The organism is Candidatus Zixiibacteriota bacterium (assembly GCA_034439475.1).
Taxonomy (GTDB): domain Bacteria; phylum Zixibacteria; class MSB-5A5; order GN15; family FEB-12; genus JAWXAN01.
On sequence record JAWXAN010000042.1, the window covers coordinates 1 to 115,343 of the forward strand.

Sequence of the window (115,343 nt, forward strand, 5' to 3'; positions counted from 1 at the left end):
AAGTTCTCCGTGCGCTCCCAATAATAATTCTTGCAGCCAGCTCATCGGCGCTCTGCCGGTAGATTCCGCCTGTCTTGATTGTTGTTTTGACCCAACCGGCAATGTTGACTGCGATGCAAGCCAGACTGCAGATATCAGCGATTTAACCGTCTTAATTGATCATCTTTTTATCACCTTAACTCCGCTCTGTTGTCCTGATGCGGCCAACACCGACGGCACTGGAACGACAGATATCTCCGATTTGACTGCACTCATCGATTATCTCTTTATTTCGCTCGCCCCGACTGCGCCCTGTCAGTGAGGTGAGACGTCAGTCCGCCGGGGCGGACTGACCTACTTAAGTCGGAAGAGTGTCAGGCAGAGACGCCTGACACCACGTTGGATATTAGAAATATTCGTGCAGGGCGTCTCTGCCCCGCACCAAAGAGCATTTTGGGAAGCAAAGAAAAGCTGGTGCACGGGGCTTTCAAGTCCGCCTGAGGTGGAACGTTCACCAGCCACAAAATCCTATCCCTGCACCATGCAGTGGTATATAAATACGCAGATTCCGCCAGATTGTGCGAAACTTTTTCTTACAAAATCCCAAATGTGATACGCACTCTGACGTGGTTAACGATTCAAATCGCGCTCTCCCTTGTAAGTTTGCCAAAAATCAGTAGATTTAGCCTATGGCCGCGCAAACATATCCCAAACTCCGCTCTGACCTTGTTGCCTCATCTTCAATTGTCGATGGCAGTATCGTCTATACTGTCAAAGACCCAATCACCGGTAAATACTTTCGGCTCCGCGAATTAGAGTACTGGCTGGTTGGGCAGCTCGATGGAGCGACTGCGCCCGAGACCGTTGCTGAGCGCGTCCGCGAGAAATTCTCGGTCAACATAACGCCCGAGCATGTCGGACAATTTGTAGCCATGCTCGAGGGTTTGCTGTTTCTTGAAAACAGCCGGAGCGAGCAGGGGATATCGAAACTTTCGGTTCGGGCAGGACAAAAATCATCACTTGCATCACGGCTGCTCTTTGTGAAACTCAAAGCATTCAAACCGGGTCCATTTCTGGATCGGCTGACCGCGCTCTATCGGCCATTCCACAATCCATTTTGGTTTGTGATTTCGTGGCTGGTTATCATCACAGGCTTCTCGCTCCTGTTTGCGAACTACTCAGAGTTCAATCTGAATCTTGCTGAATTATTTCATCTCCATTCTATCGGACTGATAATTGTCGTTCTGTTTGTGATGCTGACTCTGCATGAATACGCCCATGCCATTCTCTGCCGCTACTATGGCGGGGCTGTGCACGAGATGGGGTTTTTGCTCATGTATTTCCAACCCTGCTTCTATTGTGATATCTCCGATGCCTGGCTCTTTCCTCAAAAGTCTCGACGCCTTGCGGTTACCTGGGCCGGGCCGTTTTATCAGTTTCTGATACTTGCGGTAGCGATGATTATTTGGCGGGTGACAGTCGAAGATACAGCCGTCAACATAGTCGCCAGAATGTTTGTTCTCGTGTGCTGGATAACGACCTTTGTAAATTTCAATCCGCTCATCAAACTCGATGGCTACTATATGCTTTCAGACTGGGTGGAAATCCCGAATCTCCGCCAAAAGGCATTCGCCTATCTTGGAAATGTGTTGAAGCGTCACATCCTCGGCTGGCCAATTGAGTTGATTATTCCAAGCCGGCGGGAGAGAAAAATTTTCTTTCTCTACGGCGGCCTCGCGATTCTATTCTCGACTTTCCTGCTGGGTTACATGCTGTATCTGATCGGGGGATTCATCTATGGCCGTTGGGGCGGTTTTGGATTGACCTTGTTCATTGTCGCGCTTCTGATTATCTTAAAAGACAGCCTTCGGAACCTATTTTTGGGAACCGTACGGCATGTGATATATATGAAAAAGCTACTCAGCCAACCTTTCAGACTTGCAACGTACGCGATTGTTCTCATTGCCGTCGTGGTCGTTGTGCTTGCGATCTCCTTTCCTCACCGGGTTTCCGGCAACATTACGGTCGAGCCGCTCAACGAATTTTCACTTTCCCTCAATGCCTTTGGCCTCCTTGAACAAAACCTCCGGCTTGGCGGCGAGAGACCCGAAAGCAAATCGAGTTATCTTCAGATGACCTCAAGCGATATGGCCGCGCTTGAACTGCTGCCGCTCGTCAGCGACGGCGAACAGATTCAGAGTGGAGACACAGTCGCGATTCTGATTTCAAATCAGATTACCGGGGAGCTCGCCGGAGCCCATTCCGAGCTTGAGCGCCTGCAGAGTAACCTTGTGCTTCTCAAAGCTCCCCCCAAAAAAGAGCGAATCAGTGAGATGGAATCGCAGGTATCAGCCGCTCAAAGTAATTTCAACCAACTCAAAAGAAACCTCGACAGAATTCAGGAATTGGTCAATCGGAAACTGGAGTCGACTGATAAGCTCGAAAGCTCGCAGTCGGCATTTGATATCGCCAAGGCTGAACTGAGCAACAAGGAATCCGCATTGCGCCTGCTCAAATCCCCGCCGCGACCCGAAGAAGAAACAGTGCTGGCCCATGAAATCTCCAAACAACAGGCGCGGCTTGGCTTTCTCAAAGTCCAGGCCGACGCACAGGTGGTGGTTTCGCCCATCTCCGGGACAGTATTTGTGGGGCATGGAGCGGGCAAGGACAAGAGTATATTGTCGGTTTGCCAACAAAACGAAATAGAACTGCATATCCCAGTCTCTGATTTTGATCTCCCGCTGATAAGCCTTGGCCAGACTGTTCAGGTCAAAGTCCGCTCTTATCCTGATAGGCTTTTCGAGGGGCGTGTGGTTCGCATACCTGCAGCGGCTGATAGTATCGCGGGCAAAAATTATTTCCCGGTCTCGGTACTGGTGGAAAACTCAGAGAGCTTGCTTCGCGATGGAATGTCCGGCTATGCGAAAATCGAGATTGGCAAAAAATCACTTGTCGCGCTGGCGTATCGAAAATTGTTATCGGGAATCAGAGTCGAGTTCTGGTCATGGTGGTAGGGGGAATTCAAATAAATAATGATTTCCCCCTATTTTTTCTATTGACACAAAATCCCAGGCATTCTATTTTATCAACACAACAACCTAAAAATTTTTGGAGGTATCATGAGAAAAATCTTAGCAATTGCGGCTCTAGTAATAGCCGCCGGAATGATGGTCATGGCCGATGAAAAGCCGTGGCTCGATTTGGAAAACTGCGCCTACTGTAAACAGTTCACTGCACAGCCAGGTCTGATGGAGCATTGCCATCACGAATACCATAACATCAGTAATGGAGTTGTGAGCATATTTACCGTCGAGAAAGACTACCAAGACAAGATGGCCGCAGCCATGCTCGGTATGCAGAAGGTCGGCGAGGATATAGGCAAGGGGACGGGCGCAGTTCCTGTATTGTGCGGTCACTGCGAGGCTTACGGAAAGTTCATGATGAGCGGCAAAGTCAACTCTGAAGAAGTAAAGAGTGGACTTATGACAATGGCGCTTATGACGTCATCGGATTCTGCTACCGTGGCTGAACTTCACGCTTTTGGAGAGAAAAGCAACGCCGAAGGCAAGAAGATGATGGAAGCGATGATGATGAAGTCATCAAAGAAATAATTTCCCATATTTGAATATTCCGTCAGGTCTTGGCCATCTTCTTAGATGGGTGTGACCTGACGGTTTCTTTTTTGTCCTTCCCTGACCTAGAACCAAGATTGAGTAGAGTGCGATCCTGTACGCCAGCTTTTTTTGGCATCACAGAACCGCCCATAGAGGAAGTATTTTCCGTTCTAAGCCTTGAATAGGCTCGATTCCATTCCACACACCGCAAGAACTTACCACACAGCTAACCAATTCTCTTGACAATAGTTCGTCTGGACTTATATTTATCGCATGTCAAGTTTAACGACGTGTTTTGTTACGACTGCGCATGTGAATACTTTAATTAATAAATACCTGTGTGATAATTGTTTTATGAATTTTCCAAGTGAATATAAAAGAAATGCTTCCCGCTCGGGGAAGCATGCATTAAACAATTTAAAGGAGGTGACTTGATGACGGATTACAAACTTACCGTCGAGGTCCTCGAAGCTCGTATCGCCCCAGGCATGAGCGTCGGCGGTCAAGGCTGATATTGAAATTGAGGGCAGGCCGAAATCCTGCCCTCTTATTTTTTCCCTACAACTCTGTTCAATTTCCCAATTTCTTGAGCGAGGTAGACTATCTCGCGCTTATTCTGAAAAATGGTCCTATCCGCAGGCGATACAATGGAATCGCTGACCTTCTTTGCAAGCATGAGCGCTTTCTTGAATACGCCGAATGATTTCTCGAAATCTTTTTCGATCAGCCGAAGTCGGCCTTCTATTATCGAGTACCGGAGCAGGTCAAAGACAACTCCTGAAACGACAGCAATCTGCTTCGCCCTGTTTAGAAAAGGAAGAGCCTCATTTGGTTGGCCCTGGGCGATCTTAAGTTCAGCGACCGAACAACAAATAGAACTGACCTCAATGCTGTCTGGCAGAGTTAGAGCTTCGCCGATATATGGCTCAATCGTAGGAAGCATTCTCATGTCGTTTTTCTCAAGGGCATATTCAAGCATGTTGAACACTAGCCGAATCCTATTGCGACGTTCTTTCATATCTTCAGTAAGCGCCATAGCTCTGTCAACATATATAGTTTCATTCGTCAGACGCGTAATAAGGAGCAACGCATTCATTTCATTGAGATGATCCTTGCGGCCTTGAGCCTCAACAGTCAGTTTTTTGGCTTGATCGAAGGCAGTCTCACCATCGCCCACGCAGTTGCGAATTTCCGCTTTTTGTATCTTCGCTGAAAAAACCAGGCTTGGATCATCAATAGAAAGAAGCGTCCTTTCTGCTCGCACCAATGCTTGCTCGGCTTCAGAAATCCTGCCCATCAATCTGAAAACCGCTGCCATATCGAGTTGGAAAGAGGCATTGTGTGCGAGGTCGTCAATACTCTCCGAAAGTTCAACCCCCTCTTTGATATACTGGAGCGACTGCTTGAGTTGTCCGGCACAGATCATCATAGAAGTTAATGTCGCAAGATTGATTAGGACTTCTTTTTTGTTGCCTGTTCTTCGGTTCAGTTCAAGCGACTCGCCTACACAGACAACTGCCTTGCCGCTGTCGCCGCTCAAGTGATAAATATATCCGAGATTATTGAGGGTCCGAGCGATTTCACCCATGTTGCCAAGTTCTTTCTTCATATTGAGCGAAAGATTGAATAACCGGATAGCGCGCCCATACGAGCCTCGCATAAAATACATGACCGCGATGTTATTGACAGTCGATGCCACCTCCGCATCGGCACCGGCTTTTCTCTGGATGTGTAGCGCCTGTCGGTAATGTGAGAGGGCTTTTGGTAAATCAGAGTTTATCCAGTATAAGTTGCCAAGATTATTCAGGACATGGGAAATGTCCAGATGGAGATTCAGTTTCTCGTAAATGATAATCGCCTTCTCCAGCGATTGTACCCCGGCCGCAAAGTCCTGCTTGAGTCGATAGAGATCGCCTAAACTTTTGTGTGCATCGGCGAGCAGTTTTTCTTCTGGAAGTGACTCGAATAGTACAATTAGCCGTTCGTACATCACCATCGACTCGGCGAATTCGCCATTCTCTTTGGATATATTCCCAGCGACTAATAAGAGCCCACGGATCAATTTCAAATTATTCGTGAGTTCTGCAAACTCGATCACGCGTCTGAGAAGATGCATTGCCCGTTTGGGCTGGAGATCTCCATTAAGTCTGATTGCGGCTTGGTATGCGCATCGATCGGCCTCCTCAAGCTTTCCGGCACGAAGATAGGTATATCCAGCCAGCTCTATCTGTTCCTGTTTTTCGAATCTAATGGCTTGTTTTGACGCAAGCCGTTTGATTGACTTTGGGGAGAGAAACTGAGTCAGCATCTCCGAAAAGGCGGGCGGGAGGCCGTAGGCAGAGCAGAGGTTAGTTGAAACAGGAGGCATATAGCAAGTGTTTGGCGTTCTCGCTGAGTATGAAATCACCGACTTCTTTGCTTTTAAGGGGAGACAGGAGAAAGCCGCAAGCTCAGACTTCCTCAGTCTGTTCGGCCAAAGCACATCCTGTTTGAAGGTAAATCGGCCTTTGTCATACTTTAGATTTCCACAGAGAAAATTGGACGCGATGAGAACGCGCAGTTTTTCTGAATGACCGCCGGTAATGTCATCGACACGCCTGCGCTGCTCATCGCTTATATCGAGAACACTTCCAATCAGTTCGGAGTACTTCTGAGTGCGTCTTGTCAAATGTGATGGCCGCAGGGCATTCTCGAATGGATAATGTGCGCCAATTTTCTTAAGTTCACAGCAGACTTGCCATGCCGATTCGGGTCGCTGGGATGAATCTTTTGAGAGAAGGCGGTTTATAAACGCAACTAATCCATGAGGCAGATCTGGACGCAGTTCTTTGATGGGTTTTGGCTCCTGCTCCCTGACACGGCTGTTTATGACAAGCGGGTCATTGTCTTCAGCCATAAATGGATGGACACCAGTGAACATCTGATATGCCATCACGCCCAAGGCAAAAAGATCGGAACGATGAGAGGTTTCGCCCGCGACAATTGTCTCTGGGGCCATATATCCCAATGTTCCCAGGCCGAGCCGGCAAGAGTTTGACTCATTGACAAGTCTTCCGAGCGAGAAGTCCGAAAGCTTAAGGTAGAAAAATCGGTTATCAGCGCATTCCCTCCAATTTGAGGGAAGGAAGAAATTGTGTGGTTTGATGTCGCCATGAATTATACCGCTGGCATTGAGATACTCAAGCGAGAGCACTGCTGCTGATAAGAGATTAACCGCTACTGCTATATCCTCGACTCTTCCCACTGAGTCCAAAGTCGGGCCATGGCACATCTCCAGTAGTAGATACGGCTTTTCAGTGTCCGGTTTCTCTAAGAGCCTCACAAGTCCCGGGAATCTTCGCCCGCCGATAAGCTCCCATTCGCGGTCAATAAGCGCTTTGAGATCAATTGCCGGGAAAGCGCATGTGAGAGGAGCTTTGACTGCTGCAAAACGCGCCAAATCGGCAACATAGGCTCGCGAGACCTCCGCTGTTCCTCCGCGGCCAAGCAGACTTATGTCGCTAAAGCGGGAATCGGATGCCAGAGGGCTCATTTAGACTTTTGCGTTTTGAGTTTGCGGATGGAAGCGCGGAAGTACAAGTGTAAATGTCGAGCCTTGTCCCGCGACCGAATCGACAGTGAGCGTGCCGCCATGCTGTTTGACTATCTTGACGCAGTTATATAGCCCAAGACCGTGCCCGCCCTTTTTAGTCGAGAAGTGTAAAGTGAAAATTTTTGCACGCACTTCATTGCTCATGCCGATGCCGTTGTCTCTAATTTGAACTACAATTTTGTCCTGAGCGGCATCGAATGCGGCAGTCACACCGATTTCGCGAGAAAACTGCTTCTCGGTGTCAGTTTGTTTTGACGCATGATCCTCTATAGCATCTGCGGCATTATTGAGCAGATTCATAAGTACTTGCTGGACTTGGCCGACATCGATCTCAAGATTCGGTATCTCTACTGTCATATCAATGGTGAAATGGATGAGCTTCAATCGCGGTTGAATACGCATTGAAAAGAGCAGGTCATCAATAAGTCGTTTAATGTCATAGCTGATATATTCCGGTTCGGGATTGGAGAAATCCATCAAGCTGTCAACAAACCGTTTGATCTTAAAGATATTTTCGACTATCGATTTGCTATTGAATTTGACCTTGTCAAACTTTTCTCGGTCGATGTTCAGGCTCATCAACTCGGCGTTGTTTGCGATAATGGCTAGATAATTATTTAACTCGTGCGCGACAGAGGCCGCCATCTCACCGCGGGCGACCAGTTTCTCGGAGAGAATGACATATTGCTCCATGGTGACTTTTTCTGTGGCATCTTCCATTGTCATAATAAGGCCGTCGGAACCGTTAGGCAGATTGCTCACCGGCGAAATTTTCAACGAGAGGACTTTCTCAAGATAACCCGTGTTGTGATAATAGCGGGCATCGGAATACTCATGCCATGTCGTGAGAACAATATTAATCATCGTCCTCCAGCGGCCACGTTCGGATTCGGGAATGATATCCAAAAACCTTGTTGGATTGAGATCAAATCCCAGAAGTCGGACATTATCGCGATCCAAGTCGAGAATTTCCAGTCCGACGGTGTTGACCGAGGCAATGCGGCCTGTGTTATCGATCACAACTATTCCGACCGGTGAATTTGCGACAATCGATTGATTGAAGCGCTGCAGCCGCTTTAAGGAATCAAAAATATTCGCGTTGTGAAGGGCATTCGAAACAATTTGGGCATATAGCTCAAAGAGGTACAAATCGGATTTGAGAAACATCTTTGTCTGATTGGAGTTATCGAGATATATTACGCCAATGACAGTGCCCTTTATCATTAGCGGCACACACATAATCAAACGCAGGTGAAGCTCGACGACAGACTGTTGGTTTGAATAACGGTCGTCAGCCATTGCATCCGATGTGTAAACCGCTTTGCCGGTGGAGGCAACCTGCGAAGTAGTACTGTTTGATATCCGGAAATCCTCTTCCATCATTTGCTCTTTGCAGAGGTTGTACCCGGTCTTGACTTGAAGTTCTCCTTGTTCGTCAAGAAGCATGATGAGTCCGCGCTCGGCCTGCATCAGCTCGACAGCTTTGCGCATAACCATCTCAAGGACTTCGTTTATTTCAAGCGAAGAATTGACAGCAAGCGAGACCTCGAGAATTGCCCGAAGATCTGTCTCTCGACGCACATTATCTCCGTGACCACCATCAATTCGAGGGTTGGCTTCAGCGACTTCGTCGAGAGTGGCCTCGAGGTCAGCGAAAATATCCGCAGACAAGGTGCTCTTTTCTGAAGTATCTTTGGTGTCGTGTGTTATATCAGCCATGTTTCCGTCAAGCATTTCTATCCATGGGTCTATGTCCGTACTATTAGTCTCAGTTTATTTATCGGCAGAAGTCTCAATCGCTTCAGGCTTCGATTCATGCTAATTTGAGGAAACGCGAGAGAATGGGGAGGAAAGATGCACAGGAAATGCCTGTTCCTTGGACAAACGGCAGAGAAGTAGAGGGAGCTGGATTTAGAAGCTATCTCCAATTTGGACATACACTTGAACGTCTTCGCCGCGACGATCGAGTCGCTTGGTCAGGGATACCTTGACGTTTTCGAGAAGATAGACACCGAATCCAAAATCCTGTTTTACTTCCGTGCTGTCAAACGAGGGATTGCTTGTAATTTGCCCGGCATTCCACAAAATAGAAAATGCGAAAAGGGATCCCGGTGGACTGATTCTATACTCTGCATTCGTCATCCAGAAGCGATTTCCGTTATATTCTTTGTGCTTATAGCCGAGAAGCGTTCCCAAGCCGCCCAGGTAGTACTGGCGGTTGATCGGCAAATAACCATCGCTACCGCCATACGTTCCACGTAGAAGAAGTATCGAAAAGCTATTTATTTTCTGAAAGCGCGTAAGAGAAAACCGATAGCGGCTGTAGTCAAAATCAGCGCCAAGATCAGGATGGGAATAATCGAGTTCAGCTGTTGCACCCCATGAGGAGACTGTGAAGACACCGTCATCAGGACGGGTATCGTATGAGGCATCCGCATATATTTCGGCAATATTGCCAGTATCTATTTCAGCAATTCCTTGCTCGCGTCGCGCACTGTCCACAGTATGAAAATTCGGAGGAAAAAGTTTGCTACCGCCGAAGAGCGACCAGAGGTGCGCACGAGATTTAAGCCAGGATGTCGACTCGTTCCTGTAGCCAAGCAGAAAAGAGGATGAATGACAGGGTTTTACGCGAACATAGGCCTCACCGCCGGTTGCCTCATACCAGTCCTTGAAGTCCTCTCCCGCTATCAACGAATAGACTGTGTTCTCGGTGTTACTCAAAAGCCTGTCGTCGTTTGATGCCAGCTTTCGGTAAACTGAGCCTCCCAGTTTAAGCTCAAATCTTTTATGGAGCGGTTGTTCAAGCGCCAACGAGTGCCGGGTGCGCTTTGAGTTAAAGGCGTACCCTGTGATAAACTTTATATTTGGCAGTATGCTGTCTTCGTCCATATATCCAACAACAAGAAAAGTTGATAAGCCGTCTACTCGATTATAGTCAAGGTTTCCGATGAGCGAAACCTCCCGCGGACTGCCTCTCAGACGATCACGCCAATTAGCTCGCCTGTTTTGACCTGAAAACACACCTCCATATACGGCAGCCTCCTTCGCAAGACTCAAGTCGCCGGTCACAGAAACGATATCTCCTCTAACCACAGCATCCCGCAACACAGATACGTTTCCGAAAAGTGAGATTACATCTTTATTCACTTCACCATTGATCGTGATGTTGCCCGCCACGGAAAAGACGAATCCACGAATGAACTGCCCTGAATCAACTGAAATGTCGCCAAACGGATTAATGAGTGCGCCCCGTCTGATTGAGGCTCGAGGGGATTCAGGCGATGTCCGGGCAAAAAACGTGATAGTAGTGGTTTTGTTGTGAACCTCAGTTGAGGCATCGGCGATTCGGCCATACTCGTACACCACATCCCCCGTTCGAAGACCTAAGGAGTCGAAATACACATTTTCACCAACTCGAACTGTACTGTCCGAGACAAAGACATTACGTAACAAAACGATGGGTAAGGTATCTAATTGGTTGGGCACGGTAATCCACAAACGATTGTTGTCAAAAGAAATGGAAAAATACTCGACTTTAGTGGTGTCCAGTTTGAATTCTTTGTATCGAGTGGTGTTAGATTGTGCATGGAGGCTCGAACAGGAGACAAAGAGCAGAAATAATAAAAATTGTAACAATCGTCTTTTCATCATCCCTCCATACTGTTTGCCCAGCTACACTGATAAACAATCAGCCCGTTGTGACGGACTTTAACATAGAACGTGTTTTATACAGCCACGTCAAGCTGGCAGTTCACCTTGCGCCAATTCTCATCTGAGCGGCGTAAATTATCGCTGGCCTCCATTTGATGAACGAGTCTCGACACAGGCCGAGTTCATTTTAAAGGCAACAATCGTCGTGTCATCCTGCGGCGGAAAAGTAACATCGAACCGTCGCACATCCTCGAGGATCGCGGCCATAATTGTTTCGGGGTCTTTCCCCCGGAGGGAAACCAATTGGGCTTTGATCCGCTCCTCGCCGTACTCCTGCCCATTGATATCCATTGCCTCTGAGAGACCGTCGGTGAAGAAAAATAAAACATCCTCTTCTGCGAGTTTGATTGTTTCTTCGGTGAACTGCAAATGTGAAAATGCGCCGATTACTGGTCCGCCAGTTATCAATAATTCAACGTCACCATTTTTGCGGACAAGGATAGGGTAATTGTGACCGGCGTTGGCAAAGTGAAAGAGTCCGGAAATCTGATCGAGTTCGCCATAGACAAGAGTCACATACTTCTCCGATGAGGTGCTCAAACTTATCTGCCTATTCATATTCGCAAGTATTGTTGCGATGGAATTGCCGTTGTTGACCTCACTGCGAAGTATCGCCTGTACCTGAGCAATCAAGAGCGCCGCGGGCATTCCTTTACCTGAGGCATCGGCTATAACGATTCCCAAACGGTTGGTCTTCTCGATATGGATGAAATCATAGAAGTCTCCTCCGATAGTCCGCGATGGAATCGAATGCGCGGTAATCGTTCCGCATGGCAGATGAGGCGCCTTGGCAGGCAGCAGTTCAAGCTGAATCTGACGAGCCATTGAGACCTCTTCCTGAAGGCGTAGCCGTTCAAGCGATTCTACGTAGAGCCGGGCGTTTGTCAGCGCGCCCACCATCTGATTGGACAGAACGCCAAGCAGGTTCAAGTCCTCGGGAGTATATCTGTATCCAGCGGCTTTTGAGGACAGAGCCAAAAAGCCCAGGAGATTCTTTGCGTCTTTCATTGGCAAAATGAGTTTGACATTGTGCGATATCAAAAATTCAGCCAGATCAGATTCCTTTTCATAGTTGGAAAGCGAGCCGTAATACGAAGGCGTGTCCAGAAGATTTATGCCGCGAAGCATCAGGTCCTCGCGATCCACTACGGTGCGTTTATCGTAATCCTCGCTGGGAAGAATGGCGTACTCCCCGATGCTGTCGTCGTAGATAACAAAATAAACCTGCTCGACGAGCAATGATGTTTTCAGCGTCTCCTCGATGGTTTGCCTGAGAGCTTTCGGTTCAAATTGAGATATAATTTGGCGCGAAAACCGTTCGATTATGTTCCGGTGGTCAGAACGGGTGCGCATAAACATCGAACGGATAACATTGTCAATCCAGCTGTTTATAGGCTGAAAGAGCATAAGGAGAAAAACAATGATCACCCAGCTGACAACTTCGGCCCGCGCTCCAAGGATCGGCGCAAGCATCTCCTGGCACCTCATTCCAATTAAAAGATAAATACCGACAAGAATTGCAGAAGTGAAGGTGTAAATCAGCGATTGCCTGAACACCAACTGGACATTCAAAAATTGGTGCCGGACTATGGCGAAGGCAAGTGTGCCAGAGCCTGCGACTAAAGCGACGATGACACAGAGCCGTGCCACGACAGAGGCGGTCTCTGACGTCGACAGCGCGTTTATAAAAAATGAGAGGGCATACAGAGCCAGTGAAATCCGAATGCCCCAGAGTACAATGTGAGTCTGGCTTATCAGGCGTGGATTGCGAAGGTACCGCTTTCCCGTCTCAAAATAATACAACGCGACCGCCACATAAATTAGGTTAATTATGCCGAAAATAATCTCTCCGTAGGCATTGGAGAAGTTGAAAAGAATGAGCATACGGGTTGCAAGGTACGCCAGTGGCTTAAGCACAATGCTCAGCAGCCCTTCTTGTACAAAACCGGAATTGAGAAAACTTATCATCCCCCCGACGTCATAGAAGAAAATTGTCAAAACGAGATGCATCGCCTGTGGGAGGAAGATAAGAAGCGGGAGACGCGGGAACCGTAGCTCCCGCAGGCGGTCAGCAGGGAACAGCCATGAAAACAGAAGCAGTGTTGGGAAAAAGAATTCCCAGAGATAAATGAGGTTGTACAGCGACGAATCTGTCAGCGGTATGGCGCGAAGCGTCTCTCGTCCTAAGAGAAGCCCGATCGCAAGCGAAAGTGGCCCGAGTCCGGCAAAGAAGAACATGCTCCCGGCGACACGATTAAGACGGTTTGAGAAATTGTCCCGAATGACGGTAACAGCCAGAAAGACAAGAAATCCGCCTATGAGAAAATATAGAAGTGTTTTGCCGAGGATGAAATCCATCGCTGTGCTGCTTGCCCTGCGGCTTAACTTATATTGCTTTGGTGATGCTAATGGTCGTGCCGATAGTGGACGATTCGATATCCACCTTATCCATCAAGGCTCGGACGATGAAAATCCCACGGCCAACTTCTCTTAATAAATTCTCATCGGCAACCGGATCGGCAACTTCTTCAGCTTGGAATCCATCCCCCTGATCACTGACTGAAATGGTGACGGATCCATTACTTTTGACCAATTTTACTGTTACTCGCTTACTGACCGATGATTTGTTGCCATGGAGAATTGCGTTATTTACAAGCTCGGAAACTGAGATGGCAATATCGGCGATGATCGACTCGCTTGCGCCGAAGCCGCGAAGGCTGCCTTCGATGAAAATGTCGACATCGCTGAGATACTCCTGATTGGAGGGAATGACCATTGTGTTGTCGGTGATTATGGGTTTGTCCATCTGCTGGGCGGCTCCAAAATAACAGGCCGACGGAATGTCGTCTACCTGCGTGGGGTAAAGGTTTTAAGGGTTGGTATGTCTCTTACTTGAAACTTTTAATCGCTTCGTCTATCGAGTCATAGGATTCGAAGACAGTCACAAGTTTCGTTATTGTCAGCAACGATTGAATCTTATCGGTAACATTTGCCAGTTTGAGTTCCCCGTTGTTATTTCTGAGCGTCGTGTAGCCTGAAATGAGAATTCCCAGGCCGGTCGAGTTCATCCAATCGACCTGCGCGAAGTCGATAATAACCCGCTTTTTGTTCTTTTCAATATATTCGTAGAGTTTGTCGTGAAGCAGACTGGCGTCCGGGCCACCCATAATTTTACCTTTGGGCTCCAATATCACGACACCGTTTATTTCCCGGTCGCTAAGTTTCATGAAGCAGGGCCTCCAAAATCTGTTTAATTGTTCTTTACACAACGGAGCACCTTTAGTTTCTCCCGGCTTGAGTCGAAGCCAAGGATTTAGTGCAATCGCTAAGTCTTTAATTTGCTTGCCGTTCGGTGTTAAGTCAAGGGGTTTTTGGGACTCAAGAACTACCCTGATGGCATGCTTTCATAAGATATTTCACACAGTACGACTTTGTTGACAGCCTCGCAGTGTCCGCGTATACTTTTGCGTGACTAATTTATTGAATCCACTCTCGAAGAGTTCATTTGCCAGAACTGCTGTTTGCTTTGGAATGGTAATGCTCGCCTTAGGCTCCTTCTCCTGTGTCTATAAAAGCGACCCTCCAGAAGCGTTCCAAGATCCAAGATACGCCAACTGGAGGACATATTCCTATCAACAGCTTCTTGTCAAATATCCACCCAATCATCCCCAAGAGAAAAACCTTGAGTCTTTCTCCAAAGGGTACATGTTTGCAATCGACAGAATCACACGGGAACTGAAAATACCAGCGATGACCGACACGACAACACTCTTCTTTTATTCGGGCTTTGGGCAGGGAAGGGAGATAACCGGCAGGCTGTATCCCTTTGCGACCGACACCGCAATTCATTTTTGGCTGCCGAGTTTCCCTGGCCCGGTTATCGTGCAGTATTTGTTGCCCAAATGGTCCCCGGTGGAGCCGAAATATCCATTCTTAAAGCACGGCCTTATCGCTCTGTATGACTTTTCCGGACAGGACTACCATGCCATGACACTTAATTTCATCCGAGATAGCAGCCTGATACACCTTGATTCCTTGGCTCTGGATGCGACAGTGAGCAGTGATACCGAGCGATACCAGACCGCTGAAGCCGCATCATTTGACGCCTTCGTCATGGGAATGTTCGACGTTGAGACGCTTAAAGCGCTCTATGAAACGCAGCTTCCGTTTCCGGATGCAGTCCGAAACATTCTGGGCGCGGAAATAAGCGTCGTCGAGGATGCCTGGCTCGAGTATGCTATGACGTTGGCTCGAAAGGACACAACAGCCGCTAAATAAACAGACGGTTTTTGCCGATACTGTGAGGACAGTTTCTTGTTTGTTTTGTATTGTATCGAAGTTGCGACCGGACTTAGTAGAGAGGACATGAGTCTATGTTTCTAAGCACTCCATTTAAATCGATCATTTGCATCGGATTTTCCCTATTGCTTGTCAGTTGTGGTGGTCGGAAAGGGAGCAAAGATTCTGCGTCCGAGCAATCAAGCAATGAAACATCCGAAATTCGTGAGCTAACCATCGAGCCTGATAATAAAACGATTACTCTCACCTGGAAGACATCGGGCAAAAAGCAGATTAGTTCCTACAATATCTACATCAATCGCGAGCCTAAACTCGTGCATAAAGAAACCGGACTCCCGCTGGTAGATCCCTTTAACTCTGAACCGTTTCTTGGGGATACTAATCCCGACGACAGCGTCACAACTTTTGTGGCGAAAGGGTTGAGGAATGGCGTAAAGTATTATGTTTCGGTTCGGGCAGCCTATTCAAATCAGTCGCTCTCCGAGCCAACCGATGAACTGATTGCGGTGTGCGCGCCGCGTGGGAAAATAGTGCTGTCTCTCAGGAGTCAATCTGACAAGGACGGTTACTCTTTAATAAACGACCAATACGTGTCGGCTCATGATACCGCCAATGATCTCTATTTTTTCTCAAAAGACACAATAGATTATCTCTGTTCCCCTGCTCGCTTTGACGGTTTTCTTAAAGAAAACACACTGATTCTGCTCCCGTTTGCAGGCACTCATGACGAAATAATTAGTAAGTCACCTCTCTTCAAAAATTACATAGCTGGAGACAGGGTCACAATAAGAACTGGCGACTGGGTTCTGCTTCGTATGCCCGATGCCACCCATGCTCTCATTAGAGTTCTTGGGATTAAGGGAAAAGGGACAGATAAAAGGGTTCAACTTTCTTTTGTATATTCGCCGCTTCCCGACGAATATTTTTTTTAGACGCATCTCAACTCATTAAAGACACGCATTCTGTCGCTTGCTTGACAGCACGAAGCGCTTACTCTATACTTGTCCCCTGCATTGTGATTGCGTACATAGTAGAGCTGAACAATCAGCGCTAATAAACGGATGTCGTATGTTTTTAATAGAGGATAGGAAGTAGCTCGATGGCCGGAAAAAGATCAATCACAGTGGCGCATGGTGACGGCATCGGGCCTGAAATAATGAAGGCAACTTTGCATGTCCTCCACGAAGCAGGCGCGCAGATCGAAATCGAAGAAATTCAGATTGGCGAGCAGGTATATCTGAGGGGGATTACCGCGGGTATTGAGCCATCGGCCTGGGAATCACTCCGCCGCACTCAAGTCTTTCTCAAAGCTCCCATAACTACACCCCAAGGCGGCGGTTACCGAAGCCTCAATGTCACCACCCGTAAAACCCTTGGGCTCTATGCCAATATACGCCCATGTGTCTCATACAGCCCTTTTGTACAGACCAAACATCCAATCATGGATGTTGTCATCGTGCGTGAGAACGAGGAAGACACCTATGCCGGTATTGAGCACAAGCAGACCGATCAGGTTGTGCAGTGTTTGAAACTCATCAGTCGTCCGGGCTGTGAACGAATTGTCCGCTATGCCTTTGAATACGCCCGCCAGAACAATCGCTCAAAAGTGACCTGCTTTTCGAAAGATAACATTATGAAAATGACCGATGGTCTCTTTCATAAAGTCTATGATGAGATTGCCTTGGAGTATCCAGATATTCAAAACGAGCATTGGATTGTCGATATCGGCGCGGCCAAACTCGCCGACACGCCCGAAGCCTTTGATGTCATAGTCATGGAAAACCTTTACGGCGATATTCTTTCCGATGTTGCCGCGCAGATTGCCGGATCAGTCGGACTGGCCGGTTCGGCCAATATCGGAGAGCAATGTGCCATGTTTGAGGCCATTCATGGCTCTGCCCCCCGACGTGCTGGGCAAGATGTCGCCAATCCGTCGGGATTGCTGCTTGGGGCAGTAATGATGCTCGTGCATATTAACCAAACCGAAATTGCCGGGCGCATACACAATGCATGGCTTAAAACAATCGAAGACGGCATACACACCTACGATGTTTTTACCGAAGCCCACAGCAAGAAAAAAGTCGGCACTAAAGATTTCGCTCAGGCAGTCGTCGATAGACTCGGCAAACGGCCAGATAAACTCAAACATGCCAGTTACAAATCGGGGTCAAGGCAGTCTTCGCTCTCAAAAATTACCACCACCCATCGCACCAAAAAAGAACTCATGGGCGTCGATCTCTTTATCCATTGGACAGGAAGTACCAACCCGCTTGCCGAGGTGATGGAGAAGATGAACGGCGACGGAATGAAGCTCACCATGATAAGCAATCGCGGTGTCAAAGTATGGCCTGATGGTTTTCCCGAAACTTTTCTTACCGATCACTGGTGTTGCCGCTTCAAGAGTGAGACCTATGGGACTCCGGTAAACCACATGCATGTTGTAAAATTGCTCGAACGACTTGCCAAGGCATCAATTGATTTTATTAAGACCGAGCATCTGTACACTTTCGACGGCGTACTTGGATTCACACCCGGAAAGAGCGAATAAGTGGCGGCCAAGAAAAAGAAATCAAAAACCATAACGGCTTCAAAAGGTCAGCTTGTCGCGGTTATCATGGGAAGCAAATCCGATTGGGATACGATGGATGAGGCATCCATAATACTGGAGGCGTTTGCAATTCCGCACGAATGCAAAGTTGTTTCAGCTCACCGCACACCGGATTTGATGGCCAAGTTCGCAAAAGAAGCCGAAGCGCGCGGTATCGAAGTCATAATCGCTGGAGCCGGAGGCGCGGCCCATCTGCCCGGTATGGTCGCCTCGCATACGCTTCTGCCCGTACTCGGTGTGCCGGTCGTGAGCAAGATGCTCAAAGGTCTGGATTCGCTTCTCTCCATTGCCCAAATGCCAGCAGGGATTCCAGTCGGAACACTTGCCGTGGGAAAAGCCGGCGCAAAAAACGCCGCCCTTCTTGCAATCGCGATTTTGGCCAACAAACGCCCAGAACTCAGAGAAAAACTTCGCAAGTTCCGCTCGGTGCAGACAAAGAAAGTGCGTCAGGAAAAACTCAAGTGAGCCGGTCGATAACCAAAGGGAATGGTTTATCCATTTTACCCGGCTCAACGATAGGCATTCTCGGAAGCGGGCAGCTGGGAAGAATGCTTGCTATAGAAGCCCGAAAAATTGGTTTTTGTGTTCACACATATTCACCCGATAAAAACAGCCCCACGGGACAGATTGCAAATAAAGAGTATGTTGCCGACTACTCTGATTTAAATAAGGTCAGAGAGTTCGCATCGGATGTCGATGTAATCACTTTCGAGTTTGAAAATGTCCATGTGACTACTGTCGATGCCGCAAGCGCGGTAACGACCGTCCGTCCAGCCGGATCAGTTTTGTATACCACCCAAAACCGTCTTCGTGAGAAAACATTCTTGAGCGAAAACGGCTTTCCAGTGGCAAATTTTCGCCACGTCAAGTCACTCAGTGATCTCCAAAGTGCCCTTCAAAAAATCGGCCTGCCTGCAATTCTCAAAACAGCAGATTGGGGGTATGATGGCAAAGGACAGGTGCGGATTAATTCAGCCGAGGAAGCAGACAAAGCATGGTCTTCGCTCGATGCCCCATCGGGAATTCTGGAAGCGTTTGTCGATTTTGAAAGGGAAGTCTCAGTTGTGGCCGCAAGAGCGGTCGACAAAAGCTTTGCTCATTTTGGTCTGATTGAGAACCGGCATAAGAATCATATCCTCGATCTTTCCATCTATCCTGCGAATGTCTCAGACTCACTTCGAAAAGAGGCAATCGAGCTGGCGCGAAATATCTTAGCAAAACTCGATGTTGTCGGTGTGCTCTGTGTCGAAATTTTTGTGACAAAAAGCGGCAGTCTGATAGTCAATGAACTTGCTCCGCGAACCCATAATTCTGGCCATCTGACCATTGATGCCTGTGTCACTAATCAGTTTGAGCAACAGCTTCGCGCGGTCTGCAATCTCCCGCTCGGATCGACCGAATATCATTCGCCGGCGGCGATGGCAAACCTCCTTGGAGATGTCTGGGCAAACGGCGAGCCAAACTGGAAGGCCGCATTGTCAATTTCGGGAGTTAAATTGCATTTGTATGGGAAAGCCGAACCCCGCCCCGGCCGCAAGATGGGACACCTGACGGCACTCGGCGAAAGCCGCGAAATTGCGCTTGAAAGAGTCCTTGAGGCGAGAAGGCGGTTGGTAGGGGAACGCACCTGACTGCACTTTAAATTAACTGAGATTGCCGCGTCGTGCCTTAAGAAGGCACTCCTCGCAACGACATTTAGGGAACGTCTGCTATAATTTCTAGTACCGCACTCCGCCTTGGCGGGCGGTGTGATTCTGTGGTGTAGGGCGCCCCAAGCTGGGGATAGCATTCCTCGCCCGATACTAAGAAAATATGAGATTACCGCGTCCTTATTTCGAGGCCTTCCACTTCTCGACATTCCGTTTCATCTGGCCAATATGTGTTACAGTGTGCTCGTCATAAATCTTCAGCCATTTCTCAAAACTCATCGTCCCACTTTCAGGGTGCTGAATCGTGTTCGACCAGACCGAATCAGGAAGGGATTTTAGAATCTGGCCGTTTAGCTTTCTGATATATTTGAATGCCTCAAGCGAGTCCTCCATTGACTGTTTGTGATACTCAAGTTTTTTGGTCCACTCATCCTGTTCGTAGGCCATAATTGTGTGTCCCGGTTGGGCGATAAAAGTCCTCATACGAACAGAGCTGTTGAGATCGGCATCGGTCAGGTGCACAATAATCTCATGAATGCTCCACTCTTTGGGCGTCGGCTTATACTGCCAAGCTTCCTTGGGCATCTCTTTTAGCGCATAAACAAGCATGGTGTGGGCGTTGGCGTATGAATTGATATGGGCGGTGCGTTCATCGCGAGTCATAATTTCTCTCCTCTTGGGATGATGTTGGTGGTGACAAAGATTGTAAGCATTGTCTGCTTCATGGGCAAAAATAGCCAGCGGCTGATGACTTGTCAATATTCAGTCCAAAGGGAAAGCGAAATTTTCTTAAGAATGGATGAAACAGAAGATTATTCTGTCTGAGGTTTTGCCTCAGCGCGCTCTTTCCAAAGCCAGTCCCGGGTCATGAATTCCCCTTGGTGATTGTCAGCATCGAAAAAATAGAGACTTCGATGTCCGTCATCCCAGATATGTTCGAGCGGTGTGACCTTCAGTTCAATGAGCTTCTGCTTGTAGTGGTTGTAGTCTTCAGGTTTTATTTGGAAGGCAAAATGGAGATGTTCTCCTCCACGGCCATTCAGAAGCCCGAGCTTTCCGATTTTCCAGATGCCGAAAGCGGTGCCATCATGCAGAACCAGCGCTTTTGCCGAGCCATCCTGCCAATGGACGATTTTATGATGGGGGAGAAGAGCGGCATAAAAAGCCAACGCCCGCTCAATATCTTTCACTTCGATGTGAATCTCAAGCAGGCGCATGAAAACGTATTGCCACGAGAGCGAATCCAACCGCTCTCATTCGGGATCAATTATTAATATATTTGCCCAAAATCTGGTTCATCCGCGATGTCATCTTGGAATTTGGCAATACCTCGGTCGCTCCGGCGGAAAGTGCGGCTTTCATCTGGTCCGCCATGATATGCGGCGAATAGCATACGATAGGAATCTTTTGGGTCGCTTCGTACGAACGAAGCTTGTTAATGAGCTGTGGGGCCTCGATTCCATTCAAATTCAAGTCAATAATAATAAGATTCGGACGAAGTTCCTGAGCCTTGGCAAAAATGTCGTCCGAACGGATCGCTTTTATCCCTTCGACTTCCAAACCGTCGAGAATTGACATAATCTTGGAGGTGAAAATCATATTGTTAACAGCAATAATTACCTTTTTATTCATCGTTTCCCATTCTTTGTTACTAAAATCTAACGTCCTCTCCGTTGTGAATGCCTATTATACGCTATTTCAACTGGTTTGTGAAGAGCTTATTTGAGAAAATGCTTAAAGCTACCGAAAGATTATCATAATTGTCTTATTACTATGCCATTACAGGCAAGAGTTCAAGTGTTTTGTCCAATGAAACACACCAAATTAGACAAAAAGTCAATTTTTGTTGATTCGTTGTCCAGAAGGCTCTTTTTAGTCAGATGAAAAAAACAAAGATAGTCGCGACATACGGTCCGTCGGTCGCATCCCCTGAAAAAGTGCGCAAGCTTGTCAATGCCGGAGTGAATCTTTTTCGTGTAAACTGCTCTCATGGCACAAAACCAGACTTCCTGGCGGCTGTTAAAGTCATTCGGGAAGGAACGCGACGAGCAAAGTACCCGGTTGGGCTTATTTTTGACATTGCCGGCCTTAAATTGCGTCTTGAGCGTTTTGAAGGTCAAATACCGATTGTACGTGGCCAGCAGTTGATCCTCACATCCGGAAAATCAGACGTAAAGCATGGCATAATCGGAGTGAACCATCCCGGGGTGGTCGAATCAGTCGAAAAAGGGCAGCGTCTGTTTATCGATGATGGCCAGCTTTTGTTCGAGATTCTCTCCGTTGATGGCAAGCGGATCAAGGTCAAAGCCGTCAACAGTGGGACGCTTCTGCCAGCCAAAGGGATAAACCTCCCTGACACAAAAATTAACATTCCGACCATAACGAAAAAGGATAAGGAAGATATACGCACGGCAGTCGAAGCCGGGGCTGATTTTATCGCGCTCTCGTTTGTTCGCTCATCGGCTGATATTGCCGAGGCGAGGCGGCTTATCAGTCGAGCAAACGGTCGATTGCGCATCATTGCAAAGCTCGAAAAACGGGAAGCAATCGACGCTCTCGATGAAATTATGGTAGCCGCTGACGGAGTGATGATTGCCCGCGGGGACCTTGGAGTTGAACTACCTCCGGCCCAACTGCCAAGAACACAAAAAAGAATTATCGAGCTTGCAAATAGGTATCACAAGCCGGTCATTGTCGCAACCCAGATGCTTGAGTCGATGAGATTTTCGCCCCGAGCAACCCGCGCTGAAATAAACGATGTTGCCTCAGCGGTTTTCGACTATGCCGATGCCGTAATGCTTTCGGCCGAAACGGCTTCGGGTGAGTACCCTGAGGAAGCGGTGGCAACGATGTCGGCGGTGCTTATGGAAACCGAGCCGGTGTCCCCTCCCCATCCAAACACGCTTCAAACACTTATCTTTCGCTCTGCGACAGCCCACGCCATCGCCGAGGCAGTTAGCCATGCCAATGTCTGCTGTCCGACAAATGTGATCTGTACGTTTACGACCAGCGGGTATACAGCGGAAATGATTTCCAACCTTTTCCCTTCGCAGATAATTGTCGCTTTGACACCCGACAAGATGGTGTTACGCCAACTCACCCTTCATCGCTCGGTCTATCCGGTTCTGATAAAGCAGCCCCGCTCGTTCGAAGAGATGCTGAGTGTGGTGGATAAAACCGTGCAGGCGCTCAATGTAGCCCAAAAAGGAGAATTGGTTGTCATTACCGGAGGCACACCTTTCGGATCCACAGTTCCGACGAACTTCTTGAAATACCATCAGGTACACTAACCGAGACGTGAGGGTTTGGCCTAAAACATGTGTGATCCGCACAGTGTAAAGTTTTCATATGTTTTTTCCGATACTAAATAGGATGAATAAAAATATTTCACAGTCCACCCTTATGAGAGCGCTCTTGGTAACGGCTTGTCTTTTCACAGCCACGCTTCTCACAGCGCAGACTTCAAAACCGGCGAAGTCTAATAAAACACAGTCAAAAGAAATCGCGATTACGTTCGATGAACTTCCAGTGGCTGATCCGTTCGGAGAGACCGACCGTCAGGCGATAACCTATCTTCTGCTCGAAGGTCTCAAACTCCATGGAGTGAAAGCCGCAGGATTTGTTGTCGGTCAGTATATCGAAAATAATTTTGACTTATTGGGACAGTGGCTCAACGAGGGGCACACTATCGGATCAATGACGCTCTCCAATCAGGATTATAACGAGATAGACATTACCAGATTCGTTCAGGAAATCAAAATGGGCATGGAGACAATTGAGCCAATGCTTGAGGGTTTCGGTCAAAAGAAACGCTATTTCAGGTTCCCGTTCATGCATTACGGCCCGACTCCAAAAGCAAAAGAGCAGGCCGAGGGATTTCTTGAAAGCAAAAAAGCTACAATCGCCCATGCGACGATAATTCCCGAAGATTATCTCTATAATTTCTCAATGCAAAAGCTTGGTAAACAGCCCGACTCTCAGGCGCTCAACCAACTGATGAATGAGTATCTCAACCATGTCCTCGATGAGGTTGAGCGAGCCGAACTTATGGCCCGTAAACTCACAGGCCAATCGGTAAAACAGATATTACTCCTGCGGGCGAACCGCCTTAATGCCGTATTCATAAATGATCTGCTTGCTGTTTTAGCAGAGCAGGAATACCGCTTTATTTCACTCGATGCCGCGCTCAAAGATCGAGTTTATAATATGCCCGAGGCATATTTCGGCACTCGCGGAGTGGGCTTTCTGGACCGATTGGTGAGCAGCGATCCTGATTTTCTCCCTGCCGAATAGTAAACTCATCTGATTTCACACGAAACCTGTTCTAATTCGGTGTCTGGATCTTATATCGTACCAAGACAATCAACACGATCAGGGCAAAGACTGCCTGTGTTCCGAAGATATACTCGGAACCGGAGCGGACGTCGGAATGCGCCGCGATCCGTTTGAACGTCATATATGCCAGCATAAGAGTATTGAGGCCGATCCATCCGATTGCAAGGTTGAGAACTGTAGGCGAACCGCCTTTCAGGAAAATCCCGATTATTATTGTCACAATGGCAATGCCCCCGTTTATAAACAACGGTGTCGGCGTGTGAGTGCGGTAATAGCCAAAAAGCCCCATGAGCAGCATGTAGCCGCCAAGAGCGATAACAAGATCGAGCGATTTCATAGACAATTCCTTTCGTATTTGTCCCCTAAAATACACGGGCAAACCGCATTTAGCAATAGTAAGCTTGGCTCCAGAACAACCTCTCAAAATGTGATTCTCTGCAAGGCAGTCTGGTCATATTATTATCATGAACAGATAAGCCGATAGTATTCGTATAATTAAGGAAGATTATGTGGACTGACAAAGAAATTGTACTTAGCTCAAACGCCCTTGCGGTTCTCGCGCGCCGCTATCTCATCAAGGATAATGACGGGCGGGTCATTGAAACACCGCGGGAATTGTTTATTCGGGTGGCGAAATTCATTGCCGAAGCCGATCGCAACTATGGCGCGAATGACACCGAGGTCAAAAAGACTGCTTCGGGTTTTTTTGAGATGATGGCCTCGCTTGATTTTCTTCCCAACTCACCGACGCTCATGAATGCCGGACGCTCGCTTGGGCAATTATCGGCCTGTTTTGTTTTACCTGTCGGTGATTCAATAGATGAAATATTCGAAGCCAACAAACAGGCGGCCATTATTCACAAATCCGGAGGCGGAACAGGATTTTCTTTCTCACGGATTCGGCCTCGAAATTCGATTGTTGCGACCACAAGCGGTGTAGCGAGCGGGCCAGTCTCGTTTATGAAAGTTATCAACGCTTCGACTGAAGCTATCAAGCAGGGCGGGACCCGTCGCGGGGCGAATATGGGAATACTCCGTGTCGACCACCCTGATATCATGGATTTCATCACCTCAAAGAGCGATACGGCTGAAATCACTAATTTTAACATTTCTGTCGCAATTACGGATGCGTTTATGCAGGCACTGGCTGAAGGCAAGGATTATGCCCTCATCAACCCCAAAACGAACAGTCCATATATTCGTGACGGCAAGGAGCAGACGCTAAAGGCCCTCGAAGTTTTTGAGGCAATTGTGAGCAATGCCTGGCTGACCGGCGAACCCGGCATTGTCTTTATCGATAGAATGAATCGCAGCAATCCGACTTTTCCGACCGAGACAATTGAAGCGACAAACCCTTGCGGAGAACAACCCTTGCCTCCTTATGATTCCTGCAACCTCGGATCAATTAATCTCGGCCATTTTATCAAAGACTCTCTGCCCAATGATTACAGTATCAGCAATGCCCAAGATGGCATCGACTGGCCGCGCCTTGCTACTGTAGTACGACATGCTGTGCATTTCCTTGATAACGTCATTGATCAAAATAAATATCCTATTCCGGCAATCGAATTCCAGACGAGAAAAAACCGCCGAATTGGTCTTGGAGTTATGGGATGGGCTGATATGCTTGTGAAACTCCGTCTGCCCTATGACAGCCCTCAGGCATTGGGGCTGGGCGAGCAGTTAATGAGTTTTATACTTTCCGAAGGGCGAAACCACAGCTCCGAGCTTGCCACCATCCGAGGGAAATTCCCCAATTGGGAGGGCTCGATATACAAATCCGAGGAGGTGGCGATGAGAAACGCTACTGTAACCACCATTGCTCCCACCGGAACGATTTCAATTATTGCAAACTGCTCGTCAGGGATTGAGCCCTATTATTCACTGGCGTTTGAACGAAATGTCATGGACGGGACCCGGTTGACCGAGATCAATTCGCTCTTTGAGCGAATTGCCCGCATGGAGAACTTCTATAGCGATGAGCTGATAGGAAAGATTTCATCTCGGCGCTCAATCACTGACCTTCAAGAGATACCGTCAGCAGTCAAGGCTATTTTTGTGACCGCAGCCGATGTCTCACCTGAGAACCATATCAAAATGCAGGCGGTGTTTCAGAAATTTTCCGATTCTTCAGTTTCAAAGACAATCAACCTGCCTGAATCCGCCACCAAGGAAAATGTCCGTCGCGCCTACGAGTTGGCCTATGAGCTTGGATGTAAAGGCGTCACGATTTACCGCGATAACTCGCGTCCCAATCAGGTCCTTTCCACAAAGAAAGAGATGGCTGATGAGTCTGTTCAGCCCATTCCTGAATCCCGTCCCGAAATTCTTAGCGGATTCACCGAAAAAATTCGGACCGGCTATGGTAATCTCTACGTCACAGTCAATAACAAGAACGGACGGCCATTTGAAGTTTTTGCCCATATTGGAAAATCAGGCTATACTACAATGGCCGACACTGAAGCTATTTGCCGCTTGATTTCTCTTGGACTTCGCTCAGGCATTCCCGTGACAGAAATAATCAGACAACTCAGAGGAATCGGCGGCTCTCAGCAGATTTACTCAAGTGGCGCCAAAATATTCTCCATCCCTGACGCCATTGCTCAGATATTGAACAAACATTTTATTACCCAAGAACATATCGCCGCCGGATACAGCCAGAAATTACCGGGAGAAATATGCCCCGATTGCGGATCTGCCATGCTTGTAGATGGAGGTTGTCAATCCTGTCAACATTGTGGTTATTCTAACTGTTAATTGTGACGATATAAAAGATAACGGCGGACTGTCTGCCGTATTAGCAAACGAGTAAATAGCAAGAACGCTGGAATACAATGGATTCAGGTAGCTTCATTCCCGCAGGCAGAACCTCGCTAGTCAAGCGGGGCGAGGTCTCACTTCAGGTGCAAACCGAGTACGCAGCTCGCCCGAGTCCGCGCATCACCACCACTGTTCTTAAATCCGGTCAGGTGCTTCATAAAGTGGAAAGGAGTATCGATCAGCCAATCAGCACGTTTGAAGAACAACAGGAAGCTGAAACAAGCCTAAAAAAACAGCACAGCGCGGTAATTTCTATTATTCAGAATGGCTCATTCCTTCCGACAAAAACCAATGTTTCTTCGCTCTCCGCTAGGGCACCGAAACTTTCCTACATTGATCGGTTGACTGCTATTACTGGAGTACAAAAAGTGTTCCGGCTTGATGTGGACGGCAATTTCATCGGCAGCGGTCTACACGAAAAAAATTTCAAAAAGCTCTTTCCACAAATCTTTAAGAATATCAACGAAGTCATTGAGCTCTTTGCTCGTCGATCCGGATTCTTGAGTGAACGGGTACATGGTGTATATGAAGTCGAACGTGATCTGCTGTATTATATTTCTGCGAGTACGGAATGCTTTTTTGTCGTTGTTCAACAGCCAAGTGAGCCTGTTAATTTTGAAAAGGCATTCCGCGCGGCAATCGAAGACGGCATTGACCTTTTAAAGCGTACCTAACTCGACTCCTTATGTTCATCTCATTTTTTTACACCGCATAAAAAACCCGCCATTGGTATGACGGGCTAAATTTGCTGGAGAGAGATTTGCGATTTGAAAACACTCCCGATACCTCACGGTAAAGGGTTTTTATAATCACTTCTCGCGTTTTGTATTCGCTATCAAATAATTTTCATTATTCGGTTCACGGCGTCTACGCAGCAACGAAGAAACGACCTTCATAATTCAGGTGTAAGAGGTTTTCAAATGACTTGTCTCTCCCCAAACATCTATATCTAATATACACAATCCTATCATGCAATCAAATATATTTCATCAATTGCAAATGAAATATATTTGTAATATTTTGGAACGCGGATAAAACATCAATCAGTGGAGTGAAATGATATCAGCCATAGGACTTGATATTGTAGATAGCGAACGAATTGTGCGTCTGTTAGACCGCTTCGGCAATAAATTTGCTAAGCGAATTCTTGGTCCGATTGAGATTTCGTATTACAGTAGCCGGATTGACCGACAGAATTATCTTGCTGGCCGGTTCGCCGCGAAAGAAGCGGTCATCAAAGGTTTGGGAATATATCTCAAACAGCGCCCGGCATGGAGGGATATTCAAATTCTCAATGACTCAACCGGACGTCCCGTGCTCCAATTGACTGATGCGCTCAAAAAAAAGCTTGGACGGACGCAGTGTCACTTATCTATAGCTCATGAGAAAAAAACTGCGGTTGCAGTGGCAATCTTCACAGAGGAATAAGAAAAAAATGCAGGACTCTGATATACTCAAACTATTCAAAGATTCCGAAGCTCTTCTTACCGGGCACTTTAAACTGACATCGGGGCGTCACTCCGATGTTTATTACGAAAAATTTACTCTCTTGAAAAATCCGACCATCTGCACAAAGATTTGTGAAGCGATGGCCGAGCGGCTAAGACCGTTCAAGCCGAGCGCTATTGTGGGGCCGACCACGGGCGGAATAATTATTGCCTATGATGTCGCGCGCTATTTAGGGATTGAATCGCTGTATGCCGAGGCCGGAGAAAAGGGGCGCGAGTTTAAAAGAGGATTCTCACTTGAAAAGGGACAACTTGTAGCCATCGTCGACGACGTCCTAACGACAGGAACATCGATTAACGAAGTTATCGCGCTTGTGAATTCCTATGGCGCCAATATTGTTGGCATTGGAATGCTTCTGGATCGCTCTGGCGGCGCTGTGAAGTTTGACTATCCGTTTTTCCCATTAGCCTCGGTCAGCGCCCAAAGCTGGTCGGTTGAAGAGTGTCCCTTGTGCGCCGAAAGTCAGGCATTGACCCAGAGGGGAAGCAGGCAGTTTTAGTGTGAGATCAGTTGAGGGATTTCGGTTTGGTTTTTGACAGGAAAGTCCAACCGGATGGTCGTGCCTATATCAATAGCTGAATCGATCTGAATTTTCCCGCCATGATTTTCTATTATTCTCTTACACACAACCAATCCGAAACCGTGGCCATGAGGTTTGGTCGTGAACTTTTCATTGAATGCTTTGGTGATATTATCCGCGTCGAATCCGGAGCCATTATCTTTCATAATAAAAGAAAAGCGATTTTGTTTTGGTTCGCATTGCAATTCGACGTCTATGATTTTAGGTGAGCTACCAGCGAGAGCATCTGCGGCATTATTAAATAAGTTATAGAGCAGTTGCTGTAACTGAGTGGCGTCGGCGTCGATCGGTATATCTTTCGAGATGATTGAAATGTTAAGTTGAACATCGCGGAACCGGCGTTGAGGTTTGAGATACTCGATGACTTCGCTCAGCGCCCTGTCGAAATAGAGCATTTCTTTCTTTGAAGAGATTGAGGTCAAATCCATGAGATGACTTGTAAAAACAGTCATCTTATCTATAGTCTTATTGATAGCTATGGCATGCTTTTGAAGGGTATCATAGTTCTTTTTCTTGATATGAAGGGCAAGCAGGGAGAGGTTCCCGGCTATTACACCGAGGAAGTTATTCATTTCATGGCCAATCTCGGCTGACATTGCGCCACGTGTGGCCATCTTCTCCAGATCTATGGTCTGATCTTGCATTTCTTTCAATTTGGTATATGCTTCCTGTGTATCTTCAAGCAGGAAAAGATTTTCAAGCGTTACGCCGAGCTGCCTTACAAGAAACGAGAGAAATTTGGTGTCTGATTGTTTCCCCTTGCTTGAGTCATCGGGGACAGCTAGCATGAGCCAGCCGTAGTATCGTTCTCCGACGGCAACGGGTAGCACAAGTATCTGTTTGGACGTCACCGCCTCGCTCCAAGCCGGTTCAGCTTCAGAGCCTGAAGTGAGTCTGCGATAATTGCTCCAAAAGGGATGATCACTGAGGGCTGTGAGAATCATTGTTTCCTGGCTGTGATGTTTTTCAAGCTCAAGAACTGCTGTGTTGACTGCTTCGCTGTTCAAAGCAGATTCTAAGATTTTGCCTTTGCTTGCGGTCAAACTCAAAAGTGCCGAATGCTTTGGATGGCAGGTGATAATACTGCCATGCTGGGCTTGGTGGTGCATAACTGCAAATTTGAGCGTCGAGGCCAGAACCGCTTCTATATCCGAGGAGGCAAAGAGCATATCGCTTAGGTCGGTGAGCTTCGTCAATTCCTGATCAGAGCTGCGCGTCGCGTTTTTGGCCTTGCTGGCAAGGGCCTGCCTGACCGCTTGACGGATTTCAGATAATTCAAACGGCTTCATGATGTAATCCGAAGCCCCGTGCTTGATGGCGTCTTTTGCTGAACTGAGATTGGCGTATCCGGTCATGAAAATTACGGCCAGATCTGGCCGAATGTTCCGAGCTGCCTTGACCAATTCTATGCCGGTGATGCCCGGCATTCGGATATCTGTTAAAAGCAAGTCGGCCGGTTCAAATGTGAGCGAGTCGAGCGCATCCTGGCCGCGGGTGAAAGTCTGAACATGATATCCCTCGTCCTCGAGCGCGTCGCGTACCAGCGAAAGGACAATGGCTTCGTCATCGACAACGAGGATATGCAACATGACAGGCTCTATAGTATTTAGTGGCTTTTTACCGGTTTGAGAATATTATCTAATATTGATCGAAGCTGGTCTAGTTCAAATGGTTTGCGAATGCAGTTATAGTCGCCTACTCCATTTATCTGTTCAGCAATTTGATCGGGCATCGAATCGGTGAATAAAAATCGCATGAGCGGTTTTTTCTTGAGTACTGCCGTCAACACATCGTATCCGGTCGTTTTGGGCAGATGCAAGTCACAAATACAAAGGTCAAACTGTTTTGTGGTTGCCTCGGTAATTCCCTCATGGGCGGTGGCTGAGCAGTGAACTTTATGGCCTGAATCAGTAAGAAAGTCAGCCAACAATTTTCTTATAATGGCAGAATCATCGATAATGAGTATTTTTGCCATCGGTTTAATCCTTAGCCTCGAGCGCCGATGTGACCGTCTTCATCAACTCTTTAATACTAAAGGGTTTGGACAGAAATCCGAAGGCTCCGTTGTTGACCGACTGGCTTACCGTATATAGACTGGAATATCCAGAAATAACAATTACTTTGGCGTTCGGGTTTTTTTCTCTTGCAGCCTTCACAACTTCTTCACCTGGCACCCGGGGCATCCGTAAATCAGTGATAACCAGATCGAATTTACGGGCATTGAGTTTTTCGATTGCCTCATCGCCGTCGCTGGCCACGCTTACTTCATAATCTTCCAGAACTTCAGAGAGGAAATCCCTGATGATTTCTTCGTCATCTACGATTAAGATTGATTGCTTGACTGCGGAACTCATCTGTTTCGGTCTTCCAATGCTTTAGAGTTATCCGACTATCTTCTCTGTCTCAATATCGGCTTTTTGCGCATTCTTCTGAACCGGTAGCACGATTGTAAACGTCGTCCCTTGACCTAAAATGGAAGAAACAGTGATTTCTCCTCCGTGGTCTTTAATTATGCCGTAGCTGACAGAAAGACCCAGACCAGTTCCTTTGCCGATTTCTTTGGTGGTGAAAAATGGCTCAAAGATGCGTTTCAGGTTTTCCTTCGCAATCCCGCTTCCATTATCTATTATACAAATCTCAACCGCGCCTCCAAATTCCCCGAGTGCCGGTGAGGACCGTGAGATCACCCGAATAACCGAGCCGGGTTTTGATGCATGCATGGCGTTTATAATGAGATTCGTGAACACCTGCTGAAGCTGACCGGCATTTCCATTGATGATGGGTAGATTAGGGGAGAAATCTACCGCCAACTCCATCTGATTTATATGGAGTTGGTGTTCAATAAAGGAAATGGTCTCTTCGATGGCTTTGTTGGCATCCGTATCTTCAAAATCGACAGTCCGTGAGGACCGCGAGAAACGAAGCAGATTCTGCACGATCGTTTTGCACCTGCGTGCCTGTACTTCTATATCTGAAACATAACGAACATAGCTTTCGATTTCACGTCCCGTAATCTTTTCCGGAGCCTGCTTCTGGAGCTTTTCAAGAGTGAATTGCGCGTAGCCAAGAATGCCCCCAAGGGGATTATTGAGTTCATGCGCAACTCCTGCCGCCAGTTGGCCGATGGCGCTCATTTTTTCTGACTGGATAAGCTGGGTTTGGGCATCCTCAAGCTGGCCGGTGCGCTCGATTATTTTCTCTTCAAGGGTCTTATTGTACTGCTCGATTTCAGCCCGAGATTGTTGTAAGGACTCAATCATTTTATTGAATGTGACAGCCAAATGTCCGATCTCATCTTTTTGGACAATCTCAACTCGACGGCCCAAATCCCCCCGGCTGACTTGATCGGTCACAGCTACAAGTTCTGTGACTGGTTTGGTGATGGCGTTTACGATATAGGTGATCGTTGCTATCGTTAACAGTACAACCAGCAATGTCAGGAGAATCACAGTTATCGTAGCTTCATTAGTAAGCGCACGCACATGCGCGACCGAGAGACCAAGTTCGACATGTCCGATCACTTCTCGTTCTTTCTTATAAGATAAGCCCTGATCCAAGCCGCCCGTGACACCAAGATTCTCGCGATTGAGTGTGTGCTTATCCGTGGAGATAGGCGACATCAACACCAGAAGTTCCTTCCCGGTCGAATCTACCCATAGCGTAGGCGGCATTTCAGTGGTGTCAGCTTTTGTGCTCTGCCATGTTCCATTGGAGACAGTCGGATGCTTGATGCCGACGGTCGCAAGTATATCTCCATCCTTGTTAGTTATAATGGCATACTGAACCGACTCAAAGCGTTTCAGGACAGCAAGCAGATCAGCAAGTTCGTAGCGCGACTCAAACAGTACGCCGCTTTCGGCATTAATTGCAATCATCGTCATCATAGTCTTTCCGCTGACTTCAAGCTCACTGTTAAAACCATCGGTTTGCTTCTGGATGAGGTATGTGCTGAGCACGGTCATGCTGATCACGACCAGCCCCGCAATGGGGATGACAAACTTTTCCCGCAGATTCATCTGGAATTCGCTCAGGCGCCGCCAATTCATCGGTATACCTCCTTGGCGACAGCGACAAGATCAGGAGGAATCGTAATTTGCATATACTGGGCGGTCCGCTCATTATAGTGAAACCAGATTACATCAGGCGAAGTCACTGCTATTCCTGAAGGTTTGCCTCCGCCAAGGATAGCGTTGACAATTATGCCAGTCTGGCGGCCGATGGCTTTATAATCGAAATCCAGGGCAAAGAGGGCGCCTGATTCGACGACATTTCGACTGAATCCCATAACCGGGATATTCTTTTTCATAGAGTGCAAAAGAATATATTTGGTCGATTGCGGGGTGAAGAGGTTGGGATCGGCAAGCGACCAAATACCTTGACAGGTTTTCGTAAGAGAATCTATGGCCCCAGGCAGTTCCTTTTCATTGTTGATTTGGATAGCAACCAGCGTCAGTCCTGAATCCGCAGCGGCTCGTTGTGCGCGAGGTATTAATGACGCCGTATTGGAAGTGTACAATACACCGATCTTTTTGAGCTTGGGAATGATTTTCTTGAAATTCCAAAACTGAATATCGATCGAGATATCCAGAGAGGCGCCGGTAATATTATCTTTAGGCTGAAACTTATCTGACACAAAGCCTGACAGTTCAGGATATAGCACAGACGAAAAAACCAACGGCACGCCGGAGAACTCTCTTTGCGCAACTTTCGTGGCATCGCTTCCAACCGTGACAATAACAGAAGGATTGAATTCCAAAAGGGAATCCATGCTTGACTGCGTCATCAGTCCGGCGCTCGTTAAACGATACAGCGAGAATATCGCTTCAGGATATTGTTGACGGATGGTGGTGGTAAGTCCGGAGATGGTTCGTGTCGTGGCAGTCAGACTGTCGGTGGTCAGTACCAGGATTTTTTTAGATTTAGCCTGAGCTGCGAATGCGCACACACCAAGAAGCATCGTTGTAGCAATAACGACACGCAATGCGCCATGCCATAAAGAGCGGCCGACGCGCTTGTTGAATCCGATTGGGCTGTTTGTCACTCTGTCGTAACGTACGTCTTAAGGATATATCATTGTTTTACCTGCTCTCTCTATGTATCGGGTGTAGAGCCGAAAACTTCAGGCCGACTGCGATTCTTTAGACGTTTGCGCGATGGAAAAAATGGGATTGGCTGTTAAGTTTTATTTTACTCAGCCGATACCTGAGATAGCCATAAAGGATAAATAGAATACAAAGAATTAAAAAATGCCCGAAGACCGTGCAATAACAAAGATGGAGTCGTTCTTGAAAACGTTTCGAATGCCCGCCACACTACTCGTTGTGGGTATCTTTTGCGCGTTAGCATCTGTGCCTACAGAGGCCGCTGTCAGCGGCAAGATTTCCGGTGTCGTTGAGGATGCAAAATCGAACCAACCGCTGGTCGGAGCATCAGTCAAGATTGCCGGGACCAACTTAGTAATGGAAACCGATGAAGATGGAGAGTATTTCTTTCTCAATGTCCCAATCGGCAAATACGATGTCGTTGTTTCTTATGTGGGATTTGCATCGTTTACCAAAAAAGAAGTCCGAGTTCTTGTCGATCTCACTACGCCGGTTGATTTCACGCTCTTCGGTGTTGCAGTCGATTTAAATAGAGAGATGATCGTTTATGCCTCCGAGCCGATTATTCAGCGAGACTTGACTTCATCCCGAGTAATCTACACCGCTGATCGACTGAAAAATCTTCCTAATATAGTGACCATTCAATCAGTGCTATCGAACTACTCAGGAGTCGTCGTAGATCGCAATAATGATCTCCACATCCGTGGCGGCCGCACCGGTCAGATAAATTATTATTTTGACGGCTTTTCTGTTCAGGACCCATTTATCTCAGACATCGGAATACGAGTTATTCCGGCAACTCTGGAAGAGTTATCGCTCACCAGCGGAGGTTTCGGAGCGGAATATGGCGATGCCCAGTCCGGTATCGTCAATGCAGTAACCCGCGAAGGGGCTTCGATATATAAGGGAAGTCTCCGCGCATACGAAGGCGCAACCCATCCCTATGATGTAACGACCGCCAAATGGGGAGGCCTGCATAGAATAGGAAACCGCTCGACCAGCTTTGATCTGTCGGGACCGATTCCAGGCATGGATAATCACCGTTACACCTTCTTTAGCGCCGGAGAATACCTCCGTGATGTCGGTTATCTTCCCCATGAATGGAATATTGGATATACCGGAACCCTCAAACTTGCAATGCAGCCCACAAGTCGCACCAAAATTAGAGGACATCTGACCTATTCAACATCAGATGGCGGCGTCTATACCCACCGCGATGTCAATGGCGCTTCGTTTGATTTTAATCTCGATGGTTTGCCGCTCTTTGAAAAACGTGGATACCTCGCCGGCCTATCTAGCAACTTCTTCATCAACTCGGCGACAATCTGGTCGCTCAGCGCGAGCCTCTTCTCGACCCGAACATTGACATCCCCAGGACATCTCTTGGGTCAACATTGGAGCCTATGGCCCGGCTACTCAGAGAATGCCAACGGCTTGTATAATGGAACGTTGCATGATCGCAATTATATCAATCAATTAAACTTCACCGATCCACAGGAAGCCGTCGGGTTCGCCAACGGAGATCGCTTTGACCCCACCTATAGTTTCCGCCAAGCCAACTATAATGCGCTGAACACAAGTTTAGTCCGTCAAATTTCAACCACTAACCAGGTTAAGACAGGTCTTGATTATCGCAGATATAATGTCACCAGGGACTTCAGACAGTTTTACAATGCCAAACCATACGCCGAGATGTATACATCCAGACCAGTTTACGCGTCATGGTTTCTCGAGGACAAACTCGAATACGCCGATTTTGTAATGAATCTGGGCTTACGGTATGATTATCATAACACCGATATTTCCTACAATATCACACCGGGTAGTACGCCCACGTATAAGAAAGCCAGCCCGAAATCGGATATTTCGCCCCGTCTCGGCGTGTCATTCCCAATCTCAGATAAATCGGTAATGCATTTCAATTACGGCCTCTATTATCAGATGCCGCAATACAGGCATCTCTACTTCAACCTCGAAGGCGACCTTACAGGAGGCTTGCCGCTTCTTGGCAACCCGGACCTGAAACCGGAGCGGACAACTTCATACGAACTTGGATTGAACCATATCCTTGCTCCCGGCCTGAAAGTCGATCTCGCCGCCTACTACAAGGATATCACAGATTTAGTGACAACACGAACCGTCTATAAGGGGGCGGGGGGCGCAGGAACAAAAAGTACCGGATTTCTCAATTCAGACTATGGAACCGTAACCGGTCTTGATATATCCTTGGAGCGCCTACCCGGCAATAGTCACTTTAGCGGATCCATCTCGTATGGATATATGAACGCCAAAGGAAGCGGTTCGAATGCTCTTGATCCGTACTATTCCTTCCTGACATCCAGCACAGACACCCTTCCGCCTCTGACAGAATACGCGCTTGACTTTGACCAGCGTCACACGCTCTCGGTCTTCGGAGATTATAGAGTGCCGGCTAACTGGGATGCCAGCTTATTCGGTTTGAAACTGCCCGGGGCCTGGGGAATCAATATGATTGGCCGCTATGGCTCAGGACAGCCCTACACCAAAACAGACAGCCGAGGCGAGCGTTTGGGAGAACGGAATGAAGGTCGGATGCCCGCGGTCATTAATGTCGACATGCGCTTCAATAAGGACTTTGCTTTTGGATATGCGAGCGACGTGTTGACCTTCTTTATCGAAGTCGACAACCTCTTCAACCGTAAAAATGTCATCAATGTCTATACACGTTCGGGACTTGCCACCGACGACAATATCGCCCCCGGCAGTTCCGTTTCACTCTCTGAAGAAGACGTTGATAGCGCTAATAAACTGTATGACCATGATCCGCAGAACTTCTCTGCCCCGCGCACAATTCGCTCGGGTTTCCAATGGAGTTTCTAATGTCCAGACAAATGATAGCTCAAATTATGAAAAATATGGTACGTATCTCACTGGTGTGCGTTGCTTTTGCGGCGCTGTCTTATCCGGTTGCTGCCAAACCTCCGTATGCCCCGAACTCAGGCATCATACCCAATGGACCGGAGCGGACACCTGCCCCGGGCACTATCGATCAAATTATTCACAACATGGGAAACATCGTCACCACGATCGATAACTGGGGTTATGTCGGTGGATACGAATATTCGAATCTCCCGTCAGGCGAATGGCCGCGCAATTCGGGTAATAGCTATATCGGCGAACTATTTTACTGGATGGGAGCCATCACAGCCAATGGCGATACCGTAGTGGCAGATGCCTATGAAGACTTTCAGGCCATTCCTTCGATAATAGCGGGAAACAATGCAAATAAGATTCTTCTGTCGACCGACACCACCCGCTATTACGATTATGACCCCACAGATACAGTTGGCTTGGGCAGAAATAATCCGGCTCGCGGCTGGAGACTCTGGAATGATTCAACCGGATGGGATTATTCCAAGAACTACAATCCCATTACAAGCACTATTGAACCCGGCGGTCCGACTGCGCTGCAGGTCTCTCACTACCGTTTCAACGATGCCGCAACCGGGAGTTCTATTCTGGGACTCGAAATGACCCACACAGTACTTCAGTGGAATTATTGTTACAATGAAGACTTCGTGTTTGTCATATTGGAGATAACGAACACATCGGCCACAAATTATGCCGATTTTGTTTTTGGATTGTATGCCGATATCGATGTCGGCGGGCCGGATGGAAGCGGCGAAAACGGACGGCTCGAGGATCTGGTCGGCTTCGATTCTACAGAGAATCTAGCCTGGACATACGACCGCATCGGTAAAGACCCGGGTTGGGGTCCCACTGTTCGCACTGGTTTCATGGGCACAAAATACCTCGAAACGCCCGATAATATCGGTATGACGTCGTTCCGCAACGAGGACTGGGCGTTGATTCCGCGGGATGATCCCGGACGCTACGCCTTTATCAACTCGACACAGTTTGATTCGCCACAGCCACCGACCGATCAGTTATATATTCAGTGTACCCGCGGCATCCAACTCGATGCCGGCAAAACGGTTCGTGTCGTGTACGCCCTCATAGCCGGAGAGGACGAGGAGGATCTTAGAGACAATGCCGATCTCGCCCAACAACTCTATGACAACTATTTTGTCGGGCCCCAGCCCCCTAATACACCGAAACTCACCGCCAATGCCAGCGACCGCAAAGTATATCTTAGTTGGACTGACACATCCGAAGTCGGCATAGACCCGCTCAGTGGAGAAAACGATTTCTCAGGTTACAAGCTCTACCGAAGCGAAGATCGCGGCGAGACCTGGGGCGAGAAAATTTATGTGACCAATAACAGTTGTCTCGATCTCGACTATAAAACCCTTGCCACATTTGAGGTAAATTCCCCGGGTGATCCAATACAACGAAGTTTCATAGATACTGCGCTTAACAATGGGGTTGAGTACTGGTATTGTCTGGCCTCATGCGATACCGGAGCCTCTGCGATAGGCGTCGACAAGCTGCAGTCCGGTTTTGGTGTTGCCGGCCAGGTATCAAACGTTATCGCAGTAACCCCAAGAAACAACCCTGCTGGTTTTTACGAAGCCGCAGGCACCGTTAGCCATCTGTACACCGGCACCGACGAACCGTCAGTTGGCTCTGTTTTACCTATCGTCTTTGACCGCGATGTCCTTCAGGGAAGCGACTATCGCGTTGTATTCCAGGATACAGAACAAAAGACTAATTGGCATCTCATCAATGAGACGACAGGTGATACCGTTCTTGCTAACCAAGATCGAACCTCGGGCGATCCGGGATTATATGACGTCGCTGAAGGCCTTCGTGTTGTGGTGACAAATGGAGATCACGAGCCCAGAAGCTATGGACAGACCACAATCGGCGGAGGGGGCAACAATCTGGTCGTCGAAACATTTTATGGAATAGCCATTCAAGCCTTGACCGGAGATCCTAACGATGTTTGGGGTGACGCGCCATTCCGTGCCACGTACGAATTTCGCTACACCGGCGATTCCACAATTGCGCCATCATTGCTTCATTATTGGTCTCCCGCCGGCAATTATACCGTGCCGTTTGAAATCTGGAACGTCACAACAAACCAGAGAGTCTCGTGCGCCGTCTACGATTTCGACGATGACGGGGTCTGGAACACCTTTGACCTGATCGCGGTCGTCGATTATCCGTATAGTCCAACCGGTGACCTGACCGCTGATGCCTTCCCTTATTATTATTCATGGTTGTTAGGCTTCGATGAAAACGCCTACAGTCCGTCCACTGGCGATATCTTCACCATTGAAGGGGCGCCGCTAAATGGTCCCGACGACGTCTTCGTTTTCCGGGCCGACGGAGTAAGTGCAGCGGCAGCGGCAGCCTCCCTCAAAGACATCAAAGTCGTGCCCAATCCCTACTATGTGCACTATGCGCCTGTCGAATTCCGCGAAGGGGAGAGCATTTTGGAATTCCAGAAATTGCCGAATGTCTGCACGGTTCGAATCTATACACTTGCAGGAGATCTGGTACAGACTATCGAAAACACGGGCGGCGATGGCGTTGCGCGGTGGAATCTACAATCGAGCGACAGCAGACAAGTCGCTTCTGGAACATATATTTATCATGTCGAATCACCCTACGGAACAAAAATCGGACGCTTCGCCGTCATAAAATAGAGGAGATGTTAAGGTGAAGCTGGCAAAATATTCGTTTATTGTACTGGCGGTTTTTACTGCCGTAAACGTATCCGCTCAACAACAAACCAAAGTTGGATCCGCGGGTGCGCAATTTCTTAAGATCGGTGTCGGTTCGCGCTATCAGGCGATGGGCGAAGCCGCAGTTGCACAGGCAAATGATATTTATGCCCTGTATTGGAACCCAGCCGGGCTGGCTTCGCTCGAAAACGGCGCTGTCAGTTTCACAAATGTAAACTGGGTCGCAGACCTCGATCTTAACTATGTCGCGATCGCAAAGAATTTCGAGGATGCGGGCGTTTTTGGAGTGTCAGCGATGGTACTTTCCGGGGCGGATCAGGAAATTACAACCTTCGAAGCCCAAACCGGCACCGGACAGATGTACTCCACGACCTCGTACGCTGTCGGGCTTACTTTCGCCCGGCAGTTGACCGCTAAGTTTGCCTTCGGAGCGACCGCCAAATATGTAGGGGAGAAAATCCATCTGGTGCGCTCAAGCGGCATTGCCTTTGATTTTGGGACAATGCTCTATACCGGATTCAAAACGCTCAGAATGGGCATGAGCATCACCAACATGGGACCTCAACTTCAGTTCAGCGGACCCACCCTAACCGTTCCGGTTGGGAACGTCGATGCCTCGCTCAAGACGACCCCGTACAGCCTTCCTCTGGCTTTCAAAGTCGGCCTGGCTTATGATATCGTTCTGGGTTCAAAAGCGATGGCATCCGTGTCGGCGGAACTGAAGCATCCCGATGATAACCTTCAGCAGGGCGCAGTCGGTACTGAGATAGGATTTGATGATAAATTCTTCCTTCGCGCCGGATACAAAATAAATTATGAGGAAGAGGCGCTTTCCCTCGGAGGCGGTCTTATCACCAAAGTTACTACTGATACAAAGCTGGCAATTGATTATTCGTGGCAGGATTTTGGCCGGTTGGAATCGGCGCAAAAATTCTCGATTGGCTTCATTTTTTAGCCAGGAAAAGCAACGCAAAAAGCCCCGCTCTCGGGGCTTTTTTTTGGTTTGGTATAGACAATAGGGGTAAAATGCAGTATTATTTGCTCAGTGACACCTACAATATACAGCCAAGACAAAGGCAAAAGGGTAATGAAGATTTTCAGAGTAGCTCGTTTAACCATAGGGAGCATACTCGTTGCTGTGCTTGTAACTTCTTCCGCCACTGCCCAGGACCACAACGGCGCAGGTATACTCAATGATTATTTTGATCTCGTCATCAGCGAAAATTATGAATCAGCAGTGCAACTATGGACTGAGGCCTGTCAGGAACGATCGAGTCGTTTTGACATAGAATATACCACCTCTCCATTTAAGATTGATTGCAATTCTATCATAGTTCGGAACAGCGATGCTGTGCGCTACTACCTTTCGACCCCGACTCGTCGTTTCGATGAGCTTGAAAAGGGGAAATATTTTCGTTTCGAGTATGTCGTTCCTGTCAACGGCCGTGACATAACCACCTATTACTTCACCAAAAAAGACAGGGGTTTGTTCTGGATTATATATCCTCAGGATTATTACGCCAAAGACTGGGAAATTCACGAGTCCAAATATTTCCGCATTCACGCCCATCCGCAGGTAGCCATCTACCTTAATCCTGTTGTTTTGGAAGAGGCCGACTATTTTGTCGATCGAATAGCCGACTCGCTTAAATTCACCACCGAAGAAAAGGCGCTAATCGCAGAGAAAAAGATAGAATTCTTCTATTGTAACGATGACTCAACAGTCCATGAGATAACCGGTGTCCAGACAAAAGGAGTCACCGATCTCCCTTCAAATGATATTATCTCATCAACTTTCCCGCACCATCATGAAGCCGTTCATTTACTTGTGAATATTAAATTGAAGCGTCTGCCCCTAATGACGCTTCCGTTTATTCGTGAGGGAATTGCGGTTAACTTTGGCGGACGATGGGGAAAGATGTCCAGTTCGCTCATGGACCTCGGGATTTTTCTTTACCAGGAAGACCTTGTAGAAATTGATTCAATTCTGACTCTGGAAGGCTTCGACATGTCAACCGGAGCCGATATAGCCTATCCTGTAGCCGGGATATTCACCTCCTATCTTCTAGAACGGCTCGGATTGGTCAAGTATCTTGACCTGTATATGATTCTTTCCGGAGAACAGAATGGCTTAGATTCTTTGAGCATCTCGGCTATACAGGAGAAATTTACAACCGCCCTTGGCATGCCTGACTGGGTTGCACTTATGGCCGACTTTGAGAAATTCTCAGATGTTCTTAAACAGAAGCAACTTTTTGCTTCACCCGGACGGCTTAATAAAGGCAAAACAATCGTGAAAGACTCCGGCTGGCAGGTATCGCAGGACAAGGAATGGCTCGGATTTGAATATGTCGGCATAGCTGGCGAGACCCTCAAGGGAAGTTTCCTGTTTGCAAGTGACAGCCGCCTCAAAAACGAGGCCTCCAATCTCTACGAACAGCAATTCGGAAGCGTCTCTGATTATGCCGGGTATCGTTTTGTCGTTCGAGTTGACCAGAATGAAGCCGGACTATACGATCTTGGATCGAATCAGCTTGTGGCCAAGTATATCTGGGGCATAACTCCTTCCAACGAATATTTTGTGGCAGACCAAAACCGCATATCAATCAAATTCAAGAAAGTACTCGTTGGGAAATTAATTCCCACACCCCAAGACTTCAAAACGCTTCCCCAATAGCCTATCCTGCCTCGAGTTTCTTGCCATCAGGCAAGCGTTCGAGAATCAGCAATTATCTATTTCATCTTTTTTGTACCTCTCAAGCATCTCCGAAAAGCTTCGATAATAGGAGAACAAGTCGCTTCATTATCAGTTGCTCATTGGTGTTTGCCCGTGAATGACCGTGGGAGTTTATAAAGAGAGTGTCTGTAACAGATTTTGATCTTGTAGTTATCGGCTCCGGCCCGGCCGGGGAGAAAGCCGCAATTGAGGCATCGAAGATGCGCAAATCTACAGCCATCATCGAGAGCCAGAGCGTGCAGGGAGGCGTGTGTCTGCATACTGGAACTATCCCGTCGAAAACTCTGCGTGAGACAGTCATGTATGTCGCAGGACTTCGTCAGCGCTCTGTCTATGGACTTGTGGGTGGCGTCCGCTCGGATGTCAGCATCAAGGAACTGATGTACCGCAAAGACCAAGTTATACAACAGGAGCTCGATGTTATTCAGCAGAACATGTCCCGCCATCGAATTGAGGTAGTACATGGAGTGGGCGTGATAACCGACCCGCATACCGTCATTGTGTCTGACAGCGACGCCACAAATCGTATAATTCGGGCCGAGGCCATAATAATTTCAACCGGCACACGGTCGCATAGGCTTGAAGGAGTCTGTTTTGATAATCAATACATCTATGATGCGGAGACAATCCTTGGGCTTGATGTAATCCCGCGGACAATGACCATTGTCGGCGGGGGGGTCATCGGGTGCGAGTATGCCTCAATATTCTCGCATCTGGGAATAAAAGTGACCATAGTCGATCAGCGCAAAAGACTTCTCTCGTTTCTTGACAATGAAATCTCCGAAGCTCTAACCTATCTCATGCGCAAATACGGCGTCACATTGGTAATGGGAGAATCTATCTCCGAAATAAAAGTCGAAGACGATCATGTTGTCACGCTCACCAAAACAGGCCGCCGGATCGTATCCGAACGACTGCTCTATGCCGCCGGCCGCCGAGGCAACACGGATAATCTTGGCCTTGAATCGGTTGGCCTTGAAGCGGACGAAAGAGGCATCATAAAAGTAGATGAAAAATATCGGACAAATGTCCCGAGTATTTATGCCGTCGGCGATGTCATAGGTTTTCCTTCGCTGGCGTCGGTGTCGATGGATCAAGGCCGACTTGCGGCCATTCACTGTTTTAAGCAGGAGAACATTTCTTGCCTCAATACGCTCATGCCCTACGGAATCTACACCATCCCCGCAGTCAGCATGGTCGGAGAAACCGAGGAAGGGCTTGCCGCCGCTGGACAGGATTATGAGATCGGCGTCGCGCGTTATTATGAATTGGCTCGTGGGCAGATAATCAATGACCATGATGGCCTGCTCAAGCTTATCTTTGACCGTAATTCCAAGCGAATCCTGGGAGTGCACATAATCGGGGATGGCGCAACAGAGCTGGTCCATATTGGCCAGGCCGTGATGACTCATGGCGGGACGCTGGATTATTTTATCGACACCGTTTTCAATTATCCGACTCTGGCTGAAGCGTATAAAGTCGCCGCGCTTGACGGTTTCTCGCGTCTGCAATAAACAGACGGTTCTTTTTTAGCTTGGAAATGTCTGCCTGGATTCTTGTACCACACTCCCGACATTTGTCGGGACGGTGTGATCTTAATGTCCCCCTGTGCGTCAACTCTCCGAACCTACTGTTTCAGCTCGATCACGATCCGATTGAGCCGCTGCGAAATAACTTTTGCATCAGGATGATCAGGCGCGATCTCCAAAAAGCGCCTAAAATGTGCCGCGGCTTCCTCAAGTCTGCCATCGCGCTCTGCCAATTCTCCTTTGACATAATATGGCATAGGCTGTAGCGAATCGGCGGCTATTACCTCGTTTGCAAGTGAATTTGCATCGTCGAACTTTTCCTTCTGAAGATAGATGCTCATCAAATCAGAGCGAAGTATGGCATCGGTCGGATATACTTTAAGCATATCATGAATCAACCGCTCGGCTTCGTTGAATTTACCTGTCGTCATGTAATAGCCATAGTCATTGGTCAGGAAATCCTTGCGGTTTGGCTCAAGCAACAAACAGGTATCCATTTGCGCTCGTGCTGCGGCAAACTTGCCAATTTTCATCTGAGTTACCGCGGCCAACGCTCTTGGCTCTGTCCAATACGGGAGCCGGGCTATGAGGAAGTACAGTTCCACGAGGGCGTCATTGTACTGACCATGAGCAATGAGGTCATTGCATCCGCGGAAGGTCAGAAAATCCGGTGAGACAATCGGTAGTTCATTCTGCCAGCGGTTTGCCTTTTCAAAATCATCGCGATAAAAATAGGCGTCTCTAAACGCAAGCGAGCCGACTCTGAACCAAACCAGATTAGCTTTGAGATATTCGGTGACCGGTTTTTCAGCTTGGTCGATTCTTAGCAGGGACGGCAGAAATGCAAGCGGAAGCATGAGCGAAGCAGTTGCCGCCAGTGGCAGGAGAGGTCTTCCACGATATTTCACCTCTTCGTCCTGAGAAAATACAAGCGTTGTCAAAATCGAAAGGGGGACCAGAAAAGCCGCCACACGCGGCAAATCCAAGACGACGGAGTTGACGGGATTTACAATTAAGAGCAGAGTCAAGCCGCCAATTGCCATGAAAAAAGACCCCACAGTGACAGTTCGCATTTGACGAGAAGGCGCTTTTAGACGGTCGATTATGGCAAGAGGAAGAAGAAGCGGCGCGAGTAAAAATAGAAGCTGGGCAAGGTCGCGGATCCTTCTCGCATCAACAATCCCATAATCCGTATTTGGTGGTGTTCCTTCTTGAAAAAGCAGAAACTGTGAGAGATAGAAAGAGTCACCCGCAATCCGATAGACCGCAAACAACAATATCGGAATACTAATCCCAGCAACAAGAACAGCCGCAATCGGCTTTTGATTCTGTTTCAGTGGCGCCGAAAGGGACACATAAAGCGCCGCAGGCAGTAAATATAATAGGCTGATATGCATAAAAGCGCCTAAGCCAACTATCAGCCACAACAACAGAAGGCGTTTCGACGAAAATTTTTGAGATAATCTCAATGACACAAATGCAAACCAAAATGAAAGTGAAAAGAGAATCGTCTCAATTCCCATGAAGCCAAAAAGAATGGCTGCGCCCGCGCCGGAGAGAAGTGTTGCCATCAATAGCGCGCGTCGCGCAGGATTGGTCGTAAGCGCTCTCACGAGCGCTAACCCCCCGATGATGCCCGCGATAATATTTACGAACGAAAAAACTTTCCATGCCCATACCCCGGCTGTTGTGTCTTCAGAAATAAACAGCTTGTGAAATTGAAACAGAGCCGATACCAGAGCAACCGAACCGAACTCATACCAATTGAGTAAAAGTTGTTTCGTCTGGGCAATTTGCGCCACACGCAGGTTGCCGCCACCATACAGAAAGGAATCATATCCTGCAAAAACTATGACAGCAAAAAGCAGAACCATCCATGCTGTTATGCGTCTCGGGCAGGTAAATAAAAAGGCGAGCGCTCTTTCAGAATGGAAAAGCAGACCAACGCCAATAATTGCGACCGGCCAGAAAATCTTATACCATGCAGGGAGATAACTAAAAAAATTGAACGCCCAGGATTCAGGGAAGAGAGTCTTTCCCATGAACTGGAGAAAGACATAGCTCAGAATTATAGCTGCAAGTAAATAATAGAGCGTGTGATTGACACCATTGTGGTCATGAGTCATGATGAGACGGGCCGCTTAAAACTCTTGTCTTCCTTCCAATGCCCGTGAAAGAGTCATGGCATCGGCAAATTCAAGATCGGAACCGACCGGCAAACCTCGGGCAATCCGGGTTACTTTTATTCCCAAAGGTTTTATCAAACGGGCAAGATAAGTCGCGGTCGCTTCACCTTCGACATTTGGATTAGTCGCGACAATGACTTCGTTGACCTCGCCCGCAAGCCGCTCAAGCAGAGCGCGGATACGGAGATCATCTGGGCCGATACCATCAAGTGGGGAGAGGCGTCCGCCGAGAATGTGATACAGTCCGTTAAAGCCTTCGGCCTTATCGAGCGCAGTGGCGTCCATGGCCTCTTCTACCACACAAATCAGATCTCTGCGCCGTTTGGGGTCGCTACAAATGCGGCATGGTTCAGTCTCAGTGATGTTAAAGCAAATCGAACAGACGGAGACCTTGTCCTTTACTTCGCGGACTAAATTCGCCAATTCAAGGGCTTGTTCTGTAGGCATTTTGAGAATATGAAAGGCAAGCCGGGTTGCCGATTTTCTGCCGACACCCGGAAGCCGGGCGAGCCAATTAACCAATCGCTCTACGGAACCTGCAGAATTAAACATTCAATAATTTCCTAAAAAGGAAGCTTCAAACCCGGAATGTTGAGCCCACCAGTTATTGAGGACATTTGTTCGGATTGCAATTCTTGCGCCTTGGCGCGGGCTTGGTTGACCGCAGCCAAAATCAAATCCTGTAGCATTTCTACGTCATCTTTATTGACTACTTCCGGATCAATTGTTATCGACAGCAAGTCATTCTTGCCATTTGTGATGACTTTGACCATTCCTCCGCCTGAAGTCCCTTCGACCTGCGTGATGTCGAGCTGTTCTTGCATCTCGGCCATTTTAGCCTGCATCTTCTGCACCTGCTTCATCATATCTCCAAGTCCGCCTTTACTCATACTAATATCTCTCCTTTATCTTTACCGCTTAGCAGTTATATGTTTAATCGATCTTTTTGATACCGATTATCTCGCCGTCAACTTTTTCAATTATCATTCGCAAATGCGCAGAGCGAGCCAATAGCTCGTCGGCGTTTATCTTTGGCTGGCCGCCTCGACTCTCAACTTCTCGCGGATCCTCGCGCCGTTTATCAATGTCAAAGTGCACCGATAACGTCGTGCGGTAATGATCGCGAAGCGCGCGAGTTATGACCTGCGTGTTATCGGGTTTTCGGACTAGCGAAAGTGACGCTTCGGCCGTTGCAAAGAAGACAGCCGTAACTTTATTTTCATTCAGTTCGCGCGGCTCTGACATGCTCATCTGCGACGCCAACATCGGGCTCGATTTCCTGAGTACTGTCAAAAAACCCTCCCAGCCGGCTTGCAATTGAGCGAGGTTCATCATACGGGTATGCGGGGCTACCATAGGCTCTTTCTCAAGGTCGCCGGTCATTGGAGCCGGCATTGCCACTGGCGCTATATCCCGGGCGAAAAAAGTCGGTGAGGAGCCTGACTCCTTACTTTTGCCGCCTTCTGTACTTGTTTCCTGGACAGAAGCAGTCGAGCTGTTCGCCTTAAGATGATCGAGAACATCGGCGAGGAGGATGGTCGATTCAAGGTCAGCCATGCGGACTGCGGCAATCTCAAGCACTAACCGCTCATCCAATCCGCTCTTCGCGTCTACAATCGCTTCGGTCCCGATTTTTATAAGTCGTAACAAATCCCCGACGGAAAAATAGTCCACCTGCGATTTGTAATCGGCGACTTCTGACTGACTGAGAGACAAAACTGAATCGGTGTCGGCCTCGCTTTTCATGACAAGCAGAATGCGGAAATGCTCAAGCAACTCCACAAGGAAGTCCTTGGCCTCAATGCCGCTTTCAACAACCGTTTTGATGGCCAGAATCGCGCCACGTCGGTCGGCAGCGGCAACAGTTTTTACAAATTCTGTGATAAAGCTCTTGTCTATCAAGCCAAGCGCGAGAATAACATCCTGCCCGGTTATCTTATTGCCGGAAAAAGCAACTATCTGATCCAAAAGTGAAAGCGAATCCCGAACCGATCCATCGGCTTTGCGGGCAAGCAACCGAAGCGCCTCGGGTTCTATCGTGACATTTTCTTGTTTTGCGATATTACCCAGGTGCGAGGCGAGGTCATCGACTGACACCCTCCGAAAATCAAACCGTTGAGTTCGTGAAAGAATTGTCTCTGGCAGTTTGAGCGGATCTGTTGTTGCGAACATGAATACAACATGCGAGGGGGGCTCTTCAAGAGTCTTAAGCAGGGCATCAAAAGCCGAGCCGGAAAGACGGTGAACCTCATCTATAATATATATTCGTTTTTTGCCCGATGTCGGGAGGTAGCGGACATTTTCGCGAAGTGTCCGAATATCATCCACACCCGTATTCGATGCGGCATCGATTTCAAGCACATCGAGTGAACTTCCTGATGTAATCTCGACGCAGGACGGACAAACTCCGCACGGCTCATCGGAATCCCCTTTGGCGCAGTTTATGGCTTTGGCTAAAATCCTCGCGCAGGTTGTTTTACCCGTGCCTCTGGGTCCGCAAAAGAGATAAGCCGAACCAACCCGGTTATTGCGGATAGCATTCTTAAGTGTTTTCGTAACATGGTCTTGAGCAACGACATCGGAAAACAATTGAGGCCGGTATTTCCGGGCAAAAACTAAATAACTCATAGACTTTCAATATAACAATTCGAAAGCCAGAGGGGAATCATATTTTCAATACGATTTTGGATTCGTTTTACCGAGCAATGGCTGTGTTTCTGTGCAGGAGACTAATTTTGAAGAACGTACCAGTCCTACAACTTTCTTGACATTTTCAATTATCTGCACGTCACTGTTACTGAGGATAAAATGACACACACCAGACCAAGAGGCGCACCTGAATTCAAAAAATCGAGGCTCCGTAGTTCTCCTGATTATATCTCTTTGCCTTGCCAGCTCGACCAGTGCCATTGAATACAATCCCTCTGCCGCAAAAAGCAAATTCGGAGTTCGGCTTGGGTTTATCTCACCCGGCAATCTTGTCGTAAACGGAGACAAAGAGAGAACCATTCCGGCCGTTAGCGGGGGCGTTTGGTTTGACATTCCTATCTCCCATGGTCTATTTGTTACTGTGGATGCCGACATCCACGACATCCGCGCCTTTGAAGCCGCCGGAAAATTTTTCGATTTAACGATTGGCCTTAAACCGGTAATTAAATTCGAGCGCAAACAAATGCTTTTCAAGCCTGTGCTCTCGTCTGGTATCGGAAGTCTGCCGCATTTCCAGGAGAAAGTCCCTCGAGTAAACGCCGACTCAAGTGTCAGTTTTGTCACTCTGGTCTATGTTGAGTCAACAGCTCTGCTAATTGTCAAATCGGGAGTGGAAATTGTTTTTCTTCTTAACAAGAAGACATCATGGATGGTCGAGTTGGTGGTCATGGGAGCTCCGCGAGATTTCAGCAGTAAATCGACTGTGCGCTTCGGCCCGGCCCTTCTGTTCCGTGCCGGGCTGTTGTTTTAATGGACGAATTTTGACTTGATAACAGAGTAATTCCTCGTTATTTTCTTTCTCGATCACCATGGGGCAGTAGCTCAGTTGGGAGAGCGCCACGTTCGCAATGTGGAGGCCGACGGTTCGATCCCGTCCTGCTCCAGTTAAATCTTCCCAATACGTCCGAATATGTCCGCTTCAGATGTCGGCTTTGATTTCTTGTACCACACTCCGCCGCGGCGGACGGTGGGTTCTTATATGTGGTGCAGGCCGAAGATGGCCTGTACCTCTATTTACCCTGGATTCCGGCCTGCGCTGGAATGACATTGGGAGCGGCTGGTGCACGTTCCACCTCCTGCGGACTTGCGAGCCTCGTCCTCCACCAGATCTTCGCAGGTTAGCTCCCTTCTCACTTTAAACCAATGGAAGCACCCCGAAAATATCGATTGTGAGCATGGCTCGTAGTCGCTACCTTAAACAAACAAAACGTGAATGTCGTGCTAGATGGGGAACTAGCGGTGCCCTGTAACCCGGAACCCGCTCCACCGGGATCGAACTCCCATCCGAGGGTTTAGCGATTGGTCTTCTCCGACCAACAAGCGGCGTTGACGGCTGGGTCTCGTACAACATGAGCCCTTGAACCCCGCCAGGACCGGAAGGTAGCAACGGTAAAATGTTTCTCATGTGTGTTGCGGGGTTGCCCGGCCTGAGTTGGCTGTTGGAAAGGTTTTTCAACCGCGGCTCGGAGATGGGTGCACGTTAAAATAGAAAGCCTCGCGGCATTTAACCGCGAGGCTTTTCAATTCATTCGCAAGACGAAAAAAAGAGGTTACTGACAGGCGCTCAATGCATCATGCGATATAAACAAGTGATCTATTAGTCCAGTCAAATCAGATATGTCCAAGGAACCTGCCGAGCCCCCATCAATATTGGCCTCATCCCGGCAGCAGAGCGGACTTAACGAGATAAACAGAAAATCAATCAGCCGAGTCAAATCCGCGACATCGACAATTGATCCCCCGTCACAATCCACATTTCCGACAGCGCCAACACAGCATTGGCAGAATGACTGGCTCCAGTCCGCTGGATAGGTGAAAGAATAATTCATCAACTCTTGTCCGAGGATCGTTCGACCGCTCCAATCGACCCGAATTGAAAAGCCGTTATCAGTAACAGACATAACGCCAAAATGTCCGGTGCCGCCAACTGCCCCTTCGCTGTAAGGACCGCCCTTGATGCCGGGTGTCCGGTCAAGAGAGGCCGCATGGAAGACAGGAAAAGCGGCGCACCCGCTTGCCGAATAATCACTGTTTGTTCCATCATCAATCGCAAGCATATGTGCATCGCCGGAAATCATGCAGATATTGTTGATTCCGTTGTCGGCAATAAAATTTGCGATTTCGACCCTTTCATTTGTGTACGCGTACCATCCGTCGTCGCCTGTGAGCCCAATCCATGGCAAAGTATTTACCCAGACAATCAGAGCAGAAGAATCTTTCGCCTTTAGCAGTTCCTGCTTGAACCATGCTTTTTGCTCAACACCAAGCATTGTTTTATTCGCGTTATCTGCGCCAAGGTAGGGACTCCGTGCCGAGCGCGAGTCGCACAAAATAAACCTGACTCTTCCAACCGTGAACGCCTGATAAATCGGCACATTGCCCGTTCCGGAGACTAATGGATAATGCGGTACATATTCCTGATACGTCAGGCGGGCAGGCAATCGTCCTGGCGCCGTCGAATCCGAATTGTTAGGGCCGAAATCATGATCATCCCACATATAGGCAATAGGAATATTTCGATAAAGCTCGGCCTGTCTCGGCGCTCCAAGAACCTGCTCGAATGCCTGGCGAAATAGAGCTTGATTGTTTGATGCAATATTTTCATAATTCATATCCCCCATATGACAGAAGAAAAGGGGCTCTCGCAACCTCAGGGAATCAAAGACAATGCTGTTTGAACCCGTCCACGAGCATGACCCGAGGACAAAACTAAAAGAGGCATTACCCGATGGAAATGTTTTGCAGACACCAATTTTCGATGTATCGATCTGTCCGTTGCTTTCAATGGCATAGTAGTAAAGCGTATTGGCCGCCAGACCGGATATAGTATGCGCCACAACTCGATTGTTTACAGCAGTATTTGCGGTATCAAGTGTTGAATAGAGTGACGCAGAGAGGTTTGCATTTTCACTAACTGCAATTCTTGTTATAACATTATCAGTAACCAGCTTCGCCCGTACCGAGAATTCCGAAGTGGACACACCGCCCGACCAGAGCCACTGAACATCGCTGGCGGTAACCGAATTTACCGCGACAATGAGATTGAGACAAACCGATAACAAGACACTCGTTGAGAATATGTTCTTCAAGCCGAAACAATTTAATTTGTGTAGGATGCCCTTAGATCCGAAGCACAATGTCCGCATTTTGCCGCCTTTATTGGGATTGTCATCAAGCAATACGTACATTCTTTTACAACGGAAGCCCCCACCGGAGTCGGAACTTCCTTTTTGATCATTCTATTCGCTGCCCGCACTAACATAAATACAGAAAATGCAACAATGAGAAAACTTATCACCCGGGTTATAAACATGCCGTAATTAATAGTCACCGCTCCAGCCGCCGTAGCATCAGATGGAGTTGTGTAAGGAGGAGGAGTGAGGCCGGGCTTTATGACAAGGAAGAGGTTTGAAAAATCGACATTTCCAAGAGCCAAACCTATCGGCGGCATAATAACATCGCTCACAAGCGATGTCACAATTGTCCCGAAGGCGGCGCCGATGATAATACCGACTGCCATATCAAGCACGTTTCCGCGCATCACAAAATCTTTGAATTCCTTGATCATCCCTGTTCCTTATCTAAACTATTGTTTCTTAATATTATCCCATTTGAGCGAAATTCCAAGTCCCATTGTTTCCTTTATCCTCGTACCGTTATCAATTTGTTTGTCATAGAGCAACTGAAGATACAAATTTGTCTGGATAAATTTGGTGACTGTTGCAGAAATAATGTGCTCCCAGTTTACATCGGCCGCTTTCCAATCGTCGTTTACCGCGGCATCCGACTCAGAAAAAAAGAGCGCCTTGTACAGAGTCAACTTGGTCGAATACGTCAGGCTTGAACCGAGAGAGGTGAGGAAATCGGTGACAGACTCAAGACCGCCATCGTCGGTGATCGTTCTCTCAGTTGCCACTGGCTGAAGCCCGATAACATCGTTGGTGATAATTTGACGTATGGCAAACCCTAAACGGCTCCGAAACTCGAGAACTTTTGGTTTATCGACAAACACGCGCAGAATACCGCCTGACTCGGTTATTTTCAGAGGATTGAGATAACGGCGGACAACCGCATTGCTGGCGTCGGTGAACTGCGTCTCCACACGCCCTGCAAGATAGGGATCGACATATCCGCCGAACGTGAAGCGGAGTACAGATTCTAAATCGATCAGATCGGTTGACTTTCTCGGTCGTTCCCAAAATGAATTGCCGGTTGCATCGAACCTTTGGGAATAGGTCTGCCCGAAAGAAAGCTTGAGCGTCGAAAGCGAGTTCAAGCGTCGAGTCAGCTGTTTGCTGGCTTCAGATTTAGAAGTAAACGTGTATGCCAGCGAACCCGATTCATCACCCGCCCAGTTATCGCTGTATGCGGCCTGAGTCGCAGTGAGTCCGCCTTCGCTTGAGAGCCGCCATTGTTTGGCGCTATCAGAAATTTGGGCGAACGTGTGCGATGTAAAAAAAAATAGCGCGCCAAGAGTAAATCGGATTTTCATCCTGTGCTATCCTTTCGAAAAAAAACTTTCACGTGTGACGACATTGTTTTCTACTTTCAAGATAGCTGGGCTAAAAATCCAGTCAAACAGAATATTCTTCGTTCTCCCCGAATCCAAACGGAGCATGACATATTTTCAATAAAATATCTTTCATTCCCTGCTCGGTTCTCCTATACTCAGCGCTTCCTTTTAGCACAAGGCCGTATGGGTTCAGGATTTTGGTATCTCATCGCTTCGGTTCTCTTCTGGGGAGTCTCTTACATCTCCATCAAAATAGTGCTGGCCGAGCTTGAGCCGGTCGAAATGATATCGGGCCGTCTGATTTTAGCTTCGCTCGCGCTCGGCGCCGTTCTTCTTTTCAGGCGCACAGATCCCTTCCGAATCTCCAATTGGCTCGGCATACTCGCCATGTCCGCGGTAATTTTTCTTCATCTTTGGGTGATGGCGACCGGAATGCAGGAGACGACGGCATCCAATACGGCTTGGATTTTAACCACCGCCCCATTTTTTGTCGCGCTCCTCTCATGGATGTATCTGAAAGAAAAGCTCAATGCTTCGCAATGGATTGGATTACTGGTTGCCTGCATCGGTGTGGTTGCGCTTGTCTACAACGGCAATCCGGCGAATTTGGCGTGGTCTAATTCACGTGGGGATATAATTGTTCTCGGTTCCTGTCTTACATGGGGCGTATACACCGTCGGCATGCGGAGATTGTCTCAGAAGGTCGATCCACTGGTCGCCACATTCTGGATGTGCCTCATCGCCTCGTGCGTGTGGGTGCCGCATACTCTCTATCACACCGGCTACCAAAAATATCTTGACCTCAGTCCGAACGCAGCCGGCCACCTGATCTTTCTTGGGATTTTTTGCCTCGCACTCGCCTTTTGGTTCTGGTCAGAGGGATTAAAACGCCAGCCTGCAGCCGAAGTCGGCGTGTATCTCTATGTCGAGCCGCTTATCACTGTAGTCGCGGCCTGGTGGCTCATCGACGAGGGAATCACGCTCTGGCTTATTATCGGAGCGATATTAATCACTCTCGGTGTCTATATCTCAGAGCGATATAACAGAAAATCTTTCAGCGCAGAGGCAGAGAAATAGAAATGCTGGGAACACGGTTGCTGCTTTTGTCATGCGTTATCATCTGGGGCTGGACATTTGTCGCCACTAGAATTTGCCTTGAGTATATAAATCAATATGAACTCATAGGGATACGACTTTTGATCGGTCTGCCGATTTTGCTCGGAATAATTCTTGCCAAAAAAATCCGATGGACATTCGGCCACAAAGACTTAAAATATATCATCGCTGGCTCTTCCATAATCATCGCGCATTTCCTTATTCAGGCCACAGCCCTGAAATACACAACCGCAACCAATACCGGCTGGATAATTTCCATGACCCCGCTTATCACTGCGGTCCTTGCCTATCTTTTTCTCAAAGAAAGACTTGGCAAAGGGGAAATCGCAGGAATAATTATCTCCACTTTCGGTGTGCTGCTTTTGGTGAGCAAGGGTGACTTTGTGAATCTCGACTGGCTCCAAAGCAAAGGGGACTGGATGATATTGATTTCGGTCTTTACATGGGCAATTTATACAATCACCACCCGCGACCTCTCGCGCCAACATCACCCTCTGATCGTGACGCTTGTTGTTTTCTCACCGCTCCTTATAGTATGCTTAACATATATGCTTGGGACATCGGCAATGACGTCATTTACCTCGCTTCCAGTAAAACCAATAATCGCGCTTTTGTTTCTTGGCACACTCGGGACAGTGGCCCAGTGGTTCTGGCAGGAGGGAGTAGCGCGGCTCGGTGCGGCCAAGGCCGGAATCTTTCTTTATTTGGAACCGGTTGCGACAACTGTTCTTGCTGTCCCTTTGATTGCCGATGAGCGCTTCGGATTTTTTACCGCTATCGGCGGACTATTGGTCCTTTTTGGTGTCTGGTGGGCATCGAGAACCGCAACTAAGTAAACAAAAAAAGCAATTGAAATCGTTGCGAGTCCGCCTGTGGCGGAGTGCGGTGCAAGAAATCAAAGCCGAACCCCCAACCCTGTCGTTGCGAGGAGCGAAGCGACGAAGCAATCTCAGTTTCCGATATTCGTGATGTAAGGCGCCCCCGCCTGACAGGCTAATATCTTTTCGCGCGGTCCGCCGTGGTGGACTGTCGCGCGCCATTGTAGGGGGCAACCCCCTGTGGTTGCCATCTTTGCCCCGTCATCTCTTCCCAGACGCGACGCGGCAATCTTATGTTCTTCAATATTCGTAGATCGATACCATCCGAGGTCTCGACACCTTCCCTTCCCCCTACAAAATCCATAGCAAATCGATGGTAAATCAGACCTCGCATTTCTTTGTATGATGCACACCCAATCCCAACGGCGATGGTTTCTCCACACCGCCCTTAGCTATCTCGGCACGCCCTACATTTGGGGCGGTGATGACCCATCAGGTTTTGACTGTTCGGGCTTTGTACAGGAATGTCTCAAATCGGCAGGGATTTGGCCGAACAATAAGGACGCAACCGCACAGGAGTTAGTAACTTACTTCAAATCCAAGGAGATCGCATCCCCCCATGAAGGCGCAGTGCTTTTTACCATGAACGAAAATTCACTTGCCACACATGTTGTCATCTGTCTCGACGAATATTTCCAAATTGGCGCAAGCGGCGGACGAAGCAGTACAATCTTCGCCCAAATTGCATGGGATACAAATGCTTATATCAAAATCCGAAAGATTGAATTGCCCCCCGGCAAATTCGCGCTGGTCGATCCATTTGCGCCATAAAAAAAGAGAAAAAAATGAGCCATCCAGTTAGGGGCTGGATGGCTCGGGCAGGCAAAAGGGTACCATAAGGACAAGGAATTAATGCCTGAATTTTTATGCAAACTATACAATGATAATTATCGCGCGGAAGTTCCTCATATCTCAAAGCTGTCGTCCAAATTTTCGGCGACCCTAAGAGAGTCATCCGAATGCTGTGTCTTGGTAGTAAGACGAAAGAGCGTTAAAAAAGTTTAATTTAATTTGAAAATAATTCTAACAAATTATCGCGAAAGGACTTTGTGAATGAATTGACAGTGAAACAGAGGTTAATCAGTAAAACTAACCGCGGAGCGCGCGAATAACTTCGCCCGTGTTTGTGACATCCCGAAGTTCCTGACGGATATCTTCGCGCGCCACAAGGGTGGTTAAGGCTTTGAAGGCTTTGAGATACAGCGAGTCATCGTATGGTGGGGCGGCCATTACAAAAAAAAGATGCGTCAACTCTTTATCGGGCGCGTCAAAATCATAGCCCGGGGTCGAGCGTGCGAAACCAATAATAAAATCTTTGGCCTGCAAAGACCTAATGTGCGGCACAGCGACACCATACCCGATTGCTGTGCTGGCTTTGCGCTCGCGGTTGATGAAGTCTGTCAGAAGTTTATTCTGGTTGCCGATTTTGGCGCCGAAATTCAGCAGCCCGACCAATTCAGCGAGAATCGATTCTTTGCTTCGCTGAAGCCATTTCTCGCGCGAGCTGTCTTCGATGTAAGGCTCGACGATTGTTTCCATCTCGAGTTTAACAAGGTCTTCGGTGATGTATCGCGCAAGGTTCATGGGGCCATTATAATTGCCACTTGACCTTAAGGAAATAAAAGATGTGATTGAATTAAAGAAACAATGCAAATTTTGGGAAAAATGCCATTCTCGGAGATTGGATTTAGAATTTTTCCAGGTTGAAATGAAAATTTTCAATAATACTTCATACTTTGTTTGATATATATGCGTCTATTAAGTATAAAAATGAATCTCTTCTCAGTATCGAGGACAACGATGAAAAAAGTAATTCGCTGTGTGGCTGCGCTATCGTTGATAGCCTGCTTGGTTAATTTACCCGCTGGAAATATTCTTGCAACTCCACCATCAGACAAACCTGTTCATGTAACTCTCGAAGCAGAGGGTACGTTTGAGGCAGGGCGTCCAGCTACGTTGAAGCTGGTTTATCGTCGAGATGAAAGTATTTCCTCGTTTAACCTTGTCAAAGTTACAGTGGAGCCATTGGGTAAAACGGTTGTCCATAGCAAAACCGAGTGGCAGAGCGATTTTAGTTCATCCGAGGAGTTTGAAGAGCTAATCACGCTGACTATTCCACACGGAGAGACAAGCGGAGTTTTCATTATCTTTTACTTCGGTAAATTCCGATGGCCTCATGTAAAATCGTTTGTCTCAACTGGTGACACCATTGAAATTCATAAAGGTGATATAACGAAGGATCCACCTCCATTCGACGACCTCTTTGGGGACAGCGCTCTGGGAATTAAAGGCAAGCCTCCTCGCAATGCAGCGGAAAGTTCATATTTTTTTCCTCCTCCCCCACCGCCGCCTTTCGTCAATCCGGATGATACCAATTGGCTCATAATTGACAGTATGAATGCGGTTTGGATAGGCGGTGATCGCCCATCAACCCGACCGGCCGATTCAGTACGGCTTAACCGATCAAAAGCCGATAAGTTGCGCGATGAAATGAAAGAAAAGGAGAAGACACCCTTAGATAGTTTGGACAGCGAGGTTTACGAAATAGACGGTGAGTACTTCCACCGGTTGAGAGGCGAATATAAGTTTCGGCACACTCCCGGGATCACCGACATTAAAGCCCATCACCAACACAGGTATGACTCGCTGTTGGCGGCCCATCCTGACCCTAAGCTGTATGATTTCATTTTTGACTTACGAGATTCAGGCAACTACCGCTTTGCCGAGTCGCTTATCACGAAGCTTGAGCCAACCGACAGCGTCGGACTTTACCGAGCGTTAGTCACGAGAAAGACCCTCAATGAACTTCACAAGAAGGGAATTAAGTTTAAACAGGGGCCAGAGCTTTTGCGCCAAGAGGCGGAACAGATGGAACGTCGTCACCAGGAAGTAAGACGACTAGACTCGCTTCGATACGAAGAGCCTGATTCAATACAAAGAAACAGTGAATCGCAATTAGATAATGAAACGCAATCGACTATTTACCTTGAGGGATTCGAGGGTTTTTTTCCGGGGGATTGGACAGTATTTGATGAGGAACCTACAGGCGGGTATACCTACTGGGGGAAAGTATCAGGTATAAAATACACCGGAAGTTCTTCCGTTTGGTGCAACGGAACAGGTGTCTCTCCACTTGAGGGCTACTCTAACTGGATGGATGCCTGAATGCGAATGACTACACCACGACCATTTCTTCGAACAGTAGTTCAAGTTTTACCCCTCTTATTCTAAAACAACTTCCATGATCGTGAGGCTTACCGAAACTCTTCGAATGCAGCGTCTTATAGGCTCCAATACGAATATCAAACATTATAAGGCCGTCCTCAATCCCTTTCAGAAATTTGTCGAAATTCAAGTCAAGGTAGAAAATCGCGGAAGTATAATGAAAATATTCAAAGTCGCCTACTTTCTTCGAGTCAGCTCTTACGAAAAGCATCGCTCGTAATTTGTCACTTATACGCTGTCTGAGGTCTTCAAATGTCCAATATATCTCAGTAGACTCAAGACTCTGGTTTTTAATACTTTTGATCTGTAGCAGGACGCGATGAATAGATCTGTCTACCTTTAATCCGAAGCTATAACCTCCTATATGTGAGTTGAAACAATTACCAAAGCATGATGTATGAAGGACTTTTAAAGCAGGGAATGTTTTATCCGGAGTGCCAAACTTGCCAGTTAAAGTAGCGTTTACTTTTGCAGGGAATGAGGGGGACTTGGTAAAAATTGTAACGTAAGAGTTGGATCGTGCACGCTGGCTCTTAACTTCAATGCCCTCAAAGTCAGGATTCTTCTTATTATTTTCAGTGATTCCTAAATGATACTCGAAAGTAAATCCAATGCCCGTGTTGTTACTTCGCAAAGACTGAACAAACCCTAGGGCTTTGATTCGCTGAAATTCCTTTAAGAGATTTTCCTTATTTACCATCTTTAAGAGGTCTTGAAGGCAAAAAGTCTTTTGGGCTACAGTCAAAGAATCGGCTTAATTTATTAATGTGGGAGAGATTGTACTTGGCGGTATGTTTTGGACTTTCAATTTTGCCTATAAAGCCAGGAGAAACATTTAGAACTTCTGCGAGGTCAGCCTGAGTCATTCCGGACTTTTCCCGCATATCTCTAACGGCTTGTATCACAAATTTTTCTATGGGCGTCACTTTTTGTATCACAGCTATTGCCAAACTAACCTAAATTTGTTAATCTGTCACTTACCTATAGGTAAGCACATTTGAAGGGATGAATCACTTGCTCGAGAGTTTGGTCAGCACAGAAAAAAAGTATGCCGATCCATTGTGGGATTTTAGGTCTGCTGATACAAAGCGCCACACCCATTGTTTCCATAATTATCCAGCGATGATGATTCCACAAATCGCTGGCGCACTATTGGACAAATATGGGGCTGGTGCAAAGCTACTGTTCGATCCGTATTGCGGATCAGGGACCTCACTGGTCGAGGCGAGTCTCAGAGGTATAGATTCGGTAGGAACAGATATAAACCCGCTTGCTCGACTAATGTCTTCAGCTAAAACCAGCTTTTTGCCCATAGACGAGTTAGACGGTTTGATTACTGAGTTTGGGGATATGATCTTCTGTTTGGGCTTCTCATGCGAAAAGGATTTGAAACCCACTTTACCAAACTTTAGGAACATTGATTTTTGGTTCTCACCTATTGTTAAGATGAAGCTAGCTCACGTATTGCAGTTTATTGGCACCATTGAGGATATTGGTATTCAGAGTTTCTTTAAGGTTTGTTTTAGCGAAACAATAAGAAAAGCATCATGGACACGAAATGGTGAGTTTAAGCTTTATCGTATTACTGAAAAGCAAAGAGAAATTTTTGACCCTGATGTCTTTAAAATTATGGTGGCAAATCTTTATCGAGCACGAAATGGATTAAAGAGTTATATGTATGATGCAAAGGGTAGAACCGCCGCCAAAGTGTTTGGATTCAACACGGTCGAAGGTATTCCTGACAATGTCCTGCAAAGGGAGTCCGTCGATATTATTGTGACATCTCCACCATATGGCGATTCTCGAACGACTGTTGCTTACGGTCAGTATTCACGATTGTCATTAGAGTGGCTCGGCTTTGAAGACGCGGGCAAGATTGATTCCATGTTAATGGGTGGTAAGAAACCCAATAATTCCGAAAAATTCAAGACATATTATCTTTCTGAAATTGTATCAACCTTGTCAAGTAAAGATCCGAAGCGCACGGAAGATGTGATTTCATTCTACAAAGACTATGAGGCTTCGATTTCGCATGTGGCTCCTTTGCTGAAGAAAGGTGGAATTTCTTGCTATGTTGTCGGAAATCGAAAAGTTAAAGGACTCGTCTTACCAACAGATGAAATAACCGTTGAGCTCTTTAAAACTAGAGGATTTTCTCATCTCGAGACGATAATTAGAAACATACCAAATAAGCGGATGCCCAGTAGGAATAGTCCTTCTAATGTAACTGGTGAACTTGAAGACACCATGACTCAGGAATTTATCGTAGTTATGCGAAAAGACTAATTGCAAACGTGAGCTTGGTCGGGTCGTTTTCTTTCAACTTCCCCCCCTCTTGACTTCCTTCCCCCAACGCTATATTATATAGCTTGAATATGCCCTACCAGAATGTCACGTCAGATAACCTTAATTAATTCGGCATTGTGTCGATAATCAATTACATGCCAAATAGTTATCGAGGATTTAGTGCCCCACTTTTCCGAACTTAAACGAACCCACAATTGCGGCGAACTCCGCCCTGACAAAGTCGGTAAGGCTGTCCGACTGAATGGCTGGGTCAATACATATAGAAACCTCGGCGGATTACTTTTTCTTGATTTGCGCGATAGATACGGTATCACCCAAGTCGTTATCAATCCTGATACTTTCGACAAGCAAATGCTCATCGAAGCCGAGCGGACCCGGTCTGAATTTGTCGTGGCTGTCACCGGCCATGTTCGCAAACGCCCCGATGGAACCGCCAATCCCAAACTTATGACCGGCGAGATCGATGTTGTGGCCGACAGTTTCCACATTCTCTCCGAATCGAAAACGCCCCCTTTTGAGATTACTGAAAAATCCACCGCCAACGAGCAATTGCGCCTTGAGTACCGGTATCTGGACTTGCGCCGGAAACCGCTTCAGGACAATCTGCGTTTACGCCATCAGGTGGCCCTTGCAGTAAGAAATTATCTCAGTTCAGTCGGTTTCTATGAAATAGAGACGCCTCTGCTTATGCGTTCCACGCCCGAAGGCGCGCGCGATTACGTTGTGCCAAGCCGCACCTTGCGCGGTAAATTCTACGCCCTCCCGCAATCTCCGCAACTGCTCAAACAGATTCTAATGGTCTCCGGATTCGATAAATATTTCCAACTTGCGCGATGTCTTCGCGATGAAGACCTTCGCGCTGACCGTCAGCCTGAGCACACCCAGATCGATCTTGAGATGTCTTATGTCACGCCATCCGATGTCTGGGATGTTGTCGAAGGAATGCTGGCGTATGTCTATAAGAATGTGCTGGGGATAACGATTGAAACCCCGTTTCTAAGACTTGATTATGACGAAGTGATGAAACGATGGGGGATAGACAAACCCGATTTACGTTTAGGAATGGAGATTGTCGATCTTTCGTCATTGGTGAAGGATTCCACTTTTGCTCTCTTTGCCGACAATGTGAAAAATGGCGGGGTGGTGAAGGGGATTGTGCTCAAAGGGGGCGGTTCATATTCACGCAAACAGATCGATGACCTGACTGTCAAAGCGAAAGAATTCGGAGCGGGGGGATTGGCGTATGTCCTTCGCACAGGAGGAGAGTACAAATCACCGATCGCAAAGTTTCTCGGCTACGAGACGATTAAATCCTTGTGCGCCCATGCCAAAACCGAAGACGGCGACGCGCTTTTTATCGTGTCAGACAAATCATATAGGGCCGAGTCAATCCTCGGTCAACTGCGGCTTAACCTTGGCCGGGAACATGGTATGATCAAACACGGAGAGTATAAGTTTTTATGGGTTACTCATTTCCCATTGCTTGATTATAATGCCGAGACAAAGGGATGGGATGCTATGCACAATATTGTTTCGCATCCGGTTGAAGCCGACCTTGCGCTAATAGACGAGGGGCTGACATCGAAGCTCGACGGATCAGACCTGAATCATCCGTGGCGCCGGGTCAAAGCCTTGCAGTATGATATCGTCATCAACGGTTCTGAGATAGGCTCGGGGGGACAACGCATCAATCGGCGAGATTTACAGGAAAAAATACTGAAGATTCTTGGAATTGACGCTCAGCGCGCCGACAGAATGTTCGGTTTTCTTTTGCGTGCGCTCGAGTACGGTGCGCCTCCGCACGCCGGAATTGGAATGGGACTAGATCGTCTTATCTCCATTATCGCTGGTTGCGATTCAATCCGAGATGTTATAGCTTTTCCGAAGACCGCCAATGGAAGCTCACCGATGGATAACTCGCCATCGTACATAGAACAGCATCAACTCGATGAACTTGGTATAATAATAAAAGCGGAGGTGGAGGCTACAGCCGTATTATGCTCACAAACACGGGAGAAGTAAAACTACGCTCATTCAGCGTACAAGGAATCGATCAGCGGCTTCTTTTTGGCCAGAACGATATTTTCCTCAGGCTTATAGAATCACGTTTTCACTCAAAAATAATAGCCCGAGGAGATAAAATTGTTCTTGAAGGTTCACCCACTGAGATAGACCAGCTTCTGCGACTGCTCGGAGATTTAGTCACCCGGCTCAAACAAGGTGATAACATCACCGAACAGTATGTCAACTACGCCATCAGCATGGTCAAAGAGAACGGTCATGGTCCGGCAACTGATATTTCAACTGAGGGCCTTCTCACCAGCGCGCTCAAAAAAGTTATAAAGCCAAAAACAGTCGGCCAGACAAAATATGTCGAAGCCGTAGATGAAAACGATCTGGTTTTTGCCATAGGCCCCGCCGGAACCGGCAAGACCTATCTTGCAGTTGCGATGGCTGTCGCTGAACTCAAAGCAAAACGAGTCAATCGGATTGTCTTTACCCGTCCCGCCGTCGAAGCCGGTGAATCGCTTGGATTTCTGCCGGGGGACATTCGCGCCAAAGTTGATCCGTATCTTCGGCCGGTTTATGACGCGCTCTATGATATGCTCCAGCCTGAGAAGATACGAAACTTATTAGAGATTGGCGTTATCGAGATTGCGCCTTTGGCATTTATGCGAGGCCGCACGCTCAACGAGGCCTTTGTGGTATTGGACGAAGCGCAGAATACAACGAGCGCTCAGATGAAAATGTTTCTGACCCGAATAGGGGAGAAATCCAAAGCCGTTATCACCGGTGATGTCACACAGATTGATTTGGATGAGCGGCACACATCGGGTCTGGTGACTGTGCAGAAAATCCTCAAAGGGGTCGAAGGTATTGAATTCATGTATCTGACTGAAAAGGATGTCGTGCGTCACCGGCTCGTACAAAGCATCATTAAAGCCTATGAGAAGCATGAGAAACCACGGCGGAAGGAGTAGGCGGCCTGCTGGGGCAATCGCCGTATGTTTTCACTCTTACTGAGAGCCCGACGGGGCATCAAGAGACTGCTGAAAGTACAGAGCCTGAATCGACGGAAAGAAGCTCCGGGGATTCGTTCAAAGGCTCTCAAGTACGGCATGCTTGCGTTTTTTTCAATCGCCATTGGTGTTCTCTATCCCGGTCAGTCGCTTTTTGACCCGCTTGATATTCCACGCGAGGGAGAGACTGCCGCCGAGGAAATTACCGCTCCGTTTCAAATCGTCATCAACAAAACCGAACGGGAACTCAGGGCCGAAGAAAATGAAATCAAGTCAAATATCCTTCACATTGTCGACCATGATTCGACAGTTCTTCCACGCATATTAGATTCACTTGCTCTTTTTATTGAGACGGTAAGGGGCGCCCGGAATAAATTTGGAGAATCTTCGTATACATCCGCCCAGGTAGACAGTATTGCGGCAATATTCCCCGATATAAGCTTATCTGCGATACGCAACTCAATGGACCCGGCATTTAATCTCGAAAATTTGCTACTTACTCTGAGTGAGATTTTTCAGACGGAAATCTATGAAGCGGGAGTTTTGCGAAGTGTCGCGGCGCTCTCTGATTATCGTCAGCGTTCAATTATCTTCCGCCGTGGGGAGCGTGAGATGGTTCTTCTCAAAGATAAGCTACTTGACTTGCCGCTCGGAAATGCGAGACTGCTCACAGAACTCAACCGGCGCGCTCCGATAGATTCCTTTACTGTTGAAGATTACTATCTCATTGGCCGGGCATTTATAGAGCCTGATGCTTTTGTCAACTCTGACGAATACACCGAGCGGGTGGGAAATGAGCTTTCGGTGCGCTCTCCAGTACGTGAGACGATTTATTCTGGCGATATCATTGTACCGATCAGAGGACGAGTAACCGAACGGCAGGAAAATATTCTTCGCGAGATGGTGCGTTTACAGCGAAGTCATGCCGTCAGCGAAGGATGGTGGGTACCGTACTTGCCAGCTCTGGCACGAGTCGTGCTGGTTTTTGCGATCTTTGGCGGTCTCTTTCTTTTTTTGAATCATTTCAGACAGGACATTTTTTATTCAAATCAGAAACTCCTTGCATTGCTTTTGGTGTTTGTCCTGCAGCTGTCTCTTGTGTTTGTCGTCAATCATGCCGCAGAAGCCCTCTCTATCACCTCCATTTATATTCTGCCGGTAGCCGTCCTACCGGTCATTGTCGCGATACTCTTCGACGCCGAAGTCGGTATACTCTCGGTGGTTGCGCTCGCAATGTTGCTGGGCATCATGCATAGATTCTCCTTTCCCATAACATTATTAACGGTGGTGGTCGGCGCCTTTGCCGCCTATAGCTCGCATTCGGTACGCAAGAGGGCGCATGCCTTTCGGATAATGCTTCTGGCAGTGTTCGGCTATTTCCTTGTGATACTGATAGTTGAAAGCCTTCGGATCGGCGCTCACGAGGAATTGCTTGGCGAAATGCTCTACGGTTTTATCATTGCCGTGATTAGTGTGCCGCTCGCGATTTTTCTTTTCCTCCCATTTTTTGAATCACTGTTTGGCTTCACGACTGATATAAAGTTGCTTGAGTTGTCCGATCTCAACCATCCCTTGCTCAAGCGATTGGCGATTGAGGCGCCGGGGACATACCACCATTCTATAATTGTCAGTAATCTTACCGAAGCCGCAGCCAAGTCAATCGGCGGTAATCCTCTTCTGGCGCAGGTCGGGGCGTATTATCATGATATTGGCAAGATTGAGATTCCGGAGTACTTTGTGGAAAATCAGTTGGGAGTTAAATCCAAGCATGAGTCGCTTTCGCCTTCGATGTCAGCTCTAGTTCTTGTAAGTCATGTCAAGAAGGGAAGACAATTGGGCGAGGAGGCAAATATCCCCGATGATGTATTGAACTTTATTGAAGAGCATCACGGCACAATGGTGATGTCGTACTTTTACAATAAGGCCCTTGAGATGGGTGCGGATAAGAATTCCATGGACGAGTTTCGCTATCCCGGCCCACGTCCGCAGACCCGAGAAACGGGAATTGCCATGCTGGCCGATGCTGTCGAGGCTTCAAGCCGGACGCTTGAAGACCCTAAACCGGCGCGAATAGACAGCCTGATTCAGAAGATTATTGATGACCGGTTCAAATCAGGAGAACTTGATGAATGTCCGCTCACCCTCAAGGACCTTGCAAAAATTAAGGAAGCTTTCGCCCAAATCCTTGTGGCCGCTTTTCACCACCGTGTCCGCTATCCCAAAGAACAGCAGCCTGATTGAATGTGGGTATATGAAGCTAATGATATACAAGGAGACGCCCACTCAAATACCACGGGCGCGATTAGTTAAACTGGCGGAAAGTGTCTCAAAGCGAGAGTTTCGAAAAAACTCGGATGCGGTTATAAACCTCGTGTTCACCGATGCGGCAAGAATTCGAAGTCTCAATCGCCTTTACCGGGGGAAAAACAAGGTGACAGACGTTCTCTCCTTTCCACTTGATTCCGAAGCGAAGGCGGATGATATTTTCGGTGAAGTCTATATCTGTGTTTCTGTTGCCGAGCGTCAGGCCCGCGGATACGGGGCCACATTGCCGACCGAATATCTTAGACTGGCATGCCACGGCTTTTTACATCTCTTTGGGCACGATCACCAACGTCCGGCAGAAGAGAAGAGAATGAAGGGGAAAGAGGATACGTATCTTGCTGGAATTATGAGTAAACTTCCATTATGACTATGTGGCTCTGTCCGCTTTTTATCGCGCTCGGTTATCTCACCGAATACATCGTTGCGCTCTATGCTTTGGCGGTTTATATCGATCCAGAAGAGGTCGAAACTCTATTTCCGGGCATATCACGCCGCCGCCGTAGGTTTCTCAACACGCTTGTTGCAGATCCACGAGCGTTTGTGCAGGTTTTGGCTGTCTATCGCTCTTTTGTTCTCATTCTCAATACAACATTGACAATTTTGTTTGTCCAATCACTGCATCCCGAGGGTGTGCCTATACAATGGTATTACTACCCGCTCTTTATGCTTATAGTTTGGCTGCTCCATATCATCTTTGTCGAGTATCTTCCGAGACGGACCTCGCGCACCGCCATTGACAAATCGATGCATCGCCACATCTGGATTATCTCCACTATATACATACTCTTCTTTCCCGTAGTTCGGATGTACCGGCATGCCTTCAAGCGGCTCAATGAGGAGCAGAATGTGACCGAGGAGCAGAAGGATGATATAGTCGAGCGTGCCATTGAGACGCTTGCCGACCAGGCTGGCATCGGCGGCTCAATAATCGAGAAAGAAGAAAAAGAGATGATTGGAAGTATCTTCATGCTCGACCAAACCGTCGTCAGGGAAATTATGGTTCCAAGAATGGATATTATTGGTATTCATGACACTGCCAGTCTCAAAGAAGTTCAGTTAATTGTGAAAGAGAGCGGGTATTCACGCTTTCCGGTCTACTTCAAGGCAATCGATTCGGTAATCGGAATCCTGTATGTAAAGGACTTGTTCAGCGATTTACCGGATACGAATCAGGCGTTTAGTGTGCGTAAGATCATGCGGCCGTCTTACTTTGTACCCGAGACCAAAGTCATAAGCGAACTCCTTCGCGAGTTTAGGACCGAAAAGGTTCACATCGCTATTGTTGCCGATGAATACGGCGGTGTGGCCGGTTTGGTGACACTTGAAGACATCCTCGAGGAAATTGTAGGCGAAATACAAGATGAACATGACGAGGAGGTAGAGGAGGAGTTTGTCAAACTTACGCACAACACCTATGTCCTTGATGCCGGAATGCTTATCGAAGACCTTCAGAGCCAATTGGATACCGATTATGACCAGGGCGACCATGATACAGTCGGGGGGCTTATCTATGCTTTGGTGGGCTCTGTCCCGAAAAAGGGCGCGACGGTAAACTGGCATGATTTTCAGTTTCAAATTGACGAAGTAGTAGGCCAAAGGATCAAACGGTTGAGGCTCCGAACTACATAAAATTCAGGGTGCGTGGCATGCCATGGCAATCACACACTTCCACGACGCATTTTTTGCGTTTTTAGAAAAAAGTACTTGACAAACCCTTGCTATCAATATAGCTTGACAGTAGCAATAACTGCGTCGCTCAGCAGACTTGTAACAAATATGAGGTTGATATTATCCTCATAGGCTACATGGAAATAGCGTAATCGTAGCTGGCGATTTCTCTTTATTTGTAAATACGTTTTGTATTTTCGTTTTCGTGCACAACATACCGAGGAGGAATTCTCATGAAGGGCAAGACGGGTTCAACATTACTTGTGTTGCTTGTCGCATGCATCGCCTGCTTTGTTTCGGTACCAGTGGTGTCAAGCGAACACCCATGGGATACGGACAAGCCACCAGGCGGTGGTCATATTATCTTTCCACCTCCGCCGGGCGCTGATACGGTTGTCATAGTTAAAGATTCAACGACTCAAATTGGCTCAGGTTCTCCACGACAGGAATCAAGCTTTGTTATGAGATCGATCTTTCGCGTCACGTATCAGATATCTCGTTTTTATGGTGGAAAGAAGCGATTAAGCTCATCATGGGTCGGTTTTCGCGATTAACTGATCTTTGTCGACGTAACTCACACCAGGGATAGGTGAACCCGGTAACGTTGAACAAATAAGGACAATAGGGTAAGATGAGACATACCTCACAGAACCTCCATCTCGATAACCGCCTGCTTGCGGTTGAAGAGCTTTATCGTCAGCGAAAGGCGCCGGAAGCGCGTATTGAGCTCGAACGGCTTAGCGACTCTGATTTTGCTCAATCCGAGCATGAATTGGGTCTCTTTCTCTCGCTCAAAGCTGATTCATATTGCTTCGAAGGAGAATACCGCAAATCACTCGAAGCCGGTATCAGGGGGGCCAAGCTTCTGGCCGATTCCCCGCTTACACGCCGCTACGGACGGGCTCTCCTCATTCTTGCCAAGGCATATTTTGGGCTTGGCGATCTTAAGAACTCGGAGATTCGTGCGAGAGACGCGTTAGCCTCGTTTAGACGAGACGGCGATATTGAAGGACAAATAGATTCGCTGAACGCACAGGCCCGTGCTGTGTTTACCCGATGCGACTATTCTGCGGCCAGCCTCCTGCTTGATGATGCCGCTCTGCTTTGTACTGACAATCCGCGCCAACTCGCACAGTTAACCGGTAACTCAGGTCGTATAAAGATTCTATCCGGAAACTGGAGCGCCGCAGAGAAAGACCTTACTGCCGCACTCGAGTATGGCGTCGCCCACAACGAGGAGACCTCACAGGCGGTCAACCTGCTCTCGCTTGGTTACCTTAATTTGCGCCGCAGAGAATTTACCTCGGCCGACAGGTATTGGAAGCGCGCTCAGGTAATAATTGATCGTCTCAATCTGAAACGCGAAAAAATAATTCTGCTTGAGTATCAGGGCGAAATGGCTATCGAGAAAAAAGATATGTTCAAGGCCAAATCGATCCTGAGCGAGGCCTATCATCAGGGTAGATTGCTTGCACCTGAGTCGGCATTGGTCTCCCAATCGGCCCGGAGATTGGCCGAAGTCGAGTTGTCGCTCGATAACCTTGACGAAGCCATGAAATATGCCCAAAAGGCGCTTGAACTTGCCCAGCAAATGGGTGAAAAAATCGAAGCGGGTCTGGCCAAAAAAGTTATCGCACAGGTTTTTGCATCGCGTTCCTCATACGACGAAGCGATGGATTATATCACACGGGCTGTCGAAACTGTCCGCGAGGCGGGCGATCCGTTTGATCTGGCCCGCACCCTGCTTTATTACGCCGAAATCTCGGGACAATCCGGCTCTGATGAACATGAAAAAATCCGAAGTGCATATGATGAAGCTACGCGTATCTTCAAAAAGCTCAAACTTGATTTCTGGCTGGCCGAGGCCGATTTCCGTTCCGGACTCTTTGCCTGTTCACGCGGCGATCTGTCGCGCGGATTCAAGAAGATAAGTCGTGCTGAGAAATTATTTACCACCCTCTCTGATACTGGCAAAGTGCGAGCCGTTAATCAATTTCTTACCACAATGGCCGATCAGGCTGTGGCGCTGTCAATTTCACAAGAAAACAGTTTCAAGATTTTTGGCAATCTTGTTACGCAAGGGGATACGAAGGACCTCAAAAGCGGCAAAATGGACGATGTCCTCAATCTTCTGCTCCGCAGAGCCGGAGCTGACCGTGGGATAGTCTATTCACCTGACTTTACCGAGAGCCCGGTGGTCGCCTCGTTCCCGATAACGCCGCAGCAGATTAAGAAATTTGATGATACCTTCCGACAGCTTCTTGGACAGGAAGTCTCGCTTGTAAAGCCGACTCTCCTGCTTGACTGCCGTCGCGATCCCTATATAAATAATCTCTTCCCTGAAGTCCCATATCCGGTCGCAAGCGTAATTGTTGTCCCGTTCAAAATGAGCGACAACTCAAACAGTTTCCTCTATTTGGATAAGCTGTCGCCAGACAACACTATCAATCCGTTTGGACAGGACGAACTCAATTTTGCAGTCGGTTTTTCTGACATCATTGCCTTCAAGGCGGCGGAATTGCATAAGATTAAGCTCATCGAGGATAATAGACGTCTCAAAGCCCAGCTTCGTCAGGAAGCGGCCTTTGCCAATATTATTACACAGAGCAGCCAGATGCTTGATTTGCTCAATCAGGTCAGGCAGATAGTTGATTCCCCGATTTCAATCGTGATTGAAGGCGAGACCGGATGTGGCAAAGACCTTTTGGCCCGAGCCATACACTATAACTCCAATCGGCGAGACAAGCGCTTCATTTCAATCAACTGCGCCGCTTTGCCGGAAACACTTCTGGAATCAGAGCTTTTTGGATATCGACGCGGCTCATTTACGGGCGCTGATCGTGACAAACCCGGTCTTTTCGAAGAAGCTCATGGCGGCACATTCTTCCTCGATGAAATAGCCGATATGCCGCTCTCGATTCAGGCAAAAATACTTCGGGCATTGGAATCCAAAGAGATCGTCCGACTTGGGGAGAGCACACCGAGAAAAGTCGATGTCCGAATTCTTTCGGCCACAAACAAGGATTTGAAAGAAGAAATGGCGGCCGGGCGCTTCCGTCAGGATCTGTTCTATAGACTTTCTGCCTTCAGCTTCCGTCTCCCATCCCTACGCGAGCGGAAAGAGGATATTCCTCTACTTGTGAACCATATGCTTCTTGAAAGCGGCAAGACCTGTACCGTAGAAGTTACGCGGCATTTGATGGCCTATGACTGGCCAGGAAATGTTCGCGAGTTGGAAAATGAAATGAAAAAACTGGTTCTTCTTGCTGGAGACGACGAAAAAATCAGGGTCGAGATCCTTTCCGCTCGAATCAGTCAGTCTACGAACAACTATGCCTCTCCCTCTGTCCTCAGTGGGAACGCTGCCGACGTCGTTGAATTCTCGCAGGATTATTCTTTGTACGATTTTCTCTCGAACCATGAGAAACGGTTTATTATCAAGGCCCTCATGGAAAGTCGAGGGATAAAGAAACATGCTGCCAACCGGCTTAATATTCCCGAATCAACGTTGCGACTCAAGATTAAAGAGTACAATCTCAATTTGAAGGCTCTTGACCTGCCCATTGCGTAGGCTCTTTGTCTAAATTCCTGTTGTCTTCGCGCATTTTCTTCAGTTCTTTTAGTAGATGAAGCGCGAGGGACTCTGTTTTCTTCACTTTGCCTCCGATCCATTTTTCAATATGGCCTTCGATGAATGGCTTCTATTTCAGGCCGTCCAGAGTCCGCATACTATCTATGCCCGACTGTACACATGGCAAAAGCCAGCTATAACCTTTGGCTGTAATCAAAACGCCGATACGGCGTTTCTGGGCGAGGAGGTAGGGGATACTCCTGTCATCCGGAGAATAACAGGAGGCAGGGCCCTGCTGCATGACCCGTCCGAGCTCACGTATTCGATATCCGCAAATGCATCAGAGGGGGCTGGTTTCAGTGGAAATATCGGTCAGACATCGCAGAAAATCGCCACAATAATTCGCTGTTTTCTAAGCCATTACCGTGTCCAATCAGAGTATTCCGCTGAGTCTGCGGAAAACGAACAGGAGAGAAAACGGGATTTTTTTCATAAAGCGGCATGTTTTTCATCTGTTTCGCGAAACGAGCTGACCACCTCCATGGGGAAAATCGTCGGCTCGGCGCAACGCCGGATCGGGGCAGCATTCCTGCAACATGGAGCCATAAAATGGCGAGGGGTGGCTGTTCATCCAGCTTTGCATCTCAGACCAGCATCCGGAAAGTACGTTGAGACAAGTAATGGTGAAAGCCTGAAGACTGTGGGGGAAAAAGAGTTTGGAGAGGCATCGCAAGTCTTCCTGCAGACGCTTCAGGAAGAAACCGGAGTGGAGTTTGCCGGCGGAGAGATAACAGAGAGCATGGCAGCAGTGATAAAAGACAGGTCGCTGGAAATCTCTTCTGAGCCCCTAAAAAAAAGAGATTGCATTAAACAAACAGCCGTGGTCGGAAGTCTTTCTGATACCCGGAACGGATAAGGGAAAAAAGGTCTTGACTTTGGTCGGTTCGAGCGCGTACCTTTGCCTGTCTTGCGACTGACAAGAATCGCTCGACGGCTGAATGATAACGCATGATGCGAATCGCGTGTAAAGGGTTGGTTTAGGGCAAAGTGTTCCTCATATCTTTGTCGCTTAGAAGTATTTTATCAATCGTCCAAAGTACCGCGCGGCTCCAGGCGTCAAGATCATTCGATATAAATGTGAATGATATTTGGTGTAGGTGATATTTCTCGAGGAGGAAGAATAAATGGTTTGTAGAGCTAATGGACTTCTTAGATTTCATCTGGTGTTCGCCGTGCTGGTTGTTTTGGGCGCCAGTTCCGCATTTTCTGCGTCGACCGGCCAGATAAAAGGAACCATTCTTGACAAGGAGACTGGCGAAGCGGTTATCGGCGCTTCGGTGGTTGTTGTCGGTACTAAACAGGGTGCGGTAACTAATGTAGATGGAAAATACACTATTCTCCGTGTGGACCCTGGAACGTACACGCTGAAAATTTCTTCTCTTGATTACAATACTGTTGAAGTGACCAAAGTCGACGTCAAGGTCGATCTGACCACAGAAATCTCCGAAAAGATGACTAAACAGGTTGCCACCATTGACAAGCAGATTACCGTTGTTGGTAAACGCGATATTATCGACAAGTATGAAACTTCCGGTTCGGCATCAATTACCCAGGAATCAATCAGCAAGCGTCCGGTAGCGACCGTTGACAATATTCTCAAGCAGGTTGCCGGTGTTCAGCAGGGCCGTGGCGGAGAAATCTTCATTCGCGGCGGTCGCGGGGGTGAAGTGGGCTATATTGTTGATGGCGTGCCGATAGGAGATCCGCTCGGCGGTAGTTCAGCCGGAGCCAATTTGTCTCTTGTGGCCGGATCGATCCAGGAACTGCAAATTATTAAAGATGGCTTTGATCCTGAATATGGAAATGCGCTTTCGGGTATTGTGAACATTCGTTCGCAAGTCGGCTCCAAGGACAACACGAATGCCAATATTTATTATACGACCGATGACCTTGGTAACGGAAGACTCAACAAGTACTCCCAAAACGAAGATTTCCTCCGTTTAACGCTTTCGGGTCCCGACCCGATCCTGACCAATCGAATTCTCCCCGCCCTTGGGATAAATTTCCTCAGGGAAAAGGAATTCACTTATTTCCTTTATGGCGAAGTTGAAAAGCACGATGGCGACTTCCAATATCAGAATTATGATTCACCGGCAACGCGTAAGAATTTTGGGAATTTCAATTTATTCGGTTTGGATATCCCCGAACGACTATACAATCGATATCATTTTCAAGCGAACACGAGATTCCGTCCGCAACAAAATCTTAAATTCGTGTTCTCGTACAAGTTGTGGGACACTCGCACAACCAGTTTCGATTGGAGTTATCGCTTCAGCGCGAATACCGCCCCTGTTAATACACAAAAACGACAGAGCCTTTCTCTGGAAGTTGCCCATGAGATTCAGAAGAACTTCACCTATGAAGCAATAGTGTCGTACACAAATCTTCAGAACACTTCGAGACCGGGCGATCCCAATAACCCCGGCAAGGGTCTGGACCCAGATCAGATGGCGCTTCAATCCGATTGGGAGACCTTCTCAGATCTTAACCGCAATGGTGTCTATGATGTCCCTGAACCGATAATAAATCTCTTCCCTGACTCAGCCATCTATGGATCAGATTTTACCGGGCCGGCCTATACCATAGGCGAATACCTTAGCCTACAGAATCTGCAGGGCGGCGGTAGCTCATTTGCAAATTTCCGTTTTAACAATAATGGCATCTCCGACAGCCTTGAGGGCGAGCCATACATTGACGTTAATGGAAACGGGGTATGGGATCGCGGAGATGACCTGCAGGATCGCAATGGGAATGGCATTTTTGATAGAGATCGCCGAGCGCTGGTTGGAACTCCATTGCAGGAGCCGTATATCGATGGCGATTCAGTGCTGGGTGAGCCGTTTATCGACCTCGACGGCAACGGTGTGTACAACGCCGGAACAGACAACTTCGTGAGAAGCAACGATCCGACCATTAACCATGATCTCAATCATGACGGAAGATATAACGGCCCGACTTCGATTTGGTCTCCGAATATTCCGTATTACGATAGAAATGGTAATGGTCTCTACGACGCACCAAATTTTCAGTACAACGTCGGAGAGCCGTTTACTGATGACAACGGAAACGGCCGGTTTGATCTTGGCGGCAGTTCGACGTTTCTTGATCCCTTGACGTATAGGCCAGAAGTTATTTGGTCGAGAAACCGCACACAGACCTATCGTGGTGAAGTAAAAATATTCCGACAGCTTGGCGCCCATGAACTAAAAGGCGGCTTCTCGTTGCAAAGAGATGTTTTTTCCTATGAGCGTATCGACAGGCCGTACCAACCTTACAGCGGCAGGCTTGATGGCGGCGCTTACGGCGAACGGGGAGCTTTCCGCGACTTCTTTGGCTACGATCCGTTGCAAGGAACGTTTTATTTTCGAGATAAGATCGAATATGGTTCAATGATTGCCAATCTTGGTCTCCGTCTGGATTATTTTCTACAGGACACCAGGGATTTAGCTGTAACCCTTCGTCGTGATGACCGAGGCGGACTCATTTTAGGTGACCGTCAAAAAATCTCGCCTCGAATTGGATTTTCATATCCTATCTCGGACAAGGCAAAAGTATATTTCAATTATGGTCATTTCTTCCAATTAGCGACATTTGACCGATTCTTTGCGAGAAATACCTCGTCGGTGGATCAGAATGCAGTGCTTGGAAATCCAAACTTAGACTATCAAAAGACCATTCAATATTCTTTTGGAGTTAAATATGCCGTGAATGAGAGCTATTCGCTTGACGTTCAGGGATATTTTAAGGATGAGTTCGATAAGATTAATCAGTTCACCGATGAAAGCGGCCCGGTTAAACGCCAAATTTATGCAAATTCTGACTATGGCCGCAGTCGCGGACTTGAGTTGACTTTGGAGAAACGATCGGGTGGATACGTTACCGGACAAGTAAGCTATACCTATGCTTTTGCGTTCGGAAAAGCTTCGCAGACCAATCCGAACTATCAAGCGAACTACCTGCTAACGGCACCTTTGGACGAGAATCCGCTGGATAATGATATCCGGCACTCGCTCAAATCCATTGTTCAGGTTTTTATTCCAAACACGGTCAAACCCCGGCTGTTCGGTCTGCCCATTCCCAGCGGATGGTCATTGGCGCTCGAGTCAATTGTCGAAAGCGGCGCGCCATTTACTCCGACCGTTGATTACCCGAATTTGGAGCCATTAGGTTTGGAGTCCCCGCCTATCAATTCGTTGAGAATACCGACGACTGTTAACTTTGATATGCGCTTCTCGAAAGATTTCAAATTGGCCGGCATTGATTACAGCTTTATTCTCGAAATGGCCAATATTCTCAATAGCCGTAATATTGTGGATATCTATGAGAAGACTGGCCGTGCGGATACTGACCAAAACATAGGCGGGTTGGTTCTTGGCGGAACAGATTTTAACAATGATCCAGCGAGATATGAGCGCCCCCGTCAGGTACAGGTCGGTCTTCAGATCAGCCTATAACACACGAAATTGATAATGGATAAGTTTGGTATGACAATAGATGAGGTTACAATGAGACACCCGGTTTTTGATATGGTACGGCGCCGAATGCCCACACTCGATTGCTCCGTTGCTTCTCTTGCGCTGTGCGGGTTGCTGATGACCTTCGTGGTTTCATTCTCTCCCGCAACTGCTTATGGGCAGGCGAAAGTTGGCACAACGGGCGCGCAGTTTCTTGAACTCGGTGTTTCAGCCAGAGCGATGGGAATGGGCGAAGCCTTTGCAGCGACTGTCGATGATATTTCGGCGGTCTACTATAATCCGGCGGCGCTTTCTTACCTGCTCGGCAAAGAAGCCATGGCTACATATATCTCCATGCCGGCAGATATCGGATACGGCTTTGCGGCTATTGGTCTTCCGCTGGAGTCTATTGGAGGCGTGCTGGGAATTGGCACGTACGCTCTCTCCTCGGGGAGCATGTTGGAGTCTACGTATGGCAGACCCAAGGGAACCGGTCGTGAATTCTCCTACAATGATTTTGCGTTATCACTCGGCTACGGCCGATATTTGACTGACCGTTTTTCGGTGGGGCTTACAGTGCGTTATATAGGTGAGTTCACGCATGATTTTGCGGCTTCCGGATGGTCGGCCGATGTTGGGACGCTTTATAACACCGGTTATCGCGGCTTCAAGATCGCTATGGTTATTACCAATTTCGGCCCCGATCTCAAATTCATCAGCGAGGACTATCCTTTGCCCATCAATTTCAAATTTGGCGGCTCGATTAATATGCTTGAAATGTCTGATCATGTTGCCACATTTGCAGCCGAAGGCTCTCATCCTTCGGACAATCTGGAAAAGTATAACGCCGGTGTGGAGTATACCTATAAAGATATGTTTGTACTTCGCGGCGGCAGTAGATTTAACTATGATGTTGATGGATTTACCGCCGGCGGAGGCGTCCGTCTTCCGTTTGGTCAAGAGAGCGAAATACGGATTGACTATGCCTTTCAGGATTTTGACATCCTGACCGAGGTTCATCGCTTTTCAATGTCTTTCGGATTTTAAGCTGAGGAAGGGTACTTTTTTTAATGAATAATATATTTCGTTTACGACTCTCTCTTGGTCTGTCATTCTTTTGTCTTATTTCTTTGATTGCCAGCGGATGTTCCAAGCGTCTTGAAGGTGATAAAATCGACAACGAACAACCGATTGTATGGTTTGTGAATGTTCCGGCAGAGAATACCACATTCTCGACCAATCCGATAATCCACTGGGTGGGCCAGGACCGCGATGGTCAGATCCAGTATTACCGTTATGCGGTCATCCGTGAGGATTCAATCGCCAACCGTCTCAATCTTCCATTGCCGCTCAGTTTACTGCAGGTTGACAATTTCAGTCGTGATGTCCTGCCTGCTTACATCGATACCATCTGGAAGTACCTCGATGTCAACCCCCAAGCCGGAGATCCGAAGACAAGCAACATTATTCCGATGTCTGCCGAACTTACCAATCCGGTGACGACCAAGGTTCCGCAATTTGTTTTCATCCAGGCCTTTGATGACGAACTCATGGGCTCACAAATTGCCTTCCGTAGATTTTTGAGGATAGACAATCCCCCAAATACCTTCGTGACAAACTTCAACCGAGCGGATCCAGCGACATTTATCGACTCGAAGTTTCCGTTTGGAATTACTGGTGTCAAGATGAGCTGGCGCGGCACGGATGTATTGGATTATCCCGCCGATCCGCCTCCGTTTGAATTTGAATGGCGTCTCTACGGCCCGTATAACTATAGCGACTCGCTCGCGGATACATCAAGGGACAGAGCCTTTGACAGGATAATGAAAAAGTATGTGCAAAAAGTCTTTGTCACCACAGACGCGAAAGTTTATCGTTTTCGGCAGACCCCGCCCGCGTATTTTGATATCTGCGACACGTTTCCCGACTCGATTTCCTGCCAGAGGATATTCATTGATGCCATTACCGGAAACACTGCCTTTGGAATTATCGATACCCTTTTACTTGTTGATGACACCGGCTTTATAAACGCAGGCTACAACAAGATTGCTGCGAGTTCTTTCGACGGTATAGATCCATGGGTGTCTGACACTCGCGATTCAATCTACAATGTCTTTGAGTCGGACCCGTCGGATGTGACTCGAGATGCCCGATTCATTTTTTGGGTGAGATGCCGTGATGACGCGCTTGTGCCAGATCTCACTCCGGCATTTGTTCATTTTACCGCCGTTGAGGCCAAGTACGAGCGCGATATTGGTATTGTCGATATGCAGAAAGCGTCAACAGACAACGGGATAATTAATCACAATTCGATTGATTCTCTAAAGTTTGTCCGAAACTACTGGTCATCGACTATACGCCAATGGAATCTTGACTCAAATCCCGGTGCATCAGCTGTAGAATTTGACAGCTTGAAGGACTATATACGCCCGAACACTGCCCAAGGTTTTACCATCACCTTAAAACAGCTTCTGTCATATAAAGTATTGATTCTTTACAGTGACGACTCGAAGTCGTCTCAGCTGACCGCCAACATTGTCAAGAATTTTCTTCCGCAAGCGTTGCAGGCAGGTGTCAATGTTTGGATAATGGGACGTTCATTGCTCGAAGGCTCAAGTTCGGGACCTGTCGGTCTCCCTCCAAAGTCTCTCGTTCCAATTATCTGCGACCTAAAGTTTCCGAATTATTCGTTCTATTTCGGGGCGATTTCGATGGTCTTCACGGGTTGGGATTATTGGGCAAGAAATACGCCTATTGGCACTGCTAATGTCAGAATTGAAGATTTTGTTGGTGCGTATAGTTTAAATCCTAACAAGTGGCCTGACTTAAAGGTGGACACGCTTAAACTCGAGAATAGATACAAATGGTCGAAGGCACCCGGTAGTTTTCCTCTCTTCCGCCGTCCGAACGGGCCGGATTCAGGCAAGATGATTGTCGGCGCGTTGCCGGAGGTCGGTTGGACAGTTCGAGATTTCCGGACTGAAATATCACACCTTTACAAGTCAAAATATGGAGCGTCACATATTCTTCCCTATCCCGAATACGTTTTCGACGGTACACCGGTGGCATTCCGACTGGATCGCGGATTCTTCCGAACGGCCCACTGGAACTTTACCCCGTATTCCCTTGAGACCGATTCCTCTCAGAAAGTTGTAGGGGAGATGCTCACTTGGCTCTACGCGCCGAAAGCTCAGGCCAGCCCTGATGACTTCACCTCGGGTCAATACTCGACCAGCGCAAAATACCCTGTCTCAGCTGATGAGATGAGACAGCGTTACTGGAAGCTGTATGACGATAAGTCCAAGAACGCAGAGGATGTCACCTACGGAGTGCCAATCAAATAATTGAGACACTTTGAATTGATTTCAAAACGAGACTGATTACTCAGTCTCGTTTTTTTATTGTCTGAGTTGGGCTTTGATTTCCATTAGGAGCGAATCATTGGGAAATCGTCTCAAAGATTCGTTGAGAACCGAGTCGGCCATTAGATTTTCTCCTGTTGAGACTAATCCGCTGATCAGATTTACATATGCTGCCGAAAGCAGTGAATCATACGCTATCGCCTGTCTGCTGTATGATACGGCATCGGAGAATCGTCCCTGACGTCCAGAAATAAAACCAAGCTGAAAATAGACTTTGGCCTTCTCGATGGAAAACTGAGACCGAATTTTGAAGAAATCAGGCTCGCTCATACGAAAATCATTTTCAAGCGGCGGCGGTGTGACAGCGAGCGACGCGTCGAGTATCTCTCTCGCGAAATCCAAAACCTGCGATGCTGTAAGTATGGCTGCGGCTTCGTTTATCAGTTGAAGATTTGAGTCAGTGTCTTGGATAGCGTCTTTGGTGATAGACATAAATGAGTCCACCGGCTCTGTGGCGGCGGCAATCCTCAGCCTTATGTTTTGCGCAATAGGATCATACGGTCGCAAGAGCAGAGCCTGCTCGATTATCCGTTTGGCTTCGGCCGTTTTGCCTCCAATGAGAGAAAGGGAGGCGAGATTTATATAACTCTTTCCGCGCAATGGATTGGTGCGGCGCTCTCTTTCGTAGTAGAACCGCGCAGAATCGGTATTATTGAGACGGAAATGCACGTTGCCCAAATTGAAATTAGCCTCGGGAATTGTTGAGTCGATCTGTAGAGTTTGACTGAAATATGTGAGAGCCTGTTGATACTCTCCTCTGTTGTAGTGAAATAGTCCCTTTGTGGTTTGTAGAAGACCGACATGCGAGTGCGCGGAGATCTTTATGGGAAGCCAGGAGGTCGCCAAAGCCAGGATAAAGGCGGCGGCGTATTTCCAATGTGATCCGAATAGGCGGAATCGGCTTTGAAACATCGCTTGGATTGCAATGGCCGCAAAAATAAAATAAAAAGGGAGGAGAGGAAGCCGAAATCGGCTGGTAATAAAGAAAAGAGACCCGAGGGCTATGAATAAACCCCACCACAGCACAAGTAACCGAGCTTGCCTGCGGTCCTTATAGGTAATGACTATTCCCAGCACAGCGAAAGGGAAGATAAGCCCGAATCGAAGCGGGTTTGAAGTCAGAAGAAAAATGCCGGCAAGTTTCGGTTCGCCCACTCGGTTGTTTGCGATCTCCCGGTTACTAAAATTGAGGAGAAGTTTTTTTGCCGTGAGTTTAAAAAAAGAAAACGGATTTTCAAAAATCCACTGGAATGCGCGATCTGTCCAGTAGTCGGATACTTTGCCGGGGGATAATTTTTCGCCCAATGTTTTCTCGGCAAAGAATGCGATATCAGCATATTGCCAGTTGAAGCCAAGCGGCTCGGGGAGGAAGGCGGATACTCCGTCGGCAGTTTCATTGTTTCCAATAAAAAAGTTAATCCCCCCTTGCGAGGCGATAAGCACAGATTCATCGCCTACAAGACGATTTCGGAGTGTCACCGGACCAATAACAAGCAATGCGGCGAGCGCCAACACGGCAAGATTCATGAGAGTCTCGCGCCGAGTGCCACTAAGGCGGATAACGAGAGTTGCCAGGAGCGGAAGAAAAAGAAGCGCTGTCGGTCTGGTCAGTGCGGAAAGAGAAAAGAGCGCGGACACCAAAAACAATAATTTCTGTGACGGCTTTTCTCTCCAGTTGAGAATCTGAAAAAAGGCAATTTGCAATAGAAGCACGAAAAGGGGATCCGCGAGCAATTCGGATTCGAAGTAGAGCATTGCCGGATAGAAGGCATGGATCATAGCCGCAATGAGACCCACAGTGCGCGAGGAAAGCTTCTCGCCCAAGCGAAATGTCATGTAAACTGACGCAAGGCCGATAGCCAGGCCAAGGAAGCGGGCAGCCCATAACGATGGCTCAATCAGCGCATAGAAAAAGGCCAGAACAAATGTATAGAAAGGCGCTCGGAAATATGTCGTTTCGCCAAAAATATTCCCTCTCGCAATCGTCTGAGCCCAGTTGTGGTAGTAGTAGTTATCAATAGTCAGTTGATCCCAATCAGGAAGGCCCTGATAGAGGTAGAGATAGAGCAGGCGAACACAAGCCGCGAGACCTAATACGAGAAATAGAGGGTAGGTTTGTTTGCTCGGATGGAATTTCGAAAAGGTCATCGGCCAAATATAGCATGACACAATTAATTACAGGCAAAAAAGTGTTTTATTTATCTGCATTTGGGTGCATGGTAATACTGCATCCTGATAACTGGCAATTGTCAACTACAGTTTACGGACGACTTGACTACGTGCTGCTTTAAGCTCATGGCTTTGATGGGGATAGAATATTTACTAAAAAGTGTTATGACCTGAGTTGCAGAGTTATGTAGCCATTAAGTCACGGCATATCCTTTGCTCTTTGACTCCTTGTTGAAATGAATGGAAGGAGTCAGGTGCGATTTCATAAAGTCCGACAGAGTTTACTGACTCTCAATGTTCTTTTGTTAATGTTTTTTCCCTCATTTTCTTTCGCCAATGATCGCATTCACGAAAGCTTATCCTCGTTAGCTGGCAATCTCCAAGCCGCTGACAGTTTAGTTGATGTTCTAATTTTCCTGGATACCAAAGAAACTGAGGCTGCCGTTTCCAAATCGCTCCAGCGTCCAAACATAAGCCGACATACAAGAATACAATCCGTCATTACAAGTCTCACTTCGGTAACTCCGACAGATCGTAGAGAAGTGGAAGATTTCTTAAACAGCATCTCCAGTTCGCCAGTTCAGTTATACTGGATAGCGCCTTGTTACACAGCAACTATTCCGGCAAGTTCGCTTGGAAAACTCTCGACCATGAGCGCCGTGACATTGATAATACCAAATCTTGGTATCGACTTTATCCCGGTGGTGGAAAGCTCTCCCGCTCCACAGTCTGTTTCGACAATAGCCTCCGAGCTCAATGCTATGGGCGTTCCTCAACTTTGGCAGCGGGGCCTGACTGGCAAAGGTCGGTTAGTCTGTTCATTCGATACCGGAGTCGAAGGTGCCCATCCGGCATTATCATCAAAATGGCGTGGAAGACATAGTACTCTCTCCTCCTCCTGGTTTTCCAGTGTCTCACCAGACAGCCTGCCATCAGACAAAGTCGGCCATGGAACGCACACGATGGGAATAATGGTGGGTTCGGCATCAGCCGATTCTTTTGGAGTTGCCCCCGGCGCCGAGTGGATTTCCGCCGCGGTAATTGATCAGGGACGCCCGCTCGGTACGACTGTAAGCGATATTATTGCCGCATTTCAGTGGTCTCTCAATCCGGATGGAAATATCTCCACAACGAATGATGTCCCCGATGTCATTCTCAACAGTTGGGGTATCCCGACCGGCCTCTTTGGTCCCTGCGACCAAACGTTTTGGTCTGTTATTGATAATGTTGAAGCGGCGGGAATTGTAACAATTTTCGCGGCCGGAAACGAAGGACCAAATCAAAAAACTATCAGAAATCCAGCGGACAGAGGAAGCAGTCCAACCAACTCATTCTCGGTCGGCGCGATTGATCTCGGCAATGTCGTCGCAAACTTTTCAAGCCGCGGTCCATCGGCCTGCGATCCGACACATATCAAGCCCGAGTTGGTTGCTCCGGGTGTGGTTGTCCGTTCTTCGACCAAGGGCGGCGGGTTTGCTTTTATGAGCGGAACATCGATGGCCGCTCCGTATATTGCTGGTCTGGTGGCGCTGTGCCGCCAGTACAATCCCGACGCAACAGTTGACGAAATAAAACAAGCGTTAATAAATGCCGCAAATGACCTCGGGCCTGTAGGTGAAGACAATGCCTACGGATATGGGTTGGTCGACGCGTCCCGCCTGCCTGACTTTCTTTCAGCGCCGAGTCGAGCGGAATTTTCGGTGGCAGGACAAATTGTCAACGGAGATGGCGTCGCCTCGCCGGGCGAACTGATCGGACTTACCCTGTATCTTACGCAAAACTTCTCTTTGAATGCCTCAGTTCAAGGTCGTTTGAAGCCCCGCACGGCGGGTAATGTCGCCGTTATCAATCAGCAGTCAGGATTCATTTTCGGCGAAGGCGGGGTAACGGCAATGAATGCTATACCATTTACACTGATGATCAACGAATCGGTGCCGAATGGGGCTTCAGAAAGTTTGGTACTTTATGTCGAGACGACCGATGGATCTGTCATTGATAGTGTCGAGTTGATATTAACCGTTGGATTTATTCCTCCCGGTCCAAATGTGTCACACGCTGGGACTGCTGTCAGATTTTCAGTCTCAGGATTTGGGCAGTACGGCCTGGCATACGGCTCGATTTACAATCTCAATGGCGAAGGTTTTTGTTTCGGGAATTCTGAGAATCTACTCTATGAATCCGGTTTGATAGTGGGCAGGAGCGCACTTCAGCTATCATCGGCAATTCGCAATAGTCAGGGTTCATTTACTCCTTCCGATTTTGCGCCCATCGGCGAATTCAGTCAGAGCCAAACAGTCGGAGAACTTCGCTACACTGTTGGTTTCGATGACCGACGCTCGTCAATTCCCCTTCCGATAACCATCTCGCAGGAGACAATTAGTTATTCCAGCTTTGAGGATAATAGCATCGTCATAATGAACTACACATTGACGAATAAGACGTTGGAACGTCTGACTAACCTCCGCTTCGGTTTTTTAAACGATTTTGATTTGCCCGGCGCAAATAAGGCATACCTTGACGAGGTCGAAGGCTTTATTTATCAGCATGGTGAGGGTGGCGCATTTATTGGTTTGGTTGCGCTAAAAAATGTCAATTCGTTCACCAGCATTTCCAATGTGACTGGCAAAACAGGCTTCACAAAGACCCAGCAGTTCAGCCTTATTTCCACGAATGTCAACAATGTCGACAGTTCGCTCTCGGGCGATCTGCTTTTCATCGCGGCCTCAAATTCCATAACCCTTGAACCTCGGGGAAATACTGAAGTTGCTTTTGCGCTCATTGCCGGTGACAATCTCGGACAACTCTATGAGAATATGGCTCGGGCAAGGGCGAAGTATGATATTGCGACAGGAATCGAAGACGACCCGGATGTTTTGCCGCAAAGCTTCAGCCTCGAGCAGAACTATCCCAATCCGTTTAATCCATCGACGACAATATCGTTTGGACTTTCTGAGAGAAGTCATGTTTCCATCAGGGTCTTCAACATTCAAGGTCAGACGGTCAAGACCTTGACTTCAGGAGAACTTGGCCCGGGTAGCCATTCAGTCCTCTGGGATGCCACAAATGATCGGAATGAACCGGTATCCACGGGAATCTATTTTTATCGACTGGACACTAATTTTGGGGTCGAGACCCGTAAAATGGTTCTTTTAAGATGAACGCTTTTCCGTATATTCATTGACAAGGCTGAAGTGATACTTAACTACACGATGAAAAAAATAATTCATGCGATACAAAGGATAACAAGGATGAACAATCCAACTCGTTCTCTTGCGGCTGTCGCAGGGATCATTCTCTGTGTTCTGACGGCTGCTGCTGTCAATGCCGTTTCTCCTACCGATGAAGCAATCGCGATTTGGAAAGCACAGGGGATCTATGAACAAAAGATAGCGGATTGGAAGGCGTTCAAGGAGGCTGGGGGATGCGCGCCCGGTGACCACTCTCTTTTCAGCAGAGAGAGAATACTCGCCAAAATGGCGCTTGGGGTTGACTCAGTGGAGACGGTCTATGTCCCGGTAATCCTTGTTGATTTTGTTGACTATAAATGGAACGACAGCACATATGTGTTGGACGGCCAAACCAAACTTTCCACCCGAGTCTACGGCACGCCGTCGATGTTTGAATCTCTGCTGTTTTCGATCAAGGGCTCACCCGAAAGCAACCCGACGGGTTCAATGACCGATTTTTATATGGAAAACTCAAATGGCAAATTCTTTATGATTGGCGAAGTTCATGGTTGGTACACCATGGACAAGCCCTATTCATATTACGTCGGCACCAACAGTGGACTTGGTGGTACCGGCTCGGTGCTTGCACGGGAAGCTATTGACTCAGCCGACACTCACGGAGTGGATTTCAGTAGATATGACAACAACAATAACAATACCGTTGAGGGAGTTATCATCGTCCATGCCGGACCCGGCGCCGAGACCGGTCAGTGGGGCATTTGGTCGCATAAGTCGGGCGTAACTCAAAATAAGGACGGGATGAGATTCTCTCAGTACACATTAAATCCGGAAGAATATGGCGGCACGATCTCGACGATGGGCGTGTTTGCTCACGAATATGGGCATGTGCTCGGTCTTCCGGATCTATATGATGTCGGAAGTAACTCTAATGCCAGCGGACTTGGAAATTGGTCACTCATGTCAGGAGGAAGTTGGAATCAGAACGGCCGTGTGCCGGCTCATTTCGACGGATGGTGTAAGTGGAATCTTGGTTTTGCCAAGGCAACCATCTTGACTCAGAACACGCGTCAGGTCGAGTTCCCACAAACGACAACAGAAGCAGTCGTCTATCTTTTGCGAAATGCATCGGTTAGTTCGCTTGATTGGTGGATTGTCGAAAATCGTCAGAAAGTCGGCTTTGATGCGGCCCTGCCAGGGGCCGGTCTTATGATATATCATTACGACCAGGGAGCCGGCGCTCAGAATGACACGAATAGATATCTCGTAGCGCTCGAACAAGCCGATGGATTAAATGGACTAATTAACGGCAGTAGCGGCGATGCCGGTGATACCTGGCCGGGGTCAACCAATAAGAGAAACTTTACAAATTTCACTACCCCTAATTCCTCTACAAATATAGGCGGACTGACAACTCAGGTCGGCGTCTGGAATATTTCCAATTCTGGGCCGATCATGTACGCCGATCTTGACATCTCGTACTCAAGACCCTGGGTTGTTCTCTCAGGCGGCGATTCGATTAAGTTTTCCGATAATCTCCCGGGAGGTGACAACGATGGTATTTTCGAAGCTGGTGAAACGATTAAGTTTAATATGGGAGTGCTGAATCTGGCTAAAATCGCCTACGATACAAAGGTCACCTTGACCTGCGATAACCCCACGCTCACTTTCGGCGGCAATCCCGGAAAACTCGAAACATTTCTTAATCCTACATTCACCGACCCGATTCGGATGCACACACCGATTTCGATTGTTATTCCGGCGGACTTTCAATCCAAAGGAGTCAATTTTACCATTACGCTGAACAGCGACTCGGTTATCAGTCTCAGCAATGGCGATGGCCTATTTGTAACAACTTTCCAGTCAAAAGTTACACTTGGAGCGCCTCAGATTATGCTTGTTGACGACGACAACGCTGGAGGATTCCAGAGCAGATACACCGTAGTACTTGATAGGATGAATCTTCCTTACGCAATTTGGGACAAGAGTGTAAGAGGAACTCCACCCTCGGCAGAGCTTGCAAAATATAGTTCCGTTTTCTGGTTTACCGGCTCGCAAACAGCGGGCGGAACCCTGACAGCGGCTGATATAAGCGCGATCAAGCAACATATGGATGGCGGGGGCAATCTATGCCTGTCCAGCATGACTGTTCCTACTCAGTTGACTACCCTTGATTCAACATTCATGGAAACATATCTGAAGGCATCAGCTGGAAATTCACTGTTTGCCACTTACTTCTATGGTGTGCCCGGATTTGAGGTCAGTGACAGCAGCAGATATAATACGACCGGCGGTCATAATGGCACTCACCGCACTTTAACACCAATCAACGGTGGTCAGAGTCTGTTCACCCTCGGTACGAACGGTAGTAATACGTCGCTCGGTACATGTGGAGTGCTCTATGATGGCTCATACAAGTCGGTGTTTTTGAGCTTTGCGATTGAGCATCTGAGTGATGGCTCATTAAACTCTAAACCCAAAGATTCGCTGATAGCTCGGATTATTAACTTTTTCGGAAAGGGAACTGCAACGGGCATCGATGATGACCAACAGGCTGGACTTGTGCCCGCCGGATTCTCGTTGGCTCAAAATTATCCAAACCCCTTCAATCCAAGCACAACTATCGAGTATACAATTAACGGCAGCACAGGCTCGCGCATACAGCGGGTGACACTTGCGGTCTATAATCTCCTCGGACAGAATGTGCGCACATTGGTCGACCAGACTCAGGGGCCGGGAACGTATACTGTAACCTGGGATGGGAGCAATACCGAAGGGAGAGCTGTTTCAACCGGGCTTTACTTCTATCGACTTCAACGGGAAGGCGCAAGCGAGACCAAGAAGATGGTGCTCCTGAAATAGCCCGCCTCGCTCTCGCAAGATTTCTAAAAGCCGCTTTGTGAAAAAGCGGTTTTTTATTATCAGGCATAGCTAACGATCCTGTCGAAATATCGTTTTTTCGCCTCATAAGAGCGGTGAGATTATCCATTTACGCCGCTTGACGCCAGCTTTAAAATGCCCTTATATTACGGCCTATTATGTGTATGAACATGTTTATTTTGAGCAGATAAGGAATACTGATTTTATGTCAATCGATGTCATAGTTCCCCAGATGGGAGAATCGGTCCTTGAGGGGACCATCTTGGAATGGAAAGTTAAAGTCGGCGACAAGGTCGAAATCAACCAGGCGCTTGTCGAATTGATGACCGATAAGGTGAATGTCGAAATTCCCGCTGAAGCCTCGGGAGTCGTCACCCAAACGTATGCGACCGAGGGCCAGGTTGTTCGGGTTGGAGCCAAGATTGCCACTATCGATGACGGCAAAGTGGCCCCAGCGCCGCAGCCTTCAAGCGCTACGAAACAGCCGGAAATGACACCACAGCAACAACCTGCATCAGTCGCTAAAGCGGCCCCGGCACCTGCCGCAGCAATTAAAGGAACAGCGGCCGTTGGCAAGGGGAAAATGTCTCCCAAAGTGAAGATGCTCATTCGCGAATACGGTATCGATGCATCGCAGGTAACTCCCACCGGCAAAGATGGCCTTGTTACGGTTGAAGATGTTATGCGTACAGTTGAAAGTAGAACTTCATCGGCGGGCTTTACTTCCGGGCCGATTCCATCGCCGGATGCGCCGGCATCGTATACAACGCCTCTGTTTGCCTCATCAGGAGCGCCATCGGGAACGACTCAGCAGGCACCTTTGAAGCCAAAAGTTCAAGTCCAAATTCCGGTCTTTGCGCCGATGCCTGAAGCCGCGCGGACAACCCGCAAACCGCTTGTTGGAGCCAGAAAACTGATTGCCGAACACATGGTCAAGTCGGTTCACACCTCGCCGCATGTAACTACATTCGAGGAGATCGATCTTACCGATCTGGTCGCATTCCGCAAAGAGATCAAGGACGAGTTTAAGAAAACCTATGGCGCCAATATCACCTATATGCCGTTCGTTGTGAAGGCCGCCTGTGTAGCTCTTAGAGAATATCCGACCGTCAATGCCTCGATTACCGATACCGAGATTATCATAAAGAATTATTACAATATCGGTATTGCCGTCGCCCGTGAGGACGGCCTAATCGTGCCGGTTATCAAAAATGCCGACAAGAAAACCATAGTCGAACTCGCGGTGGAAATTGCCTCGCTCGGTGAGAAGGCGCGAACAAACAAACTGACTCCCGACGATGTCTCCGACGGCACATTCACACTGACAAATGCCGGTATGTTTGGCGCGACCGGCTCGACCCCGATTATTGCCCAGCCGCAGGTCGCAATTCTGGGCATCCACGCCATTGTCCCTAAGCCCTGGGTGGTGAACGGCCAAATTGTTATCCGTGACATTTCTAACTTTGGTATGTCATTTGACCATCGCCTTATCGACGGCCATACTGCCGTGCAGTTTCTGCACCGTGTGCATGAGTTCCTTGCAGACGGCAGAAAACTGCTAATGAGCCTGCGCTAAGACCATGCCCGAACTCTATCAGAAGCGCTACGGTTGGTTTCTGGAGCTTGGCCAGGTTGACTACGAACGGACGCTTAATTGGCAGCGCGAAATGGTAAAGCGCCGCGAGTCCGGAATGATTCGTGATACGATCATACTTGTTGAGCATCCGTCGGTTGTGACCGTTGGCCGCGACGGACACAAGAATAATTTTTTGGGTCTTTCCAGAGAGCCGATATTTATTGAACGGGGCGGCGATGTCACCTATCATGGGCCCGGCCAGCTTGTCGTCTACTTTGTATTCAATCTGACCCGTCGCGGGAGAGACCTGCATCAATTTGTCGAGTCTATTCAGGAAGGTATTATTCGCACACTGAAGGAATATGGTGTCGACAATGCCGCGCACAATCCAAAGAGCACTGGCGTCTGGATAGCCGACCGGAAACTGGCCTCGATTGGGGTGGCGGTCAAAAAGTGGATTTCTTTTCATGGCGCCGCAATCAATGTCAATACCGATTTGTCGGACTTCAAACAGATCAATCCGTGCGGACTCGAGCCGGAAGTCATGACATCCCTTGAGCAACTTATAGACCGTCGTGTGCCACTCGCCGAATTCGGGCGAATACTCATTGAAAAATATGCTGAGGTTTTTGATACAAACTTCATGCCGGTTCACCTTGAGGAACTCGCCGAAGATGTCAAAAGTCAGGACGGCGGCGGACTCGTCTAAGGCCGAATCAATCAATACAGAGGGAGTGAGATGGAGTTAAAGGGGAAAGTTGCGTTTGTCTCCGGAGCAACCCGGGGGATAGGACTTGCGACCGCAGAGCGTTTGGCCCAGATGGGCGCGAATGTTGTTATCAATTTTTTCAAATCGCGCGAAAGCGCCAATGCCGCACTGGAAAAGCTCAAAACATACGGCGTTGAATGTTACGCCCATCGGGCAAATATCGGCAACGACGAACAACTGCCCGGAATCTTCGAGGGTATCAAAGAACGTTTTGGCAGACTCGATATCTTGGTGTCGAATGTCTCAATTGGCAGTTACGCCGATTTGCTGGATGTAGACAATCGAAGTTGGGAAGTGCCTATGAACACCAATGCGCGGGCGTTCATGAAGTGTATTCAACTTGGCACACCACTTATGCATGAGGGCGGGCGTATTTTGACGCTATCATCGCTTGGATCGACCCGCTACATCCCGGGTTATTCCGCGATTGGCGTTTCGAAGGCCGCCATCGAATCAATCGTTAGGTATGCCGCGGTCGAATTGGCTCCCAAGAAAATTACCGTGAATTGTGTCTCCGGCGGATTTATAGATACTGATGCCTTGAAAGTTTTCCCTAATTACGAAGAAATGAAAAAAGAGGTCGCACGGCGCACTCCATGCGGGCGAATTGGCACACCGGCGGAAGTAGCCGAAGTGGTTGCATTTTTGGCAAGTCCACGCTCGAGCTGGATAACGGGACAAACGATAATAGTCGATGGCGGCTATTCGCTTATGTAAATAATTTTCATTCAATCTCAATAGGAAATCTATGAACAAACTGGAAAAACGCGAGCTCAATTTACCCGTCGGCTATAACCCCAAAACCCAATCGATGGTCGCTCTGTTTGCGGCCCAGCTTGAGGATCAACTGCGATTGCTTAAAAGAGACCTTGAAGGGTTAGAGGTCAAGCATCTTGAATGGCAGCCACAGCCGGGAATGAATACCATCGGGATGCTTTTAGCGCATAATGCGGTTGTCGAAATCTGGTGGATAAATATCGCGCCGTATGGCATTCCAGCCAATCCCGATGGGGAGGCTCTCATGAAAAATACGATAGGGATTTGTATGGACGATGACGGCCTGCCGATCCCCAGCGATGGAGTTCATCCAAAAACGCTGAGCAAAAAAACCCTCGAAGACTATCTGGGTATGCAAGACCGTGCCCGTGCTCTGGCTCATACGGCGATGAAAACATGGGATGATAACTCGCTTGAATCGACATATGTTCTGCGCGAGCGAGAAATAACTCGAGCCTGGACCCTCTATCATGTCCTTGAGCATTTTGCCGGACATTACGGACAGATGCTTTTGTTGATGCACCTGATGCGCGACGCGGGGGTGTTGGAGAAGAAGGCGACTTGATGATTAGAAAAATTTTATTTTGCTTTCATAATTAGCCGAACCCTTATTGGATTAAACCCAAAGTGGGTTATTCCACAATAGTAATAGTTAATTGCATTACCGGAGGAATCGAATGAAGAAAGTTGCTGGACTCATCGTTTTAGCGGCATTGTTGTGCGCCAATAGCTCTACTGCTCAAACACCACTAAACATTAAGGGATACGTGGGAGTAGGAATCGATATGCCGACCGGAATTCTCGGAGACGGATGGAATATGGGCTTTCACGGCGAAGCCGCTCTTGGCTTTCTCCTTCCAGCTCAGCCATTTGAAATTCTTGGCGAAATTGCCTACCATAGTTTCGGTCTTGATGATCAAGGAACTGGCATAGATGGAGGTACCTTCAGCGCGTTTCGATTTGGTGTCGCCGCCAAGGTTCGAATCATACCATCGGTGGGAACAACAGCGCCGTTCTTTTCCTTTGGAGTAGGATTTGCACAGGCAGCGATAGGTGATATAGGTGGCTTCAGTTTTCCAGATGAAACGAAGCCATATATCAAACTCGGAGGCGGCGTTGATTTTTTGAAGTTCTTTGCCAAGGTTGAATATGTAAATGTTTTTACAGAAGGTGAGAGCGCCAAATTTGTTCCGATTACATTTGGTGTGAGATTTTAAGGCGTTGATTATCAGCGATGTCGTGCAGATCAGAGACGGTCTGCACGAAAGTCAACACTTGGTGCTCCATCAGCGGCGGATTGGATTGACACTGGCGGGGCGGACTGAGATTGCCGCGCCTGCCCGCCGTGGAGGGTCGCGCCTGGGAGGCCGCTCCTCGCAACGACTCACTGGGAAATGACTGCTTTGATTCTTCGTTGCGAGATATATATCCCAAGTCCCAAGAGAAAGAGAGCCAGAGAAACTACCTGATTCCATGTCGGCTCAATCCCGCCAATCGAAAATATCATTTCCTCTTCGTAATACCTAACAAACTCAATCAAAAATCGAAAAAGAGCTTCAGCCATAAAAAGCACAGCAACAACCTGACCGGCAAACTGCCGCCGTTTCAACAGCTGGTGCAATACGAAAAATAACAGAAAGCCATATGCCGAGCTATAGATTTGCGCCGGATGCAGGTGCTGATCACGAAAAATCATCCATGGTATCGAATGGTCGGGGAACTGGACGCCCCACGGGAGGCCGGTCGGAGTGCCAAAACAACAGCCGTTGAGAAAACAGCCGATTCGGGTAATGCCTATCCCCATTGCGAGGGTCGGCGAGAAGATATCAAAGACCTCAAGCACCGCTTGTTTCTTTATTTTGCAATATGTGTATGCTGACAAAATTGCAAGCAGGACTCCGCCATACAGGTTCAAGCCGGCTATTCCGAATCCTCCGCCGGGGTCCGAATGAAACGGATTAAAAATTGCGCCGAGATTGTTGGAAAATTCCGACCAGTGTAAAACAACATAGCCGAGTCTTGCGCCGACAATCCCGCCAAAAATAAATATGTACGTGATTGTAAGATAGTAGTCGGGTGATTTCCCTGTTTTAGCCGCGACGCGCTGGACATACCAAACCCCGAAAAGAAACGTGAGCGCGAGCATCAGGCCGAAAGCGCGAATGGGGAAAGAGCCAATATAAAATAGTTCAGGCTGCATGTTCAATCCTTAATTCTGTCGTTTCTTTATCTTTCGCGCTCGGAGCGTTGAAGCAGTCACTTTTTTTCCAAACCAAAATGACCGAGGCAACTGCAAAAGCTGCGCCAACGAAGACATCGCTTATATAATGAAATCTCCCCCAAACAGTTCCGATGGCAAGTCCGATATTCAACGGAAGCAATATCCAGCCGAGAGGCCGATAGTGTTTTAGTGAAAACATGAGTATCACTAGCGCAACCCCGACATGCGAGGACGGCATGGCCCCGCCCCTGACTGCGGCATTCTCTATTACGAATTCTACAAGAGGCCGGAAGAGTGGACCATCGATTGAGTTTATATACACATGGGCAAATTGCCAGCGCGGCCCCGCGACAGGGTAGAGCGCAAAAAGCAGATAGGAGGCAAAGAAGGTCAGGGTACAGGCGGCAAGGCACGGTTTAATAATTTTCAACTCCATACGCCGCAGAGCCGCAATGATAAAAACAGGGACCATCAGATAATATGTGAAATAGCAGAAGGAGACTATTTCTGTAACCCAGACATTCAGCAAATTTCTATCAATATAGAGGGTCGGTTCTATGCCGAACAGGCGACTCTCAAAGTTGATGACCTGTGCGTCAAAGAAATGGTCAAAGAAAAGAAACATCTGACCGCCGGTCAGGCGATAGAAGAATGTAAAGAGCAAGGCCGGATAAACGGCGCGGATTATGGCATTCATTTTCCCTGTTGACTCCGGCAGAAATCTCACAAGTATCCAGACGAGAACTGCTATAGCAGTATATGATATAAGTTCATCAGTATATCCTGCAAGCGGCCGACCAAAACCGAGAACCAGGGCAATCATAAGGCCGCAGTAACCAAGGATAAGCCGATCGGTTGGGTTGAAACGAACGGACTTGTTATTCTTTATCATCGTTTTCACTATCGCTATCGTTTTCGCTGTCGTTGTCTGGTTTGTATTTGTTCTTTTTGACGCGCACAACTTCGTACCCTTCGACTATGACAACAATTTCCCCTTTGATTGTGCGGTCCTGGTTTTCTAGCGATTCTATTATCGCGCTCAGCGTACCGCGGCGGTACTCCTCATGGATTTTGCTTATCTCTCGCGCAAGACAGGCCTGTCTGTCTCCAAGTACTTCGCGGGCATCGACCAGCATAGAATAAATCCGGTGAGGTGACTCATAGAAGACAAGGGTGTGTTCGAAGTCTTTGAGCCGCTCAAGTCTGTTTTTGCGGCTACCGCTTTTAGGGGGCAGAAATCCTTCGAAAAAAAAGCGGTCGGTCGGAAGCCCGGAGGCGGTGAGAGCCGGAATGATAGCGGTCGGGCCGGGAAGCGCGATGATCTCAATTCCAACATCGATAGCGCGTCGCACCAGCCGATATGCTGGGTCAGAAATCCCGGGGGAGCCAGCATCGGTTATGATCGCAATCGACTCTCCATTTTCAATCTGCTTAGCAAGCTGAGCCGAGCGTTCAGTCTCATTGAAGTCATGATATGAGATAAGCCGATTGCTGATTCCCAGCATATTCAGTAAATTGCCGCTTGTGCGGGTATCCTCGCAGGCAATAATCTGCACTGATTTCAAGGTGTCAATTGCCCGATCGGTAATATCAGACATATTCCCAATTGGTGTTGGAACAAGATATAGTTTGCCGGCAGTAGGGGGCATTGAGATTATCAGTCAAGAAGTCTAACAAAGTGTGGAATGGGCGACTTGTCAAAAGATGCAATTGGAGGCAGACGGCGTTTGAAGCTGTTCTGATTGAGCAAGCTGACAACCCGCTCTATCTTTTTCGCCGAAAATCCCTGACCCATAAGATGGGCTCTTGAGCGCTCATCTTTATCGATAATCTGCTCAAGAAGCCGGTCGATTTCATCGTAGCTCAAGCCAATCTCATCCTCGTCGGTCTGGCCTTCCCATAGATCAGCCGAGGGAGCTTTAGTCTGAATTGGCTCCGGAAGTTCAAGAAACCCAGCCAGCTGCCTGATTTCAGTTTTGTACAACTCTCCGATTGGATTGAGCGAACAGGCGGCATCTCCAAAGAGGGTGGTATAGCCGAGAGCAATTTCTGTGCGGTTGCCAGTTCCGAGCACCAATCCTCCGTGTTCTGAAGCGATATCAAAAAGGATGGACATCCTTTCTCTGGCCATTTTGTTTCCTGCCCTGATTTTGTCTTTGCCCGCAGGCCCAAGAAAATAGGCATCTATCATGGGTGAAATGTCAACGATTTTGTGTTCGATTTCAAGCCATTCGGCCATGAGACGGGCATCGTCTAATGAGTTCGGAGACGATGTGCGGTACGGCATCATGACCCCGAAAAGCTTGTGTGCGCCCACAGCCCGCACGGCAAGAGTCGCACAGAGCGAGGAGTCTATTCCTCCAGAGAGACCAACAACAAAGCCAGTACGGCCCGCAGCCTCGAGCTCCGTGCGCAGGAACTGGATGCTTTTCTGGACGATGGTCTCATAGTCGGATTTCAGGGGCGTTGTCTGTGTTTCAGGCATATAACCAATAATAATATGTGATATAGAAGTCATCAAGCGTTAATGTCTACCCCTTGACAGCTTTGGGCAAGTGATCTATATTATTTCAAAACTAAGAAAGAAGGGCAATATGAGTGTGAACAAAGCAATCCTCATCGGGCGACTGGGGAAAGATCCGGAACTGAAGTACACGCCTGGCGGAAAAGCAGTGGCAAATTTTTCACTGGCCACAACCGAACGCTGGAGCGGTCAGGACGGTCAAAAAAATGAGTCGACCACCTGGCATAATATTGTTGCTTGGGGAAGACAAGCCGAATTGTGCAAGGAGTATCTTGCGAAAGGACGCGAAGTCTATATCGAAGGACGCATAGATAATCGAAGCTACGATGACAAAGAAGGGAACAAGAAGTATATCTCTGAAGTCATCGTGCAGACGCTTCAGTTCCTTGGCTCCAAAACCGGAGGCTCAGCAGGCGGTGGCGGCAGCGAGGTTTCAGCCGAAGCGCCAGCACAAGCGCGGTCGGGCGGCGAAGACGACGATCTGCCTTTCTGATGTAATTGTGAACATTGATGACTCCAAAGCCCCTTACAAGGGGCTTTTTTTATTACTTTATTTGAACAGTAAATGTCACAAATAATACTCAGAAATCTTTTCTCTTTCTCCGAATCTAATAGGGTATGGTAAACTCATGGCTGCGTCGGTCGCTGATTACAATAAAGACAACAACACTTTTTGGAGGTTTTTAAGATGTCTACTCAGTTTCTCACTACGAACCAGATAGAAGGATATTCGGAACAGCGCCATCGCCTCTTCCGAACCATCGGGTTTATGGCCGCCTCGTGCCTCACTATTTCAGCGGCAATTATCTATTTTTTCAATAGCACGATTCTTGCGGAAAAATTCATAGCTGTCTGCGGTACGGTTGAATTGATGACAATGACACTAATGCCGTATATGATATCAGCAGTGATTGCATCAATCACCGCGATTGGCGTAATTTCAATTCTACCAGCGGTGAGAATGGCTGACCCGGCTGAGAGGATACTGATGCGGCTTCGCGAGGCCGCAGGCGGGAACCTTTCGGCGAGAGTAAAGCTTCATGGGGATGTGCCGCTCAAAGACGTTGCCGCCGAGCTCAATGTGACTCTTTCAACTCTTGGCAGTCAGATCGCAACCTGGAAACTTATCAATCGCCAGCAGTGGGGAACGCTATGCCGGGTTCGTCTTGCGGCGGAAAATGAAGACATATCCGAAGTGATAAAATATGTGGCCGAGATGGAACAGAACTGGGATAAGATCGCTGAAATCGAACAGAGGATAATTACCTGATTATTCGAGTAACTTGTCTTCAATTTTCTTTACCCGTTTGAGCAATTCAGGGAGCCGTGTGAGACAGGCTTCGATACGTTTAATTTCCATTAACTCGCGCGCTGGGGTACCCCACACAACTTTCCCACTAGAAAGCGAGTTTGATACACCGGCCTGCGAACCGATTTTGACCCCATCGCTGATAGTAATATGCCCGGCCAGCCCAACCTGGCCGCCAATCACAACGCCATTGCCGATTTTTACAGAACCAGCAATGCCGGTCTGCGCGACGATAATTGAATGCTGTCCGATCTCAACGTTATGACCGATCTGCACAAGATTATCGATCTTTGTTCCGTGGCCAATCTTGGTAGGTCCAAGCGCCCCCCGGTCAATCGTGGTGTTTGCGCCAATCTCAACATCGTTACCAATCTCTACATGGCCTATCTGTTTTATCTTATATAATCCTGTTTCGGATTCGGCATAGCCAAAACCGTCCGAGCCGATAACCACACCGGCATGTAGTATGACATTATCCCCTATATGTGACCGATCAAGTATCTTCACGCCCGGATATAGCAGACAATTTTTGCCTATTGTTACCCGTTCGCCGATGAATATCGACGACATCAAATGAGTCTTGCTACTTATGCGGCAGTTTGCGCCAATTACGCAAAACGGACCGATAACAGCCGATGAATCAATGACTGCAGTGTTATCGATGGAAGTTGTGGCATGGATTGCTCCTTTAGATAGTGGGGCTGCAGGATAGAGTATGTCTACTATGCGGGCAAAAGTAAGGTATGGTTTATTATGGCGTATGACAGCGTGTCCGTGGCTTTCGGTTGTAGCATCAAGGACGAGCGCACCGGCCTTTGTGGCTGAGATAAACTTTGTATAGCGGGAATTGGCAACAAAACTAATATCAGAGGGGCCGGCCGTTTCAATAGGCGCGGCCCCGCTTATTTGGATATCCCGGTTTCCGGGCAAATCGAGAGTTCCGCCGATTTTCGCGGCGAGCTCACCGAGAGAGAATGATGGATTATTGTCCGAGTTTTTCAAGACGTTCCAGCACTTTCGCAGTTACGTCGTACGTTTCTTTGATGTATCCCAAGCCGCTTTGGAGGGTAAAGATAACATCATATCCTTCTTCCACAGCAATCGACTCGATAGCTTTGGATACATTGTCAAGCAAAGGCCCAAGAAGGGTTTCCTGTTTCTGCTCGGCCTTTCCGCCTGGTCCATAAATCTCTTTGGTATAATTATCAAGAGCGTCTTTTTTGATCCGGATCGATGCCTCGCGCTCTTTTCGCTTCTCATCGGAAAGAATTAGTTTCTGCTTGTCATAGTCGGTCAACATGGTTTCAAGCTCAGTCTGTTTGGCCTGGGCTGCGTCGTCCCATACTTTTCGCTCAGTCTCCCACTGCTCTTGGGCTCGTGTCCAGGCTTTGTAGCCGTCTTTAATCAGATCGTCCTTTACGAAACCGATCTTGAGATTCTGAGCCGAAGCCGACGGGGCAATGGCGGCCATCATGATTAAGGCGAGAGCGGCAAGCCAGAGCATTTTCACATTCTTCATCACGTTTGTCTCCTTACGCAAGGTTATTACCGAAAAGTCGTCCCGATTTGAAAGTGGGGTTTCCACTTCTGTTCTTCATCTTTATACTTGTCTAATGGATAAGCGAAATCAAAGCCGATTGTTCCAATACCGGGTACGGCGACCCTGAATCCGAACCCAACTCCCTTATATAGGCCGCCTGCAATATTGGGGTCAGAACTTGGACGGACAAACGGGCTAATCTTGTCCCGATTGAGCCATGAATTGCCCGCATCAAAGAATAAGAGTCCGAAAACAGAGCGCGACACAATCGGCACCTGTATTTCAAGATTAGTCACGAGCAGATATTTTCCGCGAACGCGAGTTGTTAGCGGACTCGATGTCACAAAGGAAGTATCGTTAGCCGGATCAGATCCCGGTACGGCATTGGTGTCGAGGAAGAAGAAAGTTGTGTCCGCGGTTGTAAAGGTTGAATCGGGTGTCAGATTGCCGTCGTCATATCCTCGTATCACCCCGTCGTAGGCTGTCCCTCCCGGGCTAAATCGATCAGAGAGGAGGATTCTATCATCGCCAGAAGGAGAGGTAACCACACTGTATTGTACTTTCGCGGCCAACGAAAACTTCCAGAAAAGAGGAATAAATTTTGAAAGGGCGAGAGAATGTTTCTGATAATTCCAATATCCACCCAAAAACCCGCCAGTCGTTTCAAAGGTATAGCTCAATACCGAGCCTTTTGTCGCAAACTCAGGTAGGTCACGTGAATCGCGTGTGAGGGTAAATCCAAGCCGGGAAGCGGTGTTCCATTCGTCGCCGATGTCGATTGGAGAACCCTGAAAGGGCCGGCCGGTGATTGTTTGTCTTCGATCGAAGATCCCTGTGCTGTCGGCGGGAAATCTATTTTGGTCGAAAATACCATCCCGATTGGTGTCAAATTGCGCAAGCGATCTAAATGAATTTGCAGCTATATATGAATAGTCAAAGTCGTGATACCGTGTGCGTTCAAGCCGATATGAGGTGAAGGCGCGGAAATACCTGTCCGGCCATCTGAGTCGTCGTCCAAGCCGCACCGAGCCGCCTTGGCGTTGTTCGGTGTAATCTTCAAACCAGCGGCGATTAGTGCTGAAAACATCGAGGCCCAGAAGCGTGGGGCGTCCCGCGAGCCACGGCTCAGTGAAAGAAATCGAAACAGAGTTGCGTCGTCCGCCGAATTCGATATTAAACGACAGATTTTGTCCCCGTCCGCCTAAGTTGGGAATGCCAAGTCCGACATTTCCTACGACCTTATCCTGACTATTGTAGCCAGCGCCCGCGGAGACCTGACCGGTCTGCTTTTCTTCAATTTTGAATTCAATGTCGACATCTCCATTGGGCAGATCGACTGGCTCCGGCAGGGCATTGGTGAAAAAGTTGAGCGCCATTATATCCCGAACAGACTGGATAAGAAGCGATCTATTAAAGACCTGCCCGGGAAGCATCGAGATTTCACGCCGGATAACATTCTCGCGTGTTTTCGTGTTGCCCAGAATTCTCACGAGATTTACATGGGAAGGAAGGCCTTCGGTGATGGCATACAAAATATCGAGAATAGAATCAGAACGCGTGACCCTCTCGTCAGTTATCCGGGAATGAAGATGGCCAACCTCCTGGTAGGTTGTGTAGAGTTCATAAAGGGACTGCTCGTACTCCTCGTTGTTGAAGACTTCGCCTTCTTCGAATTTGAGTTTGCTCTTGAGCAATGGCTCTTTCAGGATTTCGTTGCCGGAGAATGCGGATGTTCCAAAGTAATAGAGCGGCCCTTCGTATACCTCGAGGTATATCGTCATGCGATTAGTGGAAGAATCGATGCGAGTTGAATCAGAGATGACATAGGCATCGACAAATCCTCGTTTGCGGTATTCCTCAACTATTTTTTCCAAGTCTTCAGGATATTTTTCTTCGGCAAAATCAGAGCTTCGTAAAAACCCTCTTTTACGGTTTCGCATTTTCTTAACTAATTCGTTGGCCGATACGCGAGAATTTCCAGTCATCACAACCCGCTCGACTTTGACCTTGGACTTTTCGTTAATTGAATACGTCAGACTTGCTTCTGACGAATCCTCATTGTATTTGAGTTCCGATGTCACTTCGGCCTGGAAATAACCTTCACCGGCGTACTCTTCGAGGATTTGTTGTTTCTTAAGATGGATAAGGTAGGGAGAGATATAGCCGCCGACACCGAGTCCGAGCTTTTCTCTGAGGTCTTTTGTTTTTATCTCTTTGTTGCCGACAAAATTAAGCGATGACAGCTTGGGTAGTTCAGCAACCACAATCGCGATCTTGAGCCCACCCGACACTTCTGTCGCCTCGATTTTCACGTCGGAGAAAATGCCGAGAGCATACAAGCGTTCGATAGCTGATTGGATATTGGTCGCGGTAAGTGGGGAACCAATGTCGATTCCGGCGACGCTGAGAATCAGCGAACCGGTTGTGACGCGGTTTCCTTCGACGTCAATCTTGACTACATTATAAGCTGTCTGCGCCGTGACCTGTGACGCTGAGAAAGCGGCGAGAGTCAGGACGAAGGCAAGAGCGATCCCTGCTCTCAAATACATATTTGTACTCGTTGCTGCACCCGGTTTACGGTTTCACAATCCTGCTGATTCTGATCTCAGTAAACCCTTGACGATGCCCTTGCGTTCTTTTGTACTTCGTACGCCGTTTGTACTTGTACATGAGGATTTTCTCCCCTTTGCCCGATTTGACGATTTCGGCTTCGATTCGAGCGCCTGTGACAAATGGGGCTCCAATTGTTGCGGACTGGCCGTCATGGATGAGCAATACTTCGTTAATATCCAGTTTCGATCCGGACGAGGCATTTTGGGAGGGGACTGATATGACATTCCCTTCCTCGCCACGATACTGAAAACCGGATAATTTAAAAATCGCGTACATGTTTGCTCCTTACGTTATCTACTGTCAGGACGGGGGAGCTACCCCCGAGTTATCCTAAAGCCTGAAAAGGTAAGGATATCCGAAGTCAAGTCAAGGTAAATTTTCGTGGGGGGAAACCAAGCATTTGGTAACATACTGCTTAAATTTCAAAGACTTATACTGGTTCCATTAAAAATTCGAACCTAACATCACTGGTCATTGTTAGTAGCGGGATAGAAAAGTTTACTCGATAGTGATTGCACAAGAGCTGTCATTTGATATATTCCGATGTCAAAGCGTCCATAATGTAATGGAAGAAATTGTCTTAAGTGTATGGCACAGATGAATGTAGATTTAGAACGCAGCGGGCCGTCGCAGGGAGCTTTTGAACTCCACACAACTTTTCCACCTCGTGGAGACCAACCCCGGGCGATTGCCGAGCTCACCGAAGGAATCCTCGCGGGTCACAAGCACCAAACCCTGCTTGGCGTAACTGGCTCAGGAAAGACCTTCACAATGGCTAATGTCATTGCCAATTGTGGCCGACCGACTTTGGTTATTTCACACAACAAGACCCTTGCGGCCCAGCTCTATGGCGAGTTAAAGACTTTCTTCCCTAAAAATGCAGTGGAATTCTTCATTTCATACTTTGATTATTACCAGCCCGAAGCCTATATGCCGACAACTGACACTTTTATTGAAAAAGACACGGCAATGAACGAAGATATCGCCCGATTGCGGCTTCGCGCGACCGCTTCGCTTCTCGAACGCCGAGATGTCATCGTTGTGGCCTCGGTCTCCTGTATTTACGGTTTGGGCTCGCCTGAGGAATACGCCAAACAGATGATGATACTGGAGAAGGGTGTTCCTTGCGACCGAGATGAGATGATTCGGAATCTCATCAACATTCACTACAACCGTAATGAGATGGAGTTTGTCAGGGGAAACTTCCGAGTAAGAGGCGACACTATCGAGCTAATTCCCGCCTATCGTGAAACAGCGCTCCGGTTCGAGTTCTTTGGCGATGAGATTGACCGCATTTCAGAAATTGACCCCCTCACCGGAGAAATTCTTGACGACCGCGACCGGGTCGCGCTCTATCCGGCCAAGCACTTTGTCACATCGAAAGCGACTCTCGAGCGTTCTTACACACAGATAGAAGAAGAACTTAAGGATCAGCTCGAGATTTTCCGCCAGCTGGATAAACTACTTGAAGCACAGCGTATTGAATCACGGACTAAATATGATCTTGAGATGCTCAAGGAAGTTGGTTACTGCAGCGGGATTGAGAACTACTCGCGCTATCTGACTGGCCGCGAAGCGGGTGAGAGGCCTAAAACGCTCATCGATTTTTTCCCGAGGGATTTTATCACGGTAATCGATGAATCTCATCAGAGTATTCCTCAGATACGAGGTATGTATGCCGGGGATAGAAGCCGTAAGGAAGTATTGGTCGAACATGGGTTTAGATTGCCATCGGCGCTCGATAACCGTCCGCTTTTTTTTGAGGAATTTCAAAATCTGGTTAGTCAGGTTGTGTATGTTTCAGCCACACCATCGGTGTATGAGCTTGAGCAGTCCGAAGGCGTAGTTGTGGAACAAGTTATTCGCCCTACAGGGCTGTTGGATCCGCAGATTACGATAAAGCCGCTGGGTACCCAAGTTGATGACCTACTCGAACAAGTGAGAGTTCGTCAGGCAAAGGGGGAACGAGTGCTGGTGACCACGCTGACAAAACGGATGGCAGAAGATTTGACCGATTATCTGACGCGTATGGATGTCCGGGTGCGCTACCTCCACAGCGAAATTAATACGATTGAACGAACCGAGATCATCCGCGATCTTCGGCTTCATGAGTTTGATGTTCTCGTGGGAATTAATTTGCTCCGCGAAGGACTTGATTTACCCGAAGTGTCACTGGTCGCAATTCTGGATGCGGACAAGGAGGGCTTTTTGCGCTCGGAGCGCTCGCTTATTCAGACCGCCGGACGCGCCGCAAGGAACAAGAACGGCGAGGTTATATTTTATGCTGACAAAATAACCGACTCGATGAGAAAAGCGATCGAAGAAACCGACCGACGGAGAATCAAACAACAGGCGTACAATGAGGAACATCATATTAATCCCGAGACGATTCTGAAAACCCGTGACGAAATTCTCCGCTCGACTCAGTTTGCGGACTCAAAAACTGCTATTGCGGACATGACCTTTGAAAAGCCGGAGCATTTTTCTCTCATGTCAACCGAAGATCAGTTATCCTTTATGTTGCAAGCGATGAAACGAGCGGCCGATAATCTTGACTTTGACACGGCCATTCTTATTCGTGACGAGGTTACAAAGCTTAAGGAAGATATGAAAAAACAAAAGAACAGGACCCGCCGCTAATGCGAAAGACTATACATTCGCCGTTCTCCTCGTCTCGCTGGATTCTTTCGTTTGGAAGACTATTCGGTGTATTTGGTATGTTTCTTCTTTCGCTGACAGGGTGCGAAAAGCGAAAGGATATTTTTCTTAATGATGTTGACGAAATATCGCGTTATATTGTTGAGACCGAACAGGGGATAGACCTGTTTCGCGCCACAGAGCTGATCCCCACCATTACCTACTCGGTTCCTTTTGACAGCGATCCGTATCGCGATAGTGTTACCAGCCAGACACGCAAAATCACTGTTCTTGTAGACACTGTTGCTGTCGAGTACGCCGGCTTAGGACAGGTGCTTGAGGCATGGGCAACAGTAGAAGACCGCATTAGTGTCACTACGATAATTGAGCGGGCGGATTTCGCCGACACACTCAGAGGGGTGCGGGTGCTTACGCGCTATGGCTTCTTTCTCAAGTTGGGCAATGACAGCCATGACTATCTTGGATGGCTGCTGTGGGGCTACAATCCAATTGGAGAGTTTCCCACACCGGTCAATGTCCGAGTCAGTTATCTCGACGGCGAGGATTCGGTTACCTTTTTCGGCGATTTGTCGGCCTATTCCACCAGGCACAACGGCGCATCGGATGGAAAACCCGGTGTGACGGATAATATTTCCGTTCGGTTTCAGCAGGTACTTGAACTCAAAACAATCCCGAACGGAGGGAAACTGGTTCTGCAAACCAATACTGCAAATGGGTCTTCCCCAGTGAGGTATTATCAGCACATTTCGAGCTTCACCGGAAGTGGCGTTGAGCATAGTTTAATGTCTCGAGTGAATCGCGACATCTCACGAGACACGCTGAAAACGCCTGACGATAATCCTCGTCTATGGAATATTCTTTTTATTCAGTCATTCGAGGATGAGCGGGCTCAATTTTCAAAATGCTGGTGTATTCCGTACAGGTCTGCTCAGTAAACGGAGCCGAAGCCGCCTCACAGGCGACAATTATCTGTATCTCGATGAAATTTTAACTATATGGCGCAAGCGATTAAGAATATATTCGATACAAATTAAACCAAAGATCACTTCCAGGGAGGAATTGTGAAAAGACACACACGGAAACGTATCGGATTATTCATCGTCATGCTATTGGCAACAGTAATGACCGGATGCGGAACAGGAATCCCATCAGGACACAGGGGCGTATTTTTTAGCCGGTTCGGAGATGGAACCGAGTTTGGGCGGATTTATAATGAGGGCTTCAACTTTCATGCGCCTTGGAATAGCATCTTTATTTACAAGACCCAGCTACAGGAGCAGAAGGAAGACCTTACACTGCTTTCATCCGACGGGGCGACAATCGGTCTTGAAGTCTCGGTTCTTTACCGGCCGATTTCTGAGAAGCTCGATTCATTGCAATACACGATAGGGCCGAATTACTACCAAGTCGCTGTTGCTCCGAATATTCGCGCGATTGCCCGCGAAATAGGCGCCAAATACACGCCCGAAGAAATCTATGCGACAAAACGCGAACAGATGACAACCGAAATGTTCAAACTTCTCGCCCAACAAACGGCCGCCAAATATATTGTCGTCGAAAATGTTCTGGTGCGAAATGTTTCCATCCCGGAAAAAATTTCAGAGGCCATCAATTTCAAACTCAGCGCCGCTCAGGATGCCCAGAAGATGGAGTTCACACTTCAAAAGGAGAAGCTAGAAGCGGATCGTAAACGGATAGAGGCCCAGGGTATCGCCGACTTCCAAAAGATTGTGTCTGCGGGATTATCGCCGGCATTGCTGAAATGGAAAGGGATTGAGGCAACCGAGCGATTGGCAAGTTCCCCCAATACAAAAGTTGTGATTGTGGGCAACGACGCCGGGGGTCTGCCGATAATTCTCAGCTCAGATAAATAGCCGCTCACACTTTATTTATCCAGAACAGAAACGAAAAGCCGACTGTGCACTCACAGTCGGCTTTTTTCTGTTACATAATCTCTGGAATGGAAGAATATCCGGTTCGCGTTACTCTTCCTGATAATTTTTCTTTATCCGGTTTATGACGTCCGGGTCAGCGAGGGTGGACGTGTCGCCTAAAACATTTCCTGTTGCAAGATCGCGAAGCAGACGCCGCATGATTTTGCCTGAGCGGGTCTTGGGCAAGTCGGCTGAGAAGATTATCTTCTCGGGTCTTGCCAGAGCGCCGATTTTTCGGGTGACATGGTCTTTTAGTAAAGCCACAAGCTTGTCATCAGCCTTAACATTTTTACCGAGCGTCACGAATGCCGCCAGCGACTCCCCTTTCAATTCATGCGGGATACCCACAACTGCGGCTTCTACAACTGTGTCATGCTCCACCAAAGCCGATTCGACCTCCATAGTAGAGATTCGATGTCCGGCCGTATTTATGACATCATCGACTCGGCCTAAAATCCAAAAATAGTCATCCGAATCGAGCTTCGCGCCGTCGCCCGGGAAGTATATGTTGGGCCATTTCGACCAATATGTTTGAACAAACCGCTCGCGATCTCCCCATAGCCCGCGAAGCATTCCTGGCCACGGTGTTGTTATGGCAAGAAAACCGCCCCCTTCAGTTATTTGGGCTCCTTTCTCATCGAGCAATGCCGCTTGAATACCCGGAAACGGGCGAGTCGCCGAGCCGGGTTTTGTAGCAGTCAGACCGGGGAGAGGGGTAATCATGATATGGCCGGTCTCGGTTTGCCACCATGTGTCAACGATTGGACATCTCTCATGACCGATGACCTCCCGATACCACATCCAGGCCTCGGGATTTATCGGTTCGCCGACCGAACCGAGAAGACGCAATGAGGTCAGGTCATGTTTGTCCGGCCACTCGCGACCCCATTTCATGAAAGAGCGTATTGCAGTTGGGGCCGTGTAAAAGATCGAAACGCCATAATTTTCTACTATCTGCCAAAACCTGTCCGGATTTGGCCAATCAGGCGCGCCTTCGTAGATAATCTGGGTTGCTCCGTTTGCAAGCGGGCCATAGGTAACATACGAATGTCCTGTGACCCATCCGCAGTCGGCCGTACACCAAAAGACATCGTCGTCTTTAATGTCAAAGACAAGTTTTGTGGTGGCATAGACACCGGTCAGATAACCGCCGCAGGTATGCATTATCCCTTTCGGTTTTCCCGTCGTGCCGGAAGTGTAAAGGATAAAGAGTGGGGCCTCACTGTCGAGATAGACCGGCTGGCAAAAGTTTTCGGCGTCGGCCATGAGATTATGGTACCAATGGTCGCGTCCTTCTTTGAAACGGAGCAAAAAATCCCCGCGCTTCACTACGACCACATGTTCAATTGTCCGGCAGTCCGCCAACGCAACATCGGCATCGTATTTCAACGGAATTATTCCACCGCGACGGTATCCACCATCGGCAGTGATGAGCACTTTTGCCTCGGCATCGTTTATCCTGTCTTTCAAAGATTCCGGCGAGAATCCGCCAAAAACAACGGAGTGAATAGCCCCAATCCTGGCGCAGGCAAGCATCGATATCACAAGCTCGGGTATCATCGGCAGATAAATCGCAACACGGTCGCCTTGGGTGACGCCAAGCTTTTTCAGGACATTGGCAAACTTGTTGACCTCTTTATATAACCCAAGATATGTGTACGTCCGTTTATCGCCGAGCTCGCCTTCCCAGATAAGGGCGGCTTTATTTTTACGACCCTCTTTGATATGCCTGTCAAGACAGGATTCTGTAATGTTGAGTTTCCCACCCACAAACCATTCGGCATCGGGCGGATTCCATTTGAGAACTTTGGTCCATTTTTTGTGCCAGACAAGCTCTTCGGCCATTAATGCCCAGAATCCTTCAGGGTCGGATTGGGCTGTCTCATAAATAGCCGGATCATTGGCGCTGGCCTGTTTGGTGAAGGCGGCTGGAGGTTTGAATAATCGGTTTTCGGTAAGGAGGATGTCGATTGTCTTATCTGATTTGGTCTCTATCTTTTTTGTCTTTTGTGAAGTTTTGACGGTCTTGGCCATTTGAAAGTCTCCAACTCGGATTCGGTCTCGTTTTAGTCAAATATGCCGTACAATCCTGATAATTGTCAAGAAGGGAGGTGGCCTGCATCTGAGTAGACGGCAATTACTTCAAGGCCAGTGTCAGGAGCAGAGTTCGCAATCCATGTCACAAATTAGTCCGACGTGGTTACTTAGGTCATCAGCGTTCGACTCTGACATCAAAATTGAGGCTGAAACAAGCCTCAAATTGCCGTCTCTAAATTTGGCCTAATTATTGCTTCACTATAGCTCGCGGCAACTATAGCCCTTGACTTATCGCAGTATTTGGCTATACTTCTGGTAGAGGCTGAAAGAGGTAGGCTCCAATCGAGACCCTCATACATTTACTGCATAAGGCTTGTGAAAGCTGATAGTTGAAAAGAATTCAGTGTGAAAAGCTGTCCTTTGGGGAAGCAATTCCCTTCGGGATTCCGAGAACGCGCCGAGAACAACTGCTGCCGCTCTTGGTTTGAGGAAGTCGATTTAGGAGGAAAGATGAATCGATTCGGGTTGTTGTCTATATATTTACTTGCGTGTCTTCTCTGTATTGGTGTTGCTGGCAGCGTTAATGCCGACCCGCTGGTACATCCCCCCATTTTGGAACTGCCCAATGATACGGCAGTTTTTTTGTGCAAGGGAGACTCTATCTGCTATGTGGTTGCGGCCACCGACACCGATCCCCTCGAAGAACTGACGCTGAGCTTGCTCAGCGGCCCGATTAGTTTTCCGACCAAAAAATTCGACAATCCGCTCACTACAAAAATCTGCTTCAAACCAACAAGCGGGGGGACATACCGATTCATCTGGAAAATAGTCGACAATTCCGGCCGGTCGGATATCGATACCGTCATATATACAGTCTTATTCAACGATCCTCCTTCAATGCAAGACCAGTACTTCTCGACGCTTTTTTGCAGAGGAGAGTCAGTCAGGACCCTGCAAGTTGTAGCTACTGATGCCGAAAACGATATTCTCACATATAAACTGATCTCCGGCCCGGGATCTATAAATCCAGAGTCCGGCCTCATCAGTTATCTCCCGATAGCTACCGGCATATATACTTTTTCGGTTCTCGTGACCGATTTATGCGGAAGCGATATGGCCAATGTGTTCGACACCGTCGAGGTCGTCAAACCAGCAAAACTTGACTGTCCGGGGGATACCTCAATTACGATCTGCGAGGGGACCAAAATCTGCCTCTATGGTTTTTCGTCGACCTTCGATGAGACGACTGTATCACATGGCACAATTGTCAATGAGACGCTCTGTTTTACGGCTGATACATCCGGCGTCTATGTTATCAAAGTTATCGGAACCGACAAATGCGGCGCGGATACCTGTGAAACCAGAGTGACGGTAAACAAAGGCGAACTTCCGAGCATCAAAGACCAATACTTTTCGGGTAGTTTCTGTTCTGATGAGATAAAAAGAACCCTTCAGGTTATTGCGACCGATGCTGACAATGATGTTCTGACCTATGAATTGCTCTCAGGTCCCGGCTCGATCAACTCATCGACCGGTTTGATTGCGTACACACCAACAGCAAGTGGCGTTTATACTTTTTTAGTTAGTGTGAGCGATACATGCGGAAGCGCTATCGCACAGGTATTCGACACGATAGTTGTCAATCCGAAAGGGAAGGTTGACTGCCCCGGCGATACCTCGCTGATGCTTTGCGAAGGAACAAAAGTTTGCCTCCCCGGTTTCGGATCCGATTTTGAGCATACGACCGTGTCGCTGGGAACGCTTGTCGATGGCACAGTCTGCTTTACGGCTGACACGAGCGGTGTCTATGTTATTAAGTTGATAGGCAGCAATGAGTGCGGCGCTGATACCTGCGAGACACGGGTCACGGTCGGAAAGAGTACATTTACAGGATTTGTCTGTGGCGATACCGCCAACAGTAAAACTCTTAACCTTTGCTCGTCAGAAAATATTACTGTTCTCAAGGATTGTCATATAAATGGCGATCAAGTGTCGGTTATCTCATCATATGGGACATGGAATGCTCAGACGGGAAACTGGACCTTCTACGCTGATACAAGCGGATTATATACGACCTTGATCGTTGCAACCGATTCCTGTGGCGCGAGTGATTCGCTCACATTAAGTCAGGAAGTGGCAATAAACAAGCCACCCAGGATAGTTTTGCCAAACGACACCACCACGTTCTTATGCGAATCAGATTCGATATGCTTTGAATTCTTCGTGTTTGATTCACCAAGTGATATCAGAGGTAGAATTGTTGAATCGAACATCGGAAGTTTCAAGCCACAGGCTGCTCCTATTTTATTCCCACAGACCAAATTTGAGGTCTGCTTTTTAGGGGACACAGCCGGTGTGTACCAAATTATCATCACCGCCACTGACTCATGCGGTGTAACCGACAAAGATACCGTCTTAGTTACCGTCAAGAAAAACCGCGCGCCGTATATTACTATGGCCAACGATTTCACCGTCGCAAGCTGTACCGCTGAAAAAATCTGTTTTTCTGCCACCGCCGATGATCTTGATCTCAACATCCAGACTATTACTTCAAATTTTGGTATATTCGATAACAACAGCGATCGAATCTGTTTCGATGCCGACACGAATGGCGTCTACACGATCATCCTCACTGCTACCGACAGTTGCGAAGTGAGCGATCAAGACACAACCAAAGTCACGGTCACTGTCAACAAGCCGCCGACATTGAGTCTTGGACCTGATTTCACCAAAGACACCTGTGGACTCCTGTCCGAAATTTGCATAAACACCGGCATAGTTGACGAGAATATTAAATCTGTCACGACCACTTTTGGGCTTTATAATCCTAACACCAAACAGGTCTGTTTTATACCCGATTCATCCGGCCTCTACGTTCTTGTAGTAAGAGTTGTCGACGATTGCAATATCGCTGCAGTAGATACGGTCAATATAACCATCGGTCTCAACCACCCGCCGACTGTCAGCGGCTTCAATGATACGACCCTCTATATCTGTTCGCCGCAATATATCTGCCTTAATCCTTCGATCATAGATGCTGACAATGATATTGCGTCGGTGACGATCAATCAGGGGAAATTCAAAGACGGCATGTACTGCTTTGTTCCCTACGACAGCGGGACATACACGCTTATTTTAACTGTGATCGATTCCTGTGGCAATAAAGTTATAGATACGGCCAAGGTCAAAGTCACAACTGATCAAGGAATGAATGTGGTCGTCCCGAAAGACACCTCGATTTTCCTCTGCGAAGCGGATACCCTTTGTTTCCCGATAAAAAATATACCCGCCAATGCGACAATTAAAGTTCGCGGTACTGGTGTCTGGTACAATCCGGCAACCCAAACAGTCTGCTTCTACTCATCATGCTGTATCCAGAACAAGATTTATGTCGATGTGACGACACCATGCGGAAAGCGCACATTCAGCTTCACCGTCAATCTGATGACTAACAGCAAACCGCTGGTGATTCTGCCTCAGGACGGCGCGTATCAACTTTGCGACGCCAAGGAAATCTGTCTCCCGGCCGGTATTTCTGATTTGGACAAAAATATATCTTCCATTGTGGTGGAAGGCGGAACATACGACGCATACAGCAAAACAATCTGTTTTGCTCCCGATACTGCCGGAGTCTATATTATCAAAGTAACGGCTACCGACTCGTGCGGCCTGGGCGACTCCGATTTTATCCGCGCGACAGTGCGAATCAACTTCCCACCAGTTATCACGTATACCCCGACAGACAGCATTTTTGAGCAATGTAATCTCACTCAGATTTGTTTGCCGGTAAATGTTTCCGATAATGACAAAAATATCCAAAACATTACCGTCTCGAACGGCGGTGTGTATAATGCAATCAACAAAACAGTCTGTTTCAACCCACCGGGCATCGGACAGTTTTGCCTCCAGATGGTTGCCTATGACAGTTGCGGTATTGCCGATTCAGCAGACATCTGTTTCACAGTTACCGCGGGCGACTCGGTTGAGATTGCCTGCCCTGTGATAGGCACTCCTGGTCGTTCACGTGGCTCCGTGACGACCGTTATTCCGGCATTGCTCTGCGGGCCGGACTCTGTTTGTATCCCGCTTGCCGTAACAGGTGATTATTCGTCGATTTCCGTCACCGGCGGAATATATAAAGATGGTGAGATATGCTTTTACGCTGACACAACCGGTGAATACAGCTTCACGGTTATTGCATCCGGTTCATGCAACAGTGACACCTGCCAGTTTACTTATCCCGTGATGATTGAGCCATCGGTTTTCGTGAGATGCCCAGGCGATACTGCGGTAAATCTTTGTTTTAGCGATACGCTTTGTTTCCCGATCGAGACATCGGTTCCGATGACCTACCTGACAGTTCTTGGCGGAGGTTACATTGATGGAGCGAACCTCTGCGTTCCGCTCACAGTGACCGGCACAAAAATTATTACTGTCATCGCCGCAGGCGAATGCGGCTCAGACACCTGCTCGTTTACAGTCGGTACCAAACTCAATACGCCGCCAAGTGTCAAAGTTGACGACACCACGTTTACCCTTTGTGCGCTCGATAAACTCTGCTTCCCAGTTGATGTCTTTGATGTTGATGGTAACCTGAAAGAACTCACAACGTCTATCGGCTCAGTTGGAAAAGTTGCAATCGAAAATCTTGCCGCACAGGTACTGAATGAAGACGGCCAGCCGACTGTATCAACGACACCGGAATACAAGATATGCTTTACCCCAGAAGCTTATGGCACATACAATATTGTTGTCACTGCGATCGATTCATGCGGCAAAACAGATACCGACACTCTGACTGTTACTATCAATCAAGGGGATGGTGTCTCGATAGCCTGTCCGAAACTGGACTCGCTCAGTTTTTGCGCTCCGAGCCAAATCTGTCTGCCGATACCAATAACAGGCGAAACGTTTGATGTCATTTCCGGCTTTGGCGTCTGGGAAAACGACACCCTCTGTTTTGATGCCGACACAAGCGGATTCTATGCTTTTGACCTGATAGCGACATCAGGATGCAACACCGATACTTGTTTAATCGAGATTGCAATCGCGATTTCAGATTCAGTTAACATAACCTGTCCGACCGGGGATACCACCTTGGTTGCCTGTCAGTCACCGGCCGTCTTCACCTTCCGCTATTCGATTACCGGCAATCCCACCAAGATTACCATTACCCCGCCCAATGCTATATTAGAGGGGGGACTTATCAAATTGACGGTCAATCAGACTGGCTCGTATGTGGTCAAAGTTATTGTTGAAGGCAACTGTAATATTGACAGCTGTTTTTTCACTGTGAATGCCGCAATCAATACCCCGCCAGTGTTGATGGGACCTGAAGATACAAGTCTTGTCGCTTGCGTCCTGAGTACAATATGCCTGCCTATCAAAGCAGTCGATGCCGAAAATAATATCCGTGAAATTCGGTCGACACTCGGCGTGGTCGATGATTCAGTCATCTGCTTTACTCCGTCGGCATTCGGCGACTATCAAATTATTCTCTCGGCCGTCGATTCCTGCGGCGAGCGCGCAGTCGATACCTTCTTAATTTCCGTGAATCAGGGAGATTCAGTTGAAATCAACTGCCCGAACTCAACAATCCTTGTCTCGGTGATAGTTCCTGATTCGATTCGTGTCCCGCTCACCATTACGCCTGAAGGAGTGGGTGTGATAATCCAGCCCGACGGTTCGGGTTACTATGACCAGAACACCAGCGAGGTTGTTGTGTATGTGACTTCATATGGAGCGCATTCCTACCAAGTGATTGCTTCAAGTAAATGCGATGTTGACTCATGTGACCTCACTATCGAAGTCGGCGAATATTTCCCGCCGACTGTGGTGTGTATCGGGACCACAGACACAGTGCTCTGTTTGACCGAACAGGATACGCTCTGTTTGCCGGTAACAGTATCTGGTAGTGCGACCAATGTTGCCGTTTCTCCGGCAGGCGTGTACGCTGACGGTCAGGTTTGCATTCCTGTTGACACCGCCGGAACATATTTGGTTCGGATAATCGCCTCAAACGAAACCGACGCCGATACCTGCTATTCTTCAATCACAGTTACCCGCAGCAAGCCGCCTGTTGTCGACTTGCCGCCATCGCTGTCATTTGCGCTCTGCCAGTTCGGAGAGCTGTGTGTCCCGGTTGATATAAGTCAGAGTGACTATGACCTTGCTCAAATTACAGTCAACTTTGGCCGCTACGACTCGACCCTTAAATCAGTCTGCGCGACATTTGACACAACCGGATTATATACGATAATCGTCTCAGTCATCGACTCATGCGGTAACTCTTCAACCGATACCTCGCTTGTGACTGTCACTGTCAATACCCCTCCGACTGTTGGCCTTGGCGCTGATTTCAAAGAGTTCTTGTGCGCTGTATCCAGCGAGATTTGTGTGCCAGTAAATGTCTCAGATGACAACCTCGGCACTGTCACCTCCAATTTTGGGGTCTACAGCGCGGTAAAGAATACGGTTTGTTTTATAGCAGATACTTCGGGAATCTACACGATTATTGTGACTGCCACCGACACGTGCGGCCAGTCGTCGGTTGATTCAATTAGAATAGACGTTGAAAAGAATACTCCGCCCTCGATTAGCGCTTTCAAAGATACTTTGCTATACCTCTGCAAACCACGTGAAATATGCCTCCCGCTCAGCGTTCTCGACATCGATGGCAATCTGGCTTCGGTGACGGTAAATCGCGGCACGATTAAAAATGGCACAATCTGCTTTGTCCCGTATGACAGCGGGTCATATCAGTTCATTATTACTGCTACAGACTCATGCGGAGCGATCGCTGAGCATCGGGCAACGTTACGAATCAGAACCGATCAGGGAATTGCGCTTATCTGCCCGAAGGACACAGCGTTGTTCTTGTGCGAGCCTGATACGCTCTGCTTCCCAGTGGGCGGAATCCCTGACGATGCAACTGTCACAGTGTCAGGAACTGGTGTCTGGTGGGATCCGATAGGACAGAAAGTCTGCTTCTACTCCTCGTGCTGTATCCAAAATAGAATACGTGTCAACGCCAAATCAGCATGCGGACAGACATTTACGTGCAGCTTTACTGTCAATCTGATGACCAATGCCAAACCGCTGGTCATTCTGCCCCAGGACACGACTGTTGTCCAGTGTGCTCCGACACAAATTTGTTTGCCGGTCGGAATTCAGGATATTGATAAGAATCTTAAAAATATTACGGTTGTTGGCGCAGTTTATAACGCACAATCTAAGATTGTTTGTTTCACACCCAATACTGTCGGTACATACACGATAACGGTCAAGGCGACCGACTCATGCGAATTATATGACGATGACAAAATGGTTGTTCGTGTTGAAGGAAACAAACCGCCGACAATCAGCTACACGCCGGTTGACACGGTATATAATCAGTGCCAGCCAACTCAGATTTGTCTGCCGGTTTCAATTGCCGATTCCGATAGTAATCTCGGTTCAGTCACGGTAACCGGGGGCGTGTATAACGCTACTCAGGGCACAGTCTGCTTCACGCCGAACAGCTCCGGCGAGTATTGTGTCATGGTATACGCGAACGATAAATGTGGGACGAGTGACACGCTTGAAATTTGTGTTGACATTACCACAGGCAATTTTGCGGAAATTCTCTGCCCAGCCAATCCCTTCAAAGAAGACACGCTCTGCAAACCCGGTCTTGTCTGTGTTCCGCTATCTGTGACTGGAGTGAATTACTCCGTGACGGTCGAAAGCGGAACATGGGAGAGCAACCAGCTCTGTTTCAGCGCAGACACCAGCGGTGTATATACACTCAAGGTCATTGCCTCAGCGCAGTGCAACAGTGATACCTGTATTGTAAGAGTCCCCATGGTTATCGAACCTAAAATCGAGATTGTTTGTCCGGGTAACCAGAATGTCTTTCTTTGTGGTTCCGATACGCTCTGTTATCCATTGACCGTTTTAGGATCAGTAACAAATATCACCGCCAGCGCCGGTGCGTATATCGAGGGCAATAACGTCTGTGT

General features: G+C 48.0%; 84 protein-coding genes, 1 tRNA gene and 1 other RNA gene (1 of these 86 running past the window's edge). 51 read left to right on the forward strand and 35 right to left on the reverse strand.

Annotated elements, in window-relative coordinates:
- The 3 genes from SGI97_05705 to SGI97_05715 all read left to right on the forward strand — a co-directional run.
- The coding region (locus SGI97_05705) for a hypothetical protein (protein ID MDZ4723380.1) at window positions 1–301 on the forward strand (301 nt) is incomplete at its 5' end.
- 367 nt (window positions 302–668) lie between these two features.
- Complete coding sequence (locus SGI97_05710; GenBank protein ID MDZ4723381.1) at window positions 669–2,993, forward strand: HlyD family efflux transporter periplasmic adaptor subunit; 2,325 nt, start codon at window positions 669–671, stop codon at window positions 2,991–2,993.
- 105 nt (window positions 2,994–3,098) lie between these two features.
- Window positions 3,099–3,590 (forward strand): hypothetical protein, encoded by a 492-nt coding sequence (locus SGI97_05715; GenBank protein MDZ4723382.1) that lies wholly within the window; start codon window positions 3,099–3,101, stop codon window positions 3,588–3,590.
- A 550-nt stretch (window positions 3,591–4,140) separates the two neighbouring features.
- Here the strand turns inward: SGI97_05715 and SGI97_05720 are convergent.
- The 6 genes from SGI97_05720 to SGI97_05745 form a co-directional block, all read right to left on the reverse strand.
- On the reverse strand, window positions 4,141–7,125 hold the full coding sequence (locus SGI97_05720; GenBank protein MDZ4723383.1) for a serine/threonine-protein kinase: 2,985 nt from the start codon (window positions 7,123–7,125) through the stop codon (window positions 4,141–4,143).
- On the reverse strand, window positions 7,126–8,904 hold the full coding sequence (locus SGI97_05725) for an ATP-binding protein (protein MDZ4723384.1): 1,779 nt from the start codon (window positions 8,902–8,904) through the stop codon (window positions 7,126–7,128).
- Window positions 8,905–9,096: 192 nt separating this feature from the next.
- Window positions 9,097–10,839, reverse strand: coding sequence for a BamA/TamA family outer membrane protein (locus SGI97_05730; GenBank protein MDZ4723385.1), 1,743 nt, complete (start codon window positions 10,837–10,839; stop codon window positions 9,097–9,099).
- Window positions 10,840–10,974: 135 nt separating this feature from the next.
- Window positions 10,975–13,257: a SpoIIE family protein phosphatase gene (locus SGI97_05735; protein ID MDZ4723386.1), complete on the reverse strand. Its 2,283-nt coding sequence runs from the start codon at window positions 13,255–13,257 to the stop codon at window positions 10,975–10,977.
- Between the two features lie 28 nt (window positions 13,258–13,285).
- Complete coding sequence (locus tag SGI97_05740) at window positions 13,286–13,705, reverse strand: ATP-binding protein (protein ID MDZ4723387.1); 420 nt, start codon at window positions 13,703–13,705, stop codon at window positions 13,286–13,288.
- 82 nt (window positions 13,706–13,787) lie between these two features.
- A complete protein-coding gene (locus SGI97_05745) occupies window positions 13,788–14,126 on the reverse strand; it encodes an STAS domain-containing protein (protein MDZ4723388.1) in 339 nt (112 codons plus the stop codon).
- A 241-nt stretch (window positions 14,127–14,367) separates the two neighbouring features.
- On the opposite strand from SGI97_05745, the gene SGI97_05750 reads away from it, so the two are divergent.
- From SGI97_05750 to SGI97_05770, 5 genes are all read left to right on the forward strand, one after another.
- On the forward strand, window positions 14,368–15,177 hold the full coding sequence (locus tag SGI97_05750) for a hypothetical protein (GenBank protein ID MDZ4723389.1): 810 nt from the start codon (window positions 14,368–14,370) through the stop codon (window positions 15,175–15,177).
- Between the two features lie 95 nt (window positions 15,178–15,272).
- Window positions 15,273–16,130: a fibronectin type III domain-containing protein gene (locus SGI97_05755; protein ID MDZ4723390.1), complete on the forward strand. Its 858-nt coding sequence runs from the start codon at window positions 15,273–15,275 to the stop codon at window positions 16,128–16,130.
- A gap of 167 nt (window positions 16,131–16,297) precedes the next feature.
- Entirely contained in the window at window positions 16,298–17,746 is a 1,449-nt protein-coding gene (locus tag SGI97_05760; protein ID MDZ4723391.1) for an NADP-dependent isocitrate dehydrogenase, read from the forward strand.
- 66 nt (window positions 17,747–17,812) lie between these two features.
- Entirely contained in the window at window positions 17,813–18,271 is a 459-nt protein-coding gene (purE, locus tag SGI97_05765; protein MDZ4723392.1) for a 5-(carboxyamino)imidazole ribonucleotide mutase, read from the forward strand.
- A complete protein-coding gene (locus SGI97_05770; protein MDZ4723393.1) occupies window positions 18,268–19,437 on the forward strand; it encodes a 5-(carboxyamino)imidazole ribonucleotide synthase in 1,170 nt (389 codons plus the stop codon). The genes purE and SGI97_05770 overlap by 4 nt, the downstream gene beginning before the upstream one ends.
- A gap of 198 nt (window positions 19,438–19,635) precedes the next feature.
- Here the strand turns inward: SGI97_05770 and SGI97_05775 are convergent, their stop codons facing one another.
- The 3 genes from SGI97_05775 to SGI97_05785 all read right to left on the reverse strand — a co-directional run bounded on the left by SGI97_05775 (window position 19,636) and on the right by SGI97_05785 (window position 21,087).
- On the reverse strand, window positions 19,636–20,118 hold the full coding sequence (locus SGI97_05775; protein ID MDZ4723394.1) for a DinB family protein: 483 nt from the start codon (window positions 20,116–20,118) through the stop codon (window positions 19,636–19,638).
- 149 nt (window positions 20,119–20,267) lie between these two features.
- Window positions 20,268–20,702 carry a VOC family protein gene (locus tag SGI97_05780; GenBank protein MDZ4723395.1) on the reverse strand — a complete coding sequence of 145 codons (435 nt, stop codon included), beginning with the start codon at window positions 20,700–20,702 and terminating at the stop codon, window positions 20,268–20,270.
- 16 nt (window positions 20,703–20,718) lie between these two features.
- Entirely contained in the window at window positions 20,719–21,087 is a 369-nt protein-coding gene (locus SGI97_05785) for a response regulator (protein ID MDZ4723396.1), read from the reverse strand.
- 248 nt (window positions 21,088–21,335) lie between these two features.
- On the opposite strand from SGI97_05785, the gene pyk reads away from it, so the two are divergent.
- Window positions 21,336–22,745 (forward strand): pyruvate kinase, encoded by a 1,410-nt coding sequence (gene pyk, locus SGI97_05790; protein ID MDZ4723397.1) that lies wholly within the window; start codon window positions 21,336–21,338, stop codon window positions 22,743–22,745.
- Window positions 22,746–22,827: 82 nt separating this feature from the next.
- A complete protein-coding gene (locus tag SGI97_05795; protein ID MDZ4723398.1) occupies window positions 22,828–23,748 on the forward strand; it encodes a polysaccharide deacetylase family protein in 921 nt (306 codons plus the stop codon).
- A gap of 31 nt (window positions 23,749–23,779) precedes the next feature.
- Here SGI97_05795 and SGI97_05800 read toward each other — a convergent pair whose 3' ends face one another.
- Window positions 23,780–24,127: a hypothetical protein gene (locus SGI97_05800; GenBank protein ID MDZ4723399.1), complete on the reverse strand. Its 348-nt coding sequence runs from the start codon at window positions 24,125–24,127 to the stop codon at window positions 23,780–23,782.
- Window positions 24,128–24,297: 170 nt separating this feature from the next.
- On the opposite strand from SGI97_05800, the gene SGI97_05805 reads away from it, so the two are divergent.
- The 4 genes from SGI97_05805 (at window position 24,298) to pyrE (ending at window position 28,618) form a co-directional block, all read left to right on the forward strand.
- The gene (locus tag SGI97_05805) at window positions 24,298–26,547 is read left to right on the forward strand and encodes a vitamin B12-dependent ribonucleotide reductase (protein MDZ4723400.1); all 2,250 of its coding nucleotides are present in this window, start codon (window positions 24,298–24,300) and stop codon (window positions 26,545–26,547) included.
- A gap of 77 nt (window positions 26,548–26,624) precedes the next feature.
- Window positions 26,625–27,284, forward strand: coding sequence for a hypothetical protein (locus SGI97_05810; GenBank protein MDZ4723401.1), 660 nt, complete (start codon window positions 26,625–26,627; stop codon window positions 27,282–27,284).
- A gap of 382 nt (window positions 27,285–27,666) precedes the next feature.
- The gene (acpS, locus tag SGI97_05815) at window positions 27,667–28,038 is read left to right on the forward strand and encodes a holo-ACP synthase (protein MDZ4723402.1); all 372 of its coding nucleotides are present in this window, start codon (window positions 27,667–27,669) and stop codon (window positions 28,036–28,038) included.
- Between the two features lie 7 nt (window positions 28,039–28,045).
- The gene (gene pyrE / locus SGI97_05820; protein MDZ4723403.1) at window positions 28,046–28,618 is read left to right on the forward strand and encodes an orotate phosphoribosyltransferase; all 573 of its coding nucleotides are present in this window, start codon (window positions 28,046–28,048) and stop codon (window positions 28,616–28,618) included.
- Here pyrE and SGI97_05825 read toward each other — a convergent pair.
- The 5 genes from SGI97_05825 to SGI97_05845 are packed head-to-tail and all read right to left on the reverse strand — an operon-like array spanning window position 28,615 to window position 33,740.
- On the reverse strand, window positions 28,615–30,288 hold the full coding sequence (locus SGI97_05825) for a response regulator (protein MDZ4723404.1): 1,674 nt from the start codon (window positions 30,286–30,288) through the stop codon (window positions 28,615–28,617). The genes pyrE and SGI97_05825 overlap by 4 nt on opposite strands.
- Before the next feature lie 17 nt (window positions 30,289–30,305).
- On the reverse strand, window positions 30,306–30,674 hold the full coding sequence (locus SGI97_05830) for a response regulator (GenBank protein MDZ4723405.1): 369 nt from the start codon (window positions 30,672–30,674) through the stop codon (window positions 30,306–30,308).
- A gap of 4 nt (window positions 30,675–30,678) precedes the next feature.
- A complete protein-coding gene (locus tag SGI97_05835; GenBank protein MDZ4723406.1) occupies window positions 30,679–31,053 on the reverse strand; it encodes a response regulator in 375 nt (124 codons plus the stop codon).
- A gap of 27 nt (window positions 31,054–31,080) precedes the next feature.
- Entirely contained in the window at window positions 31,081–32,745 is a 1,665-nt protein-coding gene (locus tag SGI97_05840; GenBank protein ID MDZ4723407.1) for an ATP-binding protein, read from the reverse strand.
- Window positions 32,742–33,740: an ABC transporter substrate binding protein gene (locus SGI97_05845; protein ID MDZ4723408.1), complete on the reverse strand. Its 999-nt coding sequence runs from the start codon at window positions 33,738–33,740 to the stop codon at window positions 32,742–32,744. Before SGI97_05845 ends, SGI97_05840 begins: the two co-directional genes overlap by 4 nt.
- Before the next feature lie 244 nt (window positions 33,741–33,984).
- On the opposite strand from SGI97_05845, the gene SGI97_05850 reads away from it, so the two are divergent.
- From SGI97_05850 to sthA, 5 genes are all read left to right on the forward strand, one after another.
- A complete protein-coding gene (locus SGI97_05850) occupies window positions 33,985–36,660 on the forward strand; it encodes a TonB-dependent receptor (GenBank protein MDZ4723409.1) in 2,676 nt (891 codons plus the stop codon).
- A complete protein-coding gene (locus SGI97_05855; protein MDZ4723410.1) occupies window positions 36,660–39,392 on the forward strand; it encodes a hypothetical protein in 2,733 nt (910 codons plus the stop codon). The genes SGI97_05850 and SGI97_05855 overlap by 1 nt, the downstream gene beginning before the upstream one ends.
- Window positions 39,393–39,405: 13 nt before the next feature.
- Complete coding sequence (locus SGI97_05860) at window positions 39,406–40,386, forward strand: PorV/PorQ family protein (protein ID MDZ4723411.1); 981 nt, start codon at window positions 39,406–39,408, stop codon at window positions 40,384–40,386.
- Between the two features lie 132 nt (window positions 40,387–40,518).
- Complete coding sequence (locus tag SGI97_05865) at window positions 40,519–42,108, forward strand: hypothetical protein (GenBank protein MDZ4723412.1); 1,590 nt, start codon at window positions 40,519–40,521, stop codon at window positions 42,106–42,108.
- Between the two features lie 182 nt (window positions 42,109–42,290).
- Entirely contained in the window at window positions 42,291–43,682 is a 1,392-nt protein-coding gene (gene sthA, locus SGI97_05870; protein ID MDZ4723413.1) for a Si-specific NAD(P)(+) transhydrogenase, read from the forward strand.
- 113 nt (window positions 43,683–43,795) lie between these two features.
- Here sthA and SGI97_05875 read toward each other — a convergent pair whose 3' ends face one another.
- From SGI97_05875 to dnaX, 4 genes are read right to left on the reverse strand one after another with little or no spacing between them, the layout of a single operon-like run.
- On the reverse strand, window positions 43,796–45,823 hold the full coding sequence (locus tag SGI97_05875) for a tetratricopeptide repeat protein (protein MDZ4723414.1): 2,028 nt from the start codon (window positions 45,821–45,823) through the stop codon (window positions 43,796–43,798).
- 15 nt (window positions 45,824–45,838) lie between these two features.
- Complete coding sequence (recR, locus tag SGI97_05880; protein ID MDZ4723415.1) at window positions 45,839–46,435, reverse strand: recombination mediator RecR; 597 nt, start codon at window positions 46,433–46,435, stop codon at window positions 45,839–45,841.
- Window positions 46,436–46,446: 11 nt separating this feature from the next.
- A complete protein-coding gene (locus tag SGI97_05885) occupies window positions 46,447–46,773 on the reverse strand; it encodes a YbaB/EbfC family nucleoid-associated protein (protein MDZ4723416.1) in 327 nt (108 codons plus the stop codon).
- Window positions 46,774–46,816: 43 nt separating this feature from the next.
- Entirely contained in the window at window positions 46,817–48,511 is a 1,695-nt protein-coding gene (gene dnaX / locus SGI97_05890; protein ID MDZ4723417.1) for a DNA polymerase III subunit gamma/tau, read from the reverse strand.
- Between the two features lie 442 nt (window positions 48,512–48,953).
- Here dnaX and SGI97_05895 point away from each other — a divergent pair, with 442 nt between their 5' ends.
- The 3 genes from SGI97_05895 to ffs all read left to right on the forward strand — a co-directional run bounded on the left by SGI97_05895 (window position 48,954) and on the right by ffs (window position 50,073).
- On the forward strand, window positions 48,954–49,343 hold the full coding sequence (locus SGI97_05895; protein MDZ4723418.1) for a hypothetical protein: 390 nt from the start codon (window positions 48,954–48,956) through the stop codon (window positions 49,341–49,343).
- Window positions 49,344–49,403: 60 nt separating this feature from the next.
- Window positions 49,404–49,476 (forward strand) — tRNA-Ala (locus SGI97_05900).
- A gap of 332 nt (window positions 49,477–49,808) precedes the next feature.
- An RNA gene (gene ffs / locus SGI97_05905) (signal recognition particle sRNA large type) lies at window positions 49,809–50,073 on the forward strand.
- A 69-nt stretch (window positions 50,074–50,142) separates the two neighbouring features.
- Here ffs and SGI97_05910 read toward each other — a convergent pair.
- From SGI97_05910 to SGI97_05920, 3 genes are read right to left on the reverse strand one after another with little or no spacing between them, the layout of a single operon-like run.
- The gene (locus SGI97_05910) at window positions 50,143–51,654 is read right to left on the reverse strand and encodes an alkaline phosphatase D family protein (protein MDZ4723419.1); all 1,512 of its coding nucleotides are present in this window, start codon (window positions 51,652–51,654) and stop codon (window positions 50,143–50,145) included.
- Between the two features lie 38 nt (window positions 51,655–51,692).
- Window positions 51,693–52,160: a large-conductance mechanosensitive channel protein MscL gene (mscL, locus tag SGI97_05915; GenBank protein ID MDZ4723420.1), complete on the reverse strand. Its 468-nt coding sequence runs from the start codon at window positions 52,158–52,160 to the stop codon at window positions 51,693–51,695.
- An 18-nt stretch (window positions 52,161–52,178) separates the two neighbouring features.
- Window positions 52,179–53,084: a hypothetical protein gene (locus SGI97_05920; protein MDZ4723421.1), complete on the reverse strand. Its 906-nt coding sequence runs from the start codon at window positions 53,082–53,084 to the stop codon at window positions 52,179–52,181.
- A gap of 204 nt (window positions 53,085–53,288) precedes the next feature.
- On the opposite strand from SGI97_05920, the gene SGI97_05925 reads away from it, so the two are divergent.
- The 3 genes from SGI97_05925 to SGI97_05935 all read left to right on the forward strand — a co-directional run bounded on the left by SGI97_05925 (window position 53,289) and on the right by SGI97_05935 (window position 55,870).
- Window positions 53,289–54,182 (forward strand): DMT family transporter, encoded by an 894-nt coding sequence (locus SGI97_05925; protein MDZ4723422.1) that lies wholly within the window; start codon window positions 53,289–53,291, stop codon window positions 54,180–54,182.
- Window positions 54,183–54,184: 2 nt separating this feature from the next.
- Window positions 54,185–55,057 (forward strand): DMT family transporter, encoded by an 873-nt coding sequence (locus SGI97_05930; protein ID MDZ4723423.1) that lies wholly within the window; start codon window positions 54,185–54,187, stop codon window positions 55,055–55,057.
- Between the two features lie 384 nt (window positions 55,058–55,441).
- Window positions 55,442–55,870: an NlpC/P60 family protein gene (locus SGI97_05935; GenBank protein MDZ4723424.1), complete on the forward strand. Its 429-nt coding sequence runs from the start codon at window positions 55,442–55,444 to the stop codon at window positions 55,868–55,870.
- A gap of 318 nt (window positions 55,871–56,188) precedes the next feature.
- On the opposite strand, the gene SGI97_05940 is transcribed toward SGI97_05935, so the two are convergent.
- On the reverse strand, window positions 56,189–56,683 hold the full coding sequence (locus SGI97_05940) for a PTS sugar transporter subunit IIA (protein ID MDZ4723425.1): 495 nt from the start codon (window positions 56,681–56,683) through the stop codon (window positions 56,189–56,191).
- Window positions 56,684–56,899: 216 nt separating this feature from the next.
- On the opposite strand from SGI97_05940, the gene SGI97_05945 reads away from it, so the two are divergent.
- On the forward strand, window positions 56,900–58,264 hold the full coding sequence (locus SGI97_05945; GenBank protein MDZ4723426.1) for a hypothetical protein: 1,365 nt from the start codon (window positions 56,900–56,902) through the stop codon (window positions 58,262–58,264).
- A gap of 10 nt (window positions 58,265–58,274) precedes the next feature.
- Here SGI97_05945 and SGI97_05950 read toward each other — a convergent pair whose 3' ends face one another.
- Together SGI97_05950 and SGI97_05955 are read right to left on the reverse strand one after the other, a co-directional pair.
- Window positions 58,275–59,024, reverse strand: coding sequence for an MvaI/BcnI family restriction endonuclease (locus SGI97_05950; GenBank protein ID MDZ4723427.1), 750 nt, complete (start codon window positions 59,022–59,024; stop codon window positions 58,275–58,277).
- Window positions 59,014–59,262, reverse strand: a complete 249-nt coding sequence (locus SGI97_05955) for a helix-turn-helix transcriptional regulator (protein MDZ4723428.1) — start codon at window positions 59,260–59,262, stop codon at window positions 59,014–59,016. Before SGI97_05955 ends, SGI97_05950 begins: the two co-directional genes overlap by 11 nt.
- A 67-nt stretch (window positions 59,263–59,329) precedes the next feature.
- Here SGI97_05955 and SGI97_05960 point away from each other — a divergent pair, with 67 nt between their 5' ends.
- From SGI97_05960 to SGI97_06015, 12 genes are all read left to right on the forward strand, one after another.
- A complete protein-coding gene (locus tag SGI97_05960; protein ID MDZ4723429.1) occupies window positions 59,330–60,610 on the forward strand; it encodes a DNA methyltransferase in 1,281 nt (426 codons plus the stop codon).
- 180 nt (window positions 60,611–60,790) lie between these two features.
- Entirely contained in the window at window positions 60,791–62,653 is a 1,863-nt protein-coding gene (aspS, locus tag SGI97_05965) for an aspartate--tRNA ligase (GenBank protein MDZ4723430.1), read from the forward strand.
- Complete coding sequence (locus tag SGI97_05970) at window positions 62,629–63,612, forward strand: PhoH family protein (GenBank protein ID MDZ4723431.1); 984 nt, start codon at window positions 62,629–62,631, stop codon at window positions 63,610–63,612. The genes aspS and SGI97_05970 overlap by 25 nt, the downstream gene beginning before the upstream one ends.
- A gap of 24 nt (window positions 63,613–63,636) precedes the next feature.
- On the forward strand, window positions 63,637–65,892 hold the full coding sequence (locus SGI97_05975) for an HDIG domain-containing protein (protein ID MDZ4723432.1): 2,256 nt from the start codon (window positions 63,637–63,639) through the stop codon (window positions 65,890–65,892).
- 10 nt (window positions 65,893–65,902) lie between these two features.
- Window positions 65,903–66,343: an rRNA maturation RNase YbeY gene (ybeY, locus tag SGI97_05980; protein ID MDZ4723433.1), complete on the forward strand. Its 441-nt coding sequence runs from the start codon at window positions 65,903–65,905 to the stop codon at window positions 66,341–66,343.
- Window positions 66,340–67,605 carry a hemolysin family protein gene (locus SGI97_05985; protein MDZ4723434.1) on the forward strand — a complete coding sequence of 422 codons (1,266 nt, stop codon included), beginning with the start codon at window positions 66,340–66,342 and terminating at the stop codon, window positions 67,603–67,605. The genes ybeY and SGI97_05985 overlap by 4 nt, the downstream gene beginning before the upstream one ends.
- 272 nt (window positions 67,606–67,877) lie before the next feature.
- A complete protein-coding gene (locus tag SGI97_05990; protein MDZ4723435.1) occupies window positions 67,878–68,198 on the forward strand; it encodes a hypothetical protein in 321 nt (106 codons plus the stop codon).
- 77 nt (window positions 68,199–68,275) lie between these two features.
- Entirely contained in the window at window positions 68,276–71,215 is a 2,940-nt protein-coding gene (locus tag SGI97_05995) for a sigma 54-interacting transcriptional regulator (protein ID MDZ4723436.1), read from the forward strand.
- A gap of 55 nt (window positions 71,216–71,270) precedes the next feature.
- Window positions 71,271–72,131: a hypothetical protein gene (locus tag SGI97_06000; GenBank protein ID MDZ4723437.1), complete on the forward strand. Its 861-nt coding sequence runs from the start codon at window positions 71,271–71,273 to the stop codon at window positions 72,129–72,131.
- Between the two features lie 268 nt (window positions 72,132–72,399).
- The gene (locus SGI97_06005; protein MDZ4723438.1) at window positions 72,400–75,729 is read left to right on the forward strand and encodes a TonB-dependent receptor; all 3,330 of its coding nucleotides are present in this window, start codon (window positions 72,400–72,402) and stop codon (window positions 75,727–75,729) included.
- 30 nt (window positions 75,730–75,759) lie between these two features.
- Complete coding sequence (locus tag SGI97_06010) at window positions 75,760–76,776, forward strand: PorV/PorQ family protein (protein MDZ4723439.1); 1,017 nt, start codon at window positions 75,760–75,762, stop codon at window positions 76,774–76,776.
- Between the two features lie 23 nt (window positions 76,777–76,799).
- Entirely contained in the window at window positions 76,800–79,073 is a 2,274-nt protein-coding gene (locus SGI97_06015) for a hypothetical protein (protein ID MDZ4723440.1), read from the forward strand.
- Window positions 79,074–79,127: 54 nt separating this feature from the next.
- Here the strand turns inward: SGI97_06015 and SGI97_06020 are convergent, their stop codons facing one another.
- Window positions 79,128–81,299, reverse strand: coding sequence for a glycosyltransferase family 39 protein (locus SGI97_06020; GenBank protein ID MDZ4723441.1), 2,172 nt, complete (start codon window positions 81,297–81,299; stop codon window positions 79,128–79,130).
- A gap of 563 nt (window positions 81,300–81,862) precedes the next feature.
- Here SGI97_06020 and SGI97_06025 point away from each other — a divergent pair.
- From SGI97_06025 to SGI97_06055, 7 genes are all read left to right on the forward strand, one after another.
- The gene (locus tag SGI97_06025; protein ID MDZ4723442.1) at window positions 81,863–84,478 is read left to right on the forward strand and encodes a S8 family serine peptidase; all 2,616 of its coding nucleotides are present in this window, start codon (window positions 81,863–81,865) and stop codon (window positions 84,476–84,478) included.
- A 90-nt stretch (window positions 84,479–84,568) separates the two neighbouring features.
- Window positions 84,569–87,367: a M6 family metalloprotease domain-containing protein gene (locus SGI97_06030; protein ID MDZ4723443.1), complete on the forward strand. Its 2,799-nt coding sequence runs from the start codon at window positions 84,569–84,571 to the stop codon at window positions 87,365–87,367.
- 223 nt (window positions 87,368–87,590) lie between these two features.
- Window positions 87,591–88,961 (forward strand): dihydrolipoamide acetyltransferase family protein, encoded by a 1,371-nt coding sequence (locus tag SGI97_06035; protein ID MDZ4723444.1) that lies wholly within the window; start codon window positions 87,591–87,593, stop codon window positions 88,959–88,961.
- Between the two features lie 4 nt (window positions 88,962–88,965).
- Entirely contained in the window at window positions 88,966–89,670 is a 705-nt protein-coding gene (gene lipB / locus SGI97_06040) for a lipoyl(octanoyl) transferase LipB (GenBank protein ID MDZ4723445.1), read from the forward strand.
- A gap of 30 nt (window positions 89,671–89,700) precedes the next feature.
- Entirely contained in the window at window positions 89,701–90,447 is a 747-nt protein-coding gene (locus tag SGI97_06045) for an SDR family oxidoreductase (protein ID MDZ4723446.1), read from the forward strand.
- 31 nt (window positions 90,448–90,478) lie between these two features.
- Window positions 90,479–91,072 (forward strand): DinB family protein, encoded by a 594-nt coding sequence (locus SGI97_06050; protein ID MDZ4723447.1) that lies wholly within the window; start codon window positions 90,479–90,481, stop codon window positions 91,070–91,072.
- A 112-nt stretch (window positions 91,073–91,184) separates the two neighbouring features.
- Window positions 91,185–91,724 carry a hypothetical protein gene (locus SGI97_06055; GenBank protein MDZ4723448.1) on the forward strand — a complete coding sequence of 180 codons (540 nt, stop codon included), beginning with the start codon at window positions 91,185–91,187 and terminating at the stop codon, window positions 91,722–91,724.
- Between the two features lie 167 nt (window positions 91,725–91,891).
- Here SGI97_06055 and lgt read toward each other — a convergent pair whose 3' ends face one another.
- The 4 genes from lgt to SGI97_06075 are packed head-to-tail and all read right to left on the reverse strand — an operon-like array spanning window position 91,892 to window position 95,246.
- The gene (lgt, locus tag SGI97_06060) at window positions 91,892–92,707 is read right to left on the reverse strand and encodes a prolipoprotein diacylglyceryl transferase (GenBank protein ID MDZ4723449.1); all 816 of its coding nucleotides are present in this window, start codon (window positions 92,705–92,707) and stop codon (window positions 91,892–91,894) included.
- Window positions 92,697–93,620, reverse strand: a complete 924-nt coding sequence (locus SGI97_06065; GenBank protein ID MDZ4723450.1) for a phosphatase PAP2 family protein — start codon at window positions 93,618–93,620, stop codon at window positions 92,697–92,699. Before SGI97_06065 ends, lgt begins: the two co-directional genes overlap by 11 nt.
- Window positions 93,607–94,377, reverse strand: coding sequence for a 16S rRNA (cytidine(1402)-2'-O)-methyltransferase (rsmI, locus tag SGI97_06070; GenBank protein ID MDZ4723451.1), 771 nt, complete (start codon window positions 94,375–94,377; stop codon window positions 93,607–93,609). The genes SGI97_06065 and rsmI overlap by 14 nt, the downstream gene beginning before the upstream one ends.
- A gap of 8 nt (window positions 94,378–94,385) precedes the next feature.
- Window positions 94,386–95,246, reverse strand: a complete 861-nt coding sequence (locus tag SGI97_06075) for an NAD+ synthase (GenBank protein ID MDZ4723452.1) — start codon at window positions 95,244–95,246, stop codon at window positions 94,386–94,388.
- A gap of 76 nt (window positions 95,247–95,322) precedes the next feature.
- Here SGI97_06075 and SGI97_06080 point away from each other — a divergent pair, with 76 nt between their 5' ends.
- Both SGI97_06080 and SGI97_06085 read left to right on the forward strand, forming a co-directional pair.
- Window positions 95,323–95,745 (forward strand): single-stranded DNA-binding protein, encoded by a 423-nt coding sequence (locus SGI97_06080; protein MDZ4723453.1) that lies wholly within the window; start codon window positions 95,323–95,325, stop codon window positions 95,743–95,745.
- A 195-nt stretch (window positions 95,746–95,940) separates the two neighbouring features.
- Window positions 95,941–96,522, forward strand: coding sequence for a hypothetical protein (locus SGI97_06085; protein ID MDZ4723454.1), 582 nt, complete (start codon window positions 95,941–95,943; stop codon window positions 96,520–96,522).
- Here the strand turns inward: SGI97_06085 and lpxD are convergent, their stop codons facing one another.
- Genes lpxD through rplU form a run of 4 tightly spaced genes read right to left on the reverse strand, consistent with a single transcriptional unit; the run spans window position 96,523 to window position 100,990 of the window.
- Entirely contained in the window at window positions 96,523–97,563 is a 1,041-nt protein-coding gene (lpxD, locus tag SGI97_06090; protein ID MDZ4723455.1) for a UDP-3-O-(3-hydroxymyristoyl)glucosamine N-acyltransferase, read from the reverse strand.
- Window positions 97,544–98,080, reverse strand: a complete 537-nt coding sequence (locus SGI97_06095; GenBank protein MDZ4723456.1) for an OmpH family outer membrane protein — start codon at window positions 98,078–98,080, stop codon at window positions 97,544–97,546. The genes lpxD and SGI97_06095 overlap by 20 nt, the downstream gene beginning before the upstream one ends.
- 26 nt (window positions 98,081–98,106) lie before the next feature.
- Window positions 98,107–100,650 (reverse strand): outer membrane protein assembly factor BamA, encoded by a 2,544-nt coding sequence (gene bamA / locus SGI97_06100; protein ID MDZ4723457.1) that lies wholly within the window; start codon window positions 100,648–100,650, stop codon window positions 98,107–98,109.
- Window positions 100,651–100,675: 25 nt separating this feature from the next.
- Window positions 100,676–100,990 carry a 50S ribosomal protein L21 gene (rplU, locus tag SGI97_06105; protein MDZ4723458.1) on the reverse strand — a complete coding sequence of 105 codons (315 nt, stop codon included), beginning with the start codon at window positions 100,988–100,990 and terminating at the stop codon, window positions 100,676–100,678.
- A 321-nt stretch (window positions 100,991–101,311) separates the two neighbouring features.
- Between rplU and uvrB the strand changes: the two genes are divergently transcribed.
- The 3 genes from uvrB to SGI97_06120 all read left to right on the forward strand — a co-directional run bounded on the left by uvrB (window position 101,312) and on the right by SGI97_06120 (window position 105,246).
- Window positions 101,312–103,354, forward strand: a complete 2,043-nt coding sequence (uvrB, locus tag SGI97_06110) for an excinuclease ABC subunit UvrB (GenBank protein ID MDZ4723459.1) — start codon at window positions 101,312–101,314, stop codon at window positions 103,352–103,354.
- Entirely contained in the window at window positions 103,354–104,307 is a 954-nt protein-coding gene (locus tag SGI97_06115; GenBank protein MDZ4723460.1) for a hypothetical protein, read from the forward strand. Before uvrB ends, SGI97_06115 begins: the two co-directional genes overlap by 1 nt.
- A gap of 126 nt (window positions 104,308–104,433) precedes the next feature.
- Complete coding sequence (locus tag SGI97_06120) at window positions 104,434–105,246, forward strand: prohibitin family protein (GenBank protein ID MDZ4723461.1); 813 nt, start codon at window positions 104,434–104,436, stop codon at window positions 105,244–105,246.
- Between the two features lie 108 nt (window positions 105,247–105,354).
- Here the strand turns inward: SGI97_06120 and acs are convergent, their stop codons facing one another.
- Window positions 105,355–107,340: an acetate--CoA ligase gene (gene acs, locus SGI97_06125; protein MDZ4723462.1), complete on the reverse strand. Its 1,986-nt coding sequence runs from the start codon at window positions 107,338–107,340 to the stop codon at window positions 105,355–105,357.
- Between the two features lie 513 nt (window positions 107,341–107,853).
- Here acs and SGI97_06130 point away from each other — a divergent pair.
- Window positions 107,854–115,343, forward strand: the 5' portion of a protein-coding gene (locus SGI97_06130; GenBank protein ID MDZ4723463.1) for a hypothetical protein. It continues 865 nt past the right edge of the window; 7,490 of the gene's 8,355 nt are visible here — the first part of the coding sequence; the start codon lies at window positions 107,854–107,856; its stop codon lies off the right edge, out of view.

Coding starts and splice junctions, on each gene's coding strand:
- SGI97_05710 (MDZ4723381.1), top strand. CDS start 669: ATGGCCGCGCAAACATATCCCAAACTCCGCTCTGACCTTGTTGCCTCA.
- SGI97_05715 (MDZ4723382.1), top strand. CDS start 3,099: ATGAGAAAAATCTTAGCAATTGCGGCTCTAGTAATAGCCGCCGGAATG.
- SGI97_05720 (MDZ4723383.1), bottom strand. CDS start 7,125: ATGAGCCCTCTGGCATCCGATTCCCGCTTTAGCGACATAAGTCTGCTT.
- SGI97_05725 (MDZ4723384.1), bottom strand. CDS start 8,904: ATGGCTGATATAACACACGACACCAAAGATACTTCAGAAAAGAGCACC.
- SGI97_05730 (MDZ4723385.1), bottom strand. CDS start 10,839: ATGATGAAAAGACGATTGTTACAATTTTTATTATTTCTGCTCTTTGTC.
- SGI97_05735 (MDZ4723386.1), bottom strand. CDS start 13,257: ATGGATTTCATCCTCGGCAAAACACTTCTATATTTTCTCATAGGCGGA.
- SGI97_05740 (MDZ4723387.1), bottom strand. CDS start 13,705: ATGGACAAACCCATAATCACCGACAACACAATGGTCATTCCCTCCAAT.
- SGI97_05745 (MDZ4723388.1), bottom strand. CDS start 14,126: ATGAAACTTAGCGACCGGGAAATAAACGGTGTCGTGATATTGGAGCCC.
- SGI97_05755 (MDZ4723390.1), top strand. CDS start 15,273: ATGTTTCTAAGCACTCCATTTAAATCGATCATTTGCATCGGATTTTCC.
- SGI97_05760 (MDZ4723391.1), top strand. CDS start 16,298: ATGGCCGGAAAAAGATCAATCACAGTGGCGCATGGTGACGGCATCGGG.
- purE (MDZ4723392.1), top strand. CDS start 17,813: ATGGGAAGCAAATCCGATTGGGATACGATGGATGAGGCATCCATAATA.
- SGI97_05775 (MDZ4723394.1), bottom strand. CDS start 20,118: ATGACTCGCGATGAACGCACCGCCCATATCAATTCATACGCCAACGCC.
- SGI97_05785 (MDZ4723396.1), bottom strand. CDS start 21,087: ATGAATAAAAAGGTAATTATTGCTGTTAACAATATGATTTTCACCTCC.
- pyk (MDZ4723397.1), top strand. CDS start 21,336: ATGAAAAAAACAAAGATAGTCGCGACATACGGTCCGTCGGTCGCATCC.
- SGI97_05795 (MDZ4723398.1), top strand. CDS start 22,828: ATGAATAAAAATATTTCACAGTCCACCCTTATGAGAGCGCTCTTGGTA.
- SGI97_05800 (MDZ4723399.1), bottom strand. CDS start 24,127: ATGAAATCGCTCGATCTTGTTATCGCTCTTGGCGGCTACATGCTGCTC.
- SGI97_05805 (MDZ4723400.1), top strand. CDS start 24,298: ATGTGGACTGACAAAGAAATTGTACTTAGCTCAAACGCCCTTGCGGTT.
- SGI97_05810 (MDZ4723401.1), top strand. CDS start 26,625: ATGGATTCAGGTAGCTTCATTCCCGCAGGCAGAACCTCGCTAGTCAAG.
- acpS (MDZ4723402.1), top strand. CDS start 27,667: ATGATATCAGCCATAGGACTTGATATTGTAGATAGCGAACGAATTGTG.
- pyrE (MDZ4723403.1), top strand. CDS start 28,046: ATGCAGGACTCTGATATACTCAAACTATTCAAAGATTCCGAAGCTCTT.
- SGI97_05825 (MDZ4723404.1), bottom strand. CDS start 30,288: ATGTTGCATATCCTCGTTGTCGATGACGAAGCCATTGTCCTTTCGCTG.
- SGI97_05830 (MDZ4723405.1), bottom strand. CDS start 30,674: ATGGCAAAAATACTCATTATCGATGATTCTGCCATTATAAGAAAATTG.
- SGI97_05835 (MDZ4723406.1), bottom strand. CDS start 31,053: ATGAGTTCCGCAGTCAAGCAATCAATCTTAATCGTAGATGACGAAGAA.
- SGI97_05840 (MDZ4723407.1), bottom strand. CDS start 32,745: ATGAATTGGCGGCGCCTGAGCGAATTCCAGATGAATCTGCGGGAAAAG.
- SGI97_05855 (MDZ4723410.1), top strand. CDS start 36,660: ATGTCCAGACAAATGATAGCTCAAATTATGAAAAATATGGTACGTATC.
- SGI97_05865 (MDZ4723412.1), top strand. CDS start 40,519: ATGAAGATTTTCAGAGTAGCTCGTTTAACCATAGGGAGCATACTCGTT.
- SGI97_05875 (MDZ4723414.1), bottom strand. CDS start 45,823: ATGACTCATGACCACAATGGTGTCAATCACACGCTCTATTATTTACTT.
- recR (MDZ4723415.1), bottom strand. CDS start 46,435: ATGTTTAATTCTGCAGGTTCCGTAGAGCGATTGGTTAATTGGCTCGCC.
- SGI97_05885 (MDZ4723416.1), bottom strand. CDS start 46,773: ATGAGTAAAGGCGGACTTGGAGATATGATGAAGCAGGTGCAGAAGATG.
- dnaX (MDZ4723417.1), bottom strand. CDS start 48,511: ATGAGTTATTTAGTTTTTGCCCGGAAATACCGGCCTCAATTGTTTTCC.
- mscL (MDZ4723420.1), bottom strand. CDS start 52,160: ATGATCAAGGAATTCAAAGATTTTGTGATGCGCGGAAACGTGCTTGAT.
- SGI97_05920 (MDZ4723421.1), bottom strand. CDS start 53,084: ATGAAAATCCGATTTACTCTTGGCGCGCTATTTTTTTTTACATCGCAC.
- SGI97_05925 (MDZ4723422.1), top strand. CDS start 53,289: ATGGGTTCAGGATTTTGGTATCTCATCGCTTCGGTTCTCTTCTGGGGA.
- SGI97_05930 (MDZ4723423.1), top strand. CDS start 54,185: ATGCTGGGAACACGGTTGCTGCTTTTGTCATGCGTTATCATCTGGGGC.
- SGI97_05935 (MDZ4723424.1), top strand. CDS start 55,442: ATGATGCACACCCAATCCCAACGGCGATGGTTTCTCCACACCGCCCTT.
- SGI97_05940 (MDZ4723425.1), bottom strand. CDS start 56,683: ATGAACCTTGCGCGATACATCACCGAAGACCTTGTTAAACTCGAGATG.
- SGI97_05945 (MDZ4723426.1), top strand. CDS start 56,900: ATGAAAAAAGTAATTCGCTGTGTGGCTGCGCTATCGTTGATAGCCTGC.
- SGI97_05950 (MDZ4723427.1), bottom strand. CDS start 59,024: ATGGTAAATAAGGAAAATCTCTTAAAGGAATTTCAGCGAATCAAAGCC.
- SGI97_05960 (MDZ4723429.1), top strand. CDS start 59,330: ATGAATCACTTGCTCGAGAGTTTGGTCAGCACAGAAAAAAAGTATGCC.
- SGI97_05970 (MDZ4723431.1), top strand. CDS start 62,629: ATGCTCACAAACACGGGAGAAGTAAAACTACGCTCATTCAGCGTACAA.
- SGI97_05975 (MDZ4723432.1), top strand. CDS start 63,637: ATGTTTTCACTCTTACTGAGAGCCCGACGGGGCATCAAGAGACTGCTG.
- ybeY (MDZ4723433.1), top strand. CDS start 65,903: ATGAAGCTAATGATATACAAGGAGACGCCCACTCAAATACCACGGGCG.
- SGI97_05985 (MDZ4723434.1), top strand. CDS start 66,340: ATGACTATGTGGCTCTGTCCGCTTTTTATCGCGCTCGGTTATCTCACC.
- SGI97_05990 (MDZ4723435.1), top strand. CDS start 67,878: ATGAAGGGCAAGACGGGTTCAACATTACTTGTGTTGCTTGTCGCATGC.
- SGI97_05995 (MDZ4723436.1), top strand. CDS start 68,276: ATGAGACATACCTCACAGAACCTCCATCTCGATAACCGCCTGCTTGCG.
- SGI97_06000 (MDZ4723437.1), top strand. CDS start 71,271: ATGAAGCGCGAGGGACTCTGTTTTCTTCACTTTGCCTCCGATCCATTT.
- SGI97_06005 (MDZ4723438.1), top strand. CDS start 72,400: ATGGTTTGTAGAGCTAATGGACTTCTTAGATTTCATCTGGTGTTCGCC.
- SGI97_06010 (MDZ4723439.1), top strand. CDS start 75,760: ATGACAATAGATGAGGTTACAATGAGACACCCGGTTTTTGATATGGTA.
- SGI97_06015 (MDZ4723440.1), top strand. CDS start 76,800: ATGAATAATATATTTCGTTTACGACTCTCTCTTGGTCTGTCATTCTTT.
- SGI97_06020 (MDZ4723441.1), bottom strand. CDS start 81,299: ATGACCTTTTCGAAATTCCATCCGAGCAAACAAACCTACCCTCTATTT.
- SGI97_06030 (MDZ4723443.1), top strand. CDS start 84,569: ATGAACAATCCAACTCGTTCTCTTGCGGCTGTCGCAGGGATCATTCTC.
- SGI97_06035 (MDZ4723444.1), top strand. CDS start 87,591: ATGTCAATCGATGTCATAGTTCCCCAGATGGGAGAATCGGTCCTTGAG.
- lipB (MDZ4723445.1), top strand. CDS start 88,966: ATGCCCGAACTCTATCAGAAGCGCTACGGTTGGTTTCTGGAGCTTGGC.
- SGI97_06045 (MDZ4723446.1), top strand. CDS start 89,701: ATGGAGTTAAAGGGGAAAGTTGCGTTTGTCTCCGGAGCAACCCGGGGG.
- SGI97_06050 (MDZ4723447.1), top strand. CDS start 90,479: ATGAACAAACTGGAAAAACGCGAGCTCAATTTACCCGTCGGCTATAAC.
- SGI97_06055 (MDZ4723448.1), top strand. CDS start 91,185: ATGAAGAAAGTTGCTGGACTCATCGTTTTAGCGGCATTGTTGTGCGCC.
- lgt (MDZ4723449.1), bottom strand. CDS start 92,707: ATGCAGCCTGAACTATTTTATATTGGCTCTTTCCCCATTCGCGCTTTC.
- SGI97_06065 (MDZ4723450.1), bottom strand. CDS start 93,620: ATGATAAAGAATAACAAGTCCGTTCGTTTCAACCCAACCGATCGGCTT.
- rsmI (MDZ4723451.1), bottom strand. CDS start 94,377: ATGCCCCCTACTGCCGGCAAACTATATCTTGTTCCAACACCAATTGGG.
- SGI97_06075 (MDZ4723452.1), bottom strand. CDS start 95,246: ATGACTTCTATATCACATATTATTATTGGTTATATGCCTGAAACACAG.
- SGI97_06080 (MDZ4723453.1), top strand. CDS start 95,323: ATGAGTGTGAACAAAGCAATCCTCATCGGGCGACTGGGGAAAGATCCG.
- SGI97_06085 (MDZ4723454.1), top strand. CDS start 95,941: ATGTCTACTCAGTTTCTCACTACGAACCAGATAGAAGGATATTCGGAA.
- SGI97_06095 (MDZ4723456.1), bottom strand. CDS start 98,080: ATGAAGAATGTGAAAATGCTCTGGCTTGCCGCTCTCGCCTTAATCATG.
- bamA (MDZ4723457.1), bottom strand. CDS start 100,650: ATGTATTTGAGAGCAGGGATCGCTCTTGCCTTCGTCCTGACTCTCGCC.
- rplU (MDZ4723458.1), bottom strand. CDS start 100,990: ATGTACGCGATTTTTAAATTATCCGGTTTTCAGTATCGTGGCGAGGAA.
- uvrB (MDZ4723459.1), top strand. CDS start 101,312: ATGAATGTAGATTTAGAACGCAGCGGGCCGTCGCAGGGAGCTTTTGAA.
- SGI97_06115 (MDZ4723460.1), top strand. CDS start 103,354: ATGCGAAAGACTATACATTCGCCGTTCTCCTCGTCTCGCTGGATTCTT.
- acs (MDZ4723462.1), bottom strand. CDS start 107,340: ATGGCCAAGACCGTCAAAACTTCACAAAAGACAAAAAAGATAGAGACC.